This is a genomic window from Blastococcus brunescens (assembly GCF_035320885.1).
Classification (GTDB): Bacteria; Actinomycetota; Actinomycetes; order Mycobacteriales; family Geodermatophilaceae; genus Blastococcus_B; species Blastococcus_B brunescens.
Genome location: NZ_CP141261.1, coordinates 4,365,075 through 4,473,612, shown reverse-complemented (window position 1 = coordinate 4,473,612; position 108,538 = coordinate 4,365,075). Strand labels below are relative to the sequence as shown.

The 108,538-nt window shown below is 72.8% G+C and carries 125 protein-coding genes, 2 tRNA genes and 19 pseudogenes (2 of these 146 only partly in view); 68 read left to right on the top strand and 78 right to left on the bottom strand.

Annotated features, from left to right (window positions below; translation table 11 throughout):
- The 3 genes from U6N30_RS30080 to U6N30_RS30070 form a co-directional block, all read right to left on the bottom strand.
- Positions 1-217, bottom strand: the 5' end (the start) of a protein-coding gene (locus U6N30_RS30080) for a rhomboid family intramembrane serine protease (protein WP_324275158.1). It extends 458 nt beyond the left edge of the window; only the first 217 of its 675 coding nucleotides appear in the window; the start codon lies at positions 215-217; its stop codon lies off the left edge, out of view.
- Positions 218-452: 235 nt separating this feature from the next.
- Positions 453-986, bottom strand: a complete 534-nt coding sequence (locus U6N30_RS30075) for a peptidylprolyl isomerase (protein ID WP_324275157.1) — start codon at positions 984-986, stop codon at positions 453-455.
- Positions 987-1,066: 80 nt separating this feature from the next.
- Complete coding sequence (locus U6N30_RS30070) at positions 1,067-2,179, bottom strand: acyltransferase family protein (RefSeq protein ID WP_324275156.1); 1,113 nt, start codon at positions 2,177-2,179, stop codon at positions 1,067-1,069.
- A gap of 256 nt (positions 2,180-2,435) precedes the next feature.
- Here U6N30_RS30070 and U6N30_RS30065 point away from each other — a divergent pair, with 256 nt between their 5' ends.
- Together U6N30_RS30065 and U6N30_RS30060 are read left to right on the top strand one after the other, a co-directional pair.
- A complete protein-coding gene (locus U6N30_RS30065; protein ID WP_324275155.1) occupies positions 2,436-2,906 on the top strand; it encodes a carboxymuconolactone decarboxylase family protein in 471 nt (156 codons plus the stop codon).
- Complete coding sequence (locus tag U6N30_RS30060) at positions 2,897-3,055, top strand: hypothetical protein (RefSeq protein ID WP_324275154.1); 159 nt, start codon at positions 2,897-2,899, stop codon at positions 3,053-3,055. The genes U6N30_RS30065 and U6N30_RS30060 overlap by 10 nt, the downstream gene beginning before the upstream one ends.
- Positions 3,056-3,134: 79 nt before the next feature.
- Here U6N30_RS30060 and U6N30_RS30055 read toward each other — a convergent pair.
- The 7 genes from U6N30_RS30055 to gyrB form a co-directional block, all read right to left on the bottom strand.
- Positions 3,135-3,207 (bottom strand) — tRNA-Ala (locus U6N30_RS30055).
- A 35-nt stretch (positions 3,208-3,242) separates the two neighbouring features.
- A complete protein-coding gene (locus tag U6N30_RS30050; protein WP_324275153.1) occupies positions 3,243-3,386 on the bottom strand; it encodes a DLW-39 family protein in 144 nt (47 codons plus the stop codon).
- Between the two features lie 47 nt (positions 3,387-3,433).
- Positions 3,434-3,507: transfer RNA gene (locus U6N30_RS30045), tRNA-Ile, on the bottom strand.
- A 116-nt stretch (positions 3,508-3,623) separates the two neighbouring features.
- A complete protein-coding gene (locus U6N30_RS30040) occupies positions 3,624-4,364 on the bottom strand; it encodes a DUF3566 domain-containing protein (protein ID WP_324275152.1) in 741 nt (246 codons plus the stop codon).
- 77 nt (positions 4,365-4,441) lie between these two features.
- On the bottom strand, positions 4,442-5,407 hold the full coding sequence (locus tag U6N30_RS30035) for a DNA gyrase C-terminal beta-propeller domain-containing protein (RefSeq protein ID WP_324275151.1): 966 nt from the start codon (positions 5,405-5,407) through the stop codon (positions 4,442-4,444).
- The gene (locus U6N30_RS30030; protein ID WP_324275150.1) at positions 5,293-6,909 is read right to left on the bottom strand and encodes a DNA topoisomerase (ATP-hydrolyzing); all 1,617 of its coding nucleotides are present in this window, start codon (positions 6,907-6,909) and stop codon (positions 5,293-5,295) included. Before U6N30_RS30030 ends, U6N30_RS30035 begins: the two co-directional genes overlap by 115 nt.
- A gap of 52 nt (positions 6,910-6,961) precedes the next feature.
- Positions 6,962-8,983, bottom strand: a complete 2,022-nt coding sequence (gyrB, locus tag U6N30_RS30025; protein WP_479690564.1) for a DNA topoisomerase (ATP-hydrolyzing) subunit B — start codon at positions 8,981-8,983, stop codon at positions 6,962-6,964.
- A gap of 506 nt (positions 8,984-9,489) precedes the next feature.
- Between gyrB and U6N30_RS30020 the strand changes: the two genes are divergently transcribed.
- From U6N30_RS30020 to U6N30_RS30010, 3 genes are all read left to right on the top strand, one after another.
- On the top strand, positions 9,490-9,867 hold the full coding sequence (locus tag U6N30_RS30020; RefSeq protein WP_324275149.1) for an NAD(P)H-binding protein: 378 nt from the start codon (positions 9,490-9,492) through the stop codon (positions 9,865-9,867).
- An 11-nt stretch (positions 9,868-9,878) separates the two neighbouring features.
- Positions 9,879-10,187, top strand: coding sequence for a Rossmann-fold NAD(P)-binding domain-containing protein (locus U6N30_RS30015; protein WP_324275148.1), 309 nt, complete (start codon positions 9,879-9,881; stop codon positions 10,185-10,187).
- A 387-nt stretch (positions 10,188-10,574) separates the two neighbouring features.
- The gene (locus U6N30_RS30010) at positions 10,575-10,898 is read left to right on the top strand and encodes a DUF2867 domain-containing protein (RefSeq protein ID WP_324275147.1); all 324 of its coding nucleotides are present in this window, start codon (positions 10,575-10,577) and stop codon (positions 10,896-10,898) included.
- On the opposite strand, the gene U6N30_RS30005 is transcribed toward U6N30_RS30010, so the two are convergent.
- From U6N30_RS30005 to U6N30_RS29945, 13 genes and pseudogenes are all read right to left on the bottom strand, one after another.
- Positions 10,861-11,259, bottom strand: coding sequence for a hypothetical protein (locus tag U6N30_RS30005; RefSeq protein WP_324278541.1), 399 nt, complete (start codon positions 11,257-11,259; stop codon positions 10,861-10,863). The genes U6N30_RS30010 and U6N30_RS30005 overlap by 38 nt on opposite strands.
- Entirely contained in the window at positions 11,172-11,654 is a 483-nt protein-coding gene (locus U6N30_RS30000) for an ABC transporter ATP-binding protein (RefSeq protein ID WP_324275146.1), read from the bottom strand. The genes U6N30_RS30005 and U6N30_RS30000 overlap by 88 nt, the downstream gene beginning before the upstream one ends.
- Positions 11,561-11,965 carry a 6TM ABC transporter family protein gene (locus U6N30_RS29995; protein ID WP_324275145.1) on the bottom strand — a complete coding sequence of 135 codons (405 nt, stop codon included), beginning with the start codon at positions 11,963-11,965 and terminating at the stop codon, positions 11,561-11,563. The genes U6N30_RS30000 and U6N30_RS29995 overlap by 94 nt, the downstream gene beginning before the upstream one ends.
- A 77-nt stretch (positions 11,966-12,042) precedes the next feature.
- A pseudogene (locus U6N30_RS29990) lies at positions 12,043-12,402 on the bottom strand (ABC transporter transmembrane domain-containing protein); the annotation flags it as partial.
- Between the two features lie 339 nt (positions 12,403-12,741).
- A complete protein-coding gene (locus U6N30_RS29985; RefSeq protein ID WP_324275144.1) occupies positions 12,742-13,563 on the bottom strand; it encodes a hypothetical protein in 822 nt (273 codons plus the stop codon).
- Positions 13,564-13,796: 233 nt separating this feature from the next.
- Positions 13,797-14,701, bottom strand: a pseudogene (locus U6N30_RS29980) (DciA family protein).
- Positions 14,698-15,369, bottom strand: a complete 672-nt coding sequence (locus U6N30_RS29975) for a DNA replication/repair protein RecF (protein WP_324275143.1) — start codon at positions 15,367-15,369, stop codon at positions 14,698-14,700. Before U6N30_RS29975 ends, U6N30_RS29980 begins: the two are co-directional and overlap by 4 nt.
- Positions 15,366-15,512: a hypothetical protein gene (locus tag U6N30_RS29970; RefSeq protein ID WP_324275142.1), complete on the bottom strand. Its 147-nt coding sequence runs from the start codon at positions 15,510-15,512 to the stop codon at positions 15,366-15,368. The genes U6N30_RS29975 and U6N30_RS29970 overlap by 4 nt, the downstream gene beginning before the upstream one ends.
- Before the next feature lie 88 nt (positions 15,513-15,600).
- Positions 15,601-16,533 carry a phosphogluconate dehydrogenase (NAD(+)-dependent, decarboxylating) gene (gnd, locus tag U6N30_RS29965; RefSeq protein WP_324275141.1) on the bottom strand — a complete coding sequence of 311 codons (933 nt, stop codon included), beginning with the start codon at positions 16,531-16,533 and terminating at the stop codon, positions 15,601-15,603.
- Positions 16,534-16,637: 104 nt separating this feature from the next.
- Complete coding sequence (locus tag U6N30_RS29960; RefSeq protein ID WP_324278540.1) at positions 16,638-16,841, bottom strand: hypothetical protein; 204 nt, start codon at positions 16,839-16,841, stop codon at positions 16,638-16,640.
- Between the two features lie 2 nt (positions 16,842-16,843).
- Complete coding sequence (dnaN, locus tag U6N30_RS29955) at positions 16,844-17,797, bottom strand: DNA polymerase III subunit beta (RefSeq protein ID WP_324275140.1); 954 nt, start codon at positions 17,795-17,797, stop codon at positions 16,844-16,846.
- 1,059 nt (positions 17,798-18,856) lie between these two features.
- Positions 18,857-19,882 carry a chromosomal replication initiator protein DnaA gene (gene dnaA, locus U6N30_RS29950; RefSeq protein ID WP_324275139.1) on the bottom strand — a complete coding sequence of 342 codons (1,026 nt, stop codon included), beginning with the start codon at positions 19,880-19,882 and terminating at the stop codon, positions 18,857-18,859.
- Positions 19,879-20,586: a chromosomal replication initiator protein DnaA gene (locus U6N30_RS29945; protein WP_324275138.1), complete on the bottom strand. Its 708-nt coding sequence runs from the start codon at positions 20,584-20,586 to the stop codon at positions 19,879-19,881. Before U6N30_RS29945 ends, dnaA begins: the two co-directional genes overlap by 4 nt.
- Before the next feature lie 654 nt (positions 20,587-21,240).
- On the opposite strand from U6N30_RS29945, the gene rpmH reads away from it, so the two are divergent.
- The 8 genes and pseudogenes from rpmH to U6N30_RS29900 all read left to right on the top strand — a co-directional run bounded on the left by rpmH (position 21,241) and on the right by U6N30_RS29900 (position 26,960).
- A complete protein-coding gene (rpmH, locus tag U6N30_RS29940) occupies positions 21,241-21,378 on the top strand; it encodes a 50S ribosomal protein L34 (protein WP_040338882.1) in 138 nt (45 codons plus the stop codon).
- 1 nt (position 21,379) lies between these two features.
- A pseudogene (locus U6N30_RS35870) lies at positions 21,380-21,616 on the top strand (ribonuclease P protein component); the annotation flags it as partial.
- Positions 21,617-21,794: 178 nt separating this feature from the next.
- Complete coding sequence (gene yidD / locus U6N30_RS29930; protein ID WP_324275137.1) at positions 21,795-22,166, top strand: membrane protein insertion efficiency factor YidD; 372 nt, start codon at positions 21,795-21,797, stop codon at positions 22,164-22,166.
- Between the two features lie 28 nt (positions 22,167-22,194).
- Positions 22,195-23,891 (top strand): annotated as a pseudogene (gene yidC, locus U6N30_RS29920) (membrane protein insertase YidC).
- Complete coding sequence (locus U6N30_RS29915; RefSeq protein WP_324275135.1) at positions 23,888-24,004, top strand: R3H domain-containing nucleic acid-binding protein; 117 nt, start codon at positions 23,888-23,890, stop codon at positions 24,002-24,004. The pseudogene yidC and the gene U6N30_RS29915 overlap by 4 nt, the downstream one beginning before the upstream one ends.
- 101 nt (positions 24,005-24,105) lie before the next feature.
- The gene (locus tag U6N30_RS29910; protein ID WP_324275134.1) at positions 24,106-24,708 is read left to right on the top strand and encodes a 16S rRNA (guanine(527)-N(7))-methyltransferase RsmG; all 603 of its coding nucleotides are present in this window, start codon (positions 24,106-24,108) and stop codon (positions 24,706-24,708) included.
- A gap of 138 nt (positions 24,709-24,846) precedes the next feature.
- Positions 24,847-25,881: a ParA family protein gene (locus U6N30_RS29905; RefSeq protein ID WP_324275133.1), complete on the top strand. Its 1,035-nt coding sequence runs from the start codon at positions 24,847-24,849 to the stop codon at positions 25,879-25,881.
- A complete protein-coding gene (locus U6N30_RS29900) occupies positions 25,878-26,960 on the top strand; it encodes a ParB/RepB/Spo0J family partition protein (protein ID WP_324275132.1) in 1,083 nt (360 codons plus the stop codon). Before U6N30_RS29905 ends, U6N30_RS29900 begins: the two co-directional genes overlap by 4 nt.
- Positions 26,961-27,063: 103 nt before the next feature.
- On the opposite strand, the gene U6N30_RS29895 is transcribed toward U6N30_RS29900, so the two are convergent.
- From U6N30_RS29895 to U6N30_RS29820, 17 genes and pseudogenes are all read right to left on the bottom strand, one after another.
- The gene (locus tag U6N30_RS29895; protein WP_324275131.1) at positions 27,064-27,396 is read right to left on the bottom strand and encodes a D-alanine--D-alanine ligase family protein; all 333 of its coding nucleotides are present in this window, start codon (positions 27,394-27,396) and stop codon (positions 27,064-27,066) included.
- Positions 27,336-27,668 carry a D-alanine--D-alanine ligase family protein gene (locus U6N30_RS29890; RefSeq protein ID WP_324275130.1) on the bottom strand — a complete coding sequence of 111 codons (333 nt, stop codon included), beginning with the start codon at positions 27,666-27,668 and terminating at the stop codon, positions 27,336-27,338. The genes U6N30_RS29895 and U6N30_RS29890 overlap by 61 nt, the downstream gene beginning before the upstream one ends.
- Positions 27,584-29,217: pseudogene (locus U6N30_RS29885) on the bottom strand (aminotransferase-like domain-containing protein). The gene U6N30_RS29890 and the pseudogene U6N30_RS29885 overlap by 85 nt, the downstream one beginning before the upstream one ends.
- A 20-nt stretch (positions 29,218-29,237) precedes the next feature.
- Positions 29,238-29,495, bottom strand: coding sequence for a hypothetical protein (locus U6N30_RS29880; RefSeq protein ID WP_324275129.1), 258 nt, complete (start codon positions 29,493-29,495; stop codon positions 29,238-29,240).
- A gap of 154 nt (positions 29,496-29,649) precedes the next feature.
- Positions 29,650-30,228: an N-acetylmuramoyl-L-alanine amidase family protein gene (locus tag U6N30_RS29875; RefSeq protein ID WP_422678163.1), complete on the bottom strand. Its 579-nt coding sequence runs from the start codon at positions 30,226-30,228 to the stop codon at positions 29,650-29,652.
- The gene (locus tag U6N30_RS34925) at positions 30,162-30,779 is read right to left on the bottom strand and encodes a peptidoglycan-binding domain-containing protein (RefSeq protein ID WP_422678162.1); all 618 of its coding nucleotides are present in this window, start codon (positions 30,777-30,779) and stop codon (positions 30,162-30,164) included. Before U6N30_RS34925 ends, U6N30_RS29875 begins: the two co-directional genes overlap by 67 nt.
- A gap of 42 nt (positions 30,780-30,821) precedes the next feature.
- Positions 30,822-30,878, bottom strand: a pseudogene (locus tag U6N30_RS34920) (hypothetical protein); the annotation flags it as partial.
- A 194-nt stretch (positions 30,879-31,072) separates the two neighbouring features.
- Complete coding sequence (gene trxA, locus U6N30_RS29865; RefSeq protein WP_324275127.1) at positions 31,073-31,402, bottom strand: thioredoxin; 330 nt, start codon at positions 31,400-31,402, stop codon at positions 31,073-31,075.
- Between the two features lie 125 nt (positions 31,403-31,527).
- On the bottom strand, positions 31,528-32,370 hold the full coding sequence (trxB, locus tag U6N30_RS29860; RefSeq protein ID WP_324275126.1) for a thioredoxin-disulfide reductase: 843 nt from the start codon (positions 32,368-32,370) through the stop codon (positions 31,528-31,530).
- Positions 32,337-32,537, bottom strand: a complete 201-nt coding sequence (locus U6N30_RS35865; protein ID WP_324275125.1) for a hypothetical protein — start codon at positions 32,535-32,537, stop codon at positions 32,337-32,339. Before U6N30_RS35865 ends, trxB begins: the two co-directional genes overlap by 34 nt.
- Before the next feature lie 107 nt (positions 32,538-32,644).
- The gene (locus U6N30_RS29850; RefSeq protein WP_324275124.1) at positions 32,645-33,493 is read right to left on the bottom strand and encodes a discoidin domain-containing protein; all 849 of its coding nucleotides are present in this window, start codon (positions 33,491-33,493) and stop codon (positions 32,645-32,647) included.
- Positions 33,494-33,811: 318 nt separating this feature from the next.
- Positions 33,812-34,234, bottom strand: a complete 423-nt coding sequence (locus U6N30_RS29845; RefSeq protein ID WP_324275123.1) for a protein kinase family protein — start codon at positions 34,232-34,234, stop codon at positions 33,812-33,814.
- Between the two features lie 215 nt (positions 34,235-34,449).
- Positions 34,450-35,974, bottom strand: a pseudogene (gene murJ / locus U6N30_RS29840) (murein biosynthesis integral membrane protein MurJ).
- A gap of 491 nt (positions 35,975-36,465) precedes the next feature.
- Positions 36,466-38,157, bottom strand: coding sequence for a DUF6049 family protein (locus U6N30_RS29835; RefSeq protein ID WP_324275122.1), 1,692 nt, complete (start codon positions 38,155-38,157; stop codon positions 36,466-36,468).
- The gene (locus tag U6N30_RS29830) at positions 38,154-38,432 is read right to left on the bottom strand and encodes a hypothetical protein (protein WP_324275121.1); all 279 of its coding nucleotides are present in this window, start codon (positions 38,430-38,432) and stop codon (positions 38,154-38,156) included. Before U6N30_RS29830 ends, U6N30_RS29835 begins: the two co-directional genes overlap by 4 nt.
- Positions 38,414-38,872: a hypothetical protein gene (locus U6N30_RS29825; protein ID WP_324275120.1), complete on the bottom strand. Its 459-nt coding sequence runs from the start codon at positions 38,870-38,872 to the stop codon at positions 38,414-38,416. The genes U6N30_RS29830 and U6N30_RS29825 overlap by 19 nt, the downstream gene beginning before the upstream one ends.
- A complete protein-coding gene (locus tag U6N30_RS29820) occupies positions 38,869-39,345 on the bottom strand; it encodes an NUDIX hydrolase (RefSeq protein WP_324275119.1) in 477 nt (158 codons plus the stop codon). Before U6N30_RS29820 ends, U6N30_RS29825 begins: the two co-directional genes overlap by 4 nt.
- Positions 39,346-39,823: 478 nt before the next feature.
- Between U6N30_RS29820 and U6N30_RS29815 the strand changes: the two genes are divergently transcribed.
- Together U6N30_RS29815 and U6N30_RS29810 are read left to right on the top strand one after the other, a co-directional pair.
- A complete protein-coding gene (locus U6N30_RS29815; RefSeq protein WP_324275118.1) occupies positions 39,824-40,792 on the top strand; it encodes a CCA tRNA nucleotidyltransferase in 969 nt (322 codons plus the stop codon).
- A gap of 223 nt (positions 40,793-41,015) precedes the next feature.
- Positions 41,016-41,189 (top strand): hypothetical protein, encoded by a 174-nt coding sequence (locus tag U6N30_RS29810; RefSeq protein ID WP_324275117.1) that lies wholly within the window; start codon positions 41,016-41,018, stop codon positions 41,187-41,189.
- A gap of 548 nt (positions 41,190-41,737) precedes the next feature.
- Here U6N30_RS29810 and U6N30_RS29805 read toward each other — a convergent pair.
- On the bottom strand, positions 41,738-42,028 hold the full coding sequence (locus U6N30_RS29805; RefSeq protein WP_324275116.1) for a hypothetical protein: 291 nt from the start codon (positions 42,026-42,028) through the stop codon (positions 41,738-41,740).
- 27 nt (positions 42,029-42,055) lie between these two features.
- Here U6N30_RS29805 and U6N30_RS29800 point away from each other — a divergent pair.
- Together U6N30_RS29800 and U6N30_RS29795 are read left to right on the top strand one after the other, a co-directional pair.
- Positions 42,056-42,124: pseudogene (locus U6N30_RS29800) on the top strand (hypothetical protein); the annotation flags it as partial.
- A 6-nt stretch (positions 42,125-42,130) separates the two neighbouring features.
- A complete protein-coding gene (locus tag U6N30_RS29795) occupies positions 42,131-42,265 on the top strand; it encodes a hypothetical protein (protein ID WP_324278631.1) in 135 nt (44 codons plus the stop codon).
- Positions 42,266-42,272: 7 nt separating this feature from the next.
- On the opposite strand, the gene U6N30_RS29790 is transcribed toward U6N30_RS29795, so the two are convergent.
- The gene (locus tag U6N30_RS29790; protein WP_324275115.1) at positions 42,273-42,500 is read right to left on the bottom strand and encodes a hypothetical protein; all 228 of its coding nucleotides are present in this window, start codon (positions 42,498-42,500) and stop codon (positions 42,273-42,275) included.
- A complete protein-coding gene (locus tag U6N30_RS29785; protein WP_324275114.1) occupies positions 42,497-43,321 on the bottom strand; it encodes a hypothetical protein in 825 nt (274 codons plus the stop codon). The genes U6N30_RS29790 and U6N30_RS29785 overlap by 4 nt, the downstream gene beginning before the upstream one ends.
- Positions 43,322-43,580: 259 nt before the next feature.
- On the opposite strand from U6N30_RS29785, the gene U6N30_RS29780 reads away from it, so the two are divergent.
- Complete coding sequence (locus tag U6N30_RS29780) at positions 43,581-44,312, top strand: YqgE/AlgH family protein (protein ID WP_324275113.1); 732 nt, start codon at positions 43,581-43,583, stop codon at positions 44,310-44,312.
- 111 nt (positions 44,313-44,423) lie between these two features.
- Here the strand turns inward: U6N30_RS29780 and U6N30_RS29775 are convergent, their stop codons facing one another.
- The 4 genes from U6N30_RS29775 to U6N30_RS29760 all read right to left on the bottom strand — a co-directional run bounded on the left by U6N30_RS29775 (position 44,424) and on the right by U6N30_RS29760 (position 47,030).
- Positions 44,424-45,197, bottom strand: a complete 774-nt coding sequence (locus U6N30_RS29775; RefSeq protein WP_324275112.1) for a hypothetical protein — start codon at positions 45,195-45,197, stop codon at positions 44,424-44,426.
- A gap of 102 nt (positions 45,198-45,299) precedes the next feature.
- Positions 45,300-46,379: an inositol-3-phosphate synthase gene (locus tag U6N30_RS29770; RefSeq protein ID WP_324275111.1), complete on the bottom strand. Its 1,080-nt coding sequence runs from the start codon at positions 46,377-46,379 to the stop codon at positions 45,300-45,302.
- Between the two features lie 124 nt (positions 46,380-46,503).
- On the bottom strand, positions 46,504-46,941 hold the full coding sequence (locus U6N30_RS29765) for a PadR family transcriptional regulator (protein WP_324275110.1): 438 nt from the start codon (positions 46,939-46,941) through the stop codon (positions 46,504-46,506).
- A complete protein-coding gene (locus tag U6N30_RS29760) occupies positions 46,902-47,030 on the bottom strand; it encodes a PadR family transcriptional regulator (protein WP_324275109.1) in 129 nt (42 codons plus the stop codon). Before U6N30_RS29760 ends, U6N30_RS29765 begins: the two co-directional genes overlap by 40 nt.
- Before the next feature lie 233 nt (positions 47,031-47,263).
- On the opposite strand from U6N30_RS29760, the pseudogene U6N30_RS29755 reads away from it, so the two are divergent.
- The 4 genes and pseudogenes from U6N30_RS29755 to U6N30_RS29740 all read left to right on the top strand — a co-directional run.
- Positions 47,264-47,644 (top strand): annotated as a pseudogene (locus U6N30_RS29755) (DUF5318 family protein); the annotation flags it as partial.
- Between the two features lie 592 nt (positions 47,645-48,236).
- Positions 48,237-50,471 (top strand): transglycosylase domain-containing protein, encoded by a 2,235-nt coding sequence (locus tag U6N30_RS29750; protein WP_324275108.1) that lies wholly within the window; start codon positions 48,237-48,239, stop codon positions 50,469-50,471.
- Positions 50,472-51,140: 669 nt separating this feature from the next.
- Entirely contained in the window at positions 51,141-51,728 is a 588-nt protein-coding gene (locus U6N30_RS29745; RefSeq protein ID WP_324275107.1) for a glycosyltransferase 87 family protein, read from the top strand.
- Positions 51,725-51,958 carry a hypothetical protein gene (locus U6N30_RS29740; RefSeq protein WP_324275106.1) on the top strand — a complete coding sequence of 78 codons (234 nt, stop codon included), beginning with the start codon at positions 51,725-51,727 and terminating at the stop codon, positions 51,956-51,958. The genes U6N30_RS29745 and U6N30_RS29740 overlap by 4 nt, the downstream gene beginning before the upstream one ends.
- An 82-nt stretch (positions 51,959-52,040) precedes the next feature.
- Here the strand turns inward: U6N30_RS29740 and U6N30_RS29735 are convergent, their stop codons facing one another.
- A complete protein-coding gene (locus tag U6N30_RS29735; RefSeq protein ID WP_324275105.1) occupies positions 52,041-52,853 on the bottom strand; it encodes a deoxyribonuclease IV in 813 nt (270 codons plus the stop codon).
- A gap of 256 nt (positions 52,854-53,109) precedes the next feature.
- Between U6N30_RS29735 and U6N30_RS29730 the strand changes: the two genes are divergently transcribed.
- The 7 genes from U6N30_RS29730 to rplI all read left to right on the top strand — a co-directional run bounded on the left by U6N30_RS29730 (position 53,110) and on the right by rplI (position 55,772).
- A complete protein-coding gene (locus U6N30_RS29730; RefSeq protein ID WP_324275104.1) occupies positions 53,110-53,664 on the top strand; it encodes a cupredoxin domain-containing protein in 555 nt (184 codons plus the stop codon).
- A 37-nt stretch (positions 53,665-53,701) separates the two neighbouring features.
- The gene (locus tag U6N30_RS29725) at positions 53,702-54,034 is read left to right on the top strand and encodes a hypothetical protein (RefSeq protein WP_324275103.1); all 333 of its coding nucleotides are present in this window, start codon (positions 53,702-53,704) and stop codon (positions 54,032-54,034) included.
- Positions 54,035-54,258: 224 nt separating this feature from the next.
- Complete coding sequence (gene rpsF, locus U6N30_RS29720) at positions 54,259-54,546, top strand: 30S ribosomal protein S6 (protein WP_034952381.1); 288 nt, start codon at positions 54,259-54,261, stop codon at positions 54,544-54,546.
- A gap of 2 nt (positions 54,547-54,548) precedes the next feature.
- The gene (locus U6N30_RS35860) at positions 54,549-54,761 is read left to right on the top strand and encodes a single-stranded DNA-binding protein (RefSeq protein WP_479690563.1); all 213 of its coding nucleotides are present in this window, start codon (positions 54,549-54,551) and stop codon (positions 54,759-54,761) included.
- The gene (locus U6N30_RS29715; RefSeq protein ID WP_479690630.1) at positions 54,704-55,039 is read left to right on the top strand and encodes a single-stranded DNA-binding protein; all 336 of its coding nucleotides are present in this window, start codon (positions 54,704-54,706) and stop codon (positions 55,037-55,039) included. The genes U6N30_RS35860 and U6N30_RS29715 overlap by 58 nt, the downstream gene beginning before the upstream one ends.
- On the top strand, positions 54,997-55,314 hold the full coding sequence (gene rpsR, locus U6N30_RS29710) for a 30S ribosomal protein S18 (protein ID WP_479690629.1): 318 nt from the start codon (positions 54,997-54,999) through the stop codon (positions 55,312-55,314). The genes U6N30_RS29715 and rpsR overlap by 43 nt, the downstream gene beginning before the upstream one ends.
- A 2-nt stretch (positions 55,315-55,316) precedes the next feature.
- The gene (gene rplI, locus U6N30_RS29705; protein ID WP_422677999.1) at positions 55,317-55,772 is read left to right on the top strand and encodes a 50S ribosomal protein L9; all 456 of its coding nucleotides are present in this window, start codon (positions 55,317-55,319) and stop codon (positions 55,770-55,772) included.
- A gap of 248 nt (positions 55,773-56,020) precedes the next feature.
- Here rplI and U6N30_RS29700 read toward each other — a convergent pair whose 3' ends face one another.
- Complete coding sequence (locus U6N30_RS29700) at positions 56,021-56,338, bottom strand: RidA family protein (protein ID WP_324275102.1); 318 nt, start codon at positions 56,336-56,338, stop codon at positions 56,021-56,023.
- A gap of 551 nt (positions 56,339-56,889) precedes the next feature.
- Here U6N30_RS29700 and U6N30_RS29695 point away from each other — a divergent pair.
- On the top strand, positions 56,890-58,347 hold the full coding sequence (locus U6N30_RS29695; protein ID WP_324275101.1) for a DnaB-like helicase N-terminal domain-containing protein: 1,458 nt from the start codon (positions 56,890-56,892) through the stop codon (positions 58,345-58,347).
- Positions 58,257-59,502 (top strand): annotated as a pseudogene (locus tag U6N30_RS34915) (DnaB-like helicase C-terminal domain-containing protein). The gene U6N30_RS29695 and the pseudogene U6N30_RS34915 overlap by 91 nt, the downstream one beginning before the upstream one ends.
- Positions 59,503-59,840: 338 nt before the next feature.
- Here the strand turns inward: U6N30_RS34915 and U6N30_RS29680 are convergent.
- The 3 genes from U6N30_RS29680 to U6N30_RS29670 all read right to left on the bottom strand — a co-directional run bounded on the left by U6N30_RS29680 (position 59,841) and on the right by U6N30_RS29670 (position 62,199).
- Positions 59,841-60,188: a fatty acid desaturase family protein gene (locus tag U6N30_RS29680; RefSeq protein WP_324275100.1), complete on the bottom strand. Its 348-nt coding sequence runs from the start codon at positions 60,186-60,188 to the stop codon at positions 59,841-59,843.
- On the bottom strand, positions 60,140-61,036 hold the full coding sequence (locus tag U6N30_RS29675) for a fatty acid desaturase family protein (protein ID WP_324275099.1): 897 nt from the start codon (positions 61,034-61,036) through the stop codon (positions 60,140-60,142). Before U6N30_RS29675 ends, U6N30_RS29680 begins: the two co-directional genes overlap by 49 nt.
- A gap of 65 nt (positions 61,037-61,101) precedes the next feature.
- Positions 61,102-62,199, bottom strand: a complete 1,098-nt coding sequence (locus U6N30_RS29670) for a ferredoxin reductase (RefSeq protein WP_324275098.1) — start codon at positions 62,197-62,199, stop codon at positions 61,102-61,104.
- Between the two features lie 139 nt (positions 62,200-62,338).
- On the opposite strand from U6N30_RS29670, the gene U6N30_RS29665 reads away from it, so the two are divergent.
- The 3 genes from U6N30_RS29665 to U6N30_RS29655 all read left to right on the top strand — a co-directional run bounded on the left by U6N30_RS29665 (position 62,339) and on the right by U6N30_RS29655 (position 64,368).
- Positions 62,339-62,998 carry an RsbRD N-terminal domain-containing protein gene (locus tag U6N30_RS29665; RefSeq protein WP_324275097.1) on the top strand — a complete coding sequence of 220 codons (660 nt, stop codon included), beginning with the start codon at positions 62,339-62,341 and terminating at the stop codon, positions 62,996-62,998.
- On the top strand, positions 62,998-63,516 hold the full coding sequence (locus tag U6N30_RS29660; protein WP_324275096.1) for a PucR family transcriptional regulator: 519 nt from the start codon (positions 62,998-63,000) through the stop codon (positions 63,514-63,516). Before U6N30_RS29665 ends, U6N30_RS29660 begins: the two co-directional genes overlap by 1 nt.
- A gap of 489 nt (positions 63,517-64,005) precedes the next feature.
- The gene (locus U6N30_RS29655; protein ID WP_324275095.1) at positions 64,006-64,368 is read left to right on the top strand and encodes a hypothetical protein; all 363 of its coding nucleotides are present in this window, start codon (positions 64,006-64,008) and stop codon (positions 64,366-64,368) included.
- Between the two features lie 222 nt (positions 64,369-64,590).
- On the opposite strand, the gene U6N30_RS29650 is transcribed toward U6N30_RS29655, so the two are convergent.
- From U6N30_RS29650 to U6N30_RS29605, 9 genes and pseudogenes are all read right to left on the bottom strand, one after another.
- Positions 64,591-64,974 (bottom strand): hypothetical protein, encoded by a 384-nt coding sequence (locus U6N30_RS29650; RefSeq protein ID WP_324275094.1) that lies wholly within the window; start codon positions 64,972-64,974, stop codon positions 64,591-64,593.
- Positions 64,975-65,331: 357 nt separating this feature from the next.
- Positions 65,332-66,036 (bottom strand): HNH endonuclease, encoded by a 705-nt coding sequence (locus U6N30_RS29645; RefSeq protein WP_324275093.1) that lies wholly within the window; start codon positions 66,034-66,036, stop codon positions 65,332-65,334.
- Positions 65,994-66,971 carry a DUF222 domain-containing protein gene (locus tag U6N30_RS29640; RefSeq protein WP_324275092.1) on the bottom strand — a complete coding sequence of 326 codons (978 nt, stop codon included), beginning with the start codon at positions 66,969-66,971 and terminating at the stop codon, positions 65,994-65,996. The genes U6N30_RS29645 and U6N30_RS29640 overlap by 43 nt, the downstream gene beginning before the upstream one ends.
- 206 nt (positions 66,972-67,177) lie before the next feature.
- Complete coding sequence (locus U6N30_RS29635) at positions 67,178-67,651, bottom strand: class I SAM-dependent methyltransferase (protein ID WP_324275091.1); 474 nt, start codon at positions 67,649-67,651, stop codon at positions 67,178-67,180.
- A 155-nt stretch (positions 67,652-67,806) separates the two neighbouring features.
- Positions 67,807-68,436 carry an FAD-linked oxidase C-terminal domain-containing protein gene (locus tag U6N30_RS29630; RefSeq protein ID WP_324275090.1) on the bottom strand — a complete coding sequence of 210 codons (630 nt, stop codon included), beginning with the start codon at positions 68,434-68,436 and terminating at the stop codon, positions 67,807-67,809.
- On the bottom strand, positions 68,372-68,608 hold the full coding sequence (locus tag U6N30_RS29625) for an FAD-linked oxidase C-terminal domain-containing protein (RefSeq protein WP_324278630.1): 237 nt from the start codon (positions 68,606-68,608) through the stop codon (positions 68,372-68,374). Before U6N30_RS29625 ends, U6N30_RS29630 begins: the two co-directional genes overlap by 65 nt.
- Positions 68,563-69,387 carry an FAD-binding oxidoreductase gene (locus tag U6N30_RS29620; protein ID WP_324275089.1) on the bottom strand — a complete coding sequence of 275 codons (825 nt, stop codon included), beginning with the start codon at positions 69,385-69,387 and terminating at the stop codon, positions 68,563-68,565. The genes U6N30_RS29625 and U6N30_RS29620 overlap by 46 nt, the downstream gene beginning before the upstream one ends.
- A gap of 439 nt (positions 69,388-69,826) precedes the next feature.
- Positions 69,827-70,351 (bottom strand): annotated as a pseudogene (locus U6N30_RS34910) (DinB/UmuC family translesion DNA polymerase); the annotation flags it as partial.
- Between the two features lie 32 nt (positions 70,352-70,383).
- Entirely contained in the window at positions 70,384-70,794 is a 411-nt protein-coding gene (locus U6N30_RS29605) for a Y-family DNA polymerase (RefSeq protein ID WP_324275087.1), read from the bottom strand.
- 147 nt (positions 70,795-70,941) lie between these two features.
- Here U6N30_RS29605 and U6N30_RS29600 point away from each other — a divergent pair, with 147 nt between their 5' ends.
- The 6 genes and pseudogenes from U6N30_RS29600 (at position 70,942) to U6N30_RS29575 (ending at position 76,191) form a co-directional block, all read left to right on the top strand.
- Positions 70,942-71,259: a hypothetical protein gene (locus U6N30_RS29600; protein ID WP_324275086.1), complete on the top strand. Its 318-nt coding sequence runs from the start codon at positions 70,942-70,944 to the stop codon at positions 71,257-71,259.
- Positions 71,260-71,490: 231 nt separating this feature from the next.
- A complete protein-coding gene (locus U6N30_RS29595) occupies positions 71,491-73,017 on the top strand; it encodes a flotillin family protein (RefSeq protein WP_324275085.1) in 1,527 nt (508 codons plus the stop codon).
- A 6-nt stretch (positions 73,018-73,023) separates the two neighbouring features.
- On the top strand, positions 73,024-73,566 hold the full coding sequence (locus U6N30_RS29590) for a DinB family protein (protein WP_324275084.1): 543 nt from the start codon (positions 73,024-73,026) through the stop codon (positions 73,564-73,566).
- A 65-nt stretch (positions 73,567-73,631) separates the two neighbouring features.
- On the top strand, positions 73,632-74,252 hold the full coding sequence (locus tag U6N30_RS29585) for a maleylpyruvate isomerase family mycothiol-dependent enzyme (RefSeq protein ID WP_324275083.1): 621 nt from the start codon (positions 73,632-73,634) through the stop codon (positions 74,250-74,252).
- Positions 74,253-74,331: 79 nt separating this feature from the next.
- Positions 74,332-74,586, top strand: a complete 255-nt coding sequence (locus tag U6N30_RS29580; RefSeq protein WP_324275082.1) for a cold-shock protein — start codon at positions 74,332-74,334, stop codon at positions 74,584-74,586.
- A pseudogene (locus tag U6N30_RS29575) lies at positions 74,558-76,191 on the top strand (DUF5996 family protein). Before U6N30_RS29580 ends, U6N30_RS29575 begins: the two are co-directional and overlap by 29 nt.
- Positions 76,192-76,314: 123 nt before the next feature.
- Here the strand turns inward: U6N30_RS29575 and U6N30_RS29570 are convergent.
- Positions 76,315-76,650: a hypothetical protein gene (locus U6N30_RS29570; RefSeq protein WP_324275081.1), complete on the bottom strand. Its 336-nt coding sequence runs from the start codon at positions 76,648-76,650 to the stop codon at positions 76,315-76,317.
- A gap of 6 nt (positions 76,651-76,656) precedes the next feature.
- Between U6N30_RS29570 and U6N30_RS29565 the strand changes: the two genes are divergently transcribed.
- From U6N30_RS29565 to U6N30_RS29550, 3 genes and pseudogenes are all read left to right on the top strand, one after another.
- Positions 76,657-77,088: a hypothetical protein gene (locus U6N30_RS29565; protein WP_324275080.1), complete on the top strand. Its 432-nt coding sequence runs from the start codon at positions 76,657-76,659 to the stop codon at positions 77,086-77,088.
- 401 nt (positions 77,089-77,489) lie between these two features.
- Positions 77,490-78,617, top strand: coding sequence for a DUF3152 domain-containing protein (locus U6N30_RS29560; RefSeq protein ID WP_324275079.1), 1,128 nt, complete (start codon positions 77,490-77,492; stop codon positions 78,615-78,617).
- 25 nt (positions 78,618-78,642) lie between these two features.
- A pseudogene (locus U6N30_RS29550) lies at positions 78,643-79,403 on the top strand (alpha/beta fold hydrolase).
- A gap of 131 nt (positions 79,404-79,534) precedes the next feature.
- Here U6N30_RS29550 and U6N30_RS29545 read toward each other — a convergent pair.
- From U6N30_RS29545 to U6N30_RS29535, 3 genes are read right to left on the bottom strand one after another with little or no spacing between them, the layout of a single operon-like run.
- The gene (locus tag U6N30_RS29545) at positions 79,535-80,386 is read right to left on the bottom strand and encodes an ABC transporter permease (RefSeq protein WP_324275077.1); all 852 of its coding nucleotides are present in this window, start codon (positions 80,384-80,386) and stop codon (positions 79,535-79,537) included.
- The gene (locus tag U6N30_RS29540; protein WP_324275076.1) at positions 80,383-80,961 is read right to left on the bottom strand and encodes an AAA family ATPase; all 579 of its coding nucleotides are present in this window, start codon (positions 80,959-80,961) and stop codon (positions 80,383-80,385) included. Before U6N30_RS29540 ends, U6N30_RS29545 begins: the two co-directional genes overlap by 4 nt.
- Positions 80,934-81,461 carry an ATP-binding cassette domain-containing protein gene (locus U6N30_RS29535; protein ID WP_324275075.1) on the bottom strand — a complete coding sequence of 176 codons (528 nt, stop codon included), beginning with the start codon at positions 81,459-81,461 and terminating at the stop codon, positions 80,934-80,936. Before U6N30_RS29535 ends, U6N30_RS29540 begins: the two co-directional genes overlap by 28 nt.
- Before the next feature lie 41 nt (positions 81,462-81,502).
- Between U6N30_RS29535 and U6N30_RS29530 the strand changes: the two genes are divergently transcribed.
- The 6 genes and pseudogenes from U6N30_RS29530 (at position 81,503) to U6N30_RS29505 (ending at position 86,651) form a co-directional block, all read left to right on the top strand.
- Positions 81,503-81,838: a YnfA family protein gene (locus U6N30_RS29530; protein WP_324275074.1), complete on the top strand. Its 336-nt coding sequence runs from the start codon at positions 81,503-81,505 to the stop codon at positions 81,836-81,838.
- A gap of 39 nt (positions 81,839-81,877) precedes the next feature.
- Positions 81,878-82,240 (top strand): annotated as a pseudogene (locus U6N30_RS29525) (hypothetical protein); the annotation flags it as partial.
- Positions 82,174-83,364, top strand: a complete 1,191-nt coding sequence (locus U6N30_RS29520; RefSeq protein WP_324278536.1) for a phosphoglucomutase — start codon at positions 82,174-82,176, stop codon at positions 83,362-83,364. The pseudogene U6N30_RS29525 and the gene U6N30_RS29520, both read left to right, overlap by 67 nt.
- Position 83,365: 1 nt before the next feature.
- Positions 83,366-83,602: a hypothetical protein gene (locus U6N30_RS29515; protein WP_324275073.1), complete on the top strand. Its 237-nt coding sequence runs from the start codon at positions 83,366-83,368 to the stop codon at positions 83,600-83,602.
- A 120-nt stretch (positions 83,603-83,722) separates the two neighbouring features.
- Entirely contained in the window at positions 83,723-84,370 is a 648-nt protein-coding gene (locus U6N30_RS29510; RefSeq protein ID WP_324275072.1) for a TetR/AcrR family transcriptional regulator, read from the top strand.
- Between the two features lie 31 nt (positions 84,371-84,401).
- Entirely contained in the window at positions 84,402-86,651 is a 2,250-nt protein-coding gene (locus U6N30_RS29505) for an MMPL family transporter (RefSeq protein ID WP_324275071.1), read from the top strand.
- 276 nt (positions 86,652-86,927) lie between these two features.
- On the opposite strand, the gene U6N30_RS29500 is transcribed toward U6N30_RS29505, so the two are convergent.
- Positions 86,928-87,155 (bottom strand): hypothetical protein, encoded by a 228-nt coding sequence (locus U6N30_RS29500; RefSeq protein ID WP_324275070.1) that lies wholly within the window; start codon positions 87,153-87,155, stop codon positions 86,928-86,930.
- The gene (locus U6N30_RS29495) at positions 87,152-88,276 is read right to left on the bottom strand and encodes a GGDEF domain-containing protein (RefSeq protein ID WP_324275069.1); all 1,125 of its coding nucleotides are present in this window, start codon (positions 88,274-88,276) and stop codon (positions 87,152-87,154) included. Before U6N30_RS29495 ends, U6N30_RS29500 begins: the two co-directional genes overlap by 4 nt.
- A 158-nt stretch (positions 88,277-88,434) precedes the next feature.
- Between U6N30_RS29495 and U6N30_RS29490 the strand changes: the two genes are divergently transcribed.
- Both U6N30_RS29490 and U6N30_RS29485 read left to right on the top strand, forming a co-directional pair.
- Positions 88,435-89,370 carry a beta/alpha barrel domain-containing protein gene (locus U6N30_RS29490; RefSeq protein WP_324275068.1) on the top strand — a complete coding sequence of 312 codons (936 nt, stop codon included), beginning with the start codon at positions 88,435-88,437 and terminating at the stop codon, positions 89,368-89,370.
- Entirely contained in the window at positions 89,370-90,122 is a 753-nt protein-coding gene (locus U6N30_RS29485; protein ID WP_324275067.1) for a flavin reductase family protein, read from the top strand. The genes U6N30_RS29490 and U6N30_RS29485 overlap by 1 nt, the downstream gene beginning before the upstream one ends.
- On the opposite strand, the pseudogene U6N30_RS29480 reads toward U6N30_RS29485, so the two are convergent.
- Positions 90,008-90,810, bottom strand: a pseudogene (locus U6N30_RS29480) (PP2C family protein-serine/threonine phosphatase); the annotation flags it as partial. The gene U6N30_RS29485 and the pseudogene U6N30_RS29480 sit on opposite strands and share 115 nt — an antisense overlap.
- Positions 90,811-90,869: 59 nt before the next feature.
- On the opposite strand from U6N30_RS29480, the gene U6N30_RS29475 reads away from it, so the two are divergent.
- Both U6N30_RS29475 and U6N30_RS29470 read left to right on the top strand, forming a co-directional pair.
- Positions 90,870-91,073 (top strand): hypothetical protein, encoded by a 204-nt coding sequence (locus tag U6N30_RS29475; RefSeq protein WP_324275066.1) that lies wholly within the window; start codon positions 90,870-90,872, stop codon positions 91,071-91,073.
- Between the two features lie 72 nt (positions 91,074-91,145).
- The gene (locus U6N30_RS29470; RefSeq protein WP_324275065.1) at positions 91,146-91,436 is read left to right on the top strand and encodes a hypothetical protein; all 291 of its coding nucleotides are present in this window, start codon (positions 91,146-91,148) and stop codon (positions 91,434-91,436) included.
- On the opposite strand, the pseudogene U6N30_RS29465 reads toward U6N30_RS29470, so the two are convergent.
- Positions 91,367-91,930 (bottom strand): annotated as a pseudogene (locus tag U6N30_RS29465) (PAS domain-containing protein); the annotation flags it as partial. The gene U6N30_RS29470 and the pseudogene U6N30_RS29465 sit on opposite strands and share 70 nt — an antisense overlap.
- Positions 91,931-92,402: 472 nt before the next feature.
- Here U6N30_RS29465 and U6N30_RS29460 point away from each other — a divergent pair.
- Positions 92,403-93,083 carry a hypothetical protein gene (locus U6N30_RS29460; RefSeq protein WP_324275064.1) on the top strand — a complete coding sequence of 227 codons (681 nt, stop codon included), beginning with the start codon at positions 92,403-92,405 and terminating at the stop codon, positions 93,081-93,083.
- On the opposite strand, the gene U6N30_RS29455 is transcribed toward U6N30_RS29460, so the two are convergent.
- From U6N30_RS29455 to U6N30_RS29445, 3 genes are all read right to left on the bottom strand, one after another.
- Complete coding sequence (locus U6N30_RS29455; protein ID WP_324275063.1) at positions 93,023-93,487, bottom strand: hypothetical protein; 465 nt, start codon at positions 93,485-93,487, stop codon at positions 93,023-93,025. The two genes, U6N30_RS29460 and U6N30_RS29455, sit on opposite strands and share 61 nt — an antisense overlap.
- Before the next feature lie 16 nt (positions 93,488-93,503).
- Positions 93,504-93,869, bottom strand: coding sequence for a hypothetical protein (locus U6N30_RS29450; protein ID WP_324275062.1), 366 nt, complete (start codon positions 93,867-93,869; stop codon positions 93,504-93,506).
- Between the two features lie 207 nt (positions 93,870-94,076).
- Entirely contained in the window at positions 94,077-94,286 is a 210-nt protein-coding gene (locus tag U6N30_RS29445; RefSeq protein ID WP_324275061.1) for a hypothetical protein, read from the bottom strand.
- A 60-nt stretch (positions 94,287-94,346) separates the two neighbouring features.
- Here U6N30_RS29445 and U6N30_RS29440 point away from each other — a divergent pair, with 60 nt between their 5' ends.
- The 10 genes and pseudogenes from U6N30_RS29440 to U6N30_RS29395 all read left to right on the top strand — a co-directional run bounded on the left by U6N30_RS29440 (position 94,347) and on the right by U6N30_RS29395 (position 103,267).
- Complete coding sequence (locus tag U6N30_RS29440; protein WP_324275060.1) at positions 94,347-95,069, top strand: siderophore ABC transporter substrate-binding protein; 723 nt, start codon at positions 94,347-94,349, stop codon at positions 95,067-95,069.
- Positions 95,070-95,106: 37 nt separating this feature from the next.
- Positions 95,107-96,435 (top strand): iron chelate uptake ABC transporter family permease subunit, encoded by a 1,329-nt coding sequence (locus U6N30_RS29435; RefSeq protein ID WP_324275059.1) that lies wholly within the window; start codon positions 95,107-95,109, stop codon positions 96,433-96,435.
- Positions 96,408-97,066: pseudogene (locus tag U6N30_RS34905) on the top strand (iron chelate uptake ABC transporter family permease subunit); the annotation flags it as partial. The gene U6N30_RS29435 and the pseudogene U6N30_RS34905, both read left to right, overlap by 28 nt.
- Positions 97,049-97,894: an iron ABC transporter ATP-binding protein gene (locus U6N30_RS29425; protein WP_422678161.1), complete on the top strand. Its 846-nt coding sequence runs from the start codon at positions 97,049-97,051 to the stop codon at positions 97,892-97,894. The pseudogene U6N30_RS34905 and the gene U6N30_RS29425, both read left to right, overlap by 18 nt.
- A 415-nt stretch (positions 97,895-98,309) precedes the next feature.
- Positions 98,310-99,491 (top strand): S8 family serine peptidase, encoded by a 1,182-nt coding sequence (locus U6N30_RS29420; RefSeq protein ID WP_324275056.1) that lies wholly within the window; start codon positions 98,310-98,312, stop codon positions 99,489-99,491.
- Positions 99,431-99,616, top strand: coding sequence for a hypothetical protein (locus U6N30_RS29415; RefSeq protein WP_324275055.1), 186 nt, complete (start codon positions 99,431-99,433; stop codon positions 99,614-99,616). Before U6N30_RS29420 ends, U6N30_RS29415 begins: the two co-directional genes overlap by 61 nt.
- Before the next feature lie 102 nt (positions 99,617-99,718).
- Positions 99,719-101,503 (top strand): N-acetylglutaminylglutamine amidotransferase, encoded by a 1,785-nt coding sequence (locus tag U6N30_RS29410; RefSeq protein WP_324275054.1) that lies wholly within the window; start codon positions 99,719-99,721, stop codon positions 101,501-101,503.
- A 64-nt stretch (positions 101,504-101,567) separates the two neighbouring features.
- Positions 101,568-102,137, top strand: coding sequence for a hypothetical protein (locus tag U6N30_RS29405; RefSeq protein WP_324275053.1), 570 nt, complete (start codon positions 101,568-101,570; stop codon positions 102,135-102,137).
- 309 nt (positions 102,138-102,446) lie between these two features.
- A complete protein-coding gene (locus tag U6N30_RS29400) occupies positions 102,447-102,632 on the top strand; it encodes a hypothetical protein (protein WP_324275052.1) in 186 nt (61 codons plus the stop codon).
- Positions 102,626-103,267 (top strand): hypothetical protein, encoded by a 642-nt coding sequence (locus U6N30_RS29395; RefSeq protein ID WP_324275051.1) that lies wholly within the window; start codon positions 102,626-102,628, stop codon positions 103,265-103,267. The genes U6N30_RS29400 and U6N30_RS29395 overlap by 7 nt, the downstream gene beginning before the upstream one ends.
- Before the next feature lie 92 nt (positions 103,268-103,359).
- Here the strand turns inward: U6N30_RS29395 and U6N30_RS29390 are convergent, their stop codons facing one another.
- From U6N30_RS29390 to U6N30_RS29365, 6 genes and pseudogenes are all read right to left on the bottom strand, one after another.
- Complete coding sequence (locus U6N30_RS29390) at positions 103,360-104,265, bottom strand: ATP-grasp domain-containing protein (RefSeq protein WP_324275050.1); 906 nt, start codon at positions 104,263-104,265, stop codon at positions 103,360-103,362.
- Positions 104,266-104,565: 300 nt separating this feature from the next.
- Positions 104,566-105,867 carry a murein biosynthesis integral membrane protein MurJ gene (gene murJ / locus U6N30_RS29385; RefSeq protein WP_324278535.1) on the bottom strand — a complete coding sequence of 434 codons (1,302 nt, stop codon included), beginning with the start codon at positions 105,865-105,867 and terminating at the stop codon, positions 104,566-104,568.
- Positions 105,852-106,160: a hypothetical protein gene (locus tag U6N30_RS29380; RefSeq protein WP_324278629.1), complete on the bottom strand. Its 309-nt coding sequence runs from the start codon at positions 106,158-106,160 to the stop codon at positions 105,852-105,854. The genes murJ (U6N30_RS29385) and U6N30_RS29380 overlap by 16 nt, the downstream gene beginning before the upstream one ends.
- Positions 106,161-106,361: 201 nt before the next feature.
- Positions 106,362-106,973, bottom strand: coding sequence for a CoA transferase (locus U6N30_RS29375; RefSeq protein WP_324278534.1), 612 nt, complete (start codon positions 106,971-106,973; stop codon positions 106,362-106,364).
- Positions 106,974-107,025: 52 nt separating this feature from the next.
- Positions 107,026-107,301 (bottom strand): annotated as a pseudogene (locus U6N30_RS29370) (CoA transferase); the annotation flags it as partial.
- Positions 107,262-107,456 (bottom strand): CoA transferase, encoded by a 195-nt coding sequence (locus U6N30_RS29365; RefSeq protein WP_324275049.1) that lies wholly within the window; start codon positions 107,454-107,456, stop codon positions 107,262-107,264. The gene U6N30_RS29365 and the pseudogene U6N30_RS29370, both read right to left, overlap by 40 nt.
- Positions 107,457-107,506: 50 nt before the next feature.
- On the opposite strand from U6N30_RS29365, the gene U6N30_RS29360 reads away from it, so the two are divergent.
- The 4 genes and pseudogenes from U6N30_RS29360 to U6N30_RS34900 all read left to right on the top strand — a co-directional run.
- On the top strand, positions 107,507-107,920 hold the full coding sequence (locus U6N30_RS29360; protein WP_324275048.1) for a fluoride efflux transporter FluC: 414 nt from the start codon (positions 107,507-107,509) through the stop codon (positions 107,918-107,920).
- Positions 107,917-108,126: a CrcB family protein gene (locus U6N30_RS29355; protein ID WP_324275047.1), complete on the top strand. Its 210-nt coding sequence runs from the start codon at positions 107,917-107,919 to the stop codon at positions 108,124-108,126. Before U6N30_RS29360 ends, U6N30_RS29355 begins: the two co-directional genes overlap by 4 nt.
- On the top strand, positions 108,099-108,263 hold the full coding sequence (locus U6N30_RS29350) for a fluoride efflux transporter FluC (protein WP_324275046.1): 165 nt from the start codon (positions 108,099-108,101) through the stop codon (positions 108,261-108,263). The genes U6N30_RS29355 and U6N30_RS29350 overlap by 28 nt, the downstream gene beginning before the upstream one ends.
- A 13-nt stretch (positions 108,264-108,276) precedes the next feature.
- Positions 108,277-108,538, top strand: a pseudogene (locus tag U6N30_RS34900) (alpha,alpha-trehalose-phosphate synthase (UDP-forming)) (it continues 1,252 nt past the right edge of the window).

Here is a 108,538-nt window from a genome sequence, read left to right as displayed (position 1 = left end):
CGATGTGGAGGAAGGCCGCGGTGATCGGCCGCCACCACTCGCCGAGCTGCACGAGGACGGGCATCTGGGCCAGGTCGGCGAAGACCGGGGACTGGTAGTTGTCCGCGGGCGGGTTGCCCACCGATGCCGCCGAGATCGCGGTCACGACGAACATCACGACGTTGGCCGCGATCAGGCCGAGCGTGATGACACCCCAGCGGCGCCCCGCCGTCCGCAACCCGCTGCCCCGCCGGACGGAGCGGACCGAGGCCTGCCCTCCCGCACGCACTCGGGGCACTGGAAGCCCACCGAGGCAGGGATCATGCACTCCGGGCAGATCGGGCGATCGCACCGCGTGCAGCGGATGCCGGTCGGCCGGTCGGGATGCCGGTAGCAGCCGGAGGACCCCGTCCCGCCCACCCCTCGCTCGCTCGGGGTGGGCCCCGGGACGGGGCCGTCGTCGGAGTTCGGCGTCAGCTGCGCTGCACCTCGACGGACTCGATGACGACGTCCTCGACCGGCTTGTCGCCGCGCGCGGTCGGCACGGCGGCGATCTTCTCGACGACGTCCCGGCCGGCCTGGTCGGCCACCTCACCGAAGATCGTGTGCTTGCGGTTGAGGTGCGGGGTCGGGCCGACCGTGATGAAGAACTGCGAGCCGTTGGTGCCCGGGCCGGCGTTGGCCATGGCCAACAGGTAGGGCCGGTCGAAGGACAGCTCGGGGTGGAACTCGTCGCCGAACTGGTAGCCGGGGCCACCGAAGCCCTGCCCGAGCGGGTCACCGCCCTGGATCATGAAGCCGGAGATGATCCGGTGGAAGATCGTGCCGTCGTAGAGCTTGTCGGTCGTCTTCTGGCGGGTCTCGGGGTGCGTCCACTCGCGGGCGCCCTCGGCCAGGTCGGCGAAGTTGGCCACCGTCTTGGGAGCATGGTCCGGGAAGAGGTCGACGGTGATGTCGCCGTGGTTGGTGTGCAGCACCGCGCGGCGGGCGGGAGTCGATTCAGTCACCCCTCCACTCTGCCACCGAACCGGAGGCCGCACCCGAGGGGTCCGGCCGACGGCCGGGACGGCAGCCCCGCGGACCGCTGTCACACGGCGACGGGCTCCCGCGGTGCGGGCTCCTCCTGGCGCACGGCCCGCCGCTGCTCCATCTGCCGGGACAGCGCCACGCCGTACCGGCGCATCGGCTCCTCGAACCACCGGTGCACGATCCACGAGCCGTAGACGGCCAGGCCCAGCGCGAGGCCCGCCGAGAGCAGGGAACCCGGACGGCCCCAGGCCTCCGGCACGACCATCTCGACGCCGTTCACGAAGAAGCCGTGCACGAGGTAGAAGGTGTAGGAGATCGCGGCCAGGAACACCATGGGCGGGCTGCTCAGCCACGCGACGCGGCGGGACCGGGTGGTCACCAGCCCGGCGACCAGCAGGGCGATGGCCAGGCCGTGCACCCCGTAGAGATCCTCGTAGATGTACACCCTGGTACCGGTGGTGAACTGCAGCAGGAGCACGACGGCCGTCACGGCGAGCAGCACCGGCGGGCGGCCCAGGGTCGCGACCGCCGCATAGGTCCGCTCGCGGTGCAGGAGCACCGCGGCGATCGCACCGAAGGCCAGGTGCTGGTACGGGGCCAGGAACACGAGGTCGGCGACGAAGCCGGTGGCGGACGACGCCACGGCGATCACGGCCAGGACCGGCACGCGGGCCTGCTTCCACCCGGCGAGCAGCAGGAAGCCGAGGACGGGCCAGACGAGGTAGAACTTCTCCTCGATCCCGATGGACCACGCGCCGCTGAAGGCCGGGTAGGCGTCCGTGGACCTGAAGTAGGGCAGGTGCTCGGGGAACCACACGATGTAGGGCAGGTTCTCCACCCACAGCGAGCGGCGCGCGGCGTCCATCCCCAGTCCCAGGATCAGCACGCAGTAGAGGGCGATGGTGCCGAGGAACATCGGATAGATGCGGAAGGTCCGCCGCACGTAGAACGACGCGAAGTCGACCCGCCCGTGACGGTCCTCCTCGCGCAGCAGCAACGTGGTGATCAGGTAGCCGCTGAGGACGAAGAAGAGCGTGACGCCGGTGGCCCCGTGGAACACCGTGAACAGGTCGCCCCGCTGGTGGGCGGTGAAGACCAGGAGGATGGCCAGCGCCCGGAGGCCGTCCAGGACGCCGAACCGGCGGATCCCCAGGTACTCGGCGTGGGTCATGGAACCCGTCATGGCTCGTCCCCCACTGCTCCGTCGACGCGCAACACTCCGTGGGCCGGACGCTACTGTCGGCAACAGTCCGGACGGCGGACCGTGTGGGAACGGTGTGACGGGAGCACTCGTCTGAGGTCGCTGTCGCCACTGGGCCTCCAGCTTCGGGCGTCGGCCGGCGGGTGGTCCGGGCACGGAGCACCTGTCGCCGGGGTGCCTGCCCCGCTAGGTTCGCCGCCGACGTCGCCGAGGCCGGGAGGTCCGCATGACGCTCGACGAGAGCCGACCCGACACCGGCTTCCTGGGCCCACACGCGCCGTCGGCCGCCGCCGACCGGCTCTTCGACGACGACCGTGCCGAGGCCGGCTACGTCATGAACCTCTCGCACGCCTGGGCGCACCAGCCGGCCGCGCATGACGCACTGATGGACCTGCTGAGGCAGGCGGCGGCCTCGGCAGGACTCACCTGCCGGCAGCGGGGCCTCCTCGTCTCCGCGGTGGCCGGGGCCGTGGGCGACCCGCACTGCGCACTGGCCTGGGGCACCCGTCTCGCCGGGGAGGTCGGCGACGAGCCGGCGGCCGCCGTGCTCCGCGGAGAGGACGCCGGTCTCGAGCCCGGGGACCGATCGCTGACGCGATGGGCCCGGCAGCTGGTGACGGACCCCGGGGCGACGACGGCGGGGACGTGCAAGCACTGCGGGACGCCGGCTTCGCCGACCCGGCGATCGTGGCGTTGACGCTCTACGCGTCGCTGCGCGTGGCCTTCTCGACGGTGAACGACGCCCTCGGGGCCCGCCCGGACCAGCAGCTGCTGCAGAACGCACCGTCAGCCGTGCGGGCAGCCGTCACCTTCGGTCGCCCGCCCGCGGCCGAGCCCAGCGCCTGACCCACCGCGCGGACGTCCTCGGAGATGGTGATGCGCAGGTCGACGGTCGTTGCCGGACCCGAGCGGTGTAGCACGTGGGTGGAGACGAGGGGAATCGAACCCCTAACCCCCGCCTTGCAAAGGCGGTGCTCTGCCAATTGAGCTACGTCCCCTGAGGCCGGCACCGTGGCGGTGGCCGGCCGGATGGTCAGCGGCCGGTCGGCTTGCTGACGGCCTGCGGGCCGGAGGTCGCCTCGTGCCACAGGTCGGCCTCGGCCTTGCCGTCGGAGCGCTTTCGCACCGCGGCGAGGGCCCCGGCCGCGATCGCGGCCAGAGCCAGCTTCTTCAGCACGCGGGGTACCTCCTCGATGGCCTCGACGCGGAGCGCCGGCACACGGGTGGGCCTGGGAGGACTTGAACCTCCGGCCTCATCCTTATCAGGGATGCGCTCTAACCGCCTGAGCTACAGGCCCGTGAACCTCGGAAAGCTTACCTGGCGGCATCTGTCCACCGGTGGGAGGGGTGCGGCGGGGCCAGGGTCACCCAGGTGATCCCGGAGGACTCAGGCAGCCTGCAGGGGGCCCTTCGTCTAGTCCCGCTCGGACAGCGTGAGCTCCAGGCCGCCGACCAGGTCGGAGCAGAGGTTGTAGATGAACGTGCCGACGGTGCAGAGGGCGGTCATCAGGACGATGTTGATCGCACCGATGATCGCCGCCCCACCGAAGATCAGACCGGGGGTGACGACGTCGCCACCGGTGTCCGTGCCGGACGCCGAGCCGATCTGCCCGAAGAGGTCGTTCAGGGTGTCGAAGACGTCGAGGGCGTTGAGCACGCCGTAGAGGACCCCGACCGCCACCATCCAGATGAAGAACATCGCGATCGACAGGACCAGCGAGATCTTCAGCGCCGACCACGTGTCGATGTGGCGCAGCTGCAACCGGGCCCGGCGGGGACCACGGCCCCCTGGGCGCGACGGGCCGCGACCACGGGCGCCGCGCCCGGCACCGGCGTCGGCGCTCGCCTCGGCACCGGCGTCCTTGGCCGCGGCCGTCTCCGGCCTCGCGGCGGCAGCGCTGCCGGTCGGCGGGGGCACCGGCGGTGCGCCCGCGGGCCCGCCGGCCGGGGTACTCCCGGTGGCCGGGCCCTGGGCTCGCTGCGCGCCAGTCGTGGGGATCGCCTGCGTCCCCGTCACGGGACGGGCCGGGTCCGGGGAGCCGGCCGGGCCGCCAGCAGCCTGCGGGGAGGAACCCGTCGACGCGGCGGCTCCCGCCGCGCCCGGATCCCCGGCGGGGGACTCGGTGCGCACCGAACCCTGCGTTCGGTCGCTCATGCCAGTCTCCCCATCCCCGGGCGGCGCACGCCGCTCCCCAGCGTGGCCCGTCCGGTCACCCTGTGATCTCCCTCAGATTAGGCGTCGGGCTCGTCGTTGTCCGTCGTACGGGCGATCGCCACGATGGACACGTCCTCAGGCAAGTTCATGAGCTTGACACCCATCGTGGCGCGGTCCTTGTTGTGCCGCACCCCGTTGACCGGCGTACGGATCACGCCGCCACCGGAGGTGATGGCGTACAGCTCGTCGCCGAGGGTCACGGGCAGGGCGCCGACCAGGGCGCCCTTGCGGGCCTTCGGATCAGCAGTGAGCACGCCCTTCCCGCCGCGGCCCTGGTTCGGGTAGTTCTCGATCCCGGTGCGCTTGGCGAACCCGCGCTCGGTGGCGACCAGGACGTCGACGCCCTCCTGCACGACCATCAGCGACAGCAGGCGGTCGTCGTCGGAGAGCGAGATGCCCCGGACGCCCTCGGTGGCCCGGCCCATCGGCCGCAGGGCGGTGTCGTCGGCGGTGAACCGGATCGACATCGCCTTGCGGGTGACCAGCAGCAGGTCGGACGTGTCGTCGATCAGCGCGGCACCGACGAGCTCGTCGCCCTCGCGCAGGTTGATCGCGATGACGCCGCCCTGGCGCGGCGAGTCGAAGTCGGTGAGCCGCGTCTTCTTCACCTGACCGCGAGCCGTGGCCAGGACGAGGTACGGGGCGACCGTGTAGTCCTTGATCTGCATGACCTGGGCGATCTTCTCGTCCGGCTGGAACGCGAGGATGTTCGCCACGTGCTGGCCGCGCGCCGTGCGGTTGGCCTCCGGCAGCTCGTAGGCCTTCGACCGGTAGACCCGGCCCTTGTTCGTGAAGAAGAGGATCCAGTCGTGGGTGGAACCCACGAAGAAGTGGTCGACGATGTCGTCCTGCTTCAGCTGGGCGCCCATCACGCCCTTGCCACCGCGGCGCTGCGAGCGGTAGAGGTCGCTCTTCGTCCGCTTGGCGTACCCGGTGCGGGTGATGGTGACGACGACCTCCTCCTCCGCGATGAGGTCCTCCATCGAGACGTCGCCGTCGTTGGCGACGAACTGGGTGCGGCGGTCGTCCCCATACCTCTCGACGACCTCGGCGAGCTCGTCGTGGATGATCTTCCGCTGCCGCTCGGGGATTCGAGGATGGCCTGCAGCTCGGCGATCTCGATCTCGATCTCGGCCAGCTGGTCGAGGATGCGCTGACGCTCGAGGGCGGCCAGCCGGCGCAGCTGCATGTCCAGGATGGCGACGGCCTGGATCTCGTCGATGTCGAGGAGCTCCATCAGCCCGCCGCGGGCGGCGTCGGCCGACTCGCTGTTGCGGATGAGCGTGATCACGGCGTCGAGCTGGTCGAGGGCCTTCGCGTAGCCGCGCAGGATGTGCGCCCGCTCCTCGGCCTTGCGCAGCCGGTAGCGGGTGCGCCGCTGGATGACCTCGATCTGGTGGTTCACGTACTGCCGTACGAGCTCGTCCAGGCGCAGCGTCCGCGGGACGCCGTCGACGATGGAGAGCATGTTGCAGCCGAACGTCGTCTGCAGCTGGGTGTGCTTGTAGAGGTTGTTCAGCACGACCTTCGCGACGGCGTCGCGGCGCAGGGTGATGACCAGGCGACGGCCCACGCGGTCGCTGGACTCGTCGGCGATCTCGCTGATGCCCTGGAGGCGACCCTCCTTGACGGCGTCGGCGATCGACTCGGCCAGGTTGTCCGGGTTGACCTGGTACGGCAGCTCGGTGCAGACGAGTTGCACCCGGCCGCGCGAGTCCTCCTCGACGGTGACGACGGCACGCATGCGCACCGAGCCGCGGCCGGTGCGGTAGGCATCCTCGATGCCCTCGCGGCCGACGATGAGACCGAACGTCGGGAAGTCCGGGCCCTTGATCCGCTCCATGCACGCGGTGAGGGCCTCCTCCGGCTCCGCGTCGGGGTGCTCGAGGACCCAGAACACCGCGGCCGCCACCTCACGGAGGTTGTGCGGCGGCATGTTGGTGGCCATGCCGACGGCGATCCCGGCGGAGCCGTTGATCAGCAGGTTCGGGATGCGCCCCGGCAGGACCAGCGGCTCGAGGTTCTTGCCGTCGTAGTTGGGCTGGAAGTCGACGGTCTCCTCGTCGATGTTGGCCAGCATCTCCATGGCCAGCGGGGTGAGTCGCGCCTCTGTGTAACGCATCGCTGCCGCAGGGTCATTACCGGGCGAGCCGAAGTTGCCCTGACCGTCGACCAGCGGGTAGCGCATCGACCAGGGCTGGGCCAGCCGCACGAGGGCGTCGTAGATCGAGGTGTCGCCGTGCGGGTGGTAGTTACCCATGACCTCACCGACGACGCGTGCGCACTTCACGTAGCTGCGGTCGGGACGGAAGCCCTGGTCGTACATGGCGTAGAGCACGCGGCGGTGCACGGGCTTCAGCCCGTCACGGACCTCGGGCAGGGCACGGCCGACGATGACCGACATCGCGTAGTCGATGTAGCTGCGCTGCATCTCCTGCTGGAGGTCGACCGGCTCGATGCGGTCACGCGCGGGGGTCTCGGTCACGGTTCAGATCTCCACAGGTCGGTGCACAGAAGGTGGAAAGTGCTGGTCACGGTCATGGGGCTCGCCGCTTTCGGCCCCGTCCCGGGCCCCGCCCTGAGCCTGCGAAGGGTGGGGAGGACGGGGTCCTTCGTCGGACGTCGAGGAAGCGGACGTCCCGGGCGTTGCGGGTGATGAAGCTGCGGCGCGCCTCGACGTCCTCGCCCATGAGCACGCTGAACAGCTCGTCGGCGGTGGCGGCGTCCTCGAGGGTCACCTGGAGCAGGATGCGGGTCTCGGGGTCCATCGTGGTCTCCCACAACTCCTTGGCGTTCATCTCGCCCAGGCCCTTGAACCGCTGGATCGCGTCGTCCTTGATCCTGCGACCGGCCTCGGCGCCGGCCTTGAGGACGGCGTCCTTCTCGCGGTCGGTGTAGACGTACTCGTCGCCGGTCTTGCCGCCCCACTTGATCTTGTACAGCGGCGGCTGGGCCAGGTAGACGTGGCCGGCCTCGACCAGCGGGCGCATGAAGCGGAACAGCAGGGTGAGCAGCAGTGTCCGGATGTGCTGGCCGTCGACGTCGGCGTCCGCCATCAGGATGATCTTGTGATAGCGCAGCTTCGACAGGTCGAACTCGTCGTGGATGCCGGTGCCGAACGCGGTGATCATCGACTGGACCTCGTTGTTCTTGAGGACCCGGTCGATGCGCGCCTTCTCGACGTTGATGATCTTGCCGCGGATCGGGAGGATCGCCTGGAACATCGAGTCGCGGCCGGACTTGGCCGAACCGCCCGCCGAGTCGCCCTCGACGATGTAGACCTCGGAGTTGCGCGGGTCGGTCGAGCGGCAGTCCGCGAGCTTGCCCGGCAGCGAGTTGTTGCTGAGCAGGTTCTTGCGAGCCAGCTTGCGGGCGTCCTGCGCGGCGCGGCGGGCCCGCGCGGCCGACGAGGCCTTGTTGATGATCATCTTGGCCTCGGTCGGGTTCGCCTCGAACCAGTGCCCGATCTGCTCGTTGCAGACCCGCTGGACGAAGCCCTTGACCTCGGTGTTGCCGAGCTTGGTCTTGGTCTGGCCCTCGAACTGCGGGTCGCCCAGCTTGACCGAGACGATCGCGGCCAGGCCCTCCCGGATGTCCTCACCCGTGAGCTTCTCGTCCTTGCCCTTGAAGAGCTTCTTCTCCTCGGCGTACCGGTTGACGATCGAGGTCAGCGCCGCGCGGAAGCCCTCCTCGTGGGTGCCGCCCTCGTGGGTGTTGATGATGTTGGCGAAGGTGTAGACCGACTCCGAGTAGGCCTCGGACCACTGCATGGCGACGTCGATCGACATCGCCATGTCGTTCTTGCCGGTGCCCTCCGCGGCGAAGCTGACGACCGACTTGTGGATCGGGCTCTTCTTCGCGTTGATGTGGGCGACGTAGTCGATGAGGCCGGCGTCGTACTTGTAGGTGATCTCGGTCGGCTCGAAGGCCTCGTCGACGGCGCCGGCCTCCGGCGCGGCCTCGGCGAGGGTGACCTCGTCGGACAGCCCGGACTCGGCCTTGCTGTGCCCCGGCCGCTCGTCGCGCAGCACGATGGTCAGGCCCTTGTTGAGGAAGGCCATCTCCTGCAGGCGGCGGTTGATCGTGTCGAACGAGTAGTGCGTCGTCTCGAAGATGTCGCCGTCGGCCCAGAAGGTGATCGCGGTGCCGCGCTTCTTGGTGGGACCGACCTCCTCCAGCGGGCCCGGCTTGGCGTAGGCGTAGCTCTGCTTCCACTCGGTCCCGTCGCGCCACACGTTGACGTCGAGGCGGGTGGACAGTGCGTTCACGACGGTGACGCCGACGCCGTGCAGACCGCCGGAGACGCCGTAGCTCTTGCCGTCGAACTTCCCGCCCGCGTGCAGGACGGTCATGATCACCTCGACGGTGGGCCGCTTCTCCACGGGGTGCATGTCCACCGGGATGCCGCGGCCGTTGTCCTCGACCCGGACGCCGCCGTCGGCCAGCAGGGTGACGTGCACCCGGTCGGCGTGGCCTGCCAGCGCCTCGTCGACGGAGTTGTCCACGACCTCCCACACCATGTGGTGCAGACCGCGCTCGCCGGTGGAGCCGATGTACATACCGGGGCGCTTGCGGACCGCCTCGAGCCCTCGAGGACGGTGATGGAACTGCCGGAGTAGGCGTTCTCGGTCTGCGGTGCTGCGACCACGTGGGGCCTTCCTTTCGCGCAACCGGCACGCGTCTCCCCGGTGCTCACGGGGGTCGACGCGCAGAACGGCACTGGCCCTCAGGGGCGCAGAACGACGCTGGGCCGGTTGCTGGCGGTTTCTCGTGTCGAGGATACCGGGTCCAGCGACAGGAATGCCGTCGTCCACGCCCTGACGTCGTGTCTGAGGCGCTTCCGGCTCCTCCGCCACCACCGGTCCTGCCCCGGGAGCGACACGCCGTCCTCGGACGGCTCGGCCCCTGCGGCGTCCGTCCGCGACCCCTGGGGCCCCCACGAGCCGAGCGTCCCGCGGCGAACGCGCCGACACTCGGGCGCATGGCTCCCGACGCAGCACCGCCGTCCGACGCATCGAAGCTCTGCCTCGTCACCGGCGCGACGGGATACATCGGCGGTCGGCTGGTGCCCGAGCTCCTGGCGGCCGGACACCGCGTGCGGGTGATGACCCGCACGCCGGAGCGCCTCCGGGACCGGCCCTGGGCCGGTGAGGTCGACATCGCCCGCGCCGACGCCACGGACGCCGACCAGGTGGCGGCCGCCTGCGCCGGGGTCGACGTCGTCTACTACCTGATCCACGCGCTGGGTGGCGGTGCGGCGTTCGAGGACACCGACCGCCGCACCGCCGAGCTCATGGCCGGGGCCGCGCGGAACGCGGGCGTGGGGCGCCTGGTCTACCTCGGCGCCCTCCGTCCCCAGGGGAGGAGCTGTCGCCGCACCTGCGGTCGCGGACCGAGGTCGCCGACATCCTGCTCGCCTCCGGCGTCCCCACCGCGGTCCTGAGGGCGGCCGTCGTGCTGGGCTCCGGGTCGGCGTCCTTCGAGATGCTGCGGTACCTGACCGAGCGGCTGCCGGTGATGGTCACCCCGCGCTGGGTGCACAGCCAGATCCAGCCGATCGCCGTCCGCGACGTCCTGCGGTACCTGGTGGGCTGCGCGGAGCTGCCGGCCTCGGTGAACCGGGGGTTCGACGTCGGCGGACCCGACGTCATGAACTACGCCGAGATGATGCAGCGGTACGCCGAGGTGGCCGGACTGCCCCGACGGCGGATCCTCCCGGTCCCGTTCTTCTCCCCTCGCTGTCCAGCCACTGGGTCGGCCTGATCACGCCGGTCCCGGCCGGCATCGCCCGCCCCTGGTCGAGTCCCTGCGCAACACCGTCGTGTGCACCGAGCACGACATCGCCGAGTTCGTCCCGGATCCGCCGGAGGGGCTGCTCGGGTTCGACGAAGCGGTCCGCTTGGCGGTCGCCCGCGTGCGCGACTCCGCCGTCACCACCCGGTGGTCGGGCGCCTCGGTGCCCGGAGCCCCCTCGGACCCGCTGCCCACCGATCCGGACTGGGCCGGCGGAAGCCTGTACGTCGACGAGCGGACGCGGACGACGACGGCGGATCCGGCGGCGCTCTGGCGAGTCGTCGAGGGCATCGGCGGGGAGTCCGGCTGGTACTCCTTCCCCTGGCGTGGCGGGCCCGCGGGTGGCTGGACCGGGCCGTGGGCGGGGTCGGCCTGCGGCGGGGACGACGGGACGCCCACGACCTCTACGTGGGTGACGCCCTCGACTTCTGGCGGGTGGAGGAGCTCGAGGAAGGGCGACTGCTGCGGCTGCGCGCCGAGATGCGGCTGCCCGGTCTCGCCTGGCTGGAGTTCCACGTGGAACACGACGGTGATGCGGGCACGGTGCTGCGCCAGCGGGCGACGTTCGCGCCGCACGGTCTGGCCGGTCACGCCTACTGGTGGGCCGTCGCGGCGTTCCACGGATTCGTCTTCGGCGGCATGGTCAAGGGCATCGCCAGGGCAGCGGAGAAGGTCGGCTGAACCCGCCGTCTCCTGACCGTGCCGGCCCTCGTCCAGGGGCCCGCCGCGAGCCTGCGAGTGGTGGGGAGGACGAGGGTCCTTCGTCACACGAGGAGCTGGGCGGTGGCGAGCTCGCGGTACAGCGGGCTGCTGTCCACCAGCTCGGCATGGGTCCCGCGGGCGACGACCCGGCCCCGGTCGAGCACGACGATCTGGTCGCTGTCGAGCACCGTGGACAGCCGGTGCGCCACGACCAGCAGCGCGCGGTCGTCCGACGCCGCGGCCAAGGTCTCCTCAGCAGCCCCTCGTTCCGGGCGTCCAGGCTCGCGGTCGGCTCGTCGAGCAGCAGCAGCTCCGGCCGGGCGAGCAGGGCGCGGGCGATGGCCAGGCGCTGGCGCTCGCCACCGGACAGCAGCACCCCTCGTCGCCGACCAGCACGTCCAAGCCACGTGGCGAGCGGCGGACGACCTCGGTGAGCCCCACGTCGGCGAGCACGGCCCACAGCTCGGGATCGGTGGCCTCCGGGCGGGTGAGCAGCAGGTTGTCGCGGATCGTCCCGGCGAGCACCGGAGCCTCCTGCTCGACGTATCCCAGGCGGGCTCGCAGCGCAGCGCGCGGCAGCTCCCGGACGTCGGTCCCGGCCCACCGCACCGCGCCACCGCCCACCGGGTAGAAGCCCTCGATCAACGCCAGGATCGTGGACTTGCCCGCTCCCGACGGGCCGACCAGCGCCACCCGGCTGCCCGCGGGGACGTCGAAGGAGACCTCGCTGAGCACCTGCGTGCCGTCGGGATAGGCGAAGGAGACCCCTCGAGCCGGAGCAGCGGGGCCCCGGGCGCGGGGGCGACGGCGGGGGCCGGCCGCTCGGGGTGGGCGTCGTCCTCCGGCTCCAGGGCGAGGATCTCCTGGATGCGGGTGAGTGCCCCGAGGCCGGTCTGCAGCTGCGTCCAGGCGCCGATGGCCTGTCCCAGGGGCATGACCAGCAGGAACAGGTACAGGATGAACGCGACCAGCGCGGCGACGGAGATCGAGCCGCTGGCCACCCGGTACCCGCCCACCCCGAGCACGGCCAGGAAGGCTCCCTGCACGGCGATCGAACCGGCGGGGAGACCAGCGCCTCGAGCCGGGCGACGCGCACGCCGGCCTGGTAGGCCCGGCGGGCACTGCCACCGACCGCCGCCACCTCGCGGCTGGTCGCCCCGCTGGCGCGGATCGTCCGGACCGCCGACAGCGCTCGCTCGACCGCCGCGGTCATGGCCCCGACCTGTTCCTGCGCCTGCCGGGACAGCCGGCGCACCCCGCGCGATGCGAGCACCGCGGTGGTCACCCCGACGGCGACCGACGCGACGGTGAGGAGCAGCAGCCAGCCGTCGACCAGCGCCATCGCGATCACCGCGCCGACGGCGAGGACGACCGATCCGGCGACGTCGACGACCCCGGAGGTCACGGTCGCCCGCAGCAGGGTGGTGTCGGAGCCGACCCGCGACATCAGATCTCCCGTGCGCCGCCGGTCGTACTCGGCCACGGGCAGCCGCAGCAGCCGGTCGGCGAGCAGCTGCCGCGTGGTAAGCACGACCCCTCGGCCGTGCGCTGCAGCAGGAACTGCTGGAACGCCGACAGCGCCGACGCCGCGAGGAGCACGACCACCAGTGCGGAGACGGCCGGCAGCAGCGGCTCCCGGACCCGACCGCGCCGATGACCCGCCCGATCAGGGCCGGCTGCGCGAGCGCCCCCGCGGCGGCCACCAGGGACAGCGCCGCGGCGGCCGCGAGCGGTCGACGGTGCGGTCGCAGCAGTGGCAGGAGTTCGCGGAGCCCCGCGCCCGCCGGGCGCTCGGCGACCGGGTCGGGCGCGGCCGAGGTGCTCAGCGGATCGGCCCGGTCAGTAGCCGACGGCCAGCGCGCCGACGATCGCCGTCAGCAGCCGCGCGTGGTGCTCGATGAGCTGGGGTCGGTGCCCGTCGGGCCGGACGGCTGCGACGTAGGTCCCCGCCCCGCGCCCCGGCGCCGGCGCCGGTCCAGAACTCGTCGCCGTCGTCGGTGCCGAGCAGGAGGCCCTGCACGGCGGGGTCCTGGGCCAGCCGGCGCACCTGCGGGCCGTCCTCGGCGGCCAGCAGCTGCCAGCGGCTGTCGAACGCCTCGTTGCCGCTCAGCACCGGCACCAGGGCTCCGGTCCGGTGCTTCCACAGGCGGGCCGGGGAGAGCCGCAGCACCGGCACGGAGCCCAGCAGCGGCGCCGCGGTGATCGCGTACTTCGCCATCCACTGGCGCCCCCACGGGTAGACGACGTCGAAGGCCACGAGTTCGACGGCGCCGGCACGGCCACGGAGAACGCCGGCCGGACGCGCCTCCTTGCCCGGCCGCACCGGGGACGCGGCGAGCACGTCGGCCAGAGCGGCGTCGTCGGGACCGCTCCCGTCGGAGACCGTCCAGCCGTGCTGGAGGGCCCAGCCCTGTGCTCCGAGCTGGTCGCCCTCGTAGCTGAACGCCCGCTCGATCTCCGGATCCCGGGACCGCCTGGAACCGAACAGCCCGCCCCGTGGCCGCTGCGGCGGGGCCTCGCCCTGGGACGGGCCGGGCGGCTGGGCGGTGGGGGCTGGACGGTGGGCTGTTCGGCGGGCGGTGCCCAGGACGGGTCGACGTCGGGCTGCCGTCCACGGTCGGGGGTCACCGCGGGCAGGTCCCATCCCGGCGGCCGCCAGGTGGCGCCCTCCGCGGTGTGGTCGCTGTCGCGGGGTTGCTTGCGACGGTCGGCGAAGTTCGGCTCGTCGACCGGCTCCTCCCCGGAGAGGTGGGAGGGCTCCTGCCAGTCGCTGCCGTCGTCGGCACCGTCGCGGTCGCGGGGGCTGCTCATGGCTCCATCGTCCTCCCGGCGTCGTCCGGAGCTCCACCGAGCCCGACGGCGCCTGTCTCGTCCGGCCTAACCGTAGGTGTCCCGCGGCCCCCGGCCGCGCACCGAGCGCGGACCCTTCTTCCAGCTCGGGGCCGTCGGTCCGACAACGCGCAGCCGGGTCACGACGTCCCCGCCGACCTGCGCCCGCAGCTTGCCCAGGATGGTGGGGGCCAGCAGGCGCAGCTGAGTGGCCCACGCCGTCGACTCCGCGATGACCAGCAGCTCCCCTCGGTGAGGGTCTCCGGACGGCAGTGCTCGGCGATGTCGGGGCCGACCAGCGCCGACCAGCGGCCGAACACCGCACCGACCCGGGTGCGCTCGGACCAGTCCTGCTCGGTGATGAGGGAGTCCACCAACCGGCCGAGGGGCTGCGGGTCGTCGGCACCCGGGCCCGCGCCGGTCCACTTCCGCCGGGGACCGGCGATCCGCCGCCGCGTCGGTTGGGGCCGCGCGGCGGACGCGGCCCGGGCGGCCTCGAGCGCGGCCCGGGCGATGTCGCTCGGCCGGGCCGGGCGCTCGTCGCTCACGGACCCTCCCCGACCAGGGGCCGACCGGCCAGGGGCACGCGTGTCACGAGGCCTCCTCCCGGCTCCGGCGCCGTCCTTCACGAGTACCGCGTACCCGCCGCCGACCTCGACCCGGGCCCCGCGCAGCTGGGAGGGCACGTCGTCGAGCACCGCGGCCGTGATCAGCGTCTGCTCGGCCGACCCCGCCACCGCGGCCAGCGCCGTGCGCCGCTCGGCGTCGAGGGTGGCGAAGACGTCGTCCAGGATCAGGATGGGGTCCTCGCCGTCGCCCCTCAAGAGGGCGAACGTCGCGAGCTTGAGCGCGAGGGCGAGCGACCAGGACTCACCGTGACTGGCGAACCCCTTGGCGGGGGACGGGCCCAGGTGGATGACCAGGTCGTCGCGGTGCGGACCGACCAGTGTCATGCCGCGGTCCAGCTCGTCCCCCGACGCTCGACGATGCGCTCCCGCATGGCCGCGGTCAGCTCGGCGGCCGTGGGCACGGGCCACCCTCCGGTCACCGCCGTCCCGTCCCCGGCGAGCGGCACCGTCGACGAGTAGCCCAGCGAGGCGACCGTGGCCCCGTCGCCCGCGACCTCCGCGTAGGCGCGGGCCATGTGCGGTTCGAGGTCGGCGACCAGCTGCAGCCGGGCGGCCAGGAGCTGACCGCCGTAGTCGGTCAGGTGTCCGTCCCAGACGTCGAGGGTCTCGATCGCCTTGCCCCGGGCCAGTCGCGCGGTCTTCAGCAGCGCGTTGCGCTGCTTGAGCACCCGGTCGTAGTCCGACCGCACGCCGGCCAGCCGCGGCGTCCGGGTGACCAGCAGTTCGTCGAGGAACCGCCGCCGTTCGGTCGGGTCGCCACGCACCAGCGCCAGGTCCTCCGGCGCGAAGAGGACGGTTCGCACCAGTCCCAGCACGTCGCGCGGCCGAGGGAGCGGGCCGCGGTTGACCCGCACGCGGTTCGCCCGGCCCGGGTTGATCTCGATCTCGACGAGGAGCTCCCGGTCCCCGCTGCGCAGGGCGGCCCGGACCACGGCCTGGCCCGCACCGTGCCGCACCATCGGGGCATCGCTGGACACCCGGTGGCTGCTCATCGTGGCCAGGTAGCCGACGGCCTCGACGAGGTTGGTCTTCCCTCACCGTTGCGGCCGACGAACACCGTCGGGCCGGGCCCGAGCGCGAGGTCGACCCGCTCCCAGCTGCGGAACGACCCCAGCTGCAGGTGCCGGACGTACACCTCAGCAGTCCCTCGGCGAGGTGCTGGAACGGCCCCGTGCAGGGCCCCGCGCCGAGCCTGCGAGGCGTGGGGGCACGGGGGTCCTTCGTCACGCGGGCTTCTCGGCCTCCTGGGCCTGGACGGCCTTCACCGCGTGCCCACCGAACTGGTTGCGCAGCGCCGCGACCGCCTTCATGGTCGGCGAGTCGTCCTGGCGCGAGACGAAACGGGCGAACAGCGACGCGGCGATCGTCGGCATCGGCACGGCGTTCTCGATCGCCTGCTCGACGGTCCACCGGCCTTCGCCGGAGTCCTCGGCGTAGCCGGTGATGCGGTCGAGCGCCGGGTCCTCCTGCAACGCCCGGACCAGCAGGTCCAGCAGCCACGAGCGGATGACGGTGCCCTGGGTCCATGAGGCGATGACGCCCGGGACGTCCTCGATGAGGTCGACGGCGGCCAGCAGCTCGTAGCCCTCGCCGTAGGCCTGCATCAGCGCGTACTCGATGCCGTTGTGGACCATCTTGCTGAAGTGGCCCGCGCCCACGGGTCCGGCGTGCACGAAGCCGGCGCCCGGCATCTCCTCGCCGGCCTCGTCGTGCGGAGCCGGCGGCTTGAGGGCGTCGAAGATCGGCTGCGCCTTGGCGACGTCCTCCTTCGTGCCGCCGACCATCAGTGCGTAGCCGTTCTCCAGGCCCCAGACGCCGCCGGAGACGCCGGCGTCGATGTAGCCGACGCCCTTCTCCCGGCACAGCACGTCGTGCACCTGGTCGTCGGTGTACTTGGAGTTCCCGCCCTCGATGATGACGTCGCCGGGGCTGAGCAGCTCGGCGAGTTCCTCGATCGTCGCCTTCGTCGGCTCGCCCGCGGGCACCATCACCCAGACGATCCGCGGCGCGGACAACGCCGACACGAGGTCGGGCAGGCTGTCCACGTCGCGTTTGCCCGGCGTGTGGTCGTAGCCGACGACCTCGTGGTCGGCACGGCGGAGCCGCTCGGTCATGTTGCCGCCCATCTTGCCCAGGCCGATCATTCCCAGCTGCACGACGTCCCCTCTCGGCGTTCTGTCCTGGTCAGTGCCCCATCGTGCTGGCTAGCGCGGCGCTGCGCGAAATCGGCCTTCCTGCAGCGGGGGCGCGACGGCCTTTCTCAGCCCGGGAGTCGCACCGGCATGATCAGGTAGCGGTAGCTACCGCTGCGCTCGGCCGGCTTCTCCGGCTGCCCGTCGTCGGCTGCCGGCTCGTCGACGCCGGAGAGCACGGCCGGCTTGAGCGGGCTGGTGAAGTCCATCCGCGCGCGGTCGCTGTGCACCGCGGCCAGCCCGTCGAGCAGGAAGGTCGGGTTGAAGCCGATGGTCAGCGGCTCACCGTCGAACTCGACGTCGCACCGCTCCTCGGCCTGCCCTCCTCGTCCGTGCCGCCCGCCCGAAGGGTGACCTGACCCGGGGTGAACTCGCAGCGCAGCGGGGTGCCCCGCTCGGCGACGAGGGCGACGCGCTTGGCGGCGTCGGTGAACAGGCCCACCGGCAACGTGGCGTGAGAGTTGGACTCGTTGGGCATGATCGCGCGGTACTTCACGAACTCGGCGTCGAGCAGCCGGGTCGTGGTCTGCCGGTCCTTGCCGGAGAGTCCCAGGATGCCCTCGCCGGAGCTGCCCGAGGAGAGCGACAGCACGATCTCCGGCCCGCTGGTGAGCGTCTTGGCGGCATCGGCCAGAGTGCGGGCGGGGACCAGCACCGCGGCCGACACCCCGGAGGTCTCCGGCCGCCAGGCGAACTCGCGCACGGCCAGCCGGTAACGGTCCGTGGCTGCCAGCGTGATCAGGTCGTCCTCGATCTCGAGCCGGACGCCGGTCAGCATCGGCAGGGTGTCGTCCCGGCCGGCGGCGACGGCGACCTGACCGACGGCCTCGGCGAAGACATCGCTGTCGACCAGCCCCGCCGAGGAGGGCATCGACGGCAGTGACGGGTAGTCCTCGACCGGCAGCGTGGGCAGGCTGAACCGTGCGTTGCTGCAGGCGATGGACAGTCGCGGACCCTCGGCCGTGATCTCCACGGGGTGCGGCGGGAGCGCGCGCGTGATCTCGGCGAGCAGCCGGCCGGGGACGAGGACGCGACCGCTCTCTGTGGCGTGCACGTCGACCTCGGCCCGTGCCGACACCTCGTAGTCGAAGCCGGAGACCGACAGCTGGTTGCCGTCGACCTCGAGCAGGATCCCGGCCAGGACCGGTACCGACGGTCGCGGCGGCAGGCTGCGCGCCGTCCATGCGACGGCGTCGGCGAGCACCTCACGTGCCACCCGGAACTTCATCTCTCGACCCACCCCAGCTCAGCTTCGGCGCCCCTCTACCGGGTGCGCCTGTTCCTGGTACCGGCGAGGGGACGACGTGCGTCCGGTGCCGGTGCGGTGCTCATCGTGCCTGCTGCGGCCCCTCGGGGGAAACCGCGGTCCCCAGATGAGCTGGTTGTGCCTCCTGGGCCGCAGATTCCCCATCCCGATCAGGGCCGGCCGCCGGCTCGGTGCGCGTCGTTCCTGTTGCGTGGCAGTGGGCCTCCGGGGGCCTCGGAACGGGGCTTCCCACCCAGAGTGTGGTTCAAGGATTCATCGGGAGAAATACCTCATCTTCGTCATCACACGTGTGGAAGCTGGGGATGGGGCCTCTTCCCGCAGGTCAAGGCCGGAATGCCCCTGTTGGCCGATTGTGGGTGGTCACCGTCGACCTGTTGTCGACACGTGGACATCTCGATGGCTGTTCACCGTCGCGGCCGGGCGTCCACCCTCTGTCCCCTTCGTCTCCCCGCTGCATCCCCAGGCTGCGCGCAGCCGTGCCCGACCCGCGCCGGAGAGAGTGGCCGACTGGCCAGGTGCCAGGTGGGTGGACATGCTGCCGAGCGGCATAACTGCAGCTCACAGCCTTGTCAAGGGCGGCTGACCTGGCCGGCGGCCTCGATCCGGCGCTGGTCCCCGGTGACGGGAGGTGACCTGGTGCGCACGAGATCTCCCCAACCTGTGCACATTCCTGGGGACAACTTCTCGACGAGTCGACGACGGTCGTTCGCCGGGCGGCGACGGCGACCGCCTCCGACGAGGGCTTCTCCGGTGTCGACTTCTGTCCACGGCTGTGGACAACCCCGGGACAACCACTCTGTCGTCCTCCGGACGACACCGCGGGCGACAACTCTGTCGTCCTCCGGACGACACCGCGTCCACGTGCCGTCCCCGGCCGCCGTGGAGCCGCTGCCCATGTCTCGGCCGGGGACCCTCCGGGCCCCGCGACCGATCCACGCCGGCTCCCTGCCGTCCCCAGGAGTCACGGCGGTCGACCAGTGCCGTCGCCAACCAGCACGTACCGGCCCCCGACGTCCGCTTCTACTGGCGGGCGCGGCTCTTGATGCGGGCCGTCAGCTCGGTGACCTGCGTGTAGGTGGCCCGCCGCTCGCTCATCAGGTTGGTGATCTTCTTGACGGCGTGCATGACCGTGGTGTGGTCCTTGCCACCGAACGAGGCACCGATCCGGGGCAGGGACAGCTCGGTCAGCTCGCGGCACAGGTACATCGCGATCTGCCGGGCGTTGACCAGCGTGCGGCTGCGGTTGGAGCCCTGCAGCTCCTCCATCGTCACGGAGAAGTACTCCGCGGTCGCCGCCATGATGATCGCCGCGGTGATCTGCGGGCCCTGCTCGTCGCTGATCAGGTCCTTGAGCACGAGCTCGGCCAGCGGCAGGTCGACCTGCTGCTTGTTGAGGCTGGCGAACGCCGTCACCCGGATGAGCGCGCCCTCGAGCTCGCGGATGTTGGTCTGCACCTTGCTCGCGATGAACTCGAGCACCGGGTCGGGGACCTGCAGCCGCTCGCCCCAGGCCTTCTTCCGGAGGATCGCGATCCGGGTCTCCAGATCGGGCGCCTGGACGTCGGTGATCAGGCCCCACTCGAACCGGGTGCGCAGCCGGTCCTCCAGCGTCGTGAGCTTCTTCGGGGCGCGGTCGGAGGTGATGACGATCTGCTTGCTGGCGTTGTGCAGCGTGTTGAACGTGTGGAAGAACTCCTCCTGCGTGCGCTCGGCGCGCTCGAGGAACTGGATGTCGTCGATCAGCAGGAAGTCGATGTCCCGGTAGCGACGACGGAAGTCCTCGGCGCGGCCGGAGTGCACCAGGTTGATGAACTCGTTGGTGAACTCCTCGGTGCTGACGTAGCGCACCTTGACGTTGGGGAACATCCGCGCCGCGTAGTGCCCGATCGCGTGCAGCAGGTGCGTCTTGCCCAGCCCGGACTCGCCGTAGATGAACAGCGGGTTGTAGGCGCGCGCCGGCGCCTCGGCCACGGCGACCGCCGCGGCGTGGGCGAAGCGGTTGCTGTTGCCGATGACGAAACTGTCGAACACGTACTTCGGGTTCATGCCGGGGTCCAGGCCGGCCGGGCGGCCCGAATCGGGACGGCGTCCGCGGCTTCCCCGCCGGCGGGCCGTCCGCGCTCGTCGTGGCCCTCGACGTCGAAGGGCAGGACGTCGGCGGAGCGGCCGTCCTCGGCTCCGCCCCAGTCCTGACCGGTGGGCTGGCTTCCCCAGGTGGTGGCCCAGTCCCCCGGCGCACCACGGTCGACGGGCGCCCGGTCGGCGGGGCGCAGCTCGCGCACCTCGGAGTCGGCGCGGACCGGCCGCTCGTCGATGCCGTCCCGCTCCCAGGGCGCGGAACCGACGGCATCGGTGCGGACGCCGAAGGCGCTGCGCCCGTCGTCCGCCCGGTCGCGACTGGCGCGGTCCTCCTCTGCACGCTGCACCTCGGCCGCGGTCCACGGCCGACGGGTGGGTCCTGCGTCGCGCGGCTCGGGCGCCGGCTCCGGCGGCGAGTCCTCCAGCTGGACGGCGACGCGGATGTCGCGACCGAACTGCTCCGACAGGGCCTCCGCGAGCACCCGGCGCATGCGGGACTCGAGCACGGTCTGGGTGAACTCGTTGGGAGCAGCGAGGACGGCGGTGTCCTCGACGAGACCCAGCGGGCGGGTCAGGTTGAGCATCGCGTTCTGCTGAGGGGACAGGCTCGTCGCCAGCCGCTCGCGGATCTGGTCCCAGACGGTCGCCAGGTCCAGCGTGGCATCGGCCATGCCGCTTCTTCCTCCCCATGTTGTCGACCCCGGTGCGCCGTTCCTCCCCGGTCGCCGCCGGCACACGGTGGCGCTGTCTGCGGAACTCCGTTGTGGATGCGCGGACGCACTGGGTCCACACCGGTGTCCACAGGCTGTGCACGGTCGGCAACGCGAGCTGCCGGCCCGGGCGCCGGTCCGGCACCGATCGACATCGCTGCAGGTCGGAGGCCAGTGGGGGCGAGAAAACGGACGGTTCGACGGTCGGTTGACCGAGGGGTCGGCCCGCGCGACGGGACCCTGGGGTCCGACGCGGAGCGACGGCGACGCTAACAGCCTCATCCACAGCCCGGCAACGCTCCACCGACGCGCCCGGGCGCGTCGGCTCCGGCGCGCCGCTGCCATCGGACGGCCGGGCGGATGCACCATCAGTGGTCGCGATCCGCCCGGTCTTCGGCCTCGGCACTTCCTCGGTTATGCTGGCCGGAGTCTGTGGGCGGGTTCTGTCTCCGCTCCCCATCCGCGCGGTAGCTCGTGCAGGTGCGCGGAGGGGGTGCCGTTCGCAGTGACCAGCTTCCGGGGTCGTCGGGATCCGGCACGTCGCCGTCCCGGCCCCGGCGCGCGTCCGCCCACCGGCGGGAGCGCACCGCCGATGTCATGTAGTGGGAGTACCTCGTGAGCAAGCGCACGTTCCAGCCGAACAACCGCCGACGGTCCAAGACCCACGGCTTCCGGCTGCGGATGCGGACCCGCGCGGGCCGGGCGATCCTCGCCGGTCGTCGGCGCAAGGGTCGCGAGAAGCTCTCCGCCTGACGTGCTGCCCGCGCAGGCACGCCTGCGCCGGCGGCCGGAGTTCACCGCGGTCGTCCGGTCCGGCAGGCGCGCCGGGCGGCCGACCATGGTCCTCCACCTCCTCGCTGAACGGCCCGAGCAGGCCGACGATCCGTCGGCTGTGCGGAACGGTCATGCGTCCGATGCTCCGGTGTCCACGCAGCCATCCGCTGCCCGGGCCGGTTTCGTCGTCGGCAAGGCCGTCGGCAACTCGGTGGTCCGCCACCGGGTGACCCGTCGGCTCCGCGCCGTGGTGCGCGACGAACTGCACCGCCTCCCCCGACCGCCGACCTCGTCGTCCGCGCGCGGCCGGAGGCCGGCACGGCGACGTCTGAGGTCCTGCACCGGGACCTGGTGTCGGGGCTGGACCGCCTGCTGGGTGATCGGGCCCGGGACCGATGACGAGGCGGGCTCTCCTCGCGGCGATCCGCTTCTACTCGCGCGCGATCAGCCCTGCGCTGCCGCCGCGGTGCCGCTTCTACCCGACCTGCAGCGCGTACGCCGCCGAGGCCGTGGAGGTGCACGGCGCCGCTCGCGGCACCTGGCTCGCGCTGCGCCGGCTGGCGAAGTGCGCGCCGTGGCACCCGGGCGGCGTCGACGTCGTTCCCGCGCGCCGAGGCGCGTCCGGAACCGCACAGGTCAGCCACTCGTCGAGCACTGCAGCGTCGCCGTCCCCGGGGGACGGCACCGAGCCGTCCGCCCGTCGACGTCCCCACCGAGCCGCCCCGCCGGATCCCCGCCGGGCGAACGAGGAGTCCTCCGTTGCTTGACTGGCTGTACACCGGCATCTCCTGGGTGATGGCGCGGTGGCACTCGCTGTGGGACCTGGTCTTCGGCAACCCACCGGCCGAGTCGGCCCTGGGTGGGTTGTCCTGGGTGCTGGCGATCGTCTTCCTCGTGGTGACGATCCGGTTGATCCTCTTCCCGCTCTTCGTCAAGCAGATCAAGTCGCAGCGGGCGATGCAGGAGCTCCAGCCGGAGCTGGCCAAGCTGCGCAAGCAGTACGGCAGCGACCGGCAGGGCATGGCCGTCGCCCAGCAGGCGCTCATGAAGGAGCGCGGGGTCAACCCCTGGCCGGGTGCCTGCCGATCCTGCCGCAGATCCCGGTCTTCCTGTCGCTGTTCCACGTCCTGCGCCGGCTCGCCCCGGACAAGCAGGGGCTCTACAGCTGGTCGGACGAGCTGACCGACCAGGCGGCTCGCGCCCAGCTCTTCGGTGCGCCGATCTCCTCGTCGTTCAACATGAGCGGCGCCAAGGAAGCCGCGATCCTCGACATCGAGGGCGTCACCTACACCAACATCCGCATCGTCGCGTTCGTGCTGATCGTGATCATGTGCTTCACGACGTACTACACGCAGAAGCAGATCATGCGGCGCTCGGGCCCGGTCGAGGGTCAGGCCGCGATGGTGCAGAAGATCCTGCTGTACGTCATGCCGGCCGGTCTGTTCGTGTCCGGGTTCCTCTTCCCGATCGGCGTCCTCCTCTACTGGTTCACCAACAACCTCTGGACGCTCGGCCAGCAGTTCTTCATCCTGCGGAAGATGCCCCCGCCCGGGTCCGACGCCGCCAAGGCGAAGGCCGATGCCGACAAGCCCGTCATCGATCCCAAGACACTCGCGCCCAAGCCCGGGGCCAAGCCGGTCCGACCCAAGAGTGGCCGGCCGGTCGCTCCCCGGCCACGCCCACCACTGTCGACGGGGCCCCCGACGCCGCCTCGCCGCCGGACCGCGGGACGCCGAACGGCCGCCCGCCGGGCAAGCAGTCCGGCGGCGCCACGAAGGCCGGGCAGTCACCGCCCAACCGGGGCAAGCGCAAGCGTCGCTGACCAGCCCCGCGCGTCGGAGATCGACGCCCTCGACCACCGGGTTCGCCCGGCCGCCCGCACCGACCTGGGAGGAAACCCCGTGAGTGCACCGCAGCACCCCACCGACACCGTCACCGCCGACACCGCTCCCTCCGGCACCGCGCCGTCGGGTTCGGCTCCGTCGAGCACCGCCGCGCCCGGCACCGTGCTCACGCCGGCCGCCAGCGGCGTCGGTGACCCCGACCTGGCCGTCGACGACGCCCTGAGCGCCGACGCCGTCGTCGAGCCCGTGGCCGATGGGGCGGAGGAGGCCGATGAGGAGGACGAGGACGACGAGGAGGACGGCGACCTGCTGGTCCGGGAGGGCGACGTCGCAGGGGACTACCTCGAGCGGCTCCTGGACATCCTCGACAAGGACGGTGACATCGACCTCGACGTCGAGGGCGACCGCGCCTCGGTCGCGATCGTCGGCGGAAAGCTGACCGACCTCATCGGGCCCGACGGCGCGACCCTGGAGGCTCTCCAGGAGCTCACCCGTCTGGCGGTGGCTCAGTCGACGGGTGTGCGCAGCCGGCTCATGCTGGACATCGGTGAGTTCCGGGCACGACGCCGCGCCGACCTCTCGGCCCTGGCCGGGAGACCGCCCGCCGGGTCGCCTCCAGCGGTCAGCCGGAGCGGCTGTCACCGATGAACCCGTTCGAGCGCAAGGTCGTCCACGACGTCATCGCCTCGGTCTCCGGTGTGCACAGCGAGTCCGAGGGCGAGGAGCCGAACCGTCGCGTCGTGGTCCTGCCCGACGCGTGACCGTCACGTGAGCGAGCTGGCGAGCGCTAGCGAGGAGGCGGCGTGAGCCATCCAGCCGCAGGGTCCGGCGGCCCGCCGGTCACCCCTCGTCCGCCGAGCGGGTGTTCGGCCCTGCTCTCCCGCTGGCCGAACGGTACGTCGCTCACCTGGCGTCGGACGGTGTGATCCGTGGGCTGATCGGCCCTCGCGAGGTGTCGCGGTTGTGGGAACGGCACGTCCTCAACAGCGCGGCGGTGGCGGAGGCGGTCCCCGGGGGCACACGTGGTCGACGTCGGGAGCGGGGCCGGCCTGCCCGGTATCCCCTCGGCCTCGCCCGACCGGACGTGACGCTCACGTTGGTCGAGCCCATGGCCCGACGGGTGGAGTTCCTGGACCAGACCCTGGCTGAGCTGGGCGCCCTGGCGGGCCCAGAAGGCCTTCCGTGGCGGGTGGTCCGCGGCCGCGCCGAGGAGCGCTCGGTGGGAACGGCGGTCGGCGCGGTCGACGTCGTCACGGCCCGTGCGGTCGCTCCCTCCCTCGTCTCGTCGGGTGGTGCCGGGGCCTCATGCGGCCCGGCACCCAACTCGTCGCCCTCGTCGGTGCTCGTGCGCTCGAGGAACTACCCCGGATGCGACCCGAACTGGAGGCCGCGGGCATGCGAGACATACATCCGCGTGCCGTCGGTGCAGAGCTGGGGGACGCTGCCACTACCGTGGTGGTCATGACGCGCGGAGCACGGTGACGGCGCCCTGGCAGGACGTGCCCGTCCGCTGTTCCACGTGGAACAGGTACCGCCATGCGCGACCCGCGTTCCACGTGAAACGACTGTGCACGTTCGACCAGCGCTGCAGGAAGGACCCGCGATGAGCGACCCCGGCGAACGGCTGCGCAGCAGCCTCGCTGCCGACCAGTCGTCCCCGTCCACGGGCAGCGCCGCCGACTTCGACAGTCCGATCGCCATGGAGGCGCTCCGCGCCACCCGGGTTCTCCACGCTGCCGACCAGGACCCCTTCCCGGTGCCGAGCCGGATCCGCGTCATCACCATCGCCAACCAGAAGGGCGGTGTCGGGAAGACCACGTCGACGGTCAACCTGGGGGTGGCGCTGGCGCTCTACGGGCTGCGCACCCTGGTGATCGATCTGGACCCCCAGGGCAACGCCAGCACCGCTCTCGGTGTGGAGCACACCGTGGGGACGCCGTCGGTGTACGACGCCCTCGTCGGCGACAACTCCCTGGGTGAGGTCGTCCACCCCACGACGGCGAGCCCGAAGCTGCTGTGCGTGCCGGCCACGATCGACCTGGCGGGCGCGGAGATCGAGCTGGTCTCGGTGGTCGCCCGTGAGCACCGCCTGCGCCGGGCGATCGAGGCCTACGTCCACGAGCTGCCGCCCGAGCAGCGCCCGCACTACGTCCTGATCGACTGCCCGCCGTCCCTGGGGTTGCTCACCCTCAACGCGCTGGTGGCCGGCGACGAGGTGCTCATCCCCATCCAGTGCGAGTACTACGCGCTGGAGGGCCTGGGACAGCTGCTCAACAACATCGACCTCGTCCGCCAGCACCTCAACCCGGGGATCTCGGTCCGGACGATCCTGCTCACCATGTACGACGGGCGGACCAAGCTCGCCGACCAGGTCGCGGACGAGGTGCGCAACCACTTCGGAGAGCTGGTCCTGCCTGCGGTGATCCCGCGCAACGTCCGGGTCTCCGAAGCTCCCGGCTACGGGCAGTCGGTGCTCACCTACGACCCGGGATCCCGCGGGTCGACCAGCTACGTCGAGGCCGCCCGCCAGCTCGCCGAGCGCGGAGTGGATCTCCCGCCGCTCGATCGCCCGGGCATGGCCGGCATGGCGCCACCGCCGGTCACCCAGCACGCAGTCAGCACGCAGGAGAGTTCGTGAACGAAGCCACGGGTGAGCGGAGAGCGGTCATGAGCAAGCGCGGCGGCCTGGGCCGGGGTCTGGCGGCCCTCATCCCCACCAGCGCTCCTCCGGAGCACACGGCGGCAGCCGCGGCTGCTCCCGCGGCCCAGTCGGCGCCTCCGGCGGGCCCTGCCGTGGATGCGCCGGCCGTCTCGCTGGTCCCGGATCCGCCGTCGGAGCGCGGTGGCTCCGACGCGGCGCCGGTGCGACCGGCGGACGACGGCGTCAGCGCCGTCGGCGTCCCCGGGGCGCAGCTCCGCGAGGTGGCCGTGACGTCGGTCGTCCCCAACCCGAAGCAGCCGCGCCAGGTCTTCGACGACGAGGCGCTCGAGGAGCTCGCGCACAGCGTCAAGGAGTTCGGGCTGCTGCAGCCGATCGTCGTCCGCGAGAACGGCGAGGGCGCCTACGAGCTCATCATGGGCGAGCGTCGACTGCGCGCGGCCCGGGTCGCAGGGCTGGAGACCGTCCCGGCGATCGTGCGCGACACGACGGACGACGCCATGCTGCGCGACGCGCTGCTGGAGAACATCCACCGTGTCCAGCTGAACCCGCTCGAGGAGGCGGCCGCCTACCAGCAGCTCCTCGAGGAGTTCGGCGCCACGCACGAAGAGCTCGCCACCCGGATCGGGCGGAGCCGGTCGCAGGTCACCAACACGATCCGGCTGATGAAGCTGCCGGTGAAGGTGCAGACCCGGGTAGCCGCCGGGGTGATCTCCGCCGGGCACGCCCGGGCACTGCTGGGGCTCCCGGACGCCGAGGCACAGGACGCGCTCGCCACCCGGATCGTGGCCGAGGGCATGTCGGTCCGGGCCACCGAGGAAGCGGTCGCGATGGCGGCCGTCGAGCGTCCGACCGCCAAGCGGCGTGCGCGCAACATCTCGGCGCCGGGCGTCGAGGAGCTCGGGTCGCGGCTCTCCGACCGGTTCGAGACGAACGTCAAGATCCAGATCGGGCGCTCGAAGGGGAAGATCGTCGTCGAGTTCGGCTCGGTCGACGACCTGCAGCGGATCATCGGCGTCATGGCCCCGGAGATCACGGGACGCCGCCCGGAGGTCTGATTCCAGCCCACCCGTGTGCGTGGGCCGGTTACGTCACTGACGCAAGGCCTCTGCTGCGGAGACCGCGGCGAGCGTCCGAGTCGTGGGGTCGCGGGGTCCTTCGTCAGCGCGTGCTACGAGCCCGTCCGGCGAGTAGCCGGGCGAGGACCTCACCGAGCTCGTAGCCGGCCGCTTCGACCGACATGGGGAACATCGAGGTCTCGGTGAGGCCCGGGGAGACGTTCACCTCGAGGAAGTGCACCTCACCGTCCGGCGAGACGATCGCGTCGGTCCGGCTGAGGTCGGCCAGCCCCAGCGCCTCGTGCACCCGGACGGCCAGCGCGGCAGCGCGACCGGCGACCTCGTCGGAGACACGGGCCGGTGCGTGGTACTCGGTCAGGCCCGGCGTGTACCGCGCGGTGTAGTCGAAGACACCGGACGCCGGGACGATCTCCACGGCCGGGAGCGCCTGCGGGCCCTCCCCAGGTCGATGACCGAGATGGCGAGCTCCGTCCCTTCGACGTAGCGCTCGACCATGACCGTGTCGCCGTAGGCGAAGCAGCTGACCATGGCGGCCGGGAGCTCCTCCACGTTCGCCACCTTCTGCACGCCGAGCGCCGAGCCCCCGGAGGCGGGCTTCACGATCAGCGGCAGCCCCAGGCGGGCGACCATGAGGTCGAGGACGGCCCCGGCGCCCAGCTCGCGGAAGGTGCTGTGCGGCAGCGCCACCCAGTCCGGGGTCGTCGCCCTGCGGCGCGGACGACGGACTTGGCGGCCGGCTTGTCCCAGGCCAGCCGGCATGCGGCGGCCGGTGACCCGACGTAGGGCACGCCCGCGAGGTCGAGCACCGCGCGCAGCGCGCCGTCCTCCCCGTCGCGCCGTGCAGGGCGATGAAGACAGCATCGGCGGGCGAGGCGGCCAGCCCGGGCAGCAGGTCGGCGTCGGCGTCGCGGATCTCCGCGTCCACCCCGGCCCGGACCAGCTCCTCCCAGACCTGGGTCCCGGAGGAGAGGCTGACCTCGCGCTCGAAGGTCAGACCGCCGCTGAGGACGACGGCGCGCAGCCCGGCGGGACCGGTCGCATCCGGTGCGGGAGAAGTGGCCGTCGGCCGCTCGGCTGAGGGATGGGTCATGCCCGTCCGTCCTCGTAGGTGTCGCTGTTGGCCGGCCCGACCATCGTCTCGGCGTCGTGCCCGCCGCCGGAGCGGGGACGGCCCGGAAGGCGCCGGTGTCGACGGCGTCGAACGTGGAGTGCAGATCCAGCTCCGCCTCGATGACCCGGGCCAGGCGGCGCACGCCCTCGCGGATCTGGTCCGGCTCCGGGTAGCAGTAGGACAGCCGCATGTACTCGCGGCCGCCGCCGTCGGCGTAGAAGCCGATGCCCGGCACGTACGCGACCAGCGCGTTCACCGCCCGGGGCTGCATGAGCTTCGCGTCGAGGCCGTGCGGCAGCTTCAACCAGACGTAGAAGCCGCCATCGGGGCGGGTCCACGTGGTGCCTGCCGGCATCATGGCGTCCAGGGACTCCAGGCAGGCGTCCCGCCGCTCGCGGTAGAGCTCGGTGAACAGCTTGATCTGCTCGCGCCAGGGTTGGGTGTCCAGGTACCGGGCCACGGCGTACTGGGTCAGCGAGGGCGGGCAGAGCACCTGCGCCTCCGTCGCCAGGACGAGCTTCTCCCGGACGGCGAGCGGGGCGAGCACCCAGCCGACCCGCAGGCCGGGGAGAAGGTCTTGGAGAAGGACCCCAGGTAGATCACCCGCTGGGAGTCGCGGGCCCGCAGCGCCCGCATCGGCTCGTGGTCGAAGCCGAGCAGCCCGTACGGGTTGTCCTCGATGATCAGCAGGTCGTGGCGCTCGGCGATCGCCATGATCGCCTCGCGGCGTGGCTCGGCCAGGGTGATGCCGGCCGGGTTGTGGAAGTTCGGCACCGTGTAGAGGAACTTCACCCGGTCGCCGGCGGCCCGGCACTCGATCAGCGCCTGCTCCAGGGCCTCCGGGATCAGGCCGTCGTCGTCCATGGCGACGTGCCGGACGCGCGCCTCGGCGGACTGGAAGACGCCCAGGGCGCCGACGTAGGAGGGCGCCTCGGCGAGGATGACGTCACCGGGGTCGACGAACACGCGGGTGACGAGGTCCAGGCCCTGCTGCGAGCCCACGGTGACCACGACCTCGCTCGGTGAGGCGTCGGTGATGCCCTCCAGGGCCATGACGTCGCAGATCCGCTCGCGCAACCGGGGATCGCCCTGCCCCGAGCCGTACTGCAGGGTCTGCGCCCCCATCCCGGACACCAGTTCGCCGATCATCGACCCGACGGCGTCCAGCGGCAGCGCGGTGACCGCGGGCATGCCGCCGGCCAGGAGACCACCTCGGGCCGGCTCACGACGGAGAAGAGGGCCCGGATCTCCGAGCTCTTCATGCCGTGGGTGCGTGCTGCGTACCGGTCGGCCAGGGGGTCCAGGCGCGGATGCCGCGGGACGACGTGGGGATGCGCACCGTGCGTCAGGTGCGTCCCCGGCTGACCGGGACCGGCGGGTGGGCCGGGCGGAGTGGTGGGCACCCTCCGAGTGTAGGGACGCGGCGAGAGCCGGGGGCGGGCCTCCCGGAGTCACTGGACTGAATGATCTGCCGTCCTCCGGACGACACCGGGGCCACAGCTCATCGTCGGCCCGAGTGGGGCCCCCGTGGGTCCCGGGACGGGACGACGCAGCGGCTCAGCGCACGGCAGGGACGGCACCTGGTCGCGGTGCGTCAGGAGTACCGCAGTGACGGGGCTCAGATCCGCTCCGGCAGCACGAAGGTGCCGGTCGGGGGTCGGCCTCGGCGGGCAGGTAGAGGCGCTGGACGGCGGCCAGGACGGCGGAGGCGACGGCGCTGCGGACGCGGGCGTCCAGCAGCAGCAAGCGGTCCACCGGGTGGCTCAGGTAGCCGCAGTCGAGGCGGACGGCCGGCGACCGGGTCATCCGGAGCAGGTCCCAGGTCTTGGGGTGCGAGCCGAGGTCGAGCATGCCGGTGCGGGCGAGGACCTCGCGGCGCGCCAGGTTGGCGAACTGCTCGCCGACGGTCGACGAGGCGCCCGACCCCGTGCCGTAGTAGTAGCTGGCCACACCGCGGGCGTGCTCGGAGCTGTGCGCGTCCAGGTGCAGGGCGATGAACAGGTCGGCGCGGGCGTCGTTGGCGAACGCCGTCCGCTCGGCGGGCGAGGGGTTCTGGTGCCGCCCGCGGGTCAGGTAGACCGTCGCTCCGGCCGCGGCGAGCCGGCCCTCGATGCGGGAGGCCAGGTCGAAGACCAGGTCGGCCTCGGTGGTCTCCCCGCGATGTACCCGGGGTCCTCGCCGCCGTGCCCCGGGTCGACCACGATGCGCCGGCCGATGAGGTGCGGCCCGCTCTCCACGAACGATGCGCTCTGCCGCAGCAGCTGCGGCCGGCCGCCGGTGACCTTGCGGCCCAGCTGGCGCAGGGCACGCAGGGTGGCCGGACCGCACGTCCCGTCGGCGGTGAGCCCGTAGTCGCGCTGGAAGGCGCGCAGACCTCGCTCGGTCTCCGGCCCGAACACCCCGTCCACCGGCCCGGCGTCGTAGCCGAGCTCGTGCACCCGTTCCTGCAGGTTGATCACGTCGTCGCCGCGGATCCGCCGCTCGGGGTCGTACCGCAGCAGGCGGTCACCCAGCGACCAGCGGGCCTCGTTCAGCGCCCGGTAGGTCTCCTCGCCCACCCGCCCGTCGACCGACAGGCCGCGGTTCTGCTGGAAGTGCCGGACCGCGAGCTCCGTCGCCTCGTCGAAGACCGCCGAGTCCAGGGCGACGTTCGGGAGGGTGGCCATGGCCTGCGGGGGCCGGGGCACGGCAGTACCGTTCACGTCGGGGAGAAGGCCGAGGCTCCGGAGCGCCGTCTGGACGTCGGCAACGGCGGCCCCGCGGTCCCCGAGCCTCAGGATCTGCATACGGCTGTCGGCTCCCATCGTGCTGACGATTGTCGTCCTCGCGGACCGTGACGGCCCACCGGGGTCCACCCGGACGAGCAAGGGCCCGCCCATCCGGGTGGACGGGCGGGCCCTCGTCTGCTCGGCGTCACCTTGGGCGTGCCTGCAGTGTCCCGCCGCGAGCGTGCGAGCGCTGGGGGCAGGTAGGTCCTTCGTCAGCTGATGTAGTCGGCGAGGTCGTTGAGGATCGCGCCCTTGGGCTTGGCTCCGATGATGCTCTTCACCGGCTTGCCGCCCTGGAACACCGTCATGGTCGGGATCGACATGACCTGGTAGTCGCGGGCGATCTGCGGGTTCTCGTCGATGTTCAGCTTGGCGATCGTGAGCTTGTCGCCGTGCTCGGCGGCGATCTCCTCGAGGACGGGGGCGACCATCTTGCAGGGGCCGCACCACTCAGCCCAGAAGTCCACGAGCACGGGCTTGTCGCTGCCCAGCACGTCGTTGGCGAAGCTGGTGTCGGTGACCGTCACGGTGTTGCCTGCCATCGGTCGTTCTCCCTCTCGTCCGCTTGCTCGAAGTCCTGTGCGGTCAACCGCCAGGACGCCCGTTCTCTTCCTTGCCCCGGCCCTCTGCAGGATCCCGCCGCGAGCCTGCGGGGGCAGAGGGGTTCTCACCTTTCGTCGAACGTGTCGGCCAGCCACCGCTCGGCGTCGATCGCCGCGGCCGCGCCGGTGCCGGCCGAGGTGATGGCCTGCCGGTAGATGTGGTCGACCACGTCACCGCAGGCGAAGACACCGTCGATGTTGGTGCGGGTGCTGGGGTGCTCGACCTGGATGTAGCCCTCGTCGTCGAGCTTGAGCTGGCCGGCGAAGAGCTCGCTGCGGGGGTCGTGGCCGATGGCCACGAACATGCCGTTGACCGGCAGGGTCTCGGTGGCCCCGGTGTCGACGTCGGTGATCTGGACGCCGTCGACGGTGCTCTCGCCGAGGACCTCGGTGACCTGCTTGCCGAGCGCCCAGCGGATCTTCTCGTTGTCCTGCGCCCGCTTCACCATGATCTTGGAGGCACGCAGCTCGGTGCGCCGGTGGACGACGGTGACGCTCTTGGCGAAGCGGGTGAGGAAGGTGGCCTCCTCCATCGCCGAGTCGCCGCCGCCGACCACGACGATGTCCTGGTCGCGGAAGAAGAACCCGTCACAGGTGGCGCAGGCCGAGACACCGCGTCCGAGCAGGCGCTGCTCGTTTTCCAGGCCGAGGTACCGGTACTTGGAACCGGTGGCGACGACGACGGCGTGGGCGCGGTACACGTCCGAGCCGACCTTGACGATCTTGGGATCGACGGTGAGGTCGACCTCGGTGACGTCGCGCGGCTCCAGCTGGGCGCCGAACTTCTCGGCCTGGGTGCGCATGTCGTCCATGAGCTGCGGCCCCTGGATGCCCTCCGGAAAGCCGGGGAAGTTCTCGACCTCGGTGGTGGTCATCAGTGCGCCGCCGAACTGCGAGCCCTCGAACACCAGGGGTGGAGGTTGGCGCGCGCGGCGTAGGTGGCGGCGGTGTACCCGGCCGGACCGGACCCGATGATGATCAGGTCACGGACGCCGTCGTGCTCGGCCGGCGGGATCACGGGGTTCTCGATCTCCTCCGTCGTCACGGCGGGACCAGGCGTGGGGAAATCAGTCACGGGCGGCACAACGAGGATCGTAGGGGGCGCATTCCCTGGTCCCCGTGCGCGGCCCCTCCCGGCCACCGCCCCGGGCGGGCGAGGGGTGGGGAGGAGGAGGTTGTGCCTCAGCCTGCGGAGGTGACCGAGACCTCGCCCAGGCTGGCCGAGAAGCCGCCCTCGCTGGGGACCAGACCGGTCAGCCACACCAGGACGTACCGGGCCGTGACCGGCTCGGCCAGGGCGAGCTCCGTCAATTCGTCGAGCTCGCCGCTGGCGACGACGCCGAAGGAGTCCACGTTCGCGGCCGCGGTGTCGGCGGTGCGGATCTCGACGGTGGCGCCGGGCGTCGGGCTGCTGAGCGTGACCGCCGCGATCTGCTGGGGCGACCCCAGGTCCAGCACCAGGCCGACCCCGTCCTTCAGGTTGCCGAAGGCCGGGGAACCCCGGTACTCGTACGTCGACCACGCGGTCGCCGGATCGCCGTCGAAGGCCTGCGGCACGCTGCCGGGGTTGTCGGGATCGCCGTCGCCCTGTGGGTCGAACACCTCACCACCGGCGATCGGGACGGGATCGCCGGCGGGGGCGGCCGGTTCCTCGGAGCCGGCCGTGGGAGCGCTCACCGACGGGGTGGACCCGGGCGTCTCGTCGACGTCCCCGGCGACGGAGATGACGCCCTTGCCGAACCACCAGGCCAGCGCGACCACCACGAGCAGGGCGAGCAGTGGCAGGCCGATGACGACGAGCCGGTGCCGCCGGGCGCCGTCCTCCTCGTCATCGTCGTGCAGGGGTTCGTCGTAGCGGCCGCCGTACGCGTCGTCGTCCAGCACGTCGAGCGGCTCGTCGTCGCGGCGGTCAGGGGGCGCGGGGAACGCGGAGCCGGCATAGGCCCCGCCGGAGGGCGCGACGGAGCCGGCCGCGATCGTGTCGCCACCGAGTGCGCCCGGGAGGACGGGGGTGCCGGTGACCGGTCGCACCGGCGGGACGGGGGCAGCGTCTGCGGGTGCAGCCGGACCGGCTCGCCGTCCGAGCCGCGGGGGCGCCGTCGACCGGGTGGTCGGCCTGGTCGGGGCGGCGGTCGCGAAGACGGCGGAGCCAGCCGCTGTCGGTCTCCTCGGCGCGCGCGGCCGCCGACATCGGGCCCGGGCGGGACCGCTCGGACAGCAGCGAGGCCATCGCGGCCACGCTGGACAGACCCTGGCCGGGCTCGGTCGAGCGGGCTCGACGCACCAGGGCCACCAGGTCCGACGGGCCGGTGAGCCGGCGCACGCCGGGCTGAGCGGGGTCCAGGCCGGTCAGGCACGCCTCGAGCAGCGCCCCCAGCGCGGCGATGTCGCCGTCGATGGTGCCGGTGGCGGCCGGGACGGCCCGAGGCCCACCAGCCCGTTGGGGCGGAGCACGACGTTGTCGGGGGTCAGCCCGCCGACGGCCAGGCCGACCCGGTGCGCTTCGGCGACGCCCTCGGCCAGCCGGCGGAGGACGGTGCGCACCTCGCGGTCGGGCATGGGTCCACGGGTCAGCCGTTCGGCCAGCGTCTCGCCGTCGATCCACTCGTTGACGACATAGGCCGCGCCCCGGGCACGGCGTCGCCCCCGGCCCACTCCCGACACCCTCCGAGGCGTCGTAGACCATCGCCAGCGCGGGGGTGGCCAGTCCGCCGGCGGTGAGGGCGCGGCTGATCCAGGCGTGCGCAGCGGGGCCGGCGGGGGTGTGGACACGGATGGCCACGTCGCGGTTGAGGACGCGGTCCTTGGCTCGCCAGCACTGGATGACCCCGGTGGGCGTCGCCTCGTCCGGACCGATCTGGTCGATCGGCCGGTAACGGTCAGGAAGTCCGGTGGTCGTCGATGTCATCGACACTGTCGACCCCTGTCCTGTTGCGGCCGCCGGCGCGTGCGCTCCGACGGTGGCGACGCGTCCCGCGAGGATTCGGTCATCCGCGTCCCTTCCGTCCCCTGAGTGCTGCCCAGGGCTCCCGGATCTCGGGGACGCGGGCGATCACGAGACCTGCGAGAGCCACGCCGCCGATGACCACGGTACCGACCAGGACCGTCACGAGCGACCCTGTGGACGACGTGCCGACGAGGTCGTCGGTCACGTTCCGGACAAGCCAGCCGACGAGGCCGGCGACGATCGAGACGGCGGCCATGCGCAGCAGCGGGCCGAACGTCGCCCCCGTCTGCAGGCCGCCCAGGCGGCGGCGCAGCGCGAGGTCTCCGATGACCCAGCCCGCCACGTAGGTGATGCTGGTGACGAGCATCAGGCCGGCGACGACGTGCTCCGGTTCGACGACGGCGGGCACGAGCAGCAGCAGGGGCACGCGGACGGAGACCATGCCGAGCTGGATGAGCGTCGGCGTCCGGGCGTCCTTCATCGCGTAGAAGACCCGGAGCTGGAGCAGCGTGACGGCCATCGGGAGCAACCCGAAGGCACCGATGGCCAGCGCCGTGCCGATCCCCTCGGCCTGCGCCACCGTCGTCTCGCCCCGCGCGAAGGCCAGGATGCCGAGCGGGGGTCCCAGCACGACCAGGACGGCCGTCACGGGCAGCAGGCCGAGCGCCGACAGCCGGGTTCCGAGGGAGAGGTCCTCGACGACGGCCGGGGAGTCGTGCCGCGCGGCCGCCCGGCTCATCCGGGGCAGCAGCGCCGTGAGCAGGGCCACGCCGATGATCCCGTAGGGCATCTGGAACAGCAGGCTGGCGTTGGCGAAGGCCAGCGAGCCCAGGCCGCCCTCCCGGCCGGCCTCGTTGGCGATGCGGATCGCCACGGCGACCCCGATCGCGCTGACCCCCGAGTAGGCGACCACCCAGAGGCCGAGGGTCCCCGCCTCGCGCAGCCCGGTGTTCTTCAGCCCCCAGCGCGGGCGCAGGGGCACCCCGACCCCGCGCAGCAGGGGAGCAGTACCAGCGCCTGGACCGCGATGCCGAGGGTGGTCCCGATCCCGAGCAGCCACACCTGGAACGGGGTGATGGTGACCGGGGTGAGCTCGCCCGGGCCGCTGGCGGCGAGGAACAGCAGGCAGGTCGCGATGACGACGACGTTGTTGAGCACCGGCGCCCAGGCGGGCGGCCCGAAGACCCCCGGGAGTTGAGGATGGCCTGGGCGAGCGCGCCGATCCCGTAGAAGACGATCTCGATCAGCAGGATGCGCGCCAGCCAGTTGGCCAGCTGCACCTGCTCGGGGTCGTCCACGATCCCGTAGAGCCGGGTCAGCAGCGGAGCGGCGAGCACGGCCAGCGCGGTCACCACGACCAGCCCGGAGATCGCGATCGTGCTGAGCCGCTGGGCGTAGGCGGTACCGCCGTCCCGGTCACGTTCCTGGGCGTGCACCAGCAGCGGGACGACGACGGAGGCGAGCACCCCACCGAGCAGCAGCTCGTAGACGATGTTCGGCAGCGTGTTCGCCGTGTTGTACGCGTCGCCGACCGCCGCCACGCCGATCGCGGCGACGAGCACCATCGTGCGGAGCAGGCCGGTGATCCGGGAGACGAGCGTGGCGACCGCCATCGTGCCGGCGGCGCGCAGGATCCCGCCGGCCGCGCCGGCGGCACCCTCCCGCTGGTCGGCCTCCTCCTCCGTCTCCGCCGCCGGTCCGCGCGGGACGGGGGCAGCACGGTGATCACCTGCGTGTGGCTGTCGTCCGCGGCCGGCACCCAGCGGTTGCGCAGCGGCGGCAGCGGCGGCACGGGACGGGCGCCGGCTCGCGGTGCGGCGGGCGGTCGGGGGTGACCGGCGGAGGCACCGGCGGAGGCCCCGGCGTCAGCGCCGCAGATGCCGGATCGGCGAACGGGGCGGACGGCGGCGGGGCGGCCCGATAGGGCGGTGGCGGGAGAGCGGTGCCGCCGGCGCGGCGGGACAGCGCCGGCGGGGGACCGGTGGACGGCCGGAGCGGACCTCGCCGGCGGGGTGCTGGTGGTCGGGGGCGTCCGGGCGGTCGGGAGGACCGGCGGTCACACCGGGCTCCGGTTCGGCGGCGGCTGGAGCCCGACGCCGTCCGGTCCCGCGACTGCGGCGTCGCTCGCGGCCGCCCGGCGGCGACGGAGGACGAAGTTGACCAGCCTGCGCAGGAAGAGCAGGCCGAGCAGCGCGGCCGCCCCGATGGTGATGAGCAGCGAGATCGAGCCGTAGGCGGTGCTCTTCACCTGCAGGGAGATCTCGTCGCCCAGGGGGCGGCCACCCGGGGTCGTCAGCTGGGCGCGCACCGCGAAGCCACCGGCCTGGCGGACCTCCGTGGGCACCTGCACGGTGGACCGCTGCCCCGGTGCCAGCGTCTGCGGCTCGATCTCGCCGATCGACAGCCCGCGGCTGCCACGGGTGCGGACGTCGAGCAGCACCTCGACGGTCATCGGGAGGTCGTTGCGCACGGTCAGCACGAGCGGGGCGTCGCTGGAGCCGAGGCTGTAGGTGCCGTCGGCCGGGACGAGCAGGGTCACCTGGCTGCCCAGCCTGGACAGCGTCGAGCGCAGCGCCGCCGCGACGTCCCGGAAGTCCTCCGGTTCGTCGCGCCGGGTGGCCGAGGAGGCGCGGGAGATCGCCGCGTCGTAGCTGCGCAGGGCGATGTCGTCGTCGCCGACGACGGCCTCGGCCAGTTCGTCCCGGATCGCCGTGGCGGCCACCACGTCGACCAGACCGCTGGGGTCGAGGGCGAGCCCGTCCGCCGGGTCGACCAGGTCCCCGGCCGGCGCCGGGACGGTCTGGGACAGCTCGGCGATCGTGGCCGGCCGCAGCCAGGGCAAGGTGGCGGTGTCGACCATCATCGCCCCGGCTCCCTCCGGCCCTGCGTCCACCTCGCGCGGCGGCGCGACCAGGACGGTCTGCTCGACGCCGTCCGGGGCCTGGGTGGTCAGGAGGGCGAGCTCTGCCAGATAGCGCTGCTCGGCCATGCGGGCGCCACCCGGGGTCTGCTCGGCCACGCCCACCAGACCGCTCAGCGTGGCATCGGCGACCAGGACCTCCAGGGGTCCGGCCGCGGTGGCGACCGCCGTCCGGGCCGCGGCTGTGGAATCCACCCGGCCGATGGCGTCGTCACCGTCGGACAGCCCGCCCGATCCGAGGACGACGGTCTCGACGCCTCCCTCCACGAGGACCGGCACCGTGTCGGGGCGCAGCGATCCACCGGCGGCCCAAAACAGGTCCGTCCGCGGTTCGACGTCGAGGGCGCCCGCGAGGATCGCCGCGCCGGCACCCTCCCCGGCGGCGCCCGTGTCCTCGTCGGCCGCCGCGTCGTCGCCGGGTTCCGCCGCGTCGGGTCCGTCAGCGGCAGGGGTCTCGTCGGCGGAGGTGGCCTGTGCGCCGTCGTCGGTGGGGGTGGTGCCCGGCGGGTCCTGGGCCGTTCCCTCTGCGGTGCCGGGCAGGCTCCGCGTGACGACGTCCGGCAGGCCTGCGCCGATGAGCGCGTCGGCGTCGGCGTCCCCGTAGGGCAGGGCGATGACCGGGTGGACGTCGGCGACGGCGCTCAACCGGTCGAGGTACGCCGCGGCGGCCTCCGTCCCGGTCCCCGGCCGGCCGTCCACCTCGTAGGGTTCCGCCGCCATGAGCTGCAGCTCCTCGACCAGGGCCGGGTCGATCGCCAGCGCCACCTGGAGCGCCGGAGCGGCCGGCGTCCCGTCCCCCGTGACACCGCCGGGAAGCCGCTCGATCACCGCCAGCGCGCGGTCGAGCCGTCCCCGCTGCTGACCGACTCGGCCAGTCCGTCGTCCCGGAAGCCGCCGGAGGCGGTGCGGTGCGAGGACTCGACGATGGGCCACAGCCAGGCGACGGCGGTCCGGTCGGTGGGTGCGGTGGGTGCGGCCGGCTGCTGGACCACGTAGGTGGAGAGCTCGCCGACCCGCTGCTCGAGGCCGTCGGCGGTGCCGTTGACGTTGAGGAGCACCGGATAGACGCCGTCCTGGGTGAGCCTCAGCTCCTCGGCGGGCACGGTGTAGCTGAAGGGGAGCTCGTCGCCGGGGGCAGCGCGCCGTCGACGGGCTGGAACGGCACGAGGACCGTGGTGGCCGGATCGGGGTCGCGCTGGTCGGCGGCCAGTTCGGCGCGGGTGGTGAGCACGTCCCCGCGCTGCAGGCGCACGCTGAGGTCGGTGATCGGCGCCGATCCCGTGTTGGTGAGCAGCCCGGTCACGGTGACCAGCGAGCCGGGAGTGATGGTCCGCGGCTCGAAACGGCCGACCTCGATGGTGACCGGACGATCGGGACCGAGGGCGTTCTCGTCCGGCGCGGCCGTGAAGGCCGGAACGGCCAGCACCGGGGCGGGAAGCGGCGCGGCGGCAGCGGTCGCCGCGGGGCCACCCAGCACACCGAGACCGAGCGCCGTGGCGAACAAGGGTGCGACGGCGGCGCGCGGCAGCGCCGTCCGGATCACGCGCTGTCGGCCAGCAGTGCGGGCGCGCGCTCGACCAGTGCCCGCTCGTCGGCGTAGGCAAGGCGTTCGCTGAGCTCTTCCAGGGGCACCCAGGCGACCTCGGTCACCTCGACGTCGGCGTCCGACAGGGCGCCGCCGATGGCGCGGAGGAGGAAGTGGTGCACGGTCTTGTGCACCCTGCGGCCGTCAGCGACGAACCAGAAGTCGATGATCCCCAGCGGAGCGACCACCTCGCCGATGATCCCGGTCTCCTCCGCCACCTCGCGGACGGCGGTGTCCTCGGGCGTCTCGCCGGCCTCGATGTGGCCCTTGGGCAGCGACCACAGGAGCCGACCGCGGCGGTCCGTCCGGCCGATCAGGGCGGCACGGGGCCCGGTCACACCGTCGTCGGCCACCACCAGGCCCCCGGCAGAGGTCTCGTCGACCCGACGGAGCCGGCGGCCGGGGCGCCCACGCCCGCCCGTCCCAGCCATGCCAGGAGGGTAGCGCGAGTCCGGCGACAGCCCCGGAGCATCGCAGGGAGGAACGAGTGAGGAGCGGACGGGGGCGCGGAGCCGGACCAGTGGCATGGCCGGCGACAGCCCCGGAGCATCGCAGGGAGGAACGAGTGAGGAGCGGACGGGGGCGCGGAGCCGGACCAGTGGCATGGCCGGCGACAGCCCCGGAGCATCGATGATCAGGTCTCCTGGTCATTCCGGTTCCTCCCTTCCCGTCGACCGTGCGGGAGGACCCGGAATGCTGAGGTAGGACGGCGGTGAGCCGGATCGAAGAGCGGGCCGGACCGGGGCCACGGCGCCGTCGCACTACTCTGGCTGGTCGTGTCCGCCACTCCCTCGAGTCCTCCCGACGTGCCACCGGTCCCCCGGCCGTGCAGGAGACCGTGCGGGAGCTGATCGCCCTCTCCCCGTCCTGACCGACCTCGGGCAGCGCTTCACGGCGGCCGGGTTCGAGGTGCACCTCGTCGGCGGTTCCGTCCGCGACGCGTTGCTGGCCGCCGCGTCCGACGGGCTCGGGCATGACTCCACCCGCCCCACCGGCGACCTGGACCTCACAACGGACGCCCGCCCCGACCAGGTCCTGGAGCTGCTGTCGGGCTGGGCCGGTTCCACGTGGAACACCGGGATCGCCTTCGGCACCGTGGGGGCCGAGGTCCGCGGCGTGCGGGTGGAGATCACCACCTTCCGGGCCGACCGCTACGACCGGGAGTCCCGCAATCCGGAGGTCGCCTGGGGCGAGTCGCTGGTGGACGACCTCGTCCGGCGCGACTTCACCGTCAACGCCATGGCCGTCTCCCTGGGCCCGGACCGGACGGTGACCGATCCCTTCGGTGGTCTGGGCGATCTGCTGGCCGGGCGGCTGCGCACTCCCGGCGCCGCCGCCGACTCCTTCGCCGACGACCCGCTCCGCATGCTCCGGGCGGTCCGGTTCGTCGCGCAGCTGGGGCTCGCGCCGGTCGACGAGGTGGTCGAGGCGATGACCGCGATGTCGGGGGAGCTGGCCCGCATCACCCCGGAGCGGGTGCAGGTCGAGCTGTCCAAGACGCTCCTGCAGGACGCTCCGCGGGCGGCGCTCGAACTGTTCGTGGACAGCGGTCTGGCCGACGTCGTGCTGCCGGAGCTGTCGGCGCTGCGGATGGAGATCGACGAGCACCACCAGCACAAGGACGTCTACACCCACTCGCTGACCGTGCTCGACCAGGCGATCGCCCTCGAGCAGGCGGATGCAGGAGCTCAGTCCCCGGACCTCGTGCTCCGCCTGGCAGCGCTGCTGCACGACATCGGCAAGCCGGCGACCCGGCGGCACGAACCGCGAGGTCGCGTCTCCTTCCACCACCACGAGGTGGTCGGCGCCAAGCTCGTCCGCAAGCGCCTGACCGCGCTGCGGTTCCCGAAGGACGTCGTCGAGGGGTCTCCCGGCTGACCTTCCTGCACCTGCGGTTCCACGGGTACGGGACCGGGGAGTGGACCGACTCGGCCGTCCGCCGCTACGTGACCGACGCCGGTGACCTGCTCCCCGCCTGCACAAGCTGGTCCGCTCGGACTCCACGACGCGCAACCGCAAGCGCGCGGCCGCGCTCTCGGCCACCTACGACTCGCTGGAATCGCGGATCCAGGAGATCTCGGAGCAGGAGGACCTGGCCCGCGTGCGGCCCGACCTCGACGGCAACGCGATCATGGAACTGCTCGGCCTCGGCCCCGGCCCGGAGGTCGGTCGCGCGTGGCGGTTCCTCAAGGATCTGCGCCTCGAACGCGGGCCGCTGGATCGCGACGACGCCGAGGCCGCCCTCCTCCGGTGGTGGGCCGACCAGCAGGGCTGAACCCGCCCGATCCGCGCGCCGCATTCCAGGAGCGGCGCGGTCATGCCGACAATCGGGGCGTGCACCCGTCCGATCCCGCCGAGCGCGACCCTGTTCCCGGGGACGGCCCGGCGCCGAGTTCGCCGAGCGGACGGGTGCCGCAGTGGGTCCTCGACGAGGCCGCCGGGCTCCGGGTCGATCCCGTGCCGTGGCGCAGTCCTGGCGTCCCGCCCCCGCCGCGGCGGCGCCGCGGGCGCCGGACCCTGCACGCACTGCTCGTCCTCCCCTGGTGGTCCTGCTCAGCCTCGGGGCCGCCGTCCTGGTGGGCCCGGTCTCCTGGCCGTGGACGACGGTGCAGCCGGACGTCTCCCGGAGCGGTGCGTCCGCCCTGCCCACGGCGACGGCGCCGACCCGCACCTCCCCGCCGGACCGTCCGACGGCCGGCCAGGAAGCCGCCCGCTCCCCGCTCGGCACGCCGCCCCCGCCCCGGCCGAGGGCGGGTCGCACACGTTCATCGCCTTCCAGGTCGACGGCACTCCGGTCGCCTACGACCCGTGCCGGCCGGTGCACTACGTCGTCCGCCCGGACAACGCACCCGCCGGTGGGGAGGAGGCGGTGCACGCGGCCTTCGCCCGGATCTCGGAGGTGACGGGGCTGCGGTTCGTCCACGACGGCAGCAGCGCCGAGCCGAGCACCCTCGATCGCCGGATCTTCCAGCCCGAGACGTACGGGGACCGCTGGGCTCCGGTGCTGGTCGCGTGGGAGACCGAGGAGCAGAACCCCGCGCTGGGCGGCGACACCGTGGGCCAGGCCGGCAGCGTCGCGGTGTCGCTCGGCCAGGGGCCGCAGGTCTTCGTCACGGGGACGGTCTCCTCGACGCCGACCGGATGCCCGAGATCCTGGCCCTGCGCGACGGTGCCCGCACCGCCCGCGCGATCGTCCTGCACGAGCTCGGCCACCTGGTGGGGCTCGGGCACGTCGACGACGAGCAGCAGCTGATGTTCCCGGAGGCGCGACGCGAGGTGCCCGACTTCGCCCCGGGCGACCTGACCGGCCTGGCCGCGCTGGGCAGGGGTCCGTGCGTCCCCGAGCTCTGACCGCGGTTCAGTGCCGGCGGGTGATGTGCGAGTACGTGCCGGCCGCCAGCAGGTAGCCGCCGGCGACCACCACCGGCACCAGTGACGAGAGCCCCGACTCCGGCAGCGTGAACGCGCCGACCACGAGGGCGACCACGAACGTCAGGTTGAAGAGCGTGTCGTAGACCGAGAAGCACCGGCCGCGGAAGTCGTCCTCCACGGTCTCCTGCAGCGTGCTGTCGACGCAGATCTTCACCCCTGGGCCACGAATCCCAGGAGCAGACCGACCAGGACGACGGCGACCGTCGTGAACCACAGGCCGAGCGCGACCTGGACGGCGGCACCGCCGATCAGCAGGGCCGGGATCCACCGCCGGGTCCCGATGCGCCGCACGACGGGCGGCGTGACCACCGCCGCGACCAGCGTGCCGACGGCCGCGGCGGCCACGACCTGGCCGAGGCCGAGGATGCCCCCGGGGAAGAGGCCGCCACCGTCGGCGAAGGTGTTGCGGTAGAGCAGCAGCGTCATGAGCGTGAAGACGCCGTAGCAGAACCGGTGCAGACCGATGGCCAGCAGCGCGGCGGCAGCGGGCGGCCGGGCGGTGACGTGCCGGGCCCCTGCCACGAGGCCGGACAACGTGTCCCGTGCGGTGTCGAGGGCAGCCCTCCGGACGACGTCCGGCATGTGGTCGGGCCCGAGGTAGGGACGGGAGAACCCGCGGACCACGGTGGACGCAGCCAGGTAGGGGACCGCCGCCGCCAGCGCCATGGCGGCGTAGCCGGGGTTCCCCGACCCGGTGGCCTCGAGCACCAGGATCGCGGCCGCACCGCCGACGACCGTGGAGACCCCGCCGGCCGTCGTGGACAGCGCGTTGGCCAGGACCAGGGACTCCTCGTCGGTGGTGTGCGGCAGCCCCGCGGACAGCGCGGAGAGCACGAACCGGTTGACCGAGAAGACGGCGAGACCCGCCGTGTAGAAGCCGGCCCCTCGACGCCGCCCAGGATCAGGACCGCGACGACGGCCACGAGAGCGGCCCGGACCACGTTGGCCCGCAGCAGCACCTGACGGCGGCTCCACCGGTCCAGCCAGACGCCGGCGAAGGGGCCGACCAGGGAGTAGGGCAGCAGGAGGACGGCGAAGCCGGCCGCGATGTCGAGGGGATCGGCGGCTCGCTGCGGGTTGAAGAGCACCGTGCCGGCGAGGGCGGCCTGGAAGACGCCGTCCCCGAACTGGGAGAACAGCCGGGTGCCCAGCAGGCGACGGAAGTCCCGACGGCGGAGCACGTGCCGGACGCTCGTATCCACCTGCGGCACCCGATCACCCTAAGGGCGGACGGTTGCCCGGGACCGCGGGCGATCGGCCGCCGTGGGCGCGCTGGTGGGGCACACTGGTCGGGATGACCCCGGTGCCTTCACCGCCCGATCCCGAGTCCGGTCCGCCCGCGCGGCCCGTGGCCGGTCGACGCGTGCCCGCGGTCCCGGCACTGACGATCGGGGACCTCGACGACGTCCGCCCGGGGGCGCTGCTGGTGGCGATGCCCGCGCTCACCGATCCCACGTTCGCAGGCTCGGTCGTCTACGTGCTCGACCACTCCGACACCGGCACTCTGGGCGTCGTCCTCGGTCGGCCCAGCCAGGTGGAGATCCGCGACGTGCTGCCCGGCTGGTGCGACCTCGCCGTCACGCCCGGTGTGTTCCACGTGGGCGGCCCCTGCGAGACGGACACGGCGCTCTGCCTGGCCGTCTGCCCGACGGCTCCGTCCGGCGATGCCGCTGACGCTCCGCTCCGGCCGGTCGCCGGCGACGTCCACCTGGTCGACCTCGACAGCGAACCCGCTGCCCTGCAGGAGCAGGTGGCCGGGCTGCGGGTCTTCGCCGGCTATGCAGGCTGGTCGGCGGGGCAGCTCGCCGGTGAGATAGCGGAGGGTGCCTGGGCCTGCGTGCCCGGCCAGCCGGGTGACGTGCTGTGCCCGCGGTCGGGTCCCGAGCTCTGGCGCACCGTCCTCGGCCGGCAGACCGGGCGGCTCGGCGTGCTCTCGACTGCCCCAGCAGACCCATCCGTCAACTGAGGGTGCCCGGAGCCCTCCGGATCTGGTAGGAAGAACGCGGGAGAGGGCGGTCTGGGGAAGAGGCCGCCCTCTCCTGCTGCATCCAGGGCCCCTCTGCAGAGGGGCCCTTTCTCATATGCCGAGGGCCGCCGCGACGTCCGGGTGCTCGGCCGCAGCTGCGGTCTCCTCCTCGGCGGGCAGGTCGATCCGGCGCATGCCGTGCTCGGACAGCGTGACGGTGACGTCGAACGCGGAGCCGCCGACGGTCGTCACGAACTGGGTCAGCAGGTCGTCGGCGGCGTCGACCGCGACGGTCCGGCCCTCGGGCGCTCCGAAGAGCGTGGTCAGGCGGCTGTCGATGGAGCGCTGACCCTCCCAGGTGTAGTCGCCGCCGAGGAACGCCCGCGGGTCGTCGGCCTCGCGCGCCGACAGGTTCAGCAGCACCCGGGTGATCACGTCGAGCAGCAACGGGACGCCGTCCTCGGCCTCGGTCGTGGTCGGGCGCCTCAGGTACGTCGCCCCGGCGGCGCCGCTGCCTGCGAGGGCGTCGACCAGGCCAGGGACGTCACCGACCCAGGTCTCGTCGTCGGTGAAGAAGAGGGTCCGCACGTCGTCGGGCCGGCCGTCGTCGAAACTGGTGACCGCCTGGGCCCGGCCGACGCCGTTGCGGAAGTCGACGGAGCCGGTCAGCGTGAGCACCGTCCCCTCGCCGTAGGGCGCGGTGACGACGAAGTCCGCGCCACCCCGCTGCTGGTTGCGCTGCAGCAGGCCGGCGAGGTGCTGCGCATCCGTCTCCGTCACCGGGTCCCCGGGGCTGCGGTCCGCGCCGCCCGCGGTCGTGCACCCGGTGGCCAGGGCCAGCGCGAGGCCTGCGGCGACGAGCAGGCGCGGCGGGCGGGCAGGCATGCGGTGCAGCGTATGCAGCGTGCGGCCGCAGGACCGAAGGACACGGCACAGGGCCCGCATCCGGGAACGGATGCGGGCCCTGGTGACGTACTGGAGCGGCCGTCAGCGCTCGATGTCACCCCGGATGAACGCCTCGACGGCGTCGCGGGCCTGGCTGTCGTCGTACTGCACCGGCGGGCTCTTCATGAAGTAGCTCGACGCCGACAGGATCGGGCCGCCGATGCCGCGGTCCTTGGCGATCTTCGCGGCGCGGACCGCGTCGATGATGATGCCGGCGGAGTTCGGGGAGTCCCAGACCTCGAGCTTGTACTCGAGGCTCAGCGGGACGTCGCCGAACGCGCGGCCCTCGAGCCGGACGTAGGCCCACTTGCGGTCCGACAGCCACGGCACGTGGTCCGACGGCCCGATGTGCACGTTGCCCTTGCCCATGTCGCGGTCCACCTGGCTGGTGACCGACTGGGTCTTGGAGATCTTCTTGGACTCCAGGCGCTCGCGCTCGAGCATGTTCTTGAAGTCCATGTTGCCGCCCACGTTGAGCTGCATCGTGCGGTCGAGCTGCACTCCGCGGTCCTCGAACAGCTTGGCGAGCACGCGGTGGGTGATGGTCGCCCCGACCTGGCTCTTGATGTCGTCACCGACGATCGGGACGCCGGCCGCGGTGAACTTGTCCGCCCACTCCTTGGTCCCGGCGATGAAGACCGGCAGGGCGTTGACGAAGGCGACGTTCGCGTCGATCGCCGCCTGCGCGTAGAACTCGGCGGCCTGCTGGGAGCCCACCGGGAGGTAGCAGACCAGCACGTCGGCGCCGGACTCGCGGAGCGCGGAGACCATGTCGACCGGCTGCTCGTCGGACTCCTCGACGATCTCGCGGTAGTACTTGCCGAGCCCGTCGAGGGTGGTGCCGCGCTGGACGGTCACGCCGAGCGGCGGCACGTCGGCGATCTTGATCGTGTTGTTCTCGCTGGCGACGATGGCCTCGGAGAGGTCGCGACCGACCTTCTTGGCGTCCACGTCGAACGCGGCGACGAACTCGACGTCGGACACGTGGTACTCACCGAAGCGCACGTGCATCAGACCCGGGACCGACGCGGTCTCGTCGGCGTCGCGGTAGTACTCGACGCCCTGGACGAGCGAGGCCGCGCAGTTCCCGACGCCGACGATGGCGACCTTCACTGACCCCATGGATTCTCCTTCTCCTTGGACCCCTGGGGTCCGGTGGACGCGGACCGGGTGCGGTCCGCGGATGATTGCGGGCGACCGTCGGGTGCCGTTGCCGGTCCCGACGCCTCCTGGCGTTCTCTGTCGATCAGCTCCGCGAGCCAGCGGACCTCGCGATCCACCGACTCCAGGCCGTGGCGCTGCAGCTCGAGGGTGTAGCGGTCCAGCCGCTCGCGGGTCCGCGCCAGTGAGGCCCGCAACCCCTCCCGCTGCTGCTCGACGGTGCGACGGCGTCCTCGAGGATCCGCAACCGCGCGTCCGAGGCGGTGTGCCGGAAGAAGGCCAGGCGGACGCCGAAGAGTCCGCCGTCGTCGTACGCCTCCGGGCCGGTCTGGCTGACCAGTTCGTGGAAGCGCTCCTTGCCCTCCGCGGTGATCGTGTAGACCACTTTTCCGCGCCGCCCGGTGAGCGGCGGTGCGTCCGCCGGCAGGAGGGCGTGCGGATCGGGCTCGTCGGAGGAGATGAGCCCGGCCGCACGCATCCGCTTCAGCGCGGGGTAGAGGGATCCGTAGGAGATGCTGCGCATCCCCCGAGCACCTCGGCCAGCCGTTTGCGCAGCTCGTAGCCGTGCATCGGTGACTGGTGGAGCAGGCCGAGGATGGCGAACTCGAGCATTCCGCCTCCTCCAGCCGGTCGTCCCGATGTATCGAGACGATACATTGAGGAGATGGGTGGCCACCAGCGGGACGCCGTGCGCGGCCCGTGCGGGTCGGGCCGGCCGGGTCGCGCCGAGCGGGCCCCGGAGGGATCCGCGCAGCTGAAGGACCCGGCTGCCCCCACCGCTCGCAGGCTCGCGGCGGGTCCCGGCAGCGCGGCCTGACGGCTGCACGCCGGCCGGGGGACGGCACGTGGCCGCGGCGCGATCCGGCAGGACCGCAGTGCCATTGCGTACATTGGCCGCCGTGCCCGGGCGTCGCTCCGTCGTGGACTACTCGCTGCAGCGGCGAGCCGTTCTCGCCGACGTGTACGCGGGCCGCACGGGTCTGTTCGAGGTCTGCGACGCCAGTCCCTACCTCTCCCGGGCGGCGAAGTACCACGGCGAGGCGACCTCGGTCGCCTGTCCCGTGTGCCGCAAGGAGCGCCTGACGCTCGTCAACTACGTGTACGGCGACCACCTCGGCCCGACCTCCGGCCAGGCGAAGACGGAGGCCGAGCTCGCCCGGATGGACGCCGCGCAGGAGGAGTTCACCGTGTACGCCGTCGAGGTGTGCCGCAGCTGCGGCTGGAACCACCTGGACTCCTCGTACGTCCTCGGTGTCGAGCCCGTCCCGGGGCGACAGCCCCGGCGGGGCGCCGCCGGGCCGCGACGGAGTAGGGGTCGGACGCGCGGGGAGGCCCGCCGTCCCGCCGGTCCCTTCCGCCGCAGCAGCCCCAGCCGGGCACCGCTGGACGGGCTCCTCCCCGCTCGCACAGCTCAAGACGCCACGCTCGACACAGCTGCAGACACCGGCCGTACCGGCCCACCGGTCCGCCGATCAGGATTTGACGACAGAGACCTGTCAGAGAGGGGTTCCGCGTGCCATCCCACGACGAGACCTCACCCGTCGCACCACGCGCCGGATCGGTCCGCCGTCCGCCGCCGGCACGCACCAGGAGCACCGGTGGGGGTGGCGGCCGCGGCTCGGGCCGTCCGCCGGCCGGAGGGCGGGCTCGCACCACGGCCTCGCGTACCGGCAGCGGAGCCCCGCAGCGTCCCGCCGGCGGCCGCCCCGCGGCCGGCCGCTCCGGGGCCGCGGGCAGGGGGCCAAGGGCAAGGCGGCCCGCAGCACGAAGCAGAAGCGCAACCGCCGGCTGAAGATCGCCGGAGGGCTGATCGCCGGCATGCTGGTCCTGCTCGGGGTCTTCGTGGGCGTCGTCTACGCGAGCACCGAGGTGCCGAGCCCCGACTCGATCACGACCTCGCAGACGACGATCATCTACTACAACGACGGCGTCACGGAGATGGCCCGGCTGGGCGACGAGAACCGGACGAACGTCGCGCTCGACCAGATCGCCGAGCCCGCGCAGAACGCCGTCCTCGCCGCGGAGAACCGCAGCTTCTACTCCGATCCCGGGATCTCGCTGACCGGCATCATCCGGGCCACCTGGAACAACCTCACGGGCGGCTCGACCCAGGGTGGCTCGACGATCACCCAGCAGTACGTGAAGAACGCGATCCTGCAGAACTCCGAGCAGACGTTCAGCCGGAAGTTCCAGGAGCTCTTCCTGTCGATCAAGCTCGACAACAACTACACCAAGCAGCAGATCCTCGAGAACTACCTCAACACGATCTACTACGGCCGCGGCGCCTACGGCATCGAGGCGGCGGCCAACACCTACTTCGGCGTCCCGGCCTCGCAGCTCACCGCCCAGCAGGGCGCGGTGCTCGCCGTCCTCATCCGGAGCCCGTCCCGCTACGACCCCGAGGTGAGCCCGGAGGACGCCCAGGACCGCTGGGGCCGGGTGCTCGACGCCATGGTCGAGGAGGGCTGGCTGTCCGCCGAGGAGCGGGCGGCCTCGGTGTACCCGCCGGTGCTGCCGAAGGCCGGGTCGTCGCTGGGACTTCCTGGTGGTACCGAGGGGCACATCGTCGGCCAGGTCCTCGACGAGATGGAGGCCGAGCACGGCTACGACGAGCAGCAGGTCCGCGCCGGCGGTCTCCGGATCACCACGACGGTGAACAAGGGGATGCAGGACGCCGCGGTCGCCGCCGTGCAGGACGTCATGGGGGACGAGGACCCGGAGCTGCGCGAGGCCCTCGTCGCGATCGACCCGAGGACCGGCGGAGTGGTGGCCTACTACGGCAACGAGTTCAGCCGGCACGAGGACCCCGCGGTGGACACCACCGACTACGTCCAGGCCCTCAAGCCGCCCGGCTCGTCGTTCAAGCCGTACACCCTGGCGGCAGCGCTCGACCAGGGCATCGGTGTCGGCGCCCGTCGTGACGGGACCTCGCCCCAGGAGTTCCCGGACCGGCCGGGCCAGCCCGTGGTCAACTCGGGGAACGCCCAGTGCGGGGCCTGCACGCTCAAGGAGGCGATCACCCGTTCGCTGAACACGACCTTCTACGGCCTGGCCTACGAGGTCGGCCCGGAGCGGGTGGCCGAGGTGGCACGCGCTGCCGCCGGCATCCCGGGCACCTGGGACGCCAGCGACCCGACGGTGCCGGACGGTCTCAAGGGTTACGAGTCGCTGAGCATCCCGGAGACGGACACGACCGGTGGCTCCATCGGCATCGGTGAGTACGCGGTCCGGCCCATCCAGCAGGCGTCGGGCTTCGCCACCTTCGCTGCCGGCGGCATCCACCGCCCCGCGCACTTCGTCGCGTCGGTCGCCGACAACACCGGCGCGGTCCTGATGACCGTCGACCCCGCGAGCGACGCGGTGCAGGCGATCGCGCCCGACGTCGCCAACGATGTGTCGGTCGCCCTCGAGGACGTGGCCAGTTCCTCCGACCGCGCGTTGGACGGCAACCGCCCGGTGGCCAGCAAGACCGGCACCCAGGGGCTGAACCGGGAGGACAACTCCGACGCCTGGATGGTGGGCTACACCCCGTCGATCTCGACCGCGGTGTGGGTCGGCACGCAGGGGGCCGCGGCCATCGAGGACACCCGGGGCCGGATCGTCTACGGCTCCGGGCTGCCCGGCCAGATCTGGCAGCAGTTCATGAACGCCGTCCTCGACGGGACTCCCGAGGAGGAACTCCCCACCGAGCCGGTCATCGAGGGAGACACCGGAGAGGGCGTGCCGGAGCCCGAGCCGGAGCCGGAGCCGGAGCCGGAGCCCACGACGCAGGCGCCGGCACCGACGACGCAGGCGCCGGCACCGACGACGGCCGCCCCGTCCACGTCGCAACGGCCGCAGGGGCCCGACACGGACGGCGACGGGATCCCGGACGCGAGCGACCCGGACGCGAACGGTGACGGCATCCGCGATGCGGACGAGGAAGAGGAGGAGCCTCCCACCGGAGGGGCACACCAGCATTGCCCGGGCAACCGGGCGACGCGGGCCGGCCCGCGGACCCCGGCGGTGCGGGCGGCTGATCGCCGTCCTCCATCCCGCACACTGAGCGGGTGAGCAGCACCTCCACGGACCCCTCCGGAGCACCTCCGGAGGGGTCCGTGCTCGTTCCACGTGGAACGCCCGGCCCGCTCCCGCCGGACCGCGTGGTGCCGTCCTGGGCCGATCCGGTGGCCGCCCAGGCCAGCGAGGCGGTGGGCGGCCCGTGGGGGCGGCACGCGATGACCGGCCGCGCGCAGTTCTGGACCCCGTTGCGCGTCTGCCTGCTGTTCGCCACCGTCGTCCTGGCGATCGCCTGGGCCAAGCAGGCCCCGTGCTCGTCCGGCGACTGGAGCGGCTCCCGTCAGTACACGCACCTCTGCTACTCCGACGCGGTGCCGCTGTTCGGCAGCTACGGGCTCGGTGAAGGAGCGCTGCCCTACCTGGACGCGCGGGTCGAGTACCCCGTCCTGACCGGGGCCCTCATGGCCCTGGCCGCCGCCGGCGCGCGGCTGTACGAGCCGACCGCCGACGCGGTCGGCCTGCTGCCGGACGTCCCTCCCGTGCAGGCCTTCACCGTGCTGACCTGCCTGCTGCTGTCGGTGAGCGCGCTGCTGCTGGTGCGCGCCGTGCTGGGCCTGGCCGGACGCCGGCCGTGGGACGCGGCCATGATCGGCCTCTCCCCGTGCTGCTCGTGCACGCCTTCACCAACTGGGACCTGCTGGCCGTCGCGCTGGCCACCGGGGGATGCTCGCGTGGGCGCGTTCCCGGCCGGTGCTCGCGGGTCTGCTGCTGGGCCTGGGCGTCGCCGCGAAGTTCTATCCGCTGCTGCTGCTCGGCGTCCTCTTCGTGCTCTGCCTGCGGGCCGGCCGACTGGGCACCTGGGCCACGACGGCCACGGCCGCGGCCGTGGCCTGGGCGGCGGTCAACGTGCCGGTAGCCGCCCTCGCTCCCGACAACTGGTCCTGGTTCTTCGTGTTCAGCAGGGAGCGGCCGGCGAATCCGGAATCGCTCTGGAACATCGCCCTGCACGTGACCGACTCGCGCATCCTGGACGGCCCGCTGGCGGCCGGAGAGACGCCGGCCGTGCTCAACGCGGTCGTCACCCTGTGCCTGCTGGCGCTCGCCGCCGGTGTCGCGTGGCTCGCGCTGGCTGCCCCGGTCCGGCCGCGGGTGGCGCAGCTGGCCTTCCTCCTGGTCGCGGGGTTCCTGCTGCTGAACAAGGTGTGGAGCCCGCAGTTCTCGCTGTGGCTGCTGCCCTCGCCGTGCTCGCGCGGCCCCGCTGGCGCTCCCTGCTGCTGTGGCAGGCCACCGAGGTCCTGGTCTGGGTCGTGACGATGCTGCACTACCTCGGCACGGACAACCGCGGCATCGAGGTCGAGTGGTTCTTCTTCGGAGTGCTGCTCCGGGACGTCGCCGTCGTCCTGCTCATGGCCCTGGTGGTCCGCGACGTCCTGCGTCCCGATGCCGACGTCGTGCGGACCAGCTGGCCGGGGGTCGACGATCCGGCGGGGGTCCGCTCGACCGGGCCCGCGACCGGATTGTCCTGCGGGGGCGCCGGTTGATCAGGTCACCTGATCGTCAGGGGACCTACCTCACCGTCGACCGTGAGGGGCGACCCCGAACGGTGAGGTAGGACGGCGTCGGTCAGGCCAGCGCAGTGCGCAGGAGGGCGATCTCCTCGGCGTGCGAGGCGGCGTCCCCGGGGGTTTCGAGGACGACGGGGCAGTCGGCCGCCCGCGCCACCTCGACGAGTAGCTCGGTCGGGATCTCGCCCCCGGTCAGGGGTGCGTGGCGGTCGCGACTGGAACCCTGCGGGTCGCGGCTGTTGTTCAGGTGGACGAGGTCGATCCGGCCGGTCCGGGCGCGGACGTCGTCCACCACGGTTTCGAGGTCCCAGCCGGCCGCCCAGGCATGGCAGGTGTCGAGCACGAACCCGGCGCCGAACTCGCCCACGGCGTCGAACAGCCGGTCGATGGCGTCGAGGTCCCGGGCCATGGCGTTGCCGCCGCCGGCGGTGTTCTCGATGAGCAGCGGGAGCGGGAAGCCGCCGTCCTTCTGCTGGTAGGCGAACGTCTTGCGCCAGTTGTCCACGCCGGTCGCCGGGTCGTCGTCGGCCAGCACGTGCCCGCCGTGCACGACCAGACCGGCGGCGCCGATGGCCGCGGCGGCGGTGGCGTGCGCGGCGAGCAGCTTGCGGCCCGGGACCCGGATCCGGTTGTTCGTCGTCGCCACGTTGAGCATGTAAGGCGCGTGGACCACGACCATGACGTCGGAGGTCAGGAGGTCGGCCTCGTCGGGCCGCGGCCTGGGGTTCTTGTAGCTCTGCGGGTCGGTCAGGAACACCTGGACGCCGTCCGCGTCCATCTCCGCCGCCCGGGCCAGCGGCCCGCCGTCGTCGAGCTCGTTCTCGTCGTTCAGTCCGGGGCCGACGTGTACGCCGATCGGGTGCACTGTCACGGGCGCCGACCCTAGTTCGTGGACGAATCCAGGTTTAGCCGTAACCGCGATCACACATCATCGTTCATGCACCGTGACGGGGGTTACCCGCCAGTAGGCGGGACAGGTCCTCAGCGCACATGGAGGTAGAGCAGACGATGGCAACCGGTCGGATCCGTCGAACCGCGAGGCGCGGTGTCGCAGTCGCCGTCCTCGGCTGGCTGGGCGTGGCCGCCTTCTCGGTCCTCATGGCCCCCAGTGCCGCGGCAGCCCCGCCGTGACGATCGAGATCAAGAACTTCACCCCGCCCGCGGCCAGCGTGGACAAGGGCGGCCAGGTCACCTTCGTCAACACCATCCCGGCGCAGAACAAGGGCGGCATCAGCCTGCCGCTGGTCGGCAGCGTGTCCGCCACCGTGTACACGGACGTGTCCGTGAGCTTCTTCGGCCAGGCGCGGGCGCTGCAGCCCGGCCAGTCGACGTCGTGGACCTTCCCCGACGCGGCCACCCCGGGCGCCATCACCTACACGTACCGGATCGTGCCCCAGGCCGGGCTCCCGGTGAACCTGGTCAACCAGGTCGTCGACACCGTCGCCGGGCAGCTCCCGCCGGCGCCGGTGAACGTGCCCTACGTCGTCCAGACGATCGCTCCGGCGCTGCCGAACCTGCCGGGTGCCAACCTGCCGCAGCTCCCGCAGGTGAATGTGCAGCTGCCCCCGCTCCAGGCCCCGCCGGCGCCCGCGCCCGGCCCGGGGCCCGTGCCGGCCCCGTGCCCGGGGACCCGCCGACGACGGACCCGGCTCCCCAGCAGCAGCCGCCCCCACGCCCGGTGACTCCTACGCCTACGACACCGGCAACGGAACGCCTCGGATGGCGCCGTCGGACATCGTCGCGGCTGCGGCCTTCGACCCCTCGCGCTACTTCGTCCCCGGCGAGAGCCTGGGCGGCACGGACCGCGACGGCTCCGGCGGTGGTTCCGGCGGCGTGGCCGGCAGCTACGACGGCGCCTCGGTGCCGGTCTTCGGTCAGCTCGCCGGCCTGGACGGCGCCGCTCTCGAGAAGGGCGACGCCGTGGCGGAGGCGGCCTCGGAGCGGGTGGCCGCGCAGACCCTCCCTGCGGCCGCACTGGCCGCCGTCATCGCCCTCGCGGCGGTGACCGCGGCGCTCGTCCGCACCCACCAGGCAGCCCGCACCACCCGCTGACGTTCGGCCCCCGTCCAGGGGTCCGCCCCGAGCGTGCGAGGGGTGGGTGAGGACGGGGTCCTTCGTCTGTGGACGGCGCGGCGGAGGGAGCACCGCGTGCGCTGGTAGCCTGGTCCTGCGCGTTCCGGCTCTCGTCCGAGTTGGCCGGGGCGCGCGACGCATGTACGACCCTCCTGCTGCAGATGTGCTGCAGCCGCCGAGACCAGAGGAGGTGGGGTTTCTCCATGCGCAATTACGAACTGATGGTCATCCTCGACCCGGAGCTCGAGGAGCGCACGATCGCTCCCTCGCTCGACCGTTTCCTGACCGTCGTCACCAAGGCAGGTGGCACCGTCAAGACCGAGATCTGGGGGCGTCGTCGCCTGGCCTACGAGATCAAGAAGCAGGTCGAGGGCATCTACGCCATCGTCACGATCGAGTCCGAGCCCGCGGCGGTCGCCGAGCTGGACCGCCAGCTGAACCTCAACGAGTCGGTGCTCCGCACGAAGCTGATGCGCCCCGAGGTCCACTGACCATGGCCGGCGAAACCGTCATCACCGTCATCGGGAACCTCACCGCCGATCCGGAGCTGCGCTTCACGCCGTCGGGCGCCGCCGTCGCGAACTTCACCGTCGCGTCGACCCCCGCACCTTCGACCGTCAGTCGCAGGAGTGGAAGGACGGCGAGGCGCTGTTCCTCCGCTGCAACGTCTGGCGGCAGGCTGCGGAGAACGTGGCCGAGTCGCTGACCCGCGGGTCGCGGGTCATCGTGAGCGGCCGGCTGAAGCAGCGTTCCTTCGACACGAAGGAAGGCGAGAAGCGCACCGTCATCGAGCTCGAGGTCGACGAGATCGGCCCGTCCCTGCGCTACGCCACCGCGAAGGTCACCAAGGCCTCGCGCGGCGAGGGCGGCGGCGGCTTCGGTGGCGGCGGCGGAGGCGGCTTCTCCGGCGGCGGTGGCGGCGGGGGCGGTGCGAGCGACCCCTGGTCGACGCCCGCCGGTTCGTCCGACGAACCGCCCTTCTGATCTCTTTCCCTGCAACGAACCCGTACCTGGAGAAACCCAGTGCCCAAGCCCCCATCCGCAAGGTCAAGAAGAAGGTATGCCAGTTCTGCAAGGACAAGGCGACCTACATCGACTACAAGGACACGACGCTGCTGCGGAAGTTCATCTCCGACCGCGGCAAGATCCGTGCCCGCCGCGTCAGCGGCAACTGCAGCCAGCACCAGCGTGACGTCGCCGTGGCTGTGAAGAACAGCCGCGAGATGGCACTGCTGCCCTACACCTCGACGGCGCGCTGATCATGAGCCAGATGAAGCTGATCCTGACGCAGGAGGTCACCGGTCTCGGTTCCTCCGGCGACACCGTCGAGGTCAAGGGTGGCTACGGCCGCAACTACCTCCTGCCCCGCGGACTGGCCATCCAGGCCACGCGTGGCGCGCAGAAGCAGGTCGAGTCGCTCCGTCGGGCGCGCGCTGCCCGCGAGGTGGCCTCGCACGAGGACGCCCAGGCCCTGGCCGGGCAGCTCTCCGGCCTCACGGTCCGCGTCCCGGCGCGTGCCGGCGAGGGTGGCCGCCTGTTCGGTCGCGTCACCACCGCCGACGTCGCCGCCGCGGTCACCGCGGCCGGCGGCCCGGAGCTCGACCGTCGCCGGATCGAGCTGCCCAGCAGCATCAAGACCACGGGCGAGCACACCGTCACCGTGCGGGTGCACCCCGAGGTCTCGACCCAGCTGACGATCGAGGTCGTCGCAGGGTAAGGACCCCCTCGCCCCCACCGTGGAAGGACCCCGTCCTCCTCACCCCTCACACGTTCGGGGTGAGCCTCGGGACGGGGCCGGCGGCGGGGCCCTGCGAGGGGCCGCTCCAGCACGTCGCCAGGGGCGTCGGACTTCGGTCCGACGCCCTCGTGGCGTACCGGGGAGTCAGGCGACCGCCGTGGCCTCGAGTTCCACCATCAGCTCCGGGAAGGCCAGCCGGGTGATGCCCAGGAGCGTGCTGGTGGGCCTCACCCTTCCCGGCCGAACCGCTCCACCACGGAGCCGTAGCAGGCGAAGAACGCGTCGACGTCGGTCGTGTAGATGTTCAGCCGGACCACGTGCGCCAGACTCATCCCGGCCGCGGTCAGCACCGCCTCCACGTTGTCGAGCGCCATCGTCACCTGGGCCGCCATGTCGCCGGCGTGCTGCGGTGTGCCGTCGGTGGACATCGCCGTCTGACCCGAGCACACGAGGACGCGGGTGGCCCCGGTGACCACCTCGGCCTGGTTGAAGCCCATGTCGACCGACCACTGCCACGGGTTGACCGCGGTTCGCTCCAGTGCCATCCCAGCTCCCTCCTGGACCGTCGCGCCGGTGCGCGACGAGGGCCACCGATGGTGACCTCTCCGCCGGCGGCGTGGGGTGCTCCGACGCATCCCCGGGCAGCCCGCCGGAACCGGCGACACCCCCGCCCGCGTCCTCCGGTGGGCGCCTGTGACTCGTGGTGCGTGGCGCGAAAAATACTTCTGAACTTTCTCCCGTCCACAGCCGGTGGGGTGCGTTCGCGCAGGTGGCCGGGGGAGGACGGCGGATGGCCGCCACGTGTCCCCCGACGTCTCCACATGTCGACAGGCGTGAATCCACCGACTTGTCCACAAGTTGTGCAGATCGGCGTGCACACCGGTGTTGGACGCGCACCCCTCCGGCTTCCTAACGTCCTCCTCAGCTGCCGCCGGGTGCCGAACCCGGCTCCGGCGATCGTGTCGGTGGCCGACTTTGTCGGTGCCCGGCGGTAGCAATGACCCGAACAGACGTTCGGTCCGGCGGTGCCCGTCGAACTCCGGCTTCCCCACGGAGTGGTGGTGCGGGCGCGCCTGCGCGAGATGGAGGAACACCCGTGGCAGTGGCCGACGACTTCAGCCGGCCCTCAGCGACGGCGCCGGCCTACGACCGGCAGCCGCCGCAGGACATCCCGGCCGAGCAGTCCGTGCTCGGCGGCATGCTGCTCAGCAAGGACGCGGTCGCCGACGTCGTCGAGGCGCTCCAGGGCGCCGACTTCTACCGGCCCGCGCACCAGATCATCTTCGACTGCATCCTCGACCTCTACGGCCGGGGCGAGCCCGCGGACGCGATCACCGTCGCGGCGGAGCTCAACCGCACCGACCAGCTGTCCAAGATGGGCGGAGCGGTCTACCTGCACACCCTCATCGCGTCCACGCCGACCGCGGCGAACGCGGGCTACTACGCCGCGATCGTGGCCGAGCAGGCCGTCCTGCGGCGGCTGGTGGAGGCCGGCACTCGGGTGGTCCAGCTCGGCTACGGCGCGGCCGGCGGCAAGGGCGACGTGGACGACATCGTCGACCGCGCCCAGCAGGAGATCTACGACGTCACCGAGAAGCGGATGAGCGAGGACTACTCGCGCCTCGAGGACATCCTCCAGCCGACCATGGACGAGCTGGACGCCATCGCCTCTCGTGGTGGGGTCAGCCGCGGCGTCCCCACGGGCATCCGCGACCTCGACGAGCTCACCAACGGCCTGCAGGCCGGCCAGATGATCGTCATCGCCGCCCGTCCCGGTGTTGGCAAGGCACTGGCACTCGACACCCCGGTCGCCACGCCGGGCGGCTGGACGACGATGGGCGAGATTGCTGTCGGTGACCAGGTGATGGGTTCCGACGGCCGACCGACGACGGTGGTCGCGGCTACGGATGTGATGACGAACCGGCCCTGTTACGAGGTGCACTTCTCCGACGGCTCGGTGATCGTCGCCGACGCCCAGCACCAGTGGCTCACCGAGACGCGCGCCAGCCGGAAGTCGGCGCAGGCCGCGGCAACGGGCTACAACCGCTACCGGAGCCAGAAGTCGTTCGCCGAGGTGCGTACCACCGAGGAGATCGCCCGGACGGTTCGCTGCGCGACGAAGGACGCCCGGCTCAACCACTCCGTGACGAATGCGGCCCCCTGGACCTGTCACCGGCCGATCTCCCCGTACCGCCGTACGCCCTGGGTGTCTGGCTGGGCGATGGCACCTCCGCGGCCGCGCAGTTCACCAGTGCGGATCCGGAGATCGCGGTCTACATCGAGAGCGAAGGCCTCGTCGCCCAGCCCACGGGCGTCGATCGTCGGTACACACTGCAGCTCCCGGCGCGAGTGTCGACCGAGGACCGCACGTGTCCCATGTGCGGCCGGACGTTCCTGCCCAGCACGTCGCAGGTGCAGACCTGCGGCAAGACCTGCGGAGGCGCTCTGCGGGCATCCGGCGGGGTGGGGCACCAGGCCTCGTGCGCCGATTGCGGTGGTCCGTCCTCCGGCTTGGCGCAGTGCCAGGCCTGCCGTGACGACCACGGCACCGTGAAGGCACTCCTCCGCGGCCTCGGCGTGCTGAACAACAAGCACATCCCCACGCGCTACCTCCGGGGTTCCGTCGCGCAACGCCGTGCGCTGCTCGCCGGCTTGCTCGACACCGACGGCACCGTCGCGCCGAGCGGCGTCGTGCAGTTCGGCGTCACCAACCGCCGGCTGGCAGAGGACGCCCGCGAACTCGTGGCCAGCCTCGGCTACCGGGTCCGCATGACGACCAAGCGGGTGCGTGGCCGGACCGAGGACTCCTCGACCTGCTTCACGTTGACGTTCAGCACCGACGACGAGGTCTTCCGGCTCGAGCGCAAGAAGATGCTGCACAAGGAGCGCGGTGCTCGGACATTCACCTCTCGCGGCAGCCGATTCATCACCGACGTGCGGCAGATCGCCAGTGTGCCCGTCCGCTGCATCCAGGTCGACGCAGACGATCACCTTTTCCTCGCCGGGCGCAGCTTCATCCCGACGCACAACTCGACGCTGGGTCTCGACATCGCGCGGTCGGCGTCGGTGAAGCACCACCTGCCTGCCGCCATCTTCTCGTTGGAGATGAGCAAGCACGAGATCACCATGCGTTTGCTGTCGGCGGAGGCGAAGGTGCCGCTGCACCACATGCGCGCCGGCTCGCTGTCTGACGAGGACTGGTCGAAGCTGGCCCGCCGGATGGGTGAGATCGCCGACGCACCGCTCTACATCGACGACTCCCCAACATGACGATGATGGAGATCCGGGCCAAGGCGCGGCGGCTCAAGCAGCGCAACGACCTCAAGCTGGTTGTCATCGACTACCTGCAGCTGATGACGTCGGGAAAAGGGTCGAGAGCCGCCAGCAGGAGGTCTCGGAGTTCTCCCGCGCGCTGAAGCTGCTGGCCAAGGAGCTCGAGGTCCCGGTCATCGCGATGTCGCAGCTCAACCGTGGCTCCGAGCAGCGTCAGGACAAGAAGCCGATGCTGTCCGACCTCCGCGAGTCCGGCTCGATCGAGCAGGACGCCGACATGGTCATGATGATCCACCGCGAGGACATGTACGAGAAGGAGTCCCCGCGGGCCGGCGAGGCCGACATCATGCTGGTCAAGCACCGCAACGGCCCGACCGCCAACGTCACGGTCGCCTTCCAGGGCCACTACAGCCGCTTCGTGGACATGGCGAACTAGGTCATGACCTCCGTGGACTCCTCGCCCAGTCGCGAGCGGCTCAGCCGGGTGGTCGAGTTGCTCCGCGGCGTCCCGGAGGTGCTCCCTCCCGTGCGGCGGCCCCCGCCAGGAGCCCGAACCGGAGCCGGCCGCCGGCACCGCGCCGGCCGAACGCATGAACCGGGGAGGCCCGGGACCGACCAGGTCCTGGGCCTCCCCGGTCGTCGAGCATCCACGGTCGCCCGAGCGGCGCCGAACGAGTTGTCAGACGATCGGTGATCGGCGCCTGAACCGGAGAGGCCCAGAACCATGACGGTTCTGGGCCTCTCCGGTTCAACGGTCCGGGCGGGTGGCGCCGATCAGGCGGCGGCCTTCGACAGCTCGCGGCGGACCTTCTTGCCGCCGGTCGTCATGCGGACCAGCTTGACCACCTGTGCCGGGGCGTTCTTCGGCGTCGTCTCGGCGAGCCAGCCGTTGGGCAGCGACAGCCGGATGACCTTGTGCCAGGCGCTGGCGACCTGCTTGTACAGCGGCGCCGAGTGATAGGTCAGGCCGTAGCGGTCGAAGATGTCCTTCACCCGCGGGGCGATCTCGGCGTACCGGTTGCTCGGCAGGTCGGGGAAGAGGTGGTGCTCGACCTGGTGGCTCAGGTTACCGGTCATGATGTGCATGGCCTTGGAGCCGGAGATGTTCGCCGAGCCGAGCATCTGGCGCAGGTACCACTCGCCGCGCGTCTCGCCGTCGATCGACTTCTTCTCGAAGGTCTGGACCCCTCCGGGAAGTGGCCGCACATGATCACCGAGTGCGACCAAAGGTTGCGCACGACGTTCGCGGTGAAGTTCGCGGCCAGCGTCGGCAGGAACGAGGGGCCGGACAGGGCCGGGTGGATCAGGTAGTCCTTCGACGCCTGGTTGCGGATCTTCTTGAGCACCTGCTTGGCGCGGGCCTTGAACTCCGGGTCGCTGCGGCGGCGCTTGGAGGCGAGGTTCTTGCCGAGCTCCAGGTCGTAGGCCGCGATGCCGTACTCGAAGAAGCAAGCGTTGATGAAGTTCCACACCGGCTGCGCCAGGTACAGCGGGTGCCACCGCTGGTCCTCGTCGACGCGCATGATGCCGTAGCCGAGGTCGTTGTCCTTGCCGATCACATTCGTGTACGTGTGGTGCAGCTCGTTGTGCGAGTGCTTCCACTGCTCGGCCGGGCTCGCCATGTCCCACTCCCACGTCGTGGAGTGGATCTTCGGGTCGCGCATCCAGTCCCACTGCCCGTGCAGGATGTTGTGCCCGATCTCCATGTTCTCGAGGATCTTGGCGACCGACAGGCCGACCGTCCCGACGACCCACGCCGGCGGGAACATCGAGGCCAGCAGGGCGGCGCGGCTGCCCAGCTCGAGCTTGCGCTGGACGTCGATGACCTTCCGGATGTACTGGGCGTCGTCCTCGCCGAGGCTGTCGCGCACCTCCTGACGGATGGTGTCGAGCTCCTTGCCGATGATCTCGATGTCCTCGGCGGACAGGTGGGCGATCGGGTTGTCGGGCTGCTTCTGCAGAACAGTCATGGGTCCGTCTCCTTGTCTCGGGGCGGGTGTCGGGGAGGTCAGTGGTCGGGGAAGCTGGACTCGGCTCAGTGGTCGATGTCGCAGGCGCCGGCAGCGGCGCTGACGCAGGTCTGGATGAGGACGCCGTCCCCGGGGGCGGCCACGGTGAGCTCGCCGTTGCGCAGGTCGCGCACGGCGCCTTCGCGCAGCGGGAGCACGCAGCCGTAGCAGATGCCCATGCGGCAGCCGCTGGGCATGAGCACGCCGGCCTCCTCGGCGGCGTCGAGGATCGGGGTGGCACCGTCGGCCTCGAGGGTCGCCCCGTTCTTCGTGAAGGAGACGGTGCCGCCCTCACCGGTGACGACGACCGACGGCCGGAACCGCTCGGTGTAGAGCCGGTCGGCGAGACCGGCCTCGGTGAAGTGCTCCTCCAGTGCCTCGAGCATCCCCACCGGACCGCAGGCCCAGGTCGACCGCTCGTGCAGGTCGGGGACCAGGTCGGCGATGGAGCGCGCGTCGAGCATCCCGGCGGTGTCGGTGTGCTGCTCGATCAGCTGGATCCGTCCCTCGGCGGCCAGCTGCCTCAGCTCGGCGCCGAAGACGACGTCGTCGGCCGTGGGTGAGGAATGCACCAGGACGACGTCGGTGAGCTCGGGGTGGTTGCGGAGGATGCCCATGACCGGGGTGATGCCGGAGCCGGCGGTGACGAACAGCGCCTTGTCCGGATGCCGGTCGGGGAGGCAGAACTCGCCGGCCGCCTGGTCGAGCTGGACGATCGTGCCCGGCTCCGCGCGTCGAACCAGGTGGTTGCTGACCTTGCCGCCGGGGATCGCCTTCACCGTGACGCTGATGCAGCCGTCGGTCCGCGTGAGGTCCGAGGTCAGCGAGTAGGCCCGCCACTGACGGACGCCGTCCACGTCGATGCCGATGCGGATGTACTGGCCAGGCTGGTGCGGGCGCCAGCCGCGGCCCGGGCGGATGACTACCGTGGCGGCGTCCCGCGTCTCGGGCTGGATCGCCTCGATGCGGCCGCGCAGGTCGGCGCCGGAGCGGAGCGGGTCCACGAGGTCGAGGTAGTCGGTGGGCAGCAGCGGCGTCGTGAGGAACTCCGCCAGCTTGAGTAACCGGTCGCGCAGGGCGACGCGCGGCGCTGCCGTGGTCGGCTGCGGATCGGTGGTCGTCATACATAGAGGGTTGTCCAGCCCAGAGGCCAGTTACCTGTGTGATCGACGTGAATCGACCGGTACGTTCTGTTCTCTGCGAACAAGAGAGGTGGGGATGACGACGGAGCCGACGGCGATACCCGCGGACGTCGCGCGAGCCATGCGGTCGGACCTGCCGGCGGTGGCCGAACGCACGGTCGCCGAGATCATCGTCGAGGTGCCCAGCTACGCCGACGCCTTCGCCGGGAAGATGGGCCAGAAGATCGGCAACGCCGTGGAACTGGCGCTCGGCGGGTTCCTCGAGCTGGCCACCGCCGGTACGGGCGCCGACCCCGGAACCCCGATCGGCCCCGCGCTCGCCGCGGCCTACGACCTCGGCCGCGGCGAGGCGCGCAGCGGCCGCTCGATGGACGCACTGCTCGGGGCCTACCGCGTCGGCGCCCGGGTCTCGTGGCGGGAGATGAGCGGGACCGCCGTCGCCGCCGGGCTGTCGGTGGAGCAGCTGGCCCGCTTCGCGGAGCTGGTGTTCGCGTTCATCGACCAGCTGTCGGCCGCCAGCGTCGCCGGGCACGCCGACGAGCTGGCGACCACGGGCCGCGTCCGTCAGCGCTACCTCGAGCGGCTGGCGGGCCTGCTGCTGACCGGTGCCGCGCCCGAGGACCTCACCGCCGCCGCCGAGCGGGCCGACTGGGCGCCGCCGCGGACGCTGACCGCCGTCCTGCTGCCCGAGGGGAGGGTCCGCGGCGCGATGGTGTCCCTCGACGGCCGGACCCTGCGGACGACGGACGACATCCCGGACCCGGCCGGCGCGGGGAGCTGATGGTGCTGCTCGTGCCGGACGCCGAGGGCCGGTCGCGGCCGGCGCTGCTCCGCTCGCTCGACGGGCGCGGCGCGGTCGTCGGCCCGCCGCGACCGTGGACCGAGGTCCAGGGGTCCTACGCGCGGGCGCTCCGCACCGTGCAGCTCGGGCTGTCCGCCGAGGGCTCCGAGCCGCTGGACACCGACGCGCGGCTGCCCGAGCTGGTGCTGCGGGCCGACGAACCGGCGCTGCAGGACCTGCGGTCGCGCGTCCTGGCCCCGCTGGCCGACCTGTCGCCGGGGGCGAGGGAGAAGCTCACCGAGACGCTCCGGTCGTGGCTGCTCCACCACGGACGCCGAGAGGCGGTCGCGGCCGACCTCTTCGTGCACCCGCAGACGGTCCGGTACCGCATGGGCCAGTTGCGGGAGCTGTACGGGAAGCGGCTCGAGGACCCGCGGACCGTGCTGGAGCTGACCCTCGCCCTGGGCGTCTCCCCGGCTGATCACCGTGGCCGCGACCGGTCCATGATCGTCGGGTGACCGTCGACCTCGCCGCGGCCGCGGCGTTCCTGGCGTCCTCCGCGCGCGTGCTGGACCGGCGCCGTTTCGACCTGCTGTTCGGAGACGGGGGCCCCGAGGCCGTGCTGGCCGCGGTCGACGGCTACCGCAATCCCGACGGCGGCTACGGCTGGGGCCTGGAACCGGACCTCCGCTCCGTCACGAGCCAGCCCGGCGGCGCGTTGCACGCGTTCGAGGTGTTCGCCGACGTCTCCCCGCTGATCTCCGGTCGCGCCGCGGAGCTCTGCGACTGGCTGGAGGGCGCGACGTTGCCCGACGGCGGGCTCCCGTTCGCGCTGCCGGTGGCCGATCCCGCCGCGTGCGCCCCTTCTGGACGTCGGCGGAGCCCGGCACGTCGTCCCTGCAGATCACGGCCGTCGTGGCGGGGTCGCGCACCGGATCGCGGCGTCGGATCCGGCGGTCGCGGGGCATCCCTGGCTGGCGCGGGCCACCGAGTACTGCCTCAGGGCGGTGCAGGACCTCGGTGCCGAGCCGCACGCGATGGTGCTCGCGTTCGTGGCGCAATTCCTCGATGCCGCCGCGCCGGTCACGCCCGAGGCCAGGGCGCTCGTCGAAGCCCTCCGGCCGCACGTTCCCCGGGACGGGCTGCTGCACGTGGCCGGCGGAGCTGACGACGAGCTCATGCGGCCGCTGGACTTCGCCCCGGTGCCCGGAGGCCCCGCGCGGGACCTGTTCGCCGACGGGGTGGTCGAGGCGGAGCTCGACCGGCTCGCGGATGGTCAGCAGCCGGACGGCGGCTGGGCCGTCGACTTCGGCAGCTTCTCCCCGCGGCGTCCCTCGAGTGGCGCGGACACCGGACCGTCCAGGCGCTGATCCTGCTGCGCGCCAACGGCGTCCTGTCCTGATCCCGGTCCCGCCGGGACCCGGCTCATGGCGGCCTGCCATGCCCGTCACAGGTTCTCCGCAGGTCGGGATCGCACCGTCAGGACCGACGCGGCCGTCGAGGTCGCCGGAGATGACGGAGGAACCGCGATGCGCGAGCACGAGCAGGAGCGCAACCAGCAGCTGACCGGCGCGCGCCGGCGGTGGGCCCGGTCAGCGGCCCTGGTGGGCAGCGGCGTGGTAGCGGGCGGCGTGGTGGCGGGCGGCATTTTGGCCGGCACGCTGACGGCGAACGCGGCGGAGAACGACGGGCCCACCTCCACCGACGGCGTCTCCGCTGAGTGCGCCGACGGCCGGGGAGGTGGCCTGGGCGGCCACGGGGAGGAGCTCACCGGCGAGACGGCGGCGTCCGTGGAGGAAGCGGTGCTCGCCGGGTACCCCGACGCCACGATCGGCCGGCTGCACACCGACCCCGACGGCGCCTACGAGGCGCACATCCTGACGGCCGACGACGAGCGACTGACGGTCGAACTGGACGAGTCGTTCGCGATCACCGGCACCGACACCCACGACGGCGCCGGCCCGGGACGCGGCCATGGCCCCCACCCGGGCCATGGCGCTACGAGCAGCGAGTCCACGGACGACGACGGCACGGACGACGACGGCACGGACGACGACGGCACGGACGACGACGGCACGGACGACGACGGCACGGACGACGACGGCACGGACGACGACGGCACGGCCAACGGGGCCACCCCACGAACTGAGCGGTCACCCAGCTACTTCCCTCCCGCGGGCACCAAAGGTCGGGGTATCCGCCTCGTCGGGCGCACGGCTCGCCTCGGACCGGCGGCCGTGCGCTCGGTGGGCGGGATGCCCAAGTGCCGCTGGGGCACCCCGGGGCCGCGACCGGCGGCGAGTGCCCGTTCCCTGATGCGAACGCTCTCTGCGTCAGAACGTCTCCGCGTCAGAACGGCGGTGGGTCGGCGGCCGGGTCGTGGGGTGGAGGTTCCTGACCGGGGGTTCCTGGCCGGGTGGTCGCAGGCCGGGTGGTCGGGTGGTGCGGGTGATCCCGGACGGGCTGGTGACGTACAGGGTGCCGTCGGGGTCCATGCGGAAGGTCCAGCCGCGGGCGAAGGTCTTCAGCCGGTGGTGGGATCGGCAGGCGCAGCACAGGTTCGAGCAGGTCGTGGCGCCGCCCCGGGCGTGCGCGACTACGTGGTCGAGGTCGGCCCAGCCGACGCGCTGCCCGCAGTTGGGAAACCGGCAACGACGGTCACGGGTCTTCACGAACCGCCGCTGCGCCGAGGTGGGCTCGTAGGAACCGGTCGGCGGTGGCATCCCGGCTACCGTGCAACTGCACTCCGCGTCGGCGGGGTGGTCGGTGTCGGCGGGGTGGTCGGTGTCGGCGGGGTGGTCGGTGTCGGCGGGGTGGTCGGTGTCGGCGGGGTGGTCGGTGTCGGCGGGGTGGTCGGTGTCGGCGGGGTGGTCGGTGTCGGCGGGGTGGTCGGTGTCGGCGGGGTGGTCGGGGCAGCCTCTCGCGGCCAGCCGGGCCAGCTCCGCTGCGCTGAGGGTCGCGAGCAGACGGCCGTTGGGGTCGGTGAGCGCGAACGTCAGCGTCCCGCCCTCGGGGGTCTGCAGGCCCAGGGCGCCCACCCGGCGCAGCAGGTCGCGCAGCTGGGCGGCGCTGAGACCGAGCCCGTTGACCTCCCCGCCGCGGGTCGAGGTGCCCGCCACCCCTCCAGGGCGGCGGACACGGCCAGGTTCACCGTCACCCCGGGCAGGCCGGAGTCGGCCGGGCGCAGGATGAGCATGGCGTGGATCGCCGCCCGGATGGCCCCGATCGGCCGCGGGTCGCCGTCGGCCTTGGCCATCGCGGCCAGTTGGTCGATCACGTCGTAGCAGGCCGCGGCCTCGGCCACGGGCAGGTCGGTGGACAGGGTGGCCATGCCGTCACCGGCATCGGCGCAGCGCACGTCAGCGGCCCGCTGCGCCTCCTCGTGCCGCTGCCCGACCGCGTCGGCGTCCAGTTCGGCCAGCAGCTCCAGCGCTCGCGCTCGCAGCCGGGCCACCGACAGGTCACCGGCCCCCGGCAGCAGCACCCCTCCACCGCGCCGGCCACCCCCGGCGGGCTGTGCTGCAGCGCATCGGCCAGCGCCGAGGCCCGCCGCTCGTCGATCTCCCCCGGGCCAGCGCGGCGAACGTCGCCGGCAACCTGTCCCGCCACGTGAACGCCCGCCGCGCCCGCACCGCCGCCGTCCCCGGCCCAGATTGATCGCGTGCGCGACCTCGTCGGGGAAGAACTCGCTCACCCCGGCGAACTCCGGATCGGTCCTGCGCCAGCCGCGCCGCGCCCCCGGCGTTCCCGGCGCCGGATCCTCCCCATCGGGCCGCAGCTCCGCCAGCCGCAGGATCAGCTCCGCCTCCCGCGCGGCCTCCCGCGCCCGGTTGCGCTGGATGCGACCGAGTTCCTCGGCGACCCGCTCGTCATCCAGCAGACGGGCAGGCAGACGCGACACCGGCTCCGGCTGGACCGCCAGCCAACCCGCCAACAACTCCTCCACCGGAGAGGCGTCCACCGTCTGCTGCACGGATCGAACATACGTGCGACCAGTGACAAATTTCCGCGGACGAGGTGAGGTCTCATGGCACGACGGCCACAGCCGCGTCGCGCGGTCGTTCGACGCGTTCCGACCGGAGGACGACGGAGCGACATCGCACCGATGACGCTCAGGCAGCGCAGTCGACCAGCCGAGCGGGACGGTCGTGCCGGGGCGGGGATCAGGCGGGGTGGGGATCAGGCGGGGCGGAGGACGGCGACCAGGAAGTCGGAGTCCGGCTCGAACGGCCGAAGGTCCCAGGTGGACAGCAGCAGGTCCGGCTCCCATCCCGCCGCACGCGCGTCGGCCAGGAAGTCGTCGAACTCATACCCGCGGCCCGCGCCGAAGCCGATGACGGCCCGGCCGGCGTCGGTGATGTGCGCGCGCAGCCGGCGCAGGACGGCGCCCCGCGTCGACGGCGCCAGGAAGGTCATGACGTTGCCGGCGCTGACGATCGCGTCGAACTGCCCGTCCACGCCCCGCGCCGGTAGATCGAGCTCGGCCAGGTCCCCCACCAGCCAGCGCGGGCCCGGGTGGTCCTCCTCCGCCGCCGCGATGAGCACCGGGTCCACGTCCACGCCGACCACCTCGTGCCCGGCCCCGTGCAGGAAGCCGCCGACCCGCCCCGGACCGCATCCGGCGTCGAGCACCCGCGAGCGGCGGGCCAGCATCGCGTCGACCAGCCGCGCCTCCCCACCAGGTCCATCCCCTGTTCGGCGAGAGTGCGGAAGCGCTGCACATAGGCGGCCGAGTGCTCGGGGTCCTCCTGAGTCATCCGGGTCCACATGCTGGGTTCGGTCGCCGGGTGCTCGGTCATAGCGCCGTTCTACACGGGATCGACCAGCACGCCCGGGTTGAGGATCCCGGCCGGGTCCAGCGCCGCCTTCACCGACCGAAGCGCGACGGCGAACGGCTCGGGGCGCTGCCGGTCGTAGCCGGGACGGTGATCGCGGCCGACGGCGTGGTGGTGCGTGACCGTCGCGCCGAGGCGGCCGAGCACGTCCGTCGCCGCCGTCTTCACGTCGTCCCACATGGCCACCTCCGAACCGGGACGGCCGGCCGCGATCACGGTGAAGTACGGGGCGACCCCGTCCGGGTAGACGTGGGTGAACCGGCAGTTCATCAGGCCCGGTGCCCCGGTGACCTCCTGCACGGCCGCGCCGACCTCCTCCCGCACCGTCGCGTACAGCTCGTCGAGGCGGTCCCAGGTGCAGGCCGTCTCGAACGTCTCGACGAGCGCGCTCATCCGCGCCAGGCCGTCGCGGACGTAGGGCATCCGCAGGAACGCCGAGCGCCAGGCGTCGGCGGCGGAGTTGCCCCCACCCTCCCCACCGGAGTCCTTCCCCCGCCCCCAGCGCGGACGACGCCGCCGTGGTCCCGGGCCAGCTCGGTCAGCTCCGCCATCCGGCTCTCCACCGGGTGCACAGACGACTCGACGCCCAGCACGAGCACGCACTCCCCGCCGTCGACGCGCCGGACAGGGCCGCCTCGCCCGGGTCGAGCAGGCGGCAGTTCGCCGGATGCAGCCCGGCCTGGGCGATCGCTCGAACCGCGGCCATGGCCGGGACCATGGACGGGAACGTCACCGACGTCGAAGCGGTGAACCGCGGCCGGTCCTGCAGCCGCATCCAGGCCTCGGTGATGACGCCGAGCGTCCCTTCCGAGCCCAGGAACAGCCGGTCCGGCGACGGCCCCGCCCCGAACCCGGCAGCCGCCACGACTGGCTGACGCCGATCGGCGTGACGACGCGCAGCGACTCCACCAGGTCGTCGATGTGCGTGTGCAGGGTCGCGTAGTGGCCGCCGGCGCGCGTGGCCAGCCAGCCGCCGAGCGTGGAGAACTGGAAGCTCTGCGGGAAGTGGCGCAAGGTCAGGCCGTGCGGGCGCAGCTGGGCCTCCAGCACCGGGCCGAGCGCCCCGCCCTGGATCCGCGCCGCCCGGCTCACGGGGTCGATCTCGAGCACGCGGTCCAGGCCGGTGAGGTCCATGGACAGCCACGGACGGTCGCCGCGGTACTCCACGCCACCGACGACGGAGCTCCCGCCGCCGAACGGCACGACCGCGGCGCTCGCCGACCCGGCCCAGTCCAGCAGGCGGACGACGTCGTCCTCCGTCGCCGGGCACGCCACGGCGTCCGGCGCGCCGGCCAGGTCCCCCGCCAGGGCGCGGACGACGTCCCGGTAGGCCTTTCCGTACGTGTGCCCGGCGCGCACGGCGGGGTCGACGGTCACGGGCAGCGACGCCGGCGGGCTCAGCCGGGACGGCGGCAGCTCCAGGTCCGCCAGCCGAGGAACGGGCCGGGGCCGGTCGGGTAGCCCCGGCAGCATGCCGGCGAGCGCGATGCACTCGTCGTCCCGAAGGGCGCGATCGGTCGTGCCCCATCCCCACCAGGAGCGATCGGCGGTCATCGGCCCTCCTGCAGGGGCCCGCCCCCGCTGGGGGCACCTCCCGCTTGCGGGGAGCGAGTGGTGGGGGCAGGAGGGTCCTGCGACCAGTCGGGCGGATCGGCGGGTTCGAGCAGCGGGTCGTCGGCGGCCAGCGTGCGCACCGGGCCGGGCGCCGTGCGCGGCCCTCGAAGCGCACCGTCACCCGCCCGAGGCCGCGGCCCCACACCCACCCGGCGCCGAGCTCCGCGTGGCGGACATCCTGCCCCGGCCACCAGCGGCGCTCGGCCGGCAGGGCAGCGTCGGGCGCGGGCTCGGGCGCGTCCACGGCGCTGATCACGTCGGGAAGCGGCTCACCCTCCCCGGCCAGCAGCTCTTCGGCGAACAGGTCACCCTGCGCGTAGACCGACAGCCCGGACACTCCGACGCCGAGCAGCCGCAGGCCGCCCTGCGTGCCCGCCTCCGCGAGCAGCCGGCGGGCCGTCGTGGAGATCGTCCGCACGTCGTCGGTGGGCTGCGGCAGGGTCTGCGAGCGGGTCAACGTGGTGAAGTCGTAGCGGCGCAGCTTCACCGTCACCGTGCGCCCGGAGAAGGCCGACGTCTGCAGCCGCCTGCCCACGCGGGCGGCCATCGAGTCGATCTCGCGCCCCAGCACGTCGAGATCGGTCAGGTCGCGCTCGAAGGTCTCCTCGTGCGACACCGACTTCACCCCGCGGTCGGGGACCACCGGCCGGTCGTCCTCGGCCCGCGCCAGCGCGTACAACCCCGACCCGTGCGCCCTGCCGGCCAGGGCCACGAGGTCGGGCAGCGACTTCGCGGCCAGGTCGCCGACCGTCTTCACGCCGATCTGGTGCAGTCGCTCGGCCGTCGCCGGTCCCACGCCGCCGAGACGGGTCACCGGCAGCGGGTGCAGCACCTCGAGCTCGCACCCGGGCGGGACGACGACGAGCCCGTCCGGCTTCTGCAGGTCCGAGCCGATCTTCGCCATGAGCTTCGACGTCCCGATCCCGACCGAGCCGGTCACTCCCCGGTCGCCTCGGCGATGCGCTCCTTGAGCCGACGACCGATCTCCGTGACGCCCTCCACCGAGAGCTCGTGACCCTCGTCGGCGGCGAGGTCGACGTAGGCCTCGTCGAGCGACGCCGGCTCCACCAGCGGGGACAGCTCCCGCAGCAGGGCCATGACGACGTCGGAGGTCGCGCGGTAGGCGGCGAACCGGCCACCGAGGAACGCCGTCCCCGACGGACACCGTCGCCGCGCCTCCGCCGTGGACATCGCCGACCGGGCGCCGAAGGCCCGCGCCTCGTACGACGCCGTGGCGACGACGCCGCGCCCGCCGACGCCGCCGACCACGACGGGGCGGCCGCGCAGCGACGGCTTGTCGCGCTGCTCGACGGCGGCGAAGAAGGCGTCGAGGTCGAGGTGCAGCACACTCGCCTCCCGTCGCATGCACCGATGATCGCCCGTGCTGCCGACATGCGGTGTCCCACCCCGTTCACACGACTGTGGATTTCCTTGCCCCGGTCGTATCGCAACTGAGAGCCTTCGGGTCCGGTCGTGGTGAGGAGGACGCACGGAGTGGCAACGGTCTTCTTCGTCATCGGTGCCCTCGGTCTGGTCGTGCTCCTGCTGTCCCTCTTCGTCGGGGAGCTCGGCGATCTCGGGATCGGAGATGTCGACGCCGACGGGCCGTTCTCCGTGCCGGCGATCGCGGCGCTGCTCGGCGGCGCCGGCTTCGGCGGTGCCGCGGCGACGAGCCTGCTGCCCGAGGACCTGCCGGACGGCGTCGCCGCGGTGCTGGCGCTGGCCGTCGGGCTCGCCGTCGCCGTCCCGCTGGCATGGGGGCCGTCCGGCTCTCCCACGCGCTCAAGGACATGCCGACTCAGCCGACCCTGACCCGCCATCACCTCATCGGTGCTCAGGGCGTCGTCGTGTCGGCCGTGCCGAGCCCCGGTCTCGGCGAGGTCCGGTTGGCCGTCGCCGGCCAGCAGCTGAAGTTCTCCGCCCGCAGCGACGTGCCGCTGCCCGCCGGGACGCCGGTCTACGTGGTCGAAGCCCTCAGCGAGACCGCGGTCGAGGTCGTCTCGACCGCCCCCGAGAACCACCCCTACCCGGAGGCGAATCCCCGTGACGCTGATCTACGCCATCGGCGGCATCGCCGTCCTGGTCGTCCTGCTGGTGCTGCTGATGCTGTCCCGGATCAAGGTCGCGGGCCCCAACCAGGCCTTCATCGTCACCGGACGCCAGGGCAGGGAGGTCACCAGCGACAGCGGCGTGATCTCGCGCGACTCCTCCGGGCAGAAGGTCGTGCTCGGCGCGAGCGTCTTCGTGCTGCCGGTGGTCCAGAAGCTGCACACGATGGACCTGTCCAGCCGCCGGATCCCGGTCGGTATCCGGGGAGCCGTGTCGCTGCAGGGCGTCAAGTGCGACCTCGAGGGTGTCGCGATCGTCAAGGTCGGCGGTTCCGAGAGCTCCATCCGCGCCGCCGCCCAGCGCTTCCTCAACCAGCAGCAGGGGATCGACACCTTCACCTCGGAGGTGCTCGCCGGTGCGCTGCGGTCGATCGTCGGCCGGCTGACCATCGAGGAGATCATCCGCGACCGCGCCGCGTTCGCCTCCGCCGTCGCCGAGGAGGCCGAGTCCTCGCTCACCGGCCAGGGCCTCGTCCTCGACACCTTCCAGCTGCAGGACATCCAGGCCGAAGGGTCCTACCTCGCCGACCTCGGCCGCCCCGAGGCCGCCCGGGTGCTCAAGGAGGCCAGCATCGCCGAGGCGCGGGCCCGGCAGGCCGCCCAGCAGGAGCAGCTGCTCGCCGACGAGGCGATCGCCATCGCCCAGCGCCAGCTGGCGCTCAAGCAGGCCGAGATCACCGCCGAGACCGACGCCGCCACGGCGCGCGCGGCCGCGGCGGGTCCGCTGGCCCAGGCCGCGCAGGACCAGGCCATCCTCGCCGAGCAGGAGAAGGTCGCCGTCCGGACGGCGTCGCTGACCGAGCGGCAGCTGGACACGAAGGTGCGCCGCCCCGCCGACGCGGAGCGCTACCGCGTGGAGCAGGAGGCAGAGGGCCGCAAGAACTCGGCCATCCTGACCGCCGAGGCGCAGCGGCAGGCGACGATCGCTGCCGCCCAGGCCGCCGCCGAGCAGGCCAAGCTCTCCGGCGAGGGCGAGCGGGCCCGCCGGTCGGCGCTGGCCGAGGCCGAGGCGATCGAGGGTGCCAAGCGCGGTGAGGCGGAGAAGCTGCGCCGCGAGGCCATCGCCGACGCCGTCGAGCGCGAGGGTGCCGCCGAGGCGGCCGCGATCCTCGCCCGCGGTCAGGCCGAAGCCGAGGCCCTGGACGCCCGCTCGGACGCCTTCGCCAAGTACGGCGAGGCAGCGATCCTGGAGATGCTGGTCAAGGTGCTGCCCGACGTCGTCGGCGCGGCCGCCGCACCGCTGTCAGCGGTGGAGAAGATGACCGTCATCTCCTCCGACGGAGCCGGCGCGCTGGGCAAGTCGGTCGCGGCCAACGTGGCGCAGGGGCTGCAGCTCTCCGGTGACCTGACCGGCATCGACGTCGGCGCGCTGCTCCGCCGGCTCGGTGGCGCCGACGGGGTCACCCGGGTGCCGATCTCCTCCGACGGCGACGCAGCTGCGGCCAACGGCGCCACGGGCTGAGCTGGCGTGAGCGACCTGGACGAGCACGGCCGGCCCCAGCCGCCGCTGGACGGCGACGAGACGGCCACGCTGCTGGGCTTCCTCGACCTCCAGCGCGCCACCCTCGACTGGAAGACCGCCGGCCTGGACGCGGACGCCCTCCGGGTGTCGGTCGCCGCGTCGACGGTGACCCTCGGCGGGCTGCTCAAGCACCTGGCACTCGTGGAGTCGCTCTGGTTCTCCCTGTGGCTGCACGGACGCAGCCCCGGACCGCCGTGGGAGACCGTGGACTGGGACGCCGATCCCGACTGGGCCTGGCACTCGGCGGTCGACGACGCACCCGAGGAGCTGCGCGCGCTCTGGGAGGGCGCCGTGGACCGGGCCCGTGCAGCGGTGGCCGAGGCGCTCACCGACGGCGGCCTGGGCAGGCCGGCCACGGTGCCGCCCTGGGACGACGACAGCCGCCCCACCCTCCGCTGGATCGTCGTCCACATGATCGAGGAGTACGCGCGGCACAACGGCCACGCCGACCTGATCCGGGAGTCGATCGACGGCCAGACCGGCGAGTAGGCGGTTGGGTTCGCCGTGGGCCGGAGCGGCGACACGGCTGCCGAACGGTCCTAGGGTCCCGGCGCATGAGCGTGATGGCGCAGGCGCGGGCCGAGCGCGAGGACCTCCTTGAACTGGTGGAACGGCTCACCCCGGAGCAGTGGCGCACGCCGTCGCTGTGCGAGGGCTGGACCGTGCGCGACGTCGTCGCCCACGTGCTGAGCTACGACGAGCCGAGCCTCCGGGAGCTGGCGGTCCGCTTCGCCCGCGGCCGCTTCCTCGTCGACCGCACGAACGCGATCGGGCTGCAGGACAACGCCGAGCGCACCCCCGCCGAGCTGGTCGAGCTGCTCCGCGCGCACCTCACGCCGACAGGGCTGACCGCGGGGATGGGTGGGACGATCGCGCTCACCGACGGGCTCATCCACCAGCAGGACATCCGGCGCCCGCTGGGCGAGACCCGGACCATCCCGGCGGACCGGCTGTTCCCGGCGCTCCGGACCGCCCTTTTCGCCCCGGTCCTGCGCGGAGTGCTGCGGGTACGGGACGTCCGGCTGGTGGCGACCGACCTGGACTGGGCGTTCGGTCGCGGCCCGGAGGTCCACGGCACCGCGGAGGTCCTCCTGATGGCCATCGCCGGGCGGAAGGCGGTCGCCGACGAGCTCTCCGGGCCGGGCCGATCCCGGGTGGCGCAGCGCCTCGGTTGAGCCCTGCCCTGCCCTGCCGCTCTGCCTTGCCCTGCTGCTCTGCCTTGCCGCCGCAGGCGGGCGCGCTCACCCTGGGCGGATGGCGCGCAGCGGCACGAACGTGGGCACGGTCGTCCGGTGGAACGCCGACCAGGGCACCGGCTTCATCGAGTCGCCCGATCTCCCGGACGACTGCTGGGTGGAGGCCGCAGCGGTGGATCCCGGCGCGGGCGGTGACCTGCGCGCGGGGCAGGTCGTGGAGGTGGAGTGGGCCGAGTCCGGAGATGCCAGCCATCCCGTGCGAGCCCTCCGCGTGACGCCACGGGATGATCTGCAGGCGACACCGGGGGCCTGACCCGGCGCTGCGCCGGTCGTCGTCGACGGCGACGGCGGCCGGGACCCCAGGTCGGGGCCGGTGGCACCTGCGACCAGGAGGGCGGCATGCTGGCCCCGTGACGACGGCGGGCGTGCAGCGGGCGGACGAACGGTGGCCGGCGATCCCGGTGGCCGACTGGGTCGAGACACGGGACACCCTGCAGCTGTACACGCAGGTGATCGGCAAGGTCCGGATGGTCAACGCTGGGCTGTCCAACCACTGGTGGAACGTGCCGCTGTACCCGACGGCGCGAGGGCTGACCACCTCGCTGATGCCGCACCCGACCGGCCCGCATTTCCAGGTGGACCTCGACTTCGTCGCCCACCGGCTGGACGTCGTCACGTCCGACGGCAGATCCGGGTCGATCCCGCTCGGCCCCCGCCCGGTCGCCGACTTCTACGACGACGTCATGGGGCTGCTCGGGGGACTCGGCGTGGCGACGTCGATCTGGCCCGTGCCGGTCGAGATCGAGGGCGCCATCCCGTTCCCGGACGACCGGGTGCACGCGAGCTACGACCCCGACGCCGTCCACCGCTTCTGGCTGGCCCTGCTCCAGATGTGGCGGGTGTTCACGCAGTTCCGCGACCGGTTCCTCGGCAAGTCCAGCCCGGTGCACTTCTTCTGGGGCGCGCTCGACCTGGCCACGACCCGGTTCTCCGGGCGGCCGGCCCCGCCGCATCCGGGTGGGGCGCCGAACTGCGGCCCGCACGTGATGCTCGAGGCCTACTCGCACGAGGTCAGCAGCTGCGGCTACTGGCCCGGCCCGCCAGGGCAGGAGGGCGTCTTCTACAGCTACGCCTATCCGGAGCCGGCCGGCTTCCGCGACGTCACCGGCCTGCCGGAGGGGCCTTCTGGGACGACGGGCTGGGCGAGTTCGTCCTCCCCTACGAGCTGGTGCGGACGGCGCCGGATCCCGACGCGCTGCTGCTGGCCTTCCTCCAGCGCACGTACGAGGCGGCAGCGGATGCGGCCGGCTGGGATCGTGCCGCCCTGGAGCGTGGCGGCGTCATCCTCGGTGAGCGCCGCCGCTGGGAGCCAGTCGGCGTCGAGCAGTTCGGCGATCTCCTGCAGCGACGACGTGTCCGCTCCCGCGGCCGAGCCGATGACCGCCAGCCGCTCCACCATCACCCGGGCGACCTGCTCCTCCACGGTGTCCTCGGCGAAGGCGATCCGCCACGGCGACACCTTCCCGTCGCGGTGGGTCCGGCCGGTGACCTGCCGCGCCTGGATCCCGGAGAACCGCGGCTGGTGGAACAGCCCCACCCGCGGGGTGTCGGATGCCGGACGCCCGTCCGGCAGGAGCTCGCCGGCGTGCAGCGAGATGGACGCGGTCACGGTGAAGACGCACACCATGGCCTCCCCGCTGGAAGCGGAGCCGCTCGGCCTCGACGTCGAAGCGGTCCCGCCCGTAGATGCCGGCCACCGGGATGCCGGCGTCGAGAAGCGCCTCGCGGATCGGATCGGCCGCCGTCTCGACGAACTCGACCGACACCGCCACCTGGCGCTCGGCCTCCACCTGCGCCCGGATCCAGTCGACCGTCGCCTGCACCCGGATCAGCCCGGCCTTCTGGCGGAACCGCATGATCGCGGCCCGGCCCTTGGCGCTCTGGCGTGACCGACGGGCCAGCTGCATCTCGGCCCGGAAGTCCGACCATTCGGACTCGTAGGCGGCCCGCTCGGCCGGAGTCAGCGCCACCGGTGTGCCGGTCACCGACACGGGGCCCCAGGGGCCGGGCGGTGCAGGGTCGCGGGCGGATCGGTGTCGGCGAGCCACCCCTGCAGCCGTGCCAGGTCGGTGCGCCGCTCGTCGGCGTCCTCGGACCACTGCCAGCCGTAGCGGCCACGTTCCACGTGGAACCCGTGCGCGTCGAGCCGCTTGGCCAGGTCCGACCACTCGCGGATCGACTCGCCGTGCCGGACGGCGAACTCGGGGGCGAGGTACGGCAGCTCGAGGGCGTGTGCGCCGGCGTCGCGGTGCAGGCCAGTACGAACGGGGCGTCCTTGACCCGGCCGGCCCCCGAGACGGCCTTCCAGTGCTTCCACCGCTGGGTGGTGGTGTGCCGCACCATGTGCGCCTCGTCGGCGACGACGACGTCGAACCGGAGTGCGGAGACCTTCGCCAGTCGGTCCCACGTGGTCACGCACCAGCGGAGTCCGCCGTCGCCGAACCCGGCGATCGACCGGGCCCAGTGCGGGATGGTGATCGCCGCCGGTCGGTCGGCCACGACCAGGACGGTGGATACCTCCCGCTGCTCGGCGATCGCCTTGACGGCGAGGATCGCCGTCCCGGTCTTGCCGACCCCGGGGTCGTCACCGAGCAGGAACACCCGGCCGCCCTCTGCCGCGTGGGCGGCGACCACCTCGGCCCCGTCGCACTGCTGGTCCCGCGGCGTCATGGGCCGGGCCAGCGGGATCGGCCGGGGCTTCTCGTTGAGCTCGTCCTCGAGGAAACGCTCGAACGAGTACGGCGGCGGGTCGTAGGGCGCCAGCTCCGGCGGCAGCTCCCTGCCCACCCAGACGTGCGCCTGCAGGCCGGCGTGCCAGACCGCCCCGGGGGCGGGGGCGCGGAACGGCACGGCGAGCACCCAGACCCGCTCCCCGGGGCCCGCGGCCGGCGTCTCCGGCGCGGGCTTCTTCGAGCGCGCGGGCGCCGTGGAGCGCTTCGCGCTGGTCGTCGTCCTGCGGCTGGTGGTCGTGCTGCGCCGCCGTCGTCCCGGCATGCGGTCCCCTCTCGCTCGTAAGGGGATCGTCACATGACCTCCCGGCGTGAGGTCGTTAGCGTGGCCGTCGCACAGGTCGGCGGTGCCGGCTCCCGCGCCGCCGATGCCACCCCACGATCGCGCCGGTCGTCCCGGAGCAGGGCCGGCGCCCCGAGGTGACCGATGACCTCCAGCACCACACCTCCGCGCCGGTGCGCCGTCCCCAGGAGCCTGGGCACGCTCGGCGTCCTCGTGCTGACCGTGACCGCCCTCGTGCTGGTGACGGGTCCGCCCGCGTCCGCGGCCGAGCGGACGTACACCTACACGGTCTCGACGCAGGGCTCCGTCCAGGGCGACGTGAACCACTTCGCCGCCGTCGCCCGGCAGACGCTGGCCGACTCCCGCGGCTGGACCGTCGGTGGGTCCATCGCGTTCCAGCAGGTTGCCTCCGGCGGTGACTTCGACCTGATCCTGGCCTCGCCGCAGGTGGTCGGCAACGCCTCTCCCGGGTGCAGCAGCCAGTGGAGCTGCCGGGTGGGCCGCAGCGTGTACATCAACGACGACCGGTGGCGCCTGGCCACCGGATCGTGGCCGCACGGGCTGGGGCACTACCAGCAGTACGTGATCCTGCACGAGGTGGGCCACTGGCTGGGGCTGCCGCACACGGACTGCCCGACCCCTGGCCGCACGGCGTGGGTCATGCAGCAGCAGTCGATCTCGCTGCAGGACTGCCGTGCCAACGTCTGGCCGGTGATCGAGGAGCGCGAGCGGGTCGCCCGCCACCACGGCGTCGGGGTGATCTGGACGGGCATCGAGCACCGGTACCGGCAGCTGGGGCAGCAGGCGGGCCCGCTCGGCGTGCCGGTGTCGTGGATCCAGCCGGTCGGCGACGGCGCGGGCTGGTTCCAGACCTTCTCCGGGAGCCACGGCGCGTCGATCTTCTGGTCACCGAGCACGGGTGCGCAGGAGACGCACGGCGCGATCCGCGGCCTGTACGGCCAACTCGGCTGGCTGTGGGGGCCGCTGGGCTACCCGACCAGCCCGATGGTCCAGGTCGACGACGGCGGGTGGTACCAGCACTACGCCGGTTCCGGTGGCGGCTCGATCTTCTGGACGGCCGGCACCGGTGCCCACGAGGTCTACGGGCCCATCCGGGCCCGCTACGCCCAGCTGGGCTGGCACAAGGGTGAACTGGGCTATCCCGTCAGCGGTGTGCACGCGGTCGCCGGCGGGAGCCAGGTGGACTTCCAGCGCGGTTCCATCCGGCTGGACGACGCGACGGGGCAGACCGAGGTCGTGCGCACCCCGTGACCGTGCCGTCTGATGGAATCGCCGGGTGACCGAGGACGGCGGGACCGACGACGAGCGACTCGCCACGCGCACGCACGGCGAGTCCGGACCGCACGTCGTCTTCGTCCACGGGCTGTTCGGCCAGGGCAAGAACTGGACGACGATCGCCAAGGGGCTCGCCGACGGCCACCGCGTGACGCTGGTCGACCTGCCCAACCACGGGCACTCCCCTGGACCGACCGGGTCGACTACCTCGACATGGCCAACCTCCTGGCCGCCGAGCTCGAGCGGCTGGGCGAGCCGGTCACCCTGGTCGGCCACTCGATGGGCGGCAAGGTGGCGATGCAGCTCGCCCTGCGCCGACCGGAATTGCTGCGGGCCCTGGTCGTGGTGGACATCGCGCCGGTCGAGTACCCGCTCACGGGTGGGCGGACCGACGACCCGGACGAGGAGGCGTCGCCCTTCGCTGCCTTCATCGAGGCGATGCGGGGGATGGACCTCGATGGGCTGGCGAGCCGCGCCGAGGCCGACGAGGCGCTGCGGGCCGCCGTCCCGAGCCGGATGGTGCGCAGCTTCCTGCTGCAGAGCCTCTCGCGGGAGAGCTCCGGCGAGGGACCCGACTGGCGGTGGCGGCTGAACCTCGAGCTCCTGGAGCGGGACCTCGGCGAGCTGCGCGGCTTCCCCGACCCCCGGCCGGCGCCACCTTCGACGGACCCGTGCTGTGGGTGGGCGGGGCGAACTCCACCTACGTGCTCGACGAGGACCGCCCGCACATGGACGCCCTCTTCCCCGCGACCCGGCTGGTAAGGATCAAGAACGCCGGGCACTGGGTGCACTCGGAGCAGCCCGAGGTGTTCCTGGCGACGCTCGCCAGATTCCTCGACGGAGTCGAGCAGAGGTCATAGAGCCTGGAGCGGGTGGAGGCCTGATCCAGGCCGTCAGTCGCGCGAGCGGCGGCGGAAGGCCGCGACGGCCAAGGGCGCGAAGATCGCGGTGAGGATGAACGACCACGCGATCGACATCGGCACCGCGTGCTGCAGCGGCCACGCGGCGTCCGCGGGGGCCGGCAGCCCGTTGCCCCACAGCTCCCGGCACGCCTGGGTCAGCGCGGACACCGGGTTCCACTCGGCGATCGTGCGCAACCACGACGGCATGCTCTCCGTGGGGACGAACGTGTTCGCGACGAAGGTCAGCGGGAACATCACGGTGAACATGAAGCCCTGCACCGCCTCGACGGTGCGCATCATCGAGCCGACCCAGATGCCCAGCCAGATGAGCGCGAACCCGAACAGCAGCAGCAGCGCGAAGCCCAGGACGCCGTCCAGGAAGCCGTTGCGCACCCGCCACCCGATGAGCAGACCGGTCACGCCCATCACCGCGATGCCGATGCTGGAGTGGATGAGGCTGGAGAGGCTGCGACCGACGAGCACCGCGGGCCGGGGGACCGGCAGCGACTTGAACCGGTCGACGAACCCCTTCTGCAGGTCACTGGTGAGCCCCATGGCCACGATGGCGGAGGAGAACACCATGGTCTGGACCATGATCCCGGGCAGCAGGAACTCGCGGTAGTTCGAGGCCTGCACCGCGATCGCGCCACCGAACACGTAGGCGAACAGCAGCACGAACATCACCGACTGGACGGTGACGTCGAGCAGCATCTCCGGCATCCGGCGGATGTGGATGAGGTTGCGCCAGACGATGGTCGACGCGGCTCGGAGCAGGGACGGCGGCGAGATCGGCGGTCGTTCGGTCGGGGTCAGGGCGGTCGTCTCGCTCCGGACGGCGGTCACGGGGTGACTCCCTCGGGTGTCGTGTCGGTGGGGACGTCGGCGTCGGCGTCGGGGCCGGCCTCGGCGCGGCGCCCGGTGAGGTGCAGGAAGACGTCGTCGAGGCTCGGGCGGGCCAACCCGAGGTCGTCGAGCTCGATGCCGCTGGCCTCGAAGACGGCGGCGATCCGGGTCATGTCGCCCAGACCACCGGCCTGGGCGGTCAGCCGGCGGCTGCCCCGCTCGACGTGCACCTCCGGCGAGTGCGAACGCATCAGGTCGGCGGCTGCGTCCACGTCGGCCGCATGGGTCAGCGTGACGACCACGCTGGCGCGGCCGGCCTGGTCCTTGAGCTGCGTCGGGGTGCCGGCAGCGATGACCGTGCCCTTGTCGACGACGACGATCTCGTCGGCCAGGTGGTCGGCCTCCTCGAGGTACTGCGTCGTGAGCACGAGGGTGGTGCCCTCGTCGACGAGCTCGCGGAGCACGGCCCAGAGCCCCGATCGGCTGTGCGGGTCGAGCCCCGTCGTCGGCTCGTCGAGGAACAGGATCGGCGGCGCCGCCAGGAGGCTCACCGCCAGGTCGAGCCGCCGGCGCATGCCCCCGAGTACGTCTTCGCCTGCCGGTCGGCGGCGTCGGCCAGGTCGAACCGGTCGAACAGTCGCTCGGTGGCCTCCCGGACGTATGCCCTCGGCAGGCCGTAGAGCGCACCGATCAGCTTGAGGTTCTCGCGCCCGGTCAGGATCTCGTCGACCGTCGCGGCCTGGCCGGTCAGCCCCATGCTGCGGCGGACCTGGGTCGGCTCCCGGAGGATGTCGAAACCGGCCACGCGACCGGTTCCGCTGGTGGGCACACTGAGCGTGGTCAGCATGCGCACGAGCGTGGTCTTCCCGGCTCCGTTGGGGCCGAGCAGCCCGAGGACCGTGCCCTCGGGGACGACGAAGCTGACCCCGTCGACGGCGTGCGTGTCCCCGAAGTGCTTGACCAGGTCGATGGCCTCGACTGCCGGCGTGCTGCCCATGGCGGCATTGTGGTCCGCCCCACCGACATTCCCGGAGTGGTTTTCGCGCAGCGCGTAGCCGCCGATCGGCTCCGCCACCACGCGGTGCTCTGCGGTGGCCGGCCGCTACCGTCGGTTCGGTGAGCGTCGCCCGGTCCGTCGCGTTGTTCGTCCTGGCCGCGCTCGCCGAGATCGGGGGCGCCTGGCTGGTCTGGCAGGGCGTCCGGGAGCACCGGGGCTGGATCTGGATCGGCGCCGGGGTGATCGTGCTCGGTCTCTACGGCTTCGTCGCGACGCTGCAGCCGGACGCGAACTTCGGCCGGATCCTGGCCGCCTACGGCGGCGTATTCGTCGCCGGTTCCTTGCTCTGGGGGATGGCGGTGGACGGTTTCCGGCCGGACCGGTACGACGTGGTGGGCGCGCTCATCTGCCTGATCGGCGTCGCGGTGATCATGTACGCCCCGCGCGCCGCCTGACCATGCCGGCCCCGGTCGGAACCGCCGCCATGCGCATGGATGCGGGTATCGCGGCCGGATAACCGCGTTCATGCGCATCACGGCGCTCTCGACGCACGGGTCGCGGGAGGGTGCCGCGGCGGGTCAAGATCAGCGCATGAGCGACGCCCGCGCCGGACAACCCGCCCGGCCCAGCGACCTGGTCGACGTCCCCGCGCTCGTCAGCGCGTACTACACGGTCGAGCCCGATCCGGCCGAGCCGGCGCAGCAGGTCGTCTTCGGCACCTCCGGGCACCGGGGTCCAGCTTCGACGCCGCCTTCAACGAGGCGCACATCCTGGCCACCACCCAGGCGATCTGCGAGTACCGGGCACAGCAGGGGTTCGACGGCCCGCTGTTCCTCGGCCGCGACACCCACGCGCTCTCCGAGCCGGCCTGGGCGACCGCGTTGGAGGTCCTGGCCGCCAACGACGTGACCGTCCTGGTCGACGCCGGGGGCGGTACACGCCCACGCCGGCGGTCAGCCACGCCATCCTGGCCGCCAACCGCGGGAAGACGACCGGCCTGGCCGACGGCATCGTGGTCACCCCGTCGCACAACCCGCCGCGGGACGGCGGCTTCAAGTACAACCCGCCGCACGGCGGCCCGGCCGACACCGGCGCCACCGGCTGGATCGCCGGCCGGGCCAACGACCTGCTGCGCGCGGGGCTCAGCGGCGTGCGGCGGGTTCCTCTCGACCAGGCCCGCCGCGCGGTCGATCGCTACGACTTCCTCGGCAGCTACGTCGACGACCTGCCGAACGCGGTGGACCTCGACGCCATCCGGGACGCCGGCGTGCGGATCGGCGCGGACCCCTGGGGGCGCCAGCGTCGACTACTGGGCCGCGATCGCCGAACGCCACCGCCTGGACCTCACCGTGGTCAATCCGCTGGTCGACCCCACCTGGCGGTTCATGACCCTGGACTGGGACGGCAAGATCCGCATGGACTGCTCCTCCCCTCGGCGATGGCCTCCCTGGTCGGCCGCAAGGAGGAGTTCCAGATCGCCACCGGCAACGACGCCGACGCCGACCGGCACGGGATCGTCACCCCCGACCGCGGCCTGATGAATCCCAACCACTTCCTGGCGGTCGCGATCGCCTACCTGCTCAGCCACCGTCCCGGCTGGGCAGCAGAGGCGGCCGTCGGGAAGACGCTGGTCTCCAGCTCCCTCATCGACCGGGTCGTGGCCGACCTCGGCCGCACGCTGGTCGAGGTCCCGGTGGGCTTCAAGTGGTTCGTGCCGGGCCTGCTCGACGGGTCGGTCGGCTTCGGCGGCGAGGAATCGGCCGGGGCCTCCTTCCTGCGGCGGGACGGCAGCGTCTGGACGACGGACAAGGACGGCATCCTGCTGGCGCTGCTGGCGAGCGAGATCCAGGCCGTGACGGGCCGGTCCCCTCGAAGCTGCACAAGCAGCTCACCGACCACTTCGGCGAGTCCGCCTACGCCCGCATCGACGCTCCGGCCGCCCGCGAGCAGAAGTCGGCCCTCGGCAAGCTCTCCCCGATGACGTGACGGCCACCGAGCTCGCCGGCGAGCCGATCACCGCCCGGCTGACCCGCGCTCCTGGCAACGACGCCGCGATCGGCGGCCTGAAGGTGACGACGGAGAACGCCTGGTTCGCCGCCCGCCCGTCGGGCACGGAGGACGTCTACAAGATCTACGCCGAGTCCTTCCGGGGCCCCGAGCACCTGGCCCAGGTGCAGGAGGAGGCCCGTGCCGTGGTCACCGCGGCGCTGGGCGGCTGACCCCGTGCGCAGAACCGGCCAGTCCTGCGCATAGGCCAGGTCAGTGCGAGCCGGCCGTTCCTGCGGTCGGTGTGACACACCTCTCGGATGGTTCGATGCATCGGTGTACTGGATGCACGGATGAATCCAATACAGTCCTGCATCGTGACGGTGGAGCAGGACGGGCGGCCCAGGCGGCGCCGGGCCGACACGGTCGAGCGGCTGCTCGACGCAGCCCTGGAGACCTTCGCCGAGACCGGGTTCGCCGCCGCTAGCGTCGAGGACATCTGCCGGCGGGGCGGTTTCACCCGCGGCGCGTTCTACTCCAGCTTCCGGACCAAGGACGAGCTGTTCGGGGCGTTGTTCGTCCGCGAGACGGCGCGCAACCTCGCCCTGGCCGAGCAGCACCTGCTCGGCATCGAGCACGAATCCGACCCGGTCACCGCCGCGGTCGAGCGCTGCCTGTCCAGCTTCCGCGCCGATCGGACCTGGGTGCTGGTGCTCACGGAGTACCGCCTGCACGCGGCCCGGCACCCCGAGGCGGCCGCCGCGCTTCTCGAGCACTCGGCGAGCCTGCACGCGCGGCTGACCCAGCTCGTCGAGGACGGCGTCGCGCGGGCCGGGCTACGGCTCGCCCTGCCGGCTGACCGGCTGGCCCGCATGATCCTCGCCCTGCACGACGGCCTGGTCGTCGCGCAGGCCACCGACCCCGCCGGGCACGACGACGCGACCGATCTCGAGCGGACCGCACTGCTCCTCCTGCTGCGTTCCGCCGTCACGCCTTCCTGAAGCACCCTCACGATCCGGAGACCCCGTCCTCATGGCTTCCCTGCTCGCCCGGCTCGGCCGCGCCTCCTTCCGCCACCGCGGCCTGGTCTCGGTGGTCTGGCTAGCGATCCTCGGCGTCGTCGTCACCCTGCTGCTCACCCTCGGCAACAGCTTCGACGACGAGTTCACGATCCCTGGGTCGGAGTCGCAGGACGCCCTCGACCAGCTGAACGCGGCCTCTCCCGGCGCCGGTGGTGCCAGCGCCCAGATCGTCTTCGTCGCTCCGGACGGCGCCACGGTGGCGGATCCGGCGTTCGCCGCCGCCATCCAGGAGGTGGTCGCGACGGCCGCGCGGACGCCGCAGGTCGGTTCGGTGGCCGACCCGTTCCAGACCCAGGCGATCGCGCCCGACGGCGGCGCGGCCCTGGCCACCGTCTCCTTCGACGTGGAGCGCGAGCTGCTGGACCCCGGCACGCTCGACGCCCTCCAGGAGACGACGACGGCCGCTGAGGAGGCAGGTCTCGAGGTCGCCGTCGGCGGCAACGCCTTCGGGACGACGGGCGTGACGATCGGCGCCACCGAGTTCATCGGCGTCGGCGTGGCCGTGCTCGTGCTGGTGCTGACCTTCGGCTCGCTGCTCGCCGCCGGGATGAACCTGCTGACGGCGTTCATCGGCATCGGCATCGGCATGGGTGCGCTGCTGCTGACCTCGAACCTGGTGACCCTCTCCTCGTCGGCCCCCACGCTGGCGCTGATGATCGGTCTCGCGGTCGGCATCGACTACACGCTGTTCATCCTGTCCCGGCACCGCACGCAGCTGGCGGCGGGCATGGACCCCGAGGAGTCCGCGGCGCGGGCGGTCGGCACGGCAGGCTCGGCGGTCGTCTTCGCCGGCCTCACCGTGGTCATCGCTCTGTCGGGGCTGGCCGTCGTCGGCATCCCCTTCCTGACCGTGATGGGCGTCGGGGCCGCCGGCACCGTGCTGGTCGCCGTCCTCGTGGCACTGACCCTGCTGCCGGCGCTGCTGGGCTTCGCCGGTTCCCGCCTGGCCCCGAAGCCCGGGTCGCGGGCCGCCCGCCGCGAGGCCGCCGACGCGGCCGAGAGCACCGGAGCGGGCGGCTCCATGGGCGCCCGCTGGACCCGGCTCGTCACCCGCCGGCCGCTGCTGACCGTCCTCGCCGTCCTGGCCGGCCTCGTGGTGCTCGCCATCCCGGCGCCGCAGCTGCAGCTCGCGCTGCCGGACAACTCCACCGCGGCGGAGGAGAGCCCGGAGCGGCAGGCCTACGACCTGATCAGCGAGAACTTCGGTCCCGGCCTCAACGGACCGCTCGTCGTCCTGGTCGAGGACCTCGACCCGGCCACCGCCGAGCAGTCCGTCGGCGCGATCGCGGCGGCCATCGGCGGCACGCCTACGGAGACCCCGGGTCAGTTCACCGGCGGTCTGGACGACGTGGCCTATGCCCAGCCGACCGTGCTCCCCGACGGCACCACCGCGATCGTGACGGTCATCCCGGAGAGCGGCCCGCAGGAGGAGGCCACCAACGCGCTGGTGGGCGACATCCGCGCGCTCGCACCAGAGCTCGAGGGGCAGACCGGCGCGGACCTCGCCGTCACCGGGCAGACCGCGGTCGCCATCGACGTGTCCGACCGGCTCGGCGACGCGCTGCTGCCCTTCGCCCTCGTGGTGGTCGGGCTGGCGCTGCTGCTGCTGCTCCTGGTCTTCCGCTCCATCCTCGTGCCGATCAAGGCCGCGGTCGGCTTCCTGCTGTCGGTGGCCGCCTCGTTCGGCGCCGTCGTCGCGGTGTTCCAGTGGGGCTGGTTCAGCGACCTGCTGGGCGTCCCGGCCACCGGCCCGGTGATCAGCTTCCTGCCGATCCTGCTGATGGCGGTGCTGTTCGGGCTGGCCATGGACTACGAGGTCTTCCTCGTGTCCCGGATGCGGGAGGAGTACGTGCACGGGGCCGAGCCCCGCGCGGCCGTCGTCGCGGGTGCCCGGCACGCCGCCCGCGTGGTCGTGGCCGCCGCGCTCATCATGTTCTCGGTCTTCGCCAGCTTCGTGACGATCGAGGACGTCATCGTCAAGGCGATCGCCCTCGGCCTGGCCGTCGGCATCCTGGTCGATGCCTTCCTGGTGCGGATGACCCTCGTGCCCGCCGTCCTGGCCCTGCTGGGCCGGTCGGCCTGGTGGCTGCCCCGCTGGCTGGACCGGGTCCTGCCGGACCTGGACGTCGAGGGCGCCCGTCTCGGCGCCGTTCCCCACCCGGCCCCGGCCCGGGAGCCCGTCCCGACGTCGGCAGGCTGACCGCGGCGTCCGGCGCGGGTTCGGACCCCTCCGGGTGAGTCGCTCCGCGGTTCGGCCCGATCGTCAGGGGCGCGGCCGCAGACTGAGCGCCATGGACGGAACCGGCGGAGCACAGGACTGGGACGCCTATCCACCGGGAGCGGCCCAGGCCTCCGGCTCGACCCCTGGTTACGGCCCGCCGCCCGGTTACGGGCCGCCGCCTGGTTACGGCCCGCCGCCTGGTTACGGGCCGCCGCCCGGTTACGGCCCGCCGCAGAACTACGGGCCGCCGCCCGGCTACGGCCCACCGGCCTGGGCCGCCGCGGCGTGGCCGCACGGCCCCGCCCGGCCGGCCGTCGCCACCGCCGCGGCCACGCTGGGGTTCGTCACCGGGGGTCTGACCGCCCTGGTCCTGCTGGGCGTCCTCTTCTCGGTCACCCAGGGGGACGACGACCCGTCGACGGTGCTGATGCTCCTCGGGCTCCCCTGCGCCATCGCGGTGATCACCGGGGCCGCCCGGCTCATGGGCCGGCGCCCGGCGGACCTGCTGCTCCGGGGAGCGCTCGCGTCGGTCGCGGTGCTGGTCCTCGTCGCCGTCGTCGGCGTGGCCACGCTGGACGGCGACGCCCGGATCGGCATGCTGGTCGTCGTCGGGCTCGCCCTGCCGTTGCCCGTGGTGACGGCGGTCCTGGCCGGCCAACCGCGGGCACGCGGGTGGGCGGCGAGCGGTCTCCCGGTCGGTCAGAGCGCCTCGCGCGCCTGACGTCGGCGGTACTTGTCGGCGTACATCGCGTCGTCGGCCTCGCGGACGACCCGCTCGTAGACGTCCCCGGGTGGTCGCCGCCGGCGACCGAGCCGATGCCGATGCTCAGCCCCACCGACACCGTCGTCCCGTCGAGCCGCAACGGCTCGGTCACCTGGGCGCGGAGCCGTTCGGCGAGCACGTCCGCGTCGGGTGGCTCGGTGTTCTCGCAGACGATGCTGAACTCGTCGCCGCCCAGCCGGGCCGCGGTGTCGCTGGCCCGCAGCACCGAGCGCAGCCGCTCGGCGAAGGTCACCAGCACCAGGTCGCCCATGGGGTGGCCGAGCTCGTCGTTGATCGCCTTGAACCCGTCGAGATCGGTGATCAGCACGCAGGTCGGCGTGTTCTCCCGGCGGCCGCGTTCGAGGGCGTGCCACAGGCGGTCCTGGAACAGCAGCCGGTTCGGCAGGCCGGTGAGCGGGTCGTGCAGCGAGCGGTGCACGAGCTGGGCCTCGAGCACCTTGCGCTCGGTGATGTCCTCCACGATGACCACCAGGTGGTCGGCCTGCCCCTCCGGCGTCGCCATCACGTACGAGGCGGTGACCTGCACCGGGACGTCGGTGCCGTCCTGCCGGATCAACCGGGACTCGTGGCGCATCGGGAGGGTGGGCGTCGCGCGCAGGGAGGCGTGGGCCACCTGCGCGGAGGCGGTGACGTCCGGGTGGACGCAGGACAGGTAGGACCGGCCGTGCACCTGCTCCGCCGTGCGGCCGAGCATCGCGCACAGCGCGGGGTTGGCGTCGACCACGACGCCGTCGGGGGTGGTGAGCGCGATCCCCATCGGCGCGTTGGCGAAGGCGCTGCCCCGGTCGGCAGAAGGGAGCGCGTCCGTTCCGTCGATCACGTGCCACCTCCTCCACCTGCACCCATGGTGCGCGTTCCCTACCCCGCTCGCGGCGCCGAACGCTCCGGAACCGTTCCGAGTCACCCGTCAGGGGTTTCCCGTGGCTCCTGCCGCAAGGTGCAGGATGCGGGGGACCACTGACAGTCGAGGAGTCGCACGTGAACGAGTTCGACCTGGTGCTGCCCGCGGCGGTCGACATCCGCGAGGTGGGCATGCGCGACGGCCTCCAGCTGGAGGCGCCCCTACCCCTCGACGCCAAGCTGGCGATGCTCGAGGCGCTGGTCGCGACCGGCGTCCGGCGGATCGAGGCGACGTCCTTCGTCTCCCCAGGGCGGTCCCCGCGCTGGCCGACGCCGACCAGGTTGCCGCGGAGCTCTCCGCTGGGGCGACGTGCACTGGTCGGCGCTGGTGGCCAACGCCCGGGGAGCGGTCCGGGCGGTCGACGCCGGCGTGGCCGACCTCGAGTACGTCGTGTCGGCGACCGACGGGCACAGCCGGGCCAACGCCGGGCGCCCGACGTCGGCCGCCGTGGCCGACGTGGGGAGATCGCCGGTCTCGCGCACGGGGCCGGTGGGTCTCTCGAGGTCATCATCGCCACGGCCTGGGACTGTCCCTTCGACGGCCGCACGCCGATCGCCCGCACGGTGGACGTCGCCCGGGCCGCGGTCACGGCCGGCGCGGACCAGCTGTGCCTGGGCGACACGATCGGCACCACGACCCCGCTGCGCGTCGTCCAGCTGCTCGACGCCGTCCGGCGCGCCTGCCCGGGCGTGCCCGTGGGCGTGCACTTCCACGACACCCGCGGGACCGGACAGGCGAACGCCCTCGCCGCGATCCAGGCGGGTGTGACGCAGCTCGACGCCTCCGTCGGTGGGCTCGGCGGCTGCCCGTTCGCCCCCGGGGCCAGCGGCAACATCGCCACCGAGGAGCTCGTCTACCTCCTCGAGGAGTCCGGGGTGCGCACGGGCCTGGACCTCGACGCCGTCCTGGCCGCCGCCCGCGTCACCGAGGACGCGGTCGGGCACGAGCTGCCCAGCTCGCTGTACCGGGCCGGCGGCCGATCGGTCCCGCGTCCGGCACCGGACGCCTCCTGATGGATCCTGCGGCGCCGGAGGGCGCGCCGCCGATCGTCGAGCCGCGGGTCCTGCGCGAAGTGCTCGGGCACTTCGCCTCGGGCGTCACCGTCGTGACCGCGGACACCGACGACGGCCCGATCGGCTTCACGTGCCAGTCGTTCAGCTCGCTGTCGCTGGACCCGCCGCTGATCGCCTTCGCGCCGGCACGGACGTCACGGACCTGGCCGCGGCTGCGCGAGATCGGCCGGTTCTGCGTCAACGTGCTGGCCGAGGGGCAGGACGACGTCTCGCAGGCCTTCGCCCGCTCGGGTGCCGACAAGTTCGGCGAGGTGTCCTGGACGCCGAGCGCGCACGGCTCGCCGGTGCTGGCGGGCGTCGTCGCCTGGATCGACGGCGAGCTCTGGGCCGAGTACGAGGGGGCGACCACACGATCGCCGTCGCCCGCGTCCTCGACCTCGGCTCGCACGCCGACCGGCGTCCCCTGCTCTTCCACCGCGGCTCCTACGGCCTGCTCCGCAGCTGATGGAACGGCCCTGCGTCAGGGTCCCGCCCCGAGCGCGCGAGGGGTGGGGAGACGCGGGGTCCTTCGTCAGTCGAAGCGGACGGCGAGCAGTGCGACGTCGTCCCGGTGGTCCAGAGCGCCGCTGACCGCGGCGTCGCAGAGCTCCCGCGGTCCGGCGTCCGCCGGGGCTGCGGCGATCCGCTCGCACAGCTCGTGGATGCCCTGGTCCATGTCCTCGCCCGGACGTTCGATGAGCCCGTCGGTGTAGGCGATCAGCGTGGAGCCGGGCGGGACGTCGAGGACGACGGTCGAGCGGTGCGCCCCGCATCGACGCCGACCAGCATGCCGGTGATCTCCTCGAGCACCCGCACGGAACCGCTCGGCGACCGCAGCAGCGCCGGAGGGTGGCCGGCATTGGCCAGGTGCAGCCGCCACGGATCCCCGGTGCGCTGCGGCCGGACGGCGCGGGCGTAGACCAGGGTGGCCAGCGAGGCGACGCGCAGCCCCTGCACCAGCCGGTCGACGCGCGCCAGGACCCGTCCGGGATCGGCGTCGTCGGCGTCCCAGATGCAGGCCCGCAGCAGCCCGCGCAGGTGCCCCATCGCGGCGGCGGCGGCGACGTCGTGCCCCACCACGTCGCCCACCACCATGCCGATCGAGTCGTCGGGGAGGTGCAGCAGGTCGTAGAAGTCGCCGCCGACGTCGGCCGCGGAGGAGGCACTGACGTAGTGCGCCGACGACTCGATCCCCGGCACCGTCGGCAGCACCGGCAGCAGGGATCGCTGCAGGGTGTCGGCCACGACGTGCTCGCGCTGGTAGAGCCGCACGTTGTCGATGGCCAGGGCCGCCCGGCCGCCCAGGTCGGAGGCGAGTTCGACGTCGTCCTGGGTGAAGGCGCGTCCACCGGGGCTCCGGACCAGCGCGATGGCGCCGAGCGTGCGGCGACGGGCCACCATCGGGACCGTCAGCACCGAGCTGCCCCCAGTCGCGTGAACGCCTCCCGGGCGCCGGGGAGGTGATCGCCTCCTCGATGATCTCCGTGGTCACCTCGGGGAGCAGCACCGGCTGCGAGCTCGTCATGCTCCGCCGGCTCGGGGACGTGACGGGCAGGTGCATGACGTGCAGCTCGGTGAACTCCTGGAGGTCGGCCTCCCGCCCGTCCCGGTGCCGGGCGACGGCATTGCTGACCATGCCGTACTCGTCGAGGAGGGTGACGTAGACCCAGTCCCCGAGCCGCGGCACGCACAGCCGGGCGAGCCGGTCCAGCAGCTCGCCCATGTCCAGGGTCGCGATGAGCGCGCTGGTCGCCTCGGCCATGAGCGTCAGGCGTCCCTGGGCGCGCTCGGCCGCGGTCCGGGCGTGCTCGGCGTCGCTCCGCGCCTGCTCGGCGACCGAGCGGGCGAGCTCGGCCTCCTGGCGGGCCGTCTGCTCTGCGGCGAACGCGGCCTCGCGCTCCCGTTCCACCCGCACCCGCTCGGTGACGTCGGTCTGCACGCCGACGAAGCTGACGAGCTCTCCGTCCCCGTCGAAGACCGGGCTGACCGACAGCTGGTTCCAGAAGGCGCTGCCGTCCTTGCGGTAGTTCAGCAGCGTCGTGGTGACGGTCTCCCGGGCCGCCAGCCCGGCCCGGATCGCGGCCACGGCCTCGGCGTCGGTGGCCGGCCCCTGGAGGAGCCGGCAGTTGCGCCCGATGACCTCCTCGGCCGCGTAGCCGGTCACCCGGGTGAACGACGGGTTGACCCAGATCAGCGGGTTGTCCGGCCGGCGGGGGTCGGTGATGGTGAAGGTGATGTCCGTGGCGATCACCGCCCGTTCCCGCAGCGCCTGCAGGTAGATGTCCGGGTCGTCGGTCGGCTCCGGTGGATCCAGGTGCAGGAACACCACGAGGGACAGCTGCTCGTCGCTGCCGGCCTGGGACAACGGGAAGCCGGTCACCCACAGGAGCTGGTCGGCCAGCCCGTCGGGGTCGGCTGCGCCCGCGCGCCCGGGCTCGCTGCTGGTGCCCGGCGCCAGCCGCACGGCCTCGCCGGTGACCGGCCGGCCCTGGGCCACGGTCGACAGGGGGCCGCTGCTCATCGCCAGCGGCCGACCCGACAGGTCGGTCAGGCCCGCCGACGCGCCCCAGGTGTCGACGTCCACGGGCAGCGTCACGTTGCCGGCCAGAAGGACGGCGGCGGTGTTGGCGTAGACGACGGAGCTGGCCTTCTGGTCTATGACCAGCACGGCGACGGGGACGTCGGCCAGGACACCCGGAAGGCCGGCGTGGGGCGCTGCCCCGTGACCGGCGACGGCGGCGCTGGCGGCGGTGACGATGCCCGCCTGCTGCCCGAGGTCGGCATCGGGTGCGAGGGGGACCCGGGACGGTCGCGCTCGGACGGCACGAGGACATCTAACCGCGCGCCACCTACCGGCTCCACGTCCCGGCCCCGTCGTGACGTGGGCACATCCCGAGGGAGTGTCGCGGCGGGCCGTCCGGGGAACGCCTGCGGGGGCCCGCTCGTCACCAGGGCGGACGGTGGAGATCGCGGTCGCGTCGGGAGGAAGCACCATGGGACTGCTCGATCGGCTCCTCGGCCGTTCCCCGCGATCCAGCCGGAACGGCACCCGGCAGTACGGGTCGCCGACGCCCGGCCGCGGCGAGCAGCTGCCCGACGACCAGGCGATCGCCCGGTACCGGTACCTGCTGCGCACGGCACCGCCGGAGCAGATCGAGCAGGCGCACACCGAGGCGTTCGGCCAGCTCACCGTCGACCAGCGGCAGCAGGTGCTCGCCCAGCTCGCCGCCGCCGTCCCATCCGGTGAACGGCCGCGCACGGACGACCCCGAGACCCTCGCGCGCGTGGCCACGCGCGCCGAGATGCGTCAGCCCGGGACCCTGGAGCGGGCCCTCGGCGGCTACGGGCCGGGGCAGGGCGGTGGCTACGGCAGCGGTGGCTATGACCGCGGTGGCTATGACCGCGGCGGCTACGGCCGTGGGGGCTACGGCGGGCCGGGCATGGGCGGCATCATCGGCGGCAGCCTCGTCGGCACCATCGGCGGCCTGGTCATCGGCACCGCCATCGCGGACGCCCTCTTCGACGGCGGCGGCGAGGAGGCGTTCGCCCAGGAGCAGGCGGCTGCCGGGGACGGCGGCGACGTCGGGGGCGACTACGGGGACGCCGGGGGCGACTACGGGGGCGGCGACTTCGGGGGCGGGGACTTCGGTGGTGGCGACTTCGGCGGGTTCTGAGCCGCGGTCCGCCGGCGGAGCAGCAGGAGCCCCAGGACCGGCAGCACCAGGGGCACGAAGTAGTAGCCGCGGCCGTAGGCCGACCACACCGTCTCGTCGGGGAACGCGGCGGGATCGGCGAGGGACAGCGTCCCGACGACGAGCACACCGACCAGCTCCACGGTGATCGCGGCCAGCGCGGTGCGCCGTCCCGCGGTCCCGCCGCGGACCAGGCCGACGGTGGCGACGACGTACACGGCCGCGGCGAACGCCGACAGCAGGTACGCGACCGGTGCCTCGTCGAACCGGGTGGCCAGCTGCACCGCCGCGCGGGAGCCGGCGGCGAGCGCGAACGTGCCGTAGACCGCGACCAGCACCCGTCCCGGCCCCGACGTGCCGAGCCCGCCCCCGGTCTCCGCAGGCACCCCGAGGGCACGGTCCTCACGCACCGGTGGTCTCCCAGAGCTGGAGCAGGCGCCACACCATGACGCCGACGACGGCGCCGGCCACGGCGAGGACCGTCCCCGCCCAGCGGGTGCGCTCCGTCCGCGCCCACAGCACGCCCGCGATCGGCACGAGCGCCACGCCGATCAGGTAGCTGAGGAAGGTCGGGACGTCCTCGGGCCGCTGGCCGTCCACGAGCGCCGCGACCGCGAGCCCGGTCTGCAGCAGGAGCAAGGCCTCGAGGATCCCGGCGGCGACCAGGTGCACCAGGCCGATGCGCCGGCGGACGAGCGTGGAGAGCAGTCCGAGCAGCGTCACGGCCACCGCCACCACCGTGGTCGTGCCGACGAGGAACGGGGTCACCGGCATCCATCCGCGGCGAGGGAGCTGGCCTGCACCCGGTCATCCTCTCCCGCTGCCCGGCGGGACCGTCGCAGGGGCCGCGCGCGGGGACTGCGGACCCCCGGTTCCGGCTCCGGAGCGGCAGTGTGGCAAGTTAGCCGCACCTAAGTTAGGGCAACCTACCCTCAGTTCCCGACAGGAGCACGATGCGCACCATCGTCCGGCCGCTCACGGCCCTGGCCCTCCCCTCTCCGCCGTCCTGGCGCTGTCCGCGTGCGGCGGTGCCGAGGTCGAGGCGGACACCGCTTCGGCCACCGACGCCGCGACCGTCAGTTTCACCTGGGACCGGAACGTCGCCGCGGAGGACGAGGAGCCCCAGCTCGAGGAGACGACGGCGGAGGTGCCGAGGAACCCCGAGAAGATCGTGGTCTTCGACATGGCAAGCCTGGACACCATCGGCGCCCTGGGCGGCGAGGTCGCCGGCGCCCCCTCGACTCGGTGCCCGACTACCTCCAGGAGCACCTCGCCGACGACGCCTTCAACGCCGGCACCCTGTTCGAGGCCGACGTCATCGAGATCGAGTCGCAGCAGCCGGACCTCATCGTCATCGGTGGTCGCTCGTCGGCGTTGTACGAGGACCTCAGCGAGATCGCGCCCACCGTCGACCTGAGCCTCCGGGGCTCCTACCTGGAGAACCTCGAGCGCAACGCCACCTTCCTCGGCGAGGTGCTCGGTGCCGAGGAGGAGGCGGCCGCAGCGGTCGCGGAGGTCACCGACGGCATCGAGGAGGCGCGGGCTGCCACCGCTGACGCGGGCACCGGCCTGGGCCTCATGGTCTCCGGCGGTGAGCTCAGCGCGCTGGCCCCGGCCGGGAACGGCTCCGACGCCCGCGGCGCCCGCGGTGGTCTGATCTACGACGCCTTCGGGGTCGAGCCCGTCGTCGAGGACATCGAGGCCGCCACGCACGGCGAGCCGGTCTCCTTCGAGTTCCTGCTCGAGACGAACCCCGACCACCTCTGGGTCGTCGACCGGGACGCCGCCACGGGCGAGGAGGGCGCCCAGGCTGCCTCCGCCGTCCTCGACAACGAGATCGTCCGGAAGACGACCGCCTACGCCAACGACCAGATCGTCTACCTCGACCCGACCGCCTGGTACATCGTGTTCGGCGGGATCGAGACGACGCAGATCATGATCGACGACGTCCTGCAGATCGCGGACTGACCAGCGTCGCCCCGGCGCAGCACCCGTCCTGACGACCGTGACGCTGCTCGACCGAACCCCGACGAGCACCCCTGCCCGCGTGCGGCCCCGCCGCACCTCGGTGGGGGTGCTCATCGGTGTCCTCCTCGTGGTCCTGGCGATCGTCAGCCTGTTCGTCGGCGTCTCCGTCGTCTCGCCGGCGGCACTGCTCGCGGGCGGCTCCGACAGCGACGCAGCCTTCCTGCTCGTGGCCAGCCGGATCCCGCGCACGGTCGCCGTGCTCCTCGTGGGCGCCTCGCTGGGCATCGCCGGCCTCATCATGCAGATGCTCGTGCGCAACAAGTTCGTGGAGCCGGGCACCACCGGGGTCAGCGAGTTCGCGACGCTCGGCATGCTCGTCACGATGGTCGTCCTCCCCGGTCTGCCCGTCGTCGGGAAGATGGGCGTGGCCGCGGCCTTCGGTCTCTTCGGCACCTGGGTGTTCCTGCGCGTGGTCCGGGTCGTGCCCGTGCGCCAGCTCGTCCTCGTCCCGCTGGTCGGGATCATGCTCGGCGGCATCGTGGGAGCCGTCACCACGTTCGTCGCCTACCGCCTCGATCTCCTGCAGTCCCTCGGGCAGTGGTCGCAGGGCAGCTTCGCCACGGTCATGCAGGGCCGGTACGAGTTCCTCTGGATCGCGGCGCTCATGGTCGTCCTCGCGTGGGTGGCCGCCGACCGGTTCAGCGTGATCGGTCTCGGCGAGGAGTTCGCGACGAATCTGGGGCTGGACTACCGGCGGGTCGTCACGGTCGGCATGGTGATCATCGCGGTGATCACGGCGGCGGTGCTCGTGACCGCCGGGCTGATCCCGTTCCTGGGGCTCGTCGTCCCGAACGTCGTCAGCCTCATCATCGGTGACAACGTGCGCCGGGCGATCCCGTGGGTCGCGGGCCTCGGAGCCGTGTTCGTCCTCGCCTGCGACCTGGTCGCCCGCGTCGTGCGCTTCCCTACGAGATCCCGCTGGCGGTCATCGTGGGCATCGTCGGTGCCGCCGTGTTCCTCTGGCTGCTGCTGCGGAGGCGGAGCCGTGCTCACTGACCCCGTTCCCACGGAGTCCGGCGCCCTGCCCGCCGCCGGCCTGCACCGCACCCGGCTCGCCGCCTCCTGGGCGAGCCCGCGGGTCCGCCTCGCCGTGCTCGGCGGGGTCGTCCTCGTCCTCGCCGCCGGCTACCTCGTCACCGACGTCCCCGGGTCGCTGGCCTTCGCGCTGGAGATCCGCAGTCTCACGGTGGTCGCGATGCTCGTCGTCGCGACGGCGGTCGGGGTCTCCACGGTGGTGTTCCACACCATCACGCAGAACCGCATCCTCACCCCTCGATCATGGGGTTCGACGCGTTCTACGTGCTGATCTCGACCGTTCTCGTGTTCTTCTCCGGGTCGGCCGCGTTCCTGGCGTTCGACCAGTTCACCCTGTGGCTGACCCAGGTCGTGGTCATGGTCGCGTTCAGCGTGCTGCTGTTCACCTGGCTGTTCGGCGGCAAGCGACGCTCGATCCACCTCATGCTGCTGGTCGGCATCGTGCTGGGCACGTTCTTCCGCAGCTTCACCGAGTGGATGCAGCGCATGCTCGACCCGCTCGACTTCCAGGTGCTCTCGGACGCGATGTTCGCTTCCCTCACCCGGCCCGACGAGACCCTGCTCGCGCTCACCGCCGGCCTCGTCGTCCTGGCGTGCGCGGCGATCGTCCCGCTGCGGCGCACCTCGACGTGCTGACGCTGGGCGAGCCGGCCGCGGTGGGCCTGGGGGTCGACCACCGGCGGGTGGTCATGGCCCTCTTCGCCGCTGTCTCGGTGATGATCGCCGCGTCGACGGCGCTGGTGGGGCCCATCCTGTTCTTCGGTCTCATCGTCGCCAACCTCGCGTACTCCTACGCGGGCTCCTTCCGCCACGCGTGGACGCTGCCCACCGCGGTGCTCATCGGGATGGTCTGCCTGCTGGGCGGCCAGCTGGTCCTGGAGCGGGTGTTCGGCTTCGGCGGCACCCTGTCCACGGTCATCGACTTCGCGGGCGGGCTGTTCTTCCTCTACCTCGTGCTGCGAAAGGGGCGCGGTGATCGCGCTCGAGCGTGTCACCAAGCGCTACGACGGGCAGGCCGTGGTCGACGACGTGTCGATCACCTTCGGCGGGGAGGGGTGACGACCCTCATCGGCCCGAACGGCGCCGGGAAGTCGACGTTGTTCGGCCTGGTCGGCCGGCTGATCCAGCCCGACGCCGGACGCGTCACGGTGGACGGGATGGACGTCGCGACGTCGTCGTCACGGGAGCTGGCCAGGACTCTGGCGGTGCTGCGCCAGGACAACCACATCGCCGCGCGGCTGACCGTCCACGACCTGGTGGAGTTCGGCCGGTTCCCGCACTCCCAGGGGCGGCTCACGGTGCACGACCGCGAGCACATCGAGAACGCGATCGGATATCTCGAGCTCGGCCCCTACCGGAACCGGTTCCTCGACGAGCTCTCCGGCGGGCAGCGCCAGCGGGCCTTCATCGCCATGGTGCTCGCCCAGGACACCAGGTACGTGCTGCTCGACGAGCCGCTCAACAACCTCGACCTGCGGCACATGACCGAGATCATGCGGCTGGTCCGCAGGATGGCCGACGATCTCGGCAAGCGGGTCGTCGCCGTGCTGCACGACATCAACTTCGCGGCGACCTGGTCCGACCGCATCGTGGCGATGCGGAACGGCAGCGTCGTGGCGGATGCGCCGTCGCGCGAGATCATGCGTCCGGAGGTCCTGGAGGCCGTCTACGAGACCTCCGTCGACGTCCGCGAGATCGACGGCCGGCCGGTCGCGCTCTACTACGGCTGACGGCACCCCAGAACGATCAGGTGACCTGGTCGTCCCGGGTCCTCCCCACGGTCGACGGTGAGGGAGGACCCGCTGCGGTGAGGAGGACCCGCTGCGGTGAGGTCGGACCCGCTGCGGTGAGGCCGGACCCGCTGCGGTGAGGGAGGACCCGCTGCGGTGAGGTCGGACCCGTACTCGGCGGTAACCACGCGGAGGGCCGCTCGTTGGGGCATGGCACACATCGCCGTGCACCCCCGCGAGGAGAGCCCATGAACCGGTCCCCGTTGCGTCGAGCCCTCGCGGTGGGAGGTCTGTCCGTCGTCACGGCGGCCGTTCTCGCCGCGCCGGCGCAGGCCGCCCCGTCCGACCCGCTCGCCCCCGTCCAGGACTTCCTGGCCGACCAGCTCGAGGGCTGGCGGGCGCCACGCAGGCCACGGTGCTCGTGCACGGCACCGACATCGACGCCGCACGCGCGGCCGTCGGGGCCACCGGGATGCGCACGATCACCGAGTTCGAGCGGATCGGCGTCGTCGTCGCCTCGGGCACCGCCGACCAGATCGAGGCCGCGCGCACCGAGCCGGGCGTCAGCTACCTCGAGGGCAACACTCCCATCGCCTTCACCCAGGAGACCTCCAACGCCGCCACCCGCGGCGCGGAGGCCGCCTCCACCCTCACCGGGGCGAACGGGCAGGCGCTGGACGGCAGCGGCGTCTCGGTGGCGGTCATCGACTCCGGGATCGACCCGACGCACCCCTACTTCCGCAACCCCGACGGCAGCAGCGCCGTGGTGGCGAACCTGAAGAGCGTCTGCCTGCTGGAGACGGCCACGAGTCCTGACTGCGTGCTCCCGGTCCCCGGCTTCCTGGACACCGACACGATCTCCGGGGGCGGGCACGGCACCCACGTGAGCGGGATCGTCGCCGGCCGGCCGACGGCGCTCTCCGACGGCGGGGAGCTGACCGGGGCCGCGCCCGGCGCGAGCATCGTCTCCATCTCCACCGGCGCGGTGCTGCTGATCGTGGGGGCCGACTCGGCGCTCAACTGGGTACTGGAGAACCACGAGGCCCCGTGCGGCGCATCCGTGCCCGCGGCGGAATGTCCGCCCGTCAAGGTCACCAACAACTCCTACGGTCCGTCCGGCGGCGGCGAGTTCGACCCGAACTCGGCCACCGTCAAGCTGCAGCGTGCGCTCGCCGACGAGGGCGTCGTCACCGTCTGGGCGGCCGGCAACGACGGTGGTGACGGCTCGACGTCGCTGACCAACCCGCCCGGCCAGGACCCGACCGGCGGCATCCTCTCGGTGGCCTCGTACTTCGACCAGGACACCGGCACCCGGGACGGCGTGGTCAGCGAGTACTCCTCGCGTGGCGCCTCGGCCGACCCGCGCACCTGGCCGGACCTCTCCGCGCCGGGGAGAACATCACGTCGGCCTGCCGGCTCTACCTGCCCATCTGCGCCACCGGGCTCGATCCCCGCAACGGACCCGGCCTGCTGGACGTCGGCACGTTCAACACGATCAGCGGGACGTCGATGGCGGCACCGCACGTCGCCGGCATCGTGGCGCAGCTCTTCCAGGCGGACCCGACGGCGACGCCCGCCGAGGTCGAGGCGGCGCTGAAGGGCACTGCGCACCGGTACGCCGACGGCGCCCCGTACCAGTCCGTCGGGGGCTACGAGACGTCCTTCGACAAGGGCACCGGCCTGGTCGACGTGATGGCGGCGGTGGCTCGACTCACCGCCTAGCCCGTTCCACGTGGAACACCCGGCCCGGGGTGGCGTGAGCTGCGCCACCCCGGACCGTCCCGGCGTCGCGGTCGATCAGCGGCGAGGGTTAGATAGGTCCGTATGTGCGGCCTCTGCGGCGAGATCACGTTCGACGGGTCCCTGGCCGACACGACCGCGGTCGCTCGCATGGTCGAGTCCCTCGTGCCCCGCGGGCCCGACGGGCAAGGGTCCTGGAGCAACGGCCGGGTGGCCTTCGGGCACCGCCGCCTCTCGGTCATCGACCTCTCCACCTGCGGCTCCCAGCCGATGGTGGACAACGAGCTCGGCCTGACCGCCGTCTTCAACGGCTGCATCTACGACTACCAGGAGCTGCGGGCCGAGCTCGAGGGCCACGGCTACCGCTTCTTCTCCCACAGCGACACCGAGGTGATCCTCAAGGGCTACCACCACTGGGGCACCGACGTCGTGTCGCACCTGCACGGGATGTTCGCCTTCGTCATCCACGAGCGGGACACCGGACGGCTGGTCATGGCCCGCGACCGGCTGGGCATCAAGCCGCTCTACCTGGCCGAGACGCCCGGCAAGCGGCTGCGGTTCGCCTCGACCCTCCCGGCCCTCCTCAGGGGCGGGGACGTCGACACCTCGATCGACCCGGTCGCCCTGCACCACTACCTCACCTGGCACGCCGTCGTCCCGGCGCCCCGGACCGTGCTCAACGGCGTCCGCAAGCTGCCGCCGGCGACCGTGCGGGTCGTCGAGGCCGACGGCACCAGCCGCGAGCACCGCTACTGGAACGCCACGTACGAGCGTCGTCCCGAGCACGCCACCTGGTCCGCGCGTGACTGGGAGGACGCGGTCGAGGAGGCGTTGCGGGTCGCCGTCCGCCGCCGCCTGGTCGCCGACATCCCCGTCGGCGTGCTGCTCTCCGGCGGGCTGGACTCCAGCCTGATCGTCGGTCTCCTCGCGCAGGAGGGGCAGACCAACCTCGCCACGTACTCGATCGGCTTCGAGTCCGTGGGTGGACGCGAGGGCGACGAATTCGCCTACTCCGACGTCATCGCCGAGCACTTCGGCACGGACCACCACCGCATCCGGGTCGGCTCCGACGAGCTCTCAGCCGCTCTTGGCCACGCCATCGGGGCGATGGCCGAGCCGATGGTCAGCCACGACGTCGTCGCGTTCGACCTGCTCAGCGAGCGGGTGAGCGAGACCATCCGCGTCGTCCAGTCCGGGCAGGGCGCCGACGAGGTGTTCGCGGGCTACCACTGGTACCCGCCGCTGGCCGGCGCCGGCCGCGACGAGGCGGTGGAGAGGTACGCGGCGGCGTTCTTCGACCGTGACCACGCACGGCTGCAGTCGGTCGTCTCCGACCGGTACGCCCTCGCGGAGGACCCCAGCCTGGCCTTCGTGCGCGACCACATGTCGCGGTCCGGAGCGGAGACCGCCGTCGACGCGGCGCTGCGCCTGGACAGCGAGGTCATGCTCGTCGACGACCCGGTGAAGCGGGTGGACAACATGTCCATGGCGTGGGGTCTGGAGGCGCGGGTCCCGTTCCTGGACCACGACCTGGTGGAGCTCGCCGCGCTCTGCCCGCCCGAGCTGAAGCTGGCCGACGGCGGCAAGGGGATCCTCAAGGCGATCGGCCGGCGGATCATCCCGCCGGAGGTCATCGACCGGCCGAAGGGGTACTTCCCGGTGCCGGCGATCACCCACCTCGAGGGCAAGGTGCTCGGCCTCGTGCGCGATGCGCTGGCCTCGGACGCCGCCCGGGACCGCGGGCTGTTCCGGCAGGCCTACGTCGACGAGCTGCTGGCCGACCCGAACGGGGAGCTCACGCCGCTGCGCGGCAACAAGCTCTGGCAGCTGGGCCTGCTCGAGCTCTGGCTGCAGACCCACGGGGTCTGAGGCGGCATCGTGGCTCCCCGCGCGTCGCCGGCCGCCGCCGCCGCACCCCGTGACCGGAACCCCCGTGCTGACCAGCCGGTCGTGGCACGAACCGTCCGCGCACGAGCTCGAGGGCATGGGCACCGACGTCGTCCTCGACCTCGGCTGGGGACAGCTCGTGTTCGGCCAGACCTTCCGGGACCTCCGCGGCATCGTCGACGTGCTGCGCGGCGAGGAGACGGGCCGGCGGGACATCTGCGTCTACCCGCGTGACCCGCAGGTGCTGGTGGGCATGGCGCCGGACGAGCTGTTCATCGACCCGTCGCTGACCTACCGGCTCTACCTGCACCGGTACCGTCCCCGGGCCGAGGTCATCCGCGGGGTCTTCGTGCGCACGGTGACGTCCGAGGCCGAGATGGGCCTGATCAACGACCTCTACGCCCGCAACGGGATGGTGCCGGCCGACACCGCGACCATGTGGGCCAACCACCGGACCCGCACCTTCACCTACCTGGTGGCCGAGGACACCCGCACCGGGAAGATCGTGGGCACCGTGACCGGGGTCGACCACGCGCTCGCCTTCGGCGATCCGGAGGAGGCACCAGCCTCTGGTGCCTGGTCGCCGACAAGCAGGACGCGCCCCCGGTACCGGTGAGGCGCTCGCGCGGGTCCTCGTCGAGCGCTACGTGGCCCGCGCCCGGGCCTACCTCGACCTCTCGGTGATGCACGACAACACGCCGGCGATCAAGCTCTACCGGAAGCTCGGCTTCGCCCGGGTGCCCGCGGTCTGCGTCAAGCGCAAGAACCCGATCAACACCCCGTTGTTCGCCGCCCGGCCGCCCGGCCTGGACACGCTCAACCCGTACGCGCTGATCATCGCCGAGGAAGCCCTGCGGCGGGGGATCCGGGTCGAGGTGACCGACGCCGACTGGGGCGAGATGCGGCTGACCGTCGGGGGCGGACGGTGCTCACCCGTGAGTCGCTGTCGGAGTTCACCACCGCCGTCGCCCTCAGCCGCTGCGACGACAAGCGGGTCACCCGGCGGATCATGCGCCGGGCCGGCGTGCGGGTGGCCCGGGGGCGCTGGCGTGCGAGGGCGACCTCGCCGACGCCCGCGCCCTCCTGGCCGACGTCGGGCAGGTCGTGGTGAAGCCGGCCCGCGGCGAGCAGGGACGCGGGATCACGGTCGGGGTGGCCGACGACGCGGCTCTGGACCGCGCGGTGACCTACGCCCTCCAGTTCTGCCCCGATGTGCTCGTCGAGGAGCTGGTCGCCGGCGAGGACCTGCGGGTCGTCGTCATCGACCGGCACGTGGTCGCCGCCGCCGTCCGGCGCCCGGCGGAGGTGGTGGGAGACGGGCGGCACCCGGTCGCGGACCTGGTGCGGTCGACCAGCCGGCGCCGGGAGCGGGCCACCGGGGGCGAGTCGCGCATCCCGCTGGACGACACGACCGCAGAGGTGGTCGCCGCGGCCGGTTACGCGATGGACGACGTCCCGCCCAACGGCGAGCGCATCCCCGTCCGGCGGACGGCCAACCTGCACACCGGCGGCACGATCGAGGACGTCACCGACCGGTTGCACCCGGAGATCGCCGAGGCCGCCGTCCGGGCGGCGGAGTCCCTCGGCATCCCGGTGACGGGCATCGACTTCCTCGTCCCCGCCGTCGACGGGCCCGACTACGTGTTCATCGAGGCCAACGAGCGCCCGGGGCTGGCCAACCACGAGCCGCAGCCGGTCGCGGAGCGGTTCGTCGACCTGCTGTTCCCCGAGACCCGCCGCCGCTGAGGTTCCCCGATGATCAGGTTCCCTGATCGTCTGGGGTCCTCCCTCGCGGTCGACGGTGTGGGAGGACCCCGAACGGTGAGGGAGGACGCCGCTCAGCGCCCACGGGGCCGGAGTCGCTCCCGGACGAGGGTGGCGGTGGGCCGCGGGTCCCGCGGGTCCCACACGCTGGTGACCGCCCCGGGGAGCCAGCGCAGGAGGGATCCCGCGTCGGCGAGGACCCCTCCCCGCCTTTCGATCCGGGCGCGCCGCAGATCGCCGGCCGCCCACAGGAAGCGGACGCCCGGTCTCCCGTCGGGCAGATCGGGCAGGTCCTCGCCCAGCGCCTGGCGGCCCCAGGCGTCGGGCAGATTGGCGCCGGCGGCGACGGTCAGCGCCATCGAGCCGAAGAACCGGCCGTTGAGGTCGATCAGGTGCGGTACACCACGTCGGTCGCGCAGGAACTGGAGCTGGACCAAACCCGACCACCGGAGATCGGCGAGCAGGGCCACGGCGCCGCGGGCCAGGTCCTCGTCCACCGCGAGAGTCTCGGCACGACAGGTGACGCCGCTCGGGGTCGGCCACAGGGCGAGGGACCGCTGACGGAGGCGACCGAGCAGCCGGCCGTCGTGGACCAGCCCGACCAGCGCCTCCAGCGTTCCGTCGACGGGCTCCTGCAGCACGGGCCGCAGGCCGGCCTTGGTGAGCCGCTGGACGCGGGGCATCGCCGTCGCGACGTCGGCGTAGCGCCGCGCCTCGATGCGCAGCTCGTGCCGCAGGCCGCGGTGCCAGTGCGCGCGGCTCTTCACCACGACCGGTCCTGCCCACGACGCCAGCGCTGCTGCGGTGGCCGGCTCCGTGCGAGGCGCCGTCAGCCCGGCAGCGGGCGCCCGCCGGGCGAGCTCCACCTTGTCGAGTGCCGCCATGACCACGTCCGCGTCCGGGTGGGCGACAGCGGCCGGGATCGCGTCGGCGTAGGTCGCGAGCGCCGCCATCCAGTCGTCACCGCCGCCGAACACCACGTCGTAGCCGCCGTCCCGGACCGCGTGCCGGACCGCCGCGACGAAGTCGCAGGCATCCCCCGTGCGCGCGGCACGACGTGTCGCCGGCTGCAGCCCCGCGACGCGGACACCATGCCGTCGCCGTCGGGGGTCCCGACGCCGACCACCCAGCCGGCGTGGTGGAGGGCGCGGACGGCCGCGAGCGACCCGCGGTCGCGGCTGGACGTCACGACGAGCGCACGTCGGGCCGATGTCATGCCCATGGACGCTAAGGACACCTGCGGTCCGGGCCGAGGTTTGTGAGAGCACCCTCATCCCGCCTTAACGCCGGCCGCCGCGCGACGCCCGTCCCGGCAGCAGGCCGATGAGATCTGCGAGCTCCGGCCCGCGCAGCAGCAGGAGGACGACGACGAACACCGGTCCGAGGACCGCAGCACCACCGGCGATCTGGGCGACGGCGGCGGCCGCACTCTGACCAGCCGGCAGGGCCCAGGCCACGACGGCGGCGGCGGCCACCCCGGCGACCAGCGCGGCGCAGCCGCTGCGGGCCGCGGACCGGGCGAGCCGGCCGGCGTCGACGGCGGCCTGCCGCCGAGCGAGCAGGGCGACCGCGAGCACCCCGCCCACGAGCAGGGACAGGCTGGTGGACACGGCGAGCCCCGCGATGCCGAACGTCACGCCCAGGGTCAGGTCCCCGACGACGTTCACGACCATGGCGACGACGGCGACGACGGTCGGTGTGCGGCTGTCCCCCACGGCCAGGAACGCGCGCGAGGCGATGGACCGGACGGCCACCCCGAGCACGGCGGCGGCGTACCAGGCGACCGCGGTGGCGGTGGCGGACACCGCGGCCGCGTCGAAGTCACCGCGACCGAACAGCAGCTGCACGACGGGCCGGGCCAGCACGACGAGGGCCGCGACCACGGGCATCAGCAGCGCCACCATGACCCGCAGCGTCCGGTCGACCAGCTGGCGCAGGTCGTGCCGGCGCTCGGCGGCACCCGCCTCGCTGAACGCGGGGTACAGCGCGGCGACGACGGTGACGACGAGGAGCGCGTCGACCAGGTGGATCACCCGGAAGCCGAGGCTCAGCGACGTGATGACGCCCTCGCCCTGCGCGGACCCGACCGCCCGGTCGACCAGCGTGTTGACGTTGAGCACCGCGCTGCCGACCAGGAGGGCCGGGGTCAGCCGCAGCACCTCGCGCACGTCCGGGTCGCGCAGGGCCAGCTGCGGTCGCAGGCGCATCCCCGCGGCCCGCACGGCGGGTAGCTGCACCAGCAGGCGTGCCGCCGAGCCGACGACGAAGCCCACGGCCAGCGACTCGATCCCGACGCGGGGGCCGGCCCACGCGGCCGCCGCGATCATCACCACGTTGAACGGGACGCCCTGGATGCCGGAGGCGAAGAAGCGACCATGCGCCTGGCAGGCGGCGGCGAGGATGTCGGTGCCGGCGACGAAGAGGGCCGCCACGACCACGATGCGGGTCAGCCGTGCCGCGAGGTCGGCGGTCGACTCGTCGAAGCCGGGCGCCAGCACCGCCACGACCTGGTCCGCGGCCAGGAAGACCAGCACGGAACCCACCACCAGCACCACGCCGGTGAGGGTCAGGACCGTCCGCACGGTGCGGTCGGACCGTTCCCTGTCGCCGGCCGCCGCCGCACGGCTGACCGGGGGACGACGGCACGCGCGAGGGCGCCGGCCACCAGGGCGAGCACCAGGTTCATCACGCCCTGGGCGACCAGGTACGCGTCCAGGGCGGCACCTGCCCCGAACACCGCGGCGATGACCGCGTCGCGGACGAGCCCGAGCACCTGGCTGAGGGCGGTCAGGGAGACCAGCAGGGTGGCCGCGCGGGTGACGCGTCCCCGCCGGGAGCGCGGCGCGTTCCCGTGGGTGTTCCGGGTCCCGTCCACAGCGGCACATCATGGCGGTCGTTGATGAGGAGCCGGGCGAGCCCTCGGGAAACCGCGTCCCTCCTCGGGCCCGCAGCGAGTTCCGCCAGCGACTCCGCCCGCCACGGGTGAGCTCCCCGATGATCAGGGTCCCTGATCGTTCCGGGTCCTCCCTCGCGGTCGACGGTGAGGGAGGACCCCACACGGTGAGGGAGGACGCGCTCAGAGCCCGAGTTCGGCCAGGATCTCGTCGGTGTGCTGGCCGGGAGCCGGGACCGTGCCCACTGCTCCCGGGGTAGCGGAGAACCGTGGGGCGACGTCGGGTTGCACCACGCCGGCGACCTCGACGAACACGCCCCGCGAGCGGTTGTGCTCGTCCTGCGTCGCCTCCAGCAGCGACCACACCGGAGCGACGCAGGCATCGGTCCCGGCGAAGACCGCCCACCATTCGTCCCGGGTGCGCGAGGCGAACCGCTCGGTGAACCGGTCGCGCAGGGCGGACCACTGGCGCGGATCGTTGCGGTCGGGGAGGGTCTCGTCGCCGGCCACCCCCAGGCCGTCCAGGAGCGCCGCGTAGAACTGCTCCTCCAGGGCCCCGACGGCGAGGAACTGCCCGTCGGCGCAGCGGTAGACGTCGTAGAACGGGGCGCCGGTGTCGAGCAGGTTCACCCCGCGCCGGTCCCGCCAGACACCGGCGTCGAGCATCCCGTGGATCATCGTGGTCAGGACGGCGGTGCCGTCGACGATCGCGGCGTCCACCACCTGGCCCTCCCCGTGGCCCGGGCGTGCACGAGGGCCGCCAGCGCGCCCAGGGCGAGGAACACTCCCCGCCACCGAAATCGCCCAGCAGGTTCATCGGCGGCGTCGGTCGCTCGTCCGGCCGGCCCGTCGCTCCGAGCGCTCCGGTGAGCGCGATGTAGCCGATGTCGTGCCCGGCGGAGCTCGCCAGGGGACCGGTCTGCCCCCAGCCGGTCATCCGCCCGTAGACCAGCGACGGCCTCAGGGCGAGCAGCTCGTCGGGGCCCAGACCCAGGCGCTCCATGACGCCCGGCCGGAACCCCTCGAGCAGGACGTCGGCCCGCTCGACCAGCGCCCGCACGACGGCGACGTCGTCCGGGTGCTTCAGGTCGAGGGCGATGGAGCGCTTGCCGCGGTCCAGCAACGAGCTCGCGCCGAGCGATCCCAGCAGACCCCGCGGGCGCCCCGGCGGTCGATCCGGACCACGTCGGCCCCGAGATCGGCGAGCAGCATGCCGCAGAACGGTCCCGGCCCGAGCCCCGCGAACTCCACCACCCGTACGCCCTGCAGCGGTCCCACGCCGGCACCTCCCGCGCCCGGGGCCGCGCTCGTGCGACCCTTCTGCGCGCATGCTGCCGTACACGGCGGGACGGCCGGTCGGGGAGGGCAGCACGTGGCCTATCTGCTCGCGGCCGTGGGCGGTGCCCTGGGTGCGCTGGCCCGGTGGGCGGTGGCCGTGGCGCTCCCTCCCCGGCGGCTGGCCCTGGGCAACGCTCCTGGTGAACCTCACCGGTTGCCTGCTCATCGGCGCCCTGCTCGCTGCCCTCGCCCTCCGCGACCCCGAGCCGTCCTGGGCCCGCCCGTTCCTCGGCGTCGGCGCCCTGGGTGGCTACACCACGTACTCGGCCTTCGCCGTCGAGGTCGTCGACCTGGTGGAACGCGGATCGGCGGTGCTCGCCGCCGGCTACGTGCTGGTGTCGGTCGCGGGCGGGGTCCTGGCGGTGGCACTCGGCGCCCTGGGGGTCCGGCGGGTCGCCCGGTGACCGCGCTGCTCGTCGTCCTCGGGGCTGCGGCGGGGGCGCCGCTGCGGTTGCTCGCCACCCGGCTGGCCGCCCGGTCCGGCGATCCGGCGCGGGGCACGCTGGCGGTCAACGTCGCCGGCAGCGCCCTGCTCGGGGTCCTGCTCGGCCTGGCCGACGTCTCCCCGGCGTCCTCGCCCTCGTGGGCACCGGGTTCTGCGGTGCGCTGACCACCTTCTCGGCCTTCGGTGCCGACGTCGTCCGGCTCCTGGAGGAGCGTGCCCTCGGGCGGGCGCTCGGCCAGCTGGCGGCCACGGTGGTGCTCGGTCTCGGTGCTGCGGCAGCCGGGTACGTGCTGGCCGGATAAGGTCGGGGGCGGTATGGCGGACAACACGGGCAACCACACGAACGCTGACACGAGCGGCCAGGTCGGCGCGGACAGCCCGGTGGTCGTGGTGGCCAACCGGCTGCCGGTCGATCAGGTCACCGACCCCGATGGCACCACCCGGTGGCAGCGCAGCCCGGGCGGGCTGGTCACGGCGCTGGAGCCCTTCGTCGCGGGCCGTGGCGGGGCCTGGGTGGGCTGGTCCGGTTCGGCCGGTGAGGCCCCCGAGCCCTTCGAGTCCGGCGGCATGTCCCTGA

What these genes read in the sequence shown, in the direction of transcription:
- U6N30_RS29445 (WP_324275061.1), bottom strand. Translation starts at nt 94,286, where the DNA reads ATGTCGAAGACCACGATCTTCTCGGGGTTCCTCGGCACCTCCGCCGTC.
- dnaA (WP_324275139.1), bottom strand. Translation starts at nt 19,882, where the DNA reads ATGAACCCGAAGTACGTGTTCGACAGTTTCGTCATCGGCAACAGCAAC.
- U6N30_RS29460 (WP_324275064.1), top strand. Translation starts at nt 92,403, where the DNA reads ATGGGACTGCTCGATCGGCTCCTCGGCCGTTCCCCGCGATCCAGCCGG.
- U6N30_RS35860 (WP_479690563.1), top strand. Translation starts at nt 54,549, where the DNA reads ATGGCCGGCGAAACCGTCATCACCGTCATCGGGAACCTCACCGCCGAT.
- U6N30_RS30065 (WP_324275155.1), top strand. Translation starts at nt 2,436, where the DNA reads ATGACGCTCGACGAGAGCCGACCCGACACCGGCTTCCTGGGCCCACAC.
- U6N30_RS29675 (WP_324275099.1), bottom strand. Translation starts at nt 61,036, where the DNA reads ATGACTGTTCTGCAGAAGCAGCCCGACAACCCGATCGCCCACCTGTCC.
- U6N30_RS29680 (WP_324275100.1), bottom strand. Translation starts at nt 60,188, where the DNA reads ATGCTCGGCTCGGCGAACATCTCCGGCTCCAAGGCCATGCACATCATG.
- U6N30_RS29660 (WP_324275096.1), top strand. Translation starts at nt 62,998, where the DNA reads ATGGTGCTGCTCGTGCCGGACGCCGAGGGCCGGTCGCGGCCGGCGCTG.
- U6N30_RS29650 (WP_324275094.1), bottom strand. Translation starts at nt 64,974, where the DNA reads ATGGCCGCGTCCCGGGCCGGCGCCGTCGTGGGTGTCGGTGCCGGTGAT.
- rplI (WP_422677999.1), top strand. Translation starts at nt 55,317, where the DNA reads ATGAGCCAGATGAAGCTGATCCTGACGCAGGAGGTCACCGGTCTCGGT.
- gyrB (WP_479690564.1), bottom strand. Translation starts at nt 8,983, where the DNA reads ATGTACATCGGCTCCACCGGCGAGCGCGGTCTGCACCACATGGTGTGG.
- U6N30_RS29985 (WP_324275144.1), bottom strand. Translation starts at nt 13,563, where the DNA reads ATGGGACCTGCCCGCGGTGACCCCCGACCGTGGACGGCAGCCCGACGT.
- U6N30_RS29580 (WP_324275082.1), top strand. Translation starts at nt 74,332, where the DNA reads ATGGCGCGCAGCGGCACGAACGTGGGCACGGTCGTCCGGTGGAACGCC.
- U6N30_RS29635 (WP_324275091.1), bottom strand. Translation starts at nt 67,651, where the DNA reads ATGCTGGCCCGCCGCTCGCGGGTGCTCGACGCCGGATGCGGTCCGGGG.
- U6N30_RS30040 (WP_324275152.1), bottom strand. Translation starts at nt 4,364, where the DNA reads ATGAGCGACCGAACGCAGGGTTCGGTGCGCACCGAGTCCCCCGCCGGG.
- U6N30_RS29770 (WP_324275111.1), bottom strand. Translation starts at nt 46,379, where the DNA reads ATGGGGTCAGTGAAGGTCGCCATCGTCGGCGTCGGGAACTGCGCGGCC.
- U6N30_RS29560 (WP_324275079.1), top strand. Translation starts at nt 77,490, where the DNA reads ATGACCTCCAGCACCACACCTCCGCGCCGGTGCGCCGTCCCCAGGAGC.
- U6N30_RS29700 (WP_324275102.1), bottom strand. Translation starts at nt 56,338, where the DNA reads ATGGCACTGGAGCGAACCGCGGTCAACCCGTGGCAGTGGTCGGTCGAC.
- U6N30_RS29745 (WP_324275107.1), top strand. Translation starts at nt 51,141, where the DNA reads ATGCTCGCGTGGGCGCGTTCCCGGCCGGTGCTCGCGGGTCTGCTGCTG.
- U6N30_RS29585 (WP_324275083.1), top strand. Translation starts at nt 73,632, where the DNA reads ATGAGCGTGATGGCGCAGGCGCGGGCCGAGCGCGAGGACCTCCTTGAA.
- trxA (WP_324275127.1), bottom strand. Translation starts at nt 31,402, where the DNA reads ATGGCAGGCAACACCGTGACGGTCACCGACACCAGCTTCGCCAACGAC.
- U6N30_RS29500 (WP_324275070.1), bottom strand. Translation starts at nt 87,155, where the DNA reads ATGAGCCGGGCGGCCCCGGTGATCACCGCGATGGCGCAGGGGAGCCCG.
- U6N30_RS29505 (WP_324275071.1), top strand. Translation starts at nt 84,402, where the DNA reads ATGGCTTCCCTGCTCGCCCGGCTCGGCCGCGCCTCCTTCCGCCACCGC.
- U6N30_RS29725 (WP_324275103.1), top strand. Translation starts at nt 53,702, where the DNA reads ATGGCGCCGTCGGACATCGTCGCGGCTGCGGCCTTCGACCCCTCGCGC.
- U6N30_RS29945 (WP_324275138.1), bottom strand. Translation starts at nt 20,586, where the DNA reads ATGGCCGATGCCACGCTGGACCTGGCGACCGTCTGGGACCAGATCCGC.
- U6N30_RS29665 (WP_324275097.1), top strand. Translation starts at nt 62,339, where the DNA reads ATGCGGTCGGACCTGCCGGCGGTGGCCGAACGCACGGTCGCCGAGATC.
- U6N30_RS29360 (WP_324275048.1), top strand. Translation starts at nt 107,507, where the DNA reads ATGCTGCCGTACACGGCGGGACGGCCGGTCGGGGAGGGCAGCACGTGG.
- U6N30_RS29750 (WP_324275108.1), top strand. Translation starts at nt 48,237, where the DNA reads ATGCTGGTCCTGCTCGGGGTCTTCGTGGGCGTCGTCTACGCGAGCACC.
- U6N30_RS29485 (WP_324275067.1), top strand. Translation starts at nt 89,370, where the DNA reads ATGGATCCTGCGGCGCCGGAGGGCGCGCCGCCGATCGTCGAGCCGCGG.
- U6N30_RS29620 (WP_324275089.1), bottom strand. Translation starts at nt 69,387, where the DNA reads ATGACCGCCGATCGCTCCTGGTGGGGATGGGGCACGACCGATCGCGCC.
- U6N30_RS29975 (WP_324275143.1), bottom strand. Translation starts at nt 15,369, where the DNA reads ATGAGCAGCCACCGGGTGTCCAGCGATGCCCCGATGGTGCGGCACGGT.
- U6N30_RS29670 (WP_324275098.1), bottom strand. Translation starts at nt 62,199, where the DNA reads ATGACGACCACCGATCCGCAGCCGACCACGGCAGCGCCGCGCGTCGCC.
- U6N30_RS29915 (WP_324275135.1), top strand. Translation starts at nt 23,888, where the DNA reads ATGAACCCGTTCGAGCGCAAGGTCGTCCACGACGTCATCGCCTCGGTC.
- U6N30_RS29540 (WP_324275076.1), bottom strand. Translation starts at nt 80,961, where the DNA reads ATGCGCCGGCGGCTCGACCTGGCGGTGAGCCTCCTGGCGGCGCCGCCG.
- U6N30_RS30035 (WP_324275151.1), bottom strand. Translation starts at nt 5,407, where the DNA reads ATGGAGGACCTCATCGCGGAGGAGGAGGTCGTCGTCACCATCACCCGC.
- U6N30_RS29760 (WP_324275109.1), bottom strand. Translation starts at nt 47,030, where the DNA reads ATGCTCGAGTTCGCCATCCTCGGCCTGCTCCACCAGTCACCGATGCAC.
- U6N30_RS29470 (WP_324275065.1), top strand. Translation starts at nt 91,146, where the DNA reads ATGAGCGCGCTGGTCGCCTCGGCCATGAGCGTCAGGCGTCCCTGGGCG.
- U6N30_RS29905 (WP_324275133.1), top strand. Translation starts at nt 24,847, where the DNA reads ATGAGCGACCCCGGCGAACGGCTGCGCAGCAGCCTCGCTGCCGACCAG.
- U6N30_RS29775 (WP_324275112.1), bottom strand. Translation starts at nt 45,197, where the DNA reads ATGCCTGCCCGCCCGCCGCGCCTGCTCGTCGCCGCAGGCCTCGCGCTG.
- U6N30_RS29765 (WP_324275110.1), bottom strand. Translation starts at nt 46,941, where the DNA reads ATGCGCAGCATCTCCTACGGATCCCTCTACCCCGCGCTGAAGCGGATG.
- dnaN (WP_324275140.1), bottom strand. Translation starts at nt 17,797, where the DNA reads ATGAAGTTCCGGGTGGCACGTGAGGTGCTCGCCGACGCCGTCGCATGG.
- U6N30_RS29510 (WP_324275072.1), top strand. Translation starts at nt 83,723, where the DNA reads ATGAATCCAATACAGTCCTGCATCGTGACGGTGGAGCAGGACGGGCGG.
- rpsF (WP_034952381.1), top strand. Translation starts at nt 54,259, where the DNA reads ATGCGCAATTACGAACTGATGGTCATCCTCGACCCGGAGCTCGAGGAG.
- U6N30_RS29820 (WP_324275119.1), bottom strand. Translation starts at nt 39,345, where the DNA reads ATGGCTGGGACGGGCGGGCGTGGGCGCCCCGGCCGCCGGCTCCGTCGG.
- U6N30_RS30070 (WP_324275156.1), bottom strand. Translation starts at nt 2,179, where the DNA reads ATGACCCACGCCGAGTACCTGGGGATCCGCCGGTTCGGCGTCCTGGAC.
- yidD (WP_324275137.1), top strand. Translation starts at nt 21,795, where the DNA reads ATGACGAGGCGGGCTCTCCTCGCGGCGATCCGCTTCTACTCGCGCGCG.
- U6N30_RS29625 (WP_324278630.1), bottom strand. Translation starts at nt 68,608, where the DNA reads ATGCGGCTGCAGGACCGGCCGCGGTTCACCGCTTCGACGTCGGTGACG.
- U6N30_RS29410 (WP_324275054.1), top strand. Translation starts at nt 99,719, where the DNA reads ATGTGCGGCCTCTGCGGCGAGATCACGTTCGACGGGTCCCTGGCCGAC.